The sequence below is a fragment of the Chitinophaga nivalis genome (assembly GCF_025989125.1).
In the GTDB taxonomy this organism is placed as follows: Bacteria; Bacteroidota; Bacteroidia; order Chitinophagales; family Chitinophagaceae; genus Chitinophaga; species Chitinophaga nivalis.
Genome location: NZ_JAPDNR010000001.1, coordinates 57,672 through 173,014, shown reverse-complemented (window position 1 = coordinate 173,014; position 115,343 = coordinate 57,672). Strand labels below are relative to the sequence as shown.

Annotated in this window: 83 protein-coding genes and 2 tRNA genes (2 of these 85 cut by a window edge); 50 read left to right on the top strand and 35 right to left on the bottom strand. The window is 46.5% G+C overall.

The features are described 5' to 3' along the window. A protein-coding gene (locus tag OL444_RS00675) for an ABC transporter ATP-binding protein (RefSeq protein WP_264735177.1) crosses the window boundary here: on the top strand, positions 1 to 310 show its 3' end. The gene continues 503 nt to the left of window position 1, outside the view; 310 of the gene's 813 nt are visible here — the last part of the coding sequence; its start codon lies beyond the left edge, outside the window; the stop codon is at positions 308 to 310. A 289-nt stretch (positions 311 to 599) separates the two neighbouring features. Here OL444_RS00675 and OL444_RS00670 read toward each other — a convergent pair whose 3' ends face one another. Next, positions 600 to 1,463: a hypothetical protein gene (locus OL444_RS00670; protein WP_264735178.1), complete on the bottom strand. Its 864-nt coding sequence runs from the start codon at positions 1,461 to 1,463 to the stop codon at positions 600 to 602. Between the two features lie 532 nt (positions 1,464 to 1,995). Between OL444_RS00670 and sucD the strand changes: the two genes are divergently transcribed. From sucD to OL444_RS00630, 8 genes are all read left to right on the top strand, one after another. Beyond that, on the top strand, positions 1,996 to 2,883 hold the full coding sequence (gene sucD, locus OL444_RS00665) for a succinate--CoA ligase subunit alpha (RefSeq protein ID WP_264735179.1): 888 nt from the start codon (positions 1,996 to 1,998) through the stop codon (positions 2,881 to 2,883). Positions 2,884 to 3,030: 147 nt separating this feature from the next. After that, positions 3,031 to 9,042, top strand: a complete 6,012-nt coding sequence (locus tag OL444_RS00660) for an alpha-2-macroglobulin family protein (RefSeq protein WP_264735180.1) — start codon at positions 3,031 to 3,033, stop codon at positions 9,040 to 9,042. 118 nt (positions 9,043 to 9,160) lie between these two features. Beyond that, positions 9,161 to 10,207, top strand: a complete 1,047-nt coding sequence (locus OL444_RS00655) for an NAD(P)/FAD-dependent oxidoreductase (RefSeq protein WP_264735181.1) — start codon at positions 9,161 to 9,163, stop codon at positions 10,205 to 10,207. Between the two features lie 128 nt (positions 10,208 to 10,335). Further along, complete coding sequence (aspS, locus tag OL444_RS00650) at positions 10,336 to 12,084, top strand: aspartate--tRNA ligase (RefSeq protein WP_264735182.1); 1,749 nt, start codon at positions 10,336 to 10,338, stop codon at positions 12,082 to 12,084. A 371-nt stretch (positions 12,085 to 12,455) separates the two neighbouring features. Then, on the top strand, positions 12,456 to 12,923 hold the full coding sequence (locus OL444_RS00645) for a glucosaminidase domain-containing protein (protein ID WP_264735183.1): 468 nt from the start codon (positions 12,456 to 12,458) through the stop codon (positions 12,921 to 12,923). 23 nt (positions 12,924 to 12,946) lie between these two features. Next, positions 12,947 to 14,353 carry an SGNH/GDSL hydrolase family protein gene (locus OL444_RS00640; protein WP_264735184.1) on the top strand — a complete coding sequence of 469 codons (1,407 nt, stop codon included), beginning with the start codon at positions 12,947 to 12,949 and terminating at the stop codon, positions 14,351 to 14,353. Then, on the top strand, positions 14,325 to 15,587 hold the full coding sequence (locus OL444_RS00635; RefSeq protein WP_264735186.1) for a GDSL-type esterase/lipase family protein: 1,263 nt from the start codon (positions 14,325 to 14,327) through the stop codon (positions 15,585 to 15,587). Before OL444_RS00640 ends, OL444_RS00635 begins: the two co-directional genes overlap by 29 nt. Before the next feature lie 6 nt (positions 15,588 to 15,593). After that, entirely contained in the window at positions 15,594 to 17,078 is a 1,485-nt protein-coding gene (locus OL444_RS00630) for an MBOAT family O-acyltransferase (protein WP_264735187.1), read from the top strand. A gap of 60 nt (positions 17,079 to 17,138) precedes the next feature. Here the strand turns inward: OL444_RS00630 and OL444_RS00625 are convergent, their stop codons facing one another. Next, positions 17,139 to 18,059, bottom strand: coding sequence for a helix-turn-helix transcriptional regulator (locus tag OL444_RS00625; RefSeq protein ID WP_264735188.1), 921 nt, complete (start codon positions 18,057 to 18,059; stop codon positions 17,139 to 17,141). Positions 18,060 to 18,207: 148 nt separating this feature from the next. Between OL444_RS00625 and OL444_RS00620 the strand changes: the two genes are divergently transcribed. Next, on the top strand, positions 18,208 to 19,536 hold the full coding sequence (locus tag OL444_RS00620) for a porin (RefSeq protein WP_264735189.1): 1,329 nt from the start codon (positions 18,208 to 18,210) through the stop codon (positions 19,534 to 19,536). A 92-nt stretch (positions 19,537 to 19,628) separates the two neighbouring features. Here the strand turns inward: OL444_RS00620 and OL444_RS00615 are convergent, their stop codons facing one another. The 3 genes from OL444_RS00615 to OL444_RS00605 all read right to left on the bottom strand — a co-directional run bounded on the left by OL444_RS00615 (position 19,629) and on the right by OL444_RS00605 (position 22,415). Then, entirely contained in the window at positions 19,629 to 20,678 is a 1,050-nt protein-coding gene (locus OL444_RS00615; RefSeq protein ID WP_264735190.1) for a sensor histidine kinase, read from the bottom strand. A 153-nt stretch (positions 20,679 to 20,831) separates the two neighbouring features. Continuing rightward, positions 20,832 to 21,515, bottom strand: coding sequence for a response regulator transcription factor (locus tag OL444_RS00610; RefSeq protein WP_264735191.1), 684 nt, complete (start codon positions 21,513 to 21,515; stop codon positions 20,832 to 20,834). 153 nt (positions 21,516 to 21,668) lie between these two features. Then, positions 21,669 to 22,415, bottom strand: a complete 747-nt coding sequence (locus OL444_RS00605; RefSeq protein WP_264735192.1) for a DUF1003 domain-containing protein — start codon at positions 22,413 to 22,415, stop codon at positions 21,669 to 21,671. Positions 22,416 to 22,589: 174 nt separating this feature from the next. Between OL444_RS00605 and OL444_RS00600 the strand changes: the two genes are divergently transcribed. From OL444_RS00600 to OL444_RS00540, 13 genes are all read left to right on the top strand, one after another. Next, on the top strand, positions 22,590 to 24,788 hold the full coding sequence (locus tag OL444_RS00600; RefSeq protein WP_264735193.1) for a hypothetical protein: 2,199 nt from the start codon (positions 22,590 to 22,592) through the stop codon (positions 24,786 to 24,788). A gap of 142 nt (positions 24,789 to 24,930) precedes the next feature. Further along, positions 24,931 to 26,691 (top strand): ABC transporter ATP-binding protein, encoded by a 1,761-nt coding sequence (locus tag OL444_RS00595; protein WP_264735194.1) that lies wholly within the window; start codon positions 24,931 to 24,933, stop codon positions 26,689 to 26,691. Positions 26,692 to 26,954: 263 nt separating this feature from the next. After that, on the top strand, positions 26,955 to 28,130 hold the full coding sequence (gene atpB, locus OL444_RS00590) for a F0F1 ATP synthase subunit A (RefSeq protein WP_264735195.1): 1,176 nt from the start codon (positions 26,955 to 26,957) through the stop codon (positions 28,128 to 28,130). A gap of 102 nt (positions 28,131 to 28,232) precedes the next feature. Next, positions 28,233 to 28,490 (top strand): ATP synthase F0 subunit C, encoded by a 258-nt coding sequence (gene atpE / locus OL444_RS00585; RefSeq protein WP_078670146.1) that lies wholly within the window; start codon positions 28,233 to 28,235, stop codon positions 28,488 to 28,490. 164 nt (positions 28,491 to 28,654) lie between these two features. Further along, positions 28,655 to 29,149: a F0F1 ATP synthase subunit B gene (gene atpF / locus OL444_RS00580; RefSeq protein ID WP_264735196.1), complete on the top strand. Its 495-nt coding sequence runs from the start codon at positions 28,655 to 28,657 to the stop codon at positions 29,147 to 29,149. A gap of 73 nt (positions 29,150 to 29,222) precedes the next feature. Further along, on the top strand, positions 29,223 to 29,783 hold the full coding sequence (gene atpH, locus OL444_RS00575) for an ATP synthase F1 subunit delta (RefSeq protein ID WP_264735197.1): 561 nt from the start codon (positions 29,223 to 29,225) through the stop codon (positions 29,781 to 29,783). 83 nt (positions 29,784 to 29,866) lie between these two features. Next, positions 29,867 to 31,444, top strand: a complete 1,578-nt coding sequence (atpA, locus tag OL444_RS00570; RefSeq protein WP_264735198.1) for a F0F1 ATP synthase subunit alpha — start codon at positions 29,867 to 29,869, stop codon at positions 31,442 to 31,444. 522 nt (positions 31,445 to 31,966) lie between these two features. Then, positions 31,967 to 47,623, top strand: coding sequence for a DUF7927 domain-containing protein (locus OL444_RS00565; RefSeq protein ID WP_264735199.1), 15,657 nt, complete (start codon positions 31,967 to 31,969; stop codon positions 47,621 to 47,623). 17 nt (positions 47,624 to 47,640) lie between these two features. Next, positions 47,641 to 48,636: a PorP/SprF family type IX secretion system membrane protein gene (locus OL444_RS00560; RefSeq protein ID WP_264735200.1), complete on the top strand. Its 996-nt coding sequence runs from the start codon at positions 47,641 to 47,643 to the stop codon at positions 48,634 to 48,636. Between the two features lie 16 nt (positions 48,637 to 48,652). Further along, the gene (locus OL444_RS00555; protein ID WP_264735201.1) at positions 48,653 to 50,305 is read left to right on the top strand and encodes a tetratricopeptide repeat protein; all 1,653 of its coding nucleotides are present in this window, start codon (positions 48,653 to 48,655) and stop codon (positions 50,303 to 50,305) included. Positions 50,306 to 50,393: 88 nt separating this feature from the next. Next, entirely contained in the window at positions 50,394 to 52,550 is a 2,157-nt protein-coding gene (locus OL444_RS00550; protein WP_264735203.1) for a TonB-dependent receptor, read from the top strand. Positions 52,551 to 52,562: 12 nt separating this feature from the next. Continuing rightward, positions 52,563 to 53,210: a hypothetical protein gene (locus OL444_RS00545; protein ID WP_264735204.1), complete on the top strand. Its 648-nt coding sequence runs from the start codon at positions 52,563 to 52,565 to the stop codon at positions 53,208 to 53,210. 89 nt (positions 53,211 to 53,299) lie between these two features. Further along, positions 53,300 to 53,608 carry a winged helix-turn-helix domain-containing protein gene (locus OL444_RS00540; protein ID WP_264735205.1) on the top strand — a complete coding sequence of 103 codons (309 nt, stop codon included), beginning with the start codon at positions 53,300 to 53,302 and terminating at the stop codon, positions 53,606 to 53,608. A 10-nt stretch (positions 53,609 to 53,618) separates the two neighbouring features. Here the strand turns inward: OL444_RS00540 and pdxA are convergent, their stop codons facing one another. Continuing rightward, the gene (gene pdxA, locus OL444_RS00535; protein ID WP_264735206.1) at positions 53,619 to 54,680 is read right to left on the bottom strand and encodes a 4-hydroxythreonine-4-phosphate dehydrogenase PdxA; all 1,062 of its coding nucleotides are present in this window, start codon (positions 54,678 to 54,680) and stop codon (positions 53,619 to 53,621) included. Positions 54,681 to 54,805: 125 nt separating this feature from the next. Between pdxA and rsmA the strand changes: the two genes are divergently transcribed. The 4 genes from rsmA to OL444_RS00515 all read left to right on the top strand — a co-directional run bounded on the left by rsmA (position 54,806) and on the right by OL444_RS00515 (position 57,668). Beyond that, the gene (gene rsmA / locus OL444_RS00530) at positions 54,806 to 55,558 is read left to right on the top strand and encodes a 16S rRNA (adenine(1518)-N(6)/adenine(1519)-N(6))-dimethyltransferase RsmA (RefSeq protein ID WP_264735207.1); all 753 of its coding nucleotides are present in this window, start codon (positions 54,806 to 54,808) and stop codon (positions 55,556 to 55,558) included. Next, positions 55,555 to 56,484, top strand: coding sequence for an NAD(P)-dependent oxidoreductase (locus OL444_RS00525; protein ID WP_264735208.1), 930 nt, complete (start codon positions 55,555 to 55,557; stop codon positions 56,482 to 56,484). Before rsmA ends, OL444_RS00525 begins: the two co-directional genes overlap by 4 nt. Before the next feature lie 185 nt (positions 56,485 to 56,669). Further along, positions 56,670 to 57,143, top strand: a complete 474-nt coding sequence (gene greA / locus OL444_RS00520; protein ID WP_264735209.1) for a transcription elongation factor GreA — start codon at positions 56,670 to 56,672, stop codon at positions 57,141 to 57,143. 135 nt (positions 57,144 to 57,278) lie between these two features. Further along, positions 57,279 to 57,668 (top strand): HIT family protein, encoded by a 390-nt coding sequence (locus OL444_RS00515; protein ID WP_264735210.1) that lies wholly within the window; start codon positions 57,279 to 57,281, stop codon positions 57,666 to 57,668. 3 nt (positions 57,669 to 57,671) lie between these two features. On the opposite strand, the gene OL444_RS00510 is transcribed toward OL444_RS00515, so the two are convergent. Both OL444_RS00510 and ruvC read right to left on the bottom strand, forming a co-directional pair. Further along, positions 57,672 to 58,367: a response regulator transcription factor gene (locus OL444_RS00510; protein WP_264735211.1), complete on the bottom strand. Its 696-nt coding sequence runs from the start codon at positions 58,365 to 58,367 to the stop codon at positions 57,672 to 57,674. 186 nt (positions 58,368 to 58,553) lie between these two features. Continuing rightward, complete coding sequence (gene ruvC, locus OL444_RS00505; RefSeq protein ID WP_264735212.1) at positions 58,554 to 59,114, bottom strand: crossover junction endodeoxyribonuclease RuvC; 561 nt, start codon at positions 59,112 to 59,114, stop codon at positions 58,554 to 58,556. A 31-nt stretch (positions 59,115 to 59,145) separates the two neighbouring features. On the opposite strand from ruvC, the gene OL444_RS00500 reads away from it, so the two are divergent. The 3 genes from OL444_RS00500 (at position 59,146) to OL444_RS00490 (ending at position 61,758) form a co-directional block, all read left to right on the top strand. Beyond that, a complete protein-coding gene (locus OL444_RS00500; RefSeq protein ID WP_307735020.1) occupies positions 59,146 to 60,135 on the top strand; it encodes a lysylphosphatidylglycerol synthase domain-containing protein in 990 nt (329 codons plus the stop codon). Positions 60,136 to 60,144: 9 nt separating this feature from the next. Further along, a complete protein-coding gene (locus tag OL444_RS00495) occupies positions 60,145 to 60,933 on the top strand; it encodes a DUF3108 domain-containing protein (RefSeq protein ID WP_264735213.1) in 789 nt (262 codons plus the stop codon). 123 nt (positions 60,934 to 61,056) lie between these two features. Continuing rightward, the gene (locus OL444_RS00490) at positions 61,057 to 61,758 is read left to right on the top strand and encodes a response regulator transcription factor (protein ID WP_264735214.1); all 702 of its coding nucleotides are present in this window, start codon (positions 61,057 to 61,059) and stop codon (positions 61,756 to 61,758) included. A 79-nt stretch (positions 61,759 to 61,837) separates the two neighbouring features. Here OL444_RS00490 and ruvB read toward each other — a convergent pair whose 3' ends face one another. Continuing rightward, positions 61,838 to 62,866, bottom strand: a complete 1,029-nt coding sequence (gene ruvB / locus OL444_RS00485) for a Holliday junction branch migration DNA helicase RuvB (RefSeq protein WP_264735215.1) — start codon at positions 62,864 to 62,866, stop codon at positions 61,838 to 61,840. A 286-nt stretch (positions 62,867 to 63,152) separates the two neighbouring features. Here ruvB and OL444_RS00480 point away from each other — a divergent pair, with 286 nt between their 5' ends. Both OL444_RS00480 and OL444_RS00475 read left to right on the top strand, forming a co-directional pair. Beyond that, positions 63,153 to 64,460: a M20/M25/M40 family metallo-hydrolase gene (locus OL444_RS00480; RefSeq protein WP_264735216.1), complete on the top strand. Its 1,308-nt coding sequence runs from the start codon at positions 63,153 to 63,155 to the stop codon at positions 64,458 to 64,460. 248 nt (positions 64,461 to 64,708) lie between these two features. Continuing rightward, complete coding sequence (locus OL444_RS00475; RefSeq protein WP_264751997.1) at positions 64,709 to 65,389, top strand: hypothetical protein; 681 nt, start codon at positions 64,709 to 64,711, stop codon at positions 65,387 to 65,389. 71 nt (positions 65,390 to 65,460) lie between these two features. Here OL444_RS00475 and OL444_RS00470 read toward each other — a convergent pair whose 3' ends face one another. The 3 genes from OL444_RS00470 to leuS all read right to left on the bottom strand — a co-directional run bounded on the left by OL444_RS00470 (position 65,461) and on the right by leuS (position 70,054). Next, the gene (locus OL444_RS00470; protein ID WP_264735218.1) at positions 65,461 to 66,330 is read right to left on the bottom strand and encodes an endonuclease/exonuclease/phosphatase family protein; all 870 of its coding nucleotides are present in this window, start codon (positions 66,328 to 66,330) and stop codon (positions 65,461 to 65,463) included. A gap of 97 nt (positions 66,331 to 66,427) precedes the next feature. Continuing rightward, the gene (locus OL444_RS00465) at positions 66,428 to 67,117 is read right to left on the bottom strand and encodes a peptidoglycan DD-metalloendopeptidase family protein (RefSeq protein ID WP_264751996.1); all 690 of its coding nucleotides are present in this window, start codon (positions 67,115 to 67,117) and stop codon (positions 66,428 to 66,430) included. Positions 67,118 to 67,288: 171 nt separating this feature from the next. After that, positions 67,289 to 70,054: a leucine--tRNA ligase gene (gene leuS, locus OL444_RS00460; protein WP_264735220.1), complete on the bottom strand. Its 2,766-nt coding sequence runs from the start codon at positions 70,052 to 70,054 to the stop codon at positions 67,289 to 67,291. A gap of 253 nt (positions 70,055 to 70,307) precedes the next feature. On the opposite strand from leuS, the gene OL444_RS00455 reads away from it, so the two are divergent. The 3 genes from OL444_RS00455 to OL444_RS00445 all read left to right on the top strand — a co-directional run bounded on the left by OL444_RS00455 (position 70,308) and on the right by OL444_RS00445 (position 72,379). Next, a complete protein-coding gene (locus OL444_RS00455; RefSeq protein ID WP_264735221.1) occupies positions 70,308 to 71,180 on the top strand; it encodes a cell division protein FtsX in 873 nt (290 codons plus the stop codon). 39 nt (positions 71,181 to 71,219) lie between these two features. Beyond that, the gene (locus OL444_RS00450) at positions 71,220 to 71,501 is read left to right on the top strand and encodes a DUF3098 domain-containing protein (RefSeq protein ID WP_264735222.1); all 282 of its coding nucleotides are present in this window, start codon (positions 71,220 to 71,222) and stop codon (positions 71,499 to 71,501) included. A 77-nt stretch (positions 71,502 to 71,578) separates the two neighbouring features. Further along, positions 71,579 to 72,379 (top strand): undecaprenyl-diphosphate phosphatase, encoded by an 801-nt coding sequence (locus OL444_RS00445; RefSeq protein WP_264735223.1) that lies wholly within the window; start codon positions 71,579 to 71,581, stop codon positions 72,377 to 72,379. 76 nt (positions 72,380 to 72,455) lie between these two features. On the opposite strand, the gene OL444_RS00440 is transcribed toward OL444_RS00445, so the two are convergent. Beyond that, complete coding sequence (locus OL444_RS00440; RefSeq protein ID WP_264735224.1) at positions 72,456 to 73,673, bottom strand: alanine dehydrogenase; 1,218 nt, start codon at positions 73,671 to 73,673, stop codon at positions 72,456 to 72,458. 41 nt (positions 73,674 to 73,714) lie between these two features. Further along, the gene (gene tsaE, locus OL444_RS00435; protein WP_264735225.1) at positions 73,715 to 74,155 is read right to left on the bottom strand and encodes a tRNA (adenosine(37)-N6)-threonylcarbamoyltransferase complex ATPase subunit type 1 TsaE; all 441 of its coding nucleotides are present in this window, start codon (positions 74,153 to 74,155) and stop codon (positions 73,715 to 73,717) included. A 190-nt stretch (positions 74,156 to 74,345) separates the two neighbouring features. On the opposite strand from tsaE, the gene OL444_RS00430 reads away from it, so the two are divergent. Both OL444_RS00430 and OL444_RS00425 read left to right on the top strand, forming a co-directional pair. Continuing rightward, positions 74,346 to 76,448 (top strand): heavy metal translocating P-type ATPase, encoded by a 2,103-nt coding sequence (locus tag OL444_RS00430; protein ID WP_264735226.1) that lies wholly within the window; start codon positions 74,346 to 74,348, stop codon positions 76,446 to 76,448. A 180-nt stretch (positions 76,449 to 76,628) separates the two neighbouring features. Then, a complete protein-coding gene (locus tag OL444_RS00425; protein WP_264735227.1) occupies positions 76,629 to 78,530 on the top strand; it encodes a RecQ family ATP-dependent DNA helicase in 1,902 nt (633 codons plus the stop codon). 44 nt (positions 78,531 to 78,574) lie between these two features. Here the strand turns inward: OL444_RS00425 and OL444_RS00420 are convergent, their stop codons facing one another. The 10 genes from OL444_RS00420 to OL444_RS00375 form a co-directional block, all read right to left on the bottom strand. Further along, the gene (locus OL444_RS00420) at positions 78,575 to 79,621 is read right to left on the bottom strand and encodes a Gfo/Idh/MocA family oxidoreductase (RefSeq protein ID WP_264735228.1); all 1,047 of its coding nucleotides are present in this window, start codon (positions 79,619 to 79,621) and stop codon (positions 78,575 to 78,577) included. A 134-nt stretch (positions 79,622 to 79,755) separates the two neighbouring features. Further along, positions 79,756 to 81,312, bottom strand: a complete 1,557-nt coding sequence (locus tag OL444_RS00415) for a helicase HerA-like domain-containing protein (protein ID WP_264735229.1) — start codon at positions 81,310 to 81,312, stop codon at positions 79,756 to 79,758. Between the two features lie 144 nt (positions 81,313 to 81,456). Then, positions 81,457 to 81,837, bottom strand: a complete 381-nt coding sequence (locus OL444_RS00410; RefSeq protein ID WP_264735230.1) for a co-chaperone GroES — start codon at positions 81,835 to 81,837, stop codon at positions 81,457 to 81,459. Positions 81,838 to 81,894: 57 nt separating this feature from the next. Beyond that, the gene (locus OL444_RS00405) at positions 81,895 to 82,734 is read right to left on the bottom strand and encodes an MBL fold metallo-hydrolase (RefSeq protein ID WP_264735231.1); all 840 of its coding nucleotides are present in this window, start codon (positions 82,732 to 82,734) and stop codon (positions 81,895 to 81,897) included. Positions 82,735 to 82,774: 40 nt separating this feature from the next. Beyond that, a complete protein-coding gene (locus tag OL444_RS00400) occupies positions 82,775 to 84,046 on the bottom strand; it encodes an MFS transporter (RefSeq protein ID WP_264735232.1) in 1,272 nt (423 codons plus the stop codon). An 87-nt stretch (positions 84,047 to 84,133) separates the two neighbouring features. Beyond that, positions 84,134 to 84,751, bottom strand: a complete 618-nt coding sequence (locus tag OL444_RS00395; RefSeq protein ID WP_264735233.1) for an ABC transporter ATP-binding protein — start codon at positions 84,749 to 84,751, stop codon at positions 84,134 to 84,136. Continuing rightward, the gene (lpxA, locus tag OL444_RS00390) at positions 84,735 to 85,535 is read right to left on the bottom strand and encodes an acyl-ACP--UDP-N-acetylglucosamine O-acyltransferase (protein WP_264735234.1); all 801 of its coding nucleotides are present in this window, start codon (positions 85,533 to 85,535) and stop codon (positions 84,735 to 84,737) included. The genes OL444_RS00395 and lpxA overlap by 17 nt, the downstream gene beginning before the upstream one ends. Positions 85,536 to 85,540: 5 nt before the next feature. Continuing rightward, entirely contained in the window at positions 85,541 to 86,956 is a 1,416-nt protein-coding gene (locus tag OL444_RS00385; protein ID WP_264735235.1) for a bifunctional UDP-3-O-[3-hydroxymyristoyl] N-acetylglucosamine deacetylase/3-hydroxyacyl-ACP dehydratase, read from the bottom strand. Between the two features lie 42 nt (positions 86,957 to 86,998). Then, positions 86,999 to 88,048 (bottom strand): UDP-3-O-(3-hydroxymyristoyl)glucosamine N-acyltransferase, encoded by a 1,050-nt coding sequence (lpxD, locus tag OL444_RS00380; RefSeq protein WP_264735236.1) that lies wholly within the window; start codon positions 88,046 to 88,048, stop codon positions 86,999 to 87,001. A gap of 86 nt (positions 88,049 to 88,134) precedes the next feature. Then, on the bottom strand, positions 88,135 to 89,361 hold the full coding sequence (locus OL444_RS00375; RefSeq protein WP_264735237.1) for an HD domain-containing protein: 1,227 nt from the start codon (positions 89,359 to 89,361) through the stop codon (positions 88,135 to 88,137). A gap of 345 nt (positions 89,362 to 89,706) precedes the next feature. Here OL444_RS00375 and porX point away from each other — a divergent pair, with 345 nt between their 5' ends. The 5 genes from porX to OL444_RS00350 all read left to right on the top strand — a co-directional run bounded on the left by porX (position 89,707) and on the right by OL444_RS00350 (position 94,629). Beyond that, positions 89,707 to 91,260 (top strand): T9SS response regulator signal transducer PorX, encoded by a 1,554-nt coding sequence (porX, locus tag OL444_RS00370; RefSeq protein ID WP_264735238.1) that lies wholly within the window; start codon positions 89,707 to 89,709, stop codon positions 91,258 to 91,260. A gap of 55 nt (positions 91,261 to 91,315) precedes the next feature. Then, positions 91,316 to 91,702, top strand: a complete 387-nt coding sequence (locus tag OL444_RS00365) for a hypothetical protein (RefSeq protein WP_264735239.1) — start codon at positions 91,316 to 91,318, stop codon at positions 91,700 to 91,702. 24 nt (positions 91,703 to 91,726) lie between these two features. Then, a complete protein-coding gene (locus tag OL444_RS00360; RefSeq protein WP_264735240.1) occupies positions 91,727 to 92,488 on the top strand; it encodes an MBL fold metallo-hydrolase in 762 nt (253 codons plus the stop codon). Between the two features lie 68 nt (positions 92,489 to 92,556). Continuing rightward, positions 92,557 to 93,477: a ComEA family DNA-binding protein gene (locus tag OL444_RS00355; RefSeq protein WP_264735241.1), complete on the top strand. Its 921-nt coding sequence runs from the start codon at positions 92,557 to 92,559 to the stop codon at positions 93,475 to 93,477. 12 nt (positions 93,478 to 93,489) lie between these two features. Further along, on the top strand, positions 93,490 to 94,629 hold the full coding sequence (locus OL444_RS00350) for an acyl-CoA dehydrogenase family protein (RefSeq protein ID WP_264735242.1): 1,140 nt from the start codon (positions 93,490 to 93,492) through the stop codon (positions 94,627 to 94,629). 575 nt (positions 94,630 to 95,204) lie between these two features. Here the strand turns inward: OL444_RS00350 and OL444_RS00345 are convergent. From OL444_RS00345 to OL444_RS00325, 5 genes are all read right to left on the bottom strand, one after another. Continuing rightward, positions 95,205 to 95,543: a hypothetical protein gene (locus OL444_RS00345; protein WP_264735243.1), complete on the bottom strand. Its 339-nt coding sequence runs from the start codon at positions 95,541 to 95,543 to the stop codon at positions 95,205 to 95,207. A gap of 121 nt (positions 95,544 to 95,664) precedes the next feature. Beyond that, the gene (gene clpX / locus OL444_RS00340) at positions 95,665 to 96,912 is read right to left on the bottom strand and encodes an ATP-dependent Clp protease ATP-binding subunit ClpX (RefSeq protein ID WP_264735244.1); all 1,248 of its coding nucleotides are present in this window, start codon (positions 96,910 to 96,912) and stop codon (positions 95,665 to 95,667) included. Between the two features lie 197 nt (positions 96,913 to 97,109). Beyond that, on the bottom strand, positions 97,110 to 97,811 hold the full coding sequence (locus tag OL444_RS00335; RefSeq protein ID WP_264735245.1) for an ATP-dependent Clp protease proteolytic subunit: 702 nt from the start codon (positions 97,809 to 97,811) through the stop codon (positions 97,110 to 97,112). After that, a complete protein-coding gene (tig, locus tag OL444_RS00330; protein WP_264735247.1) occupies positions 97,801 to 99,180 on the bottom strand; it encodes a trigger factor in 1,380 nt (459 codons plus the stop codon). The genes OL444_RS00335 and tig overlap by 11 nt, the downstream gene beginning before the upstream one ends. 219 nt (positions 99,181 to 99,399) lie before the next feature. Beyond that, positions 99,400 to 99,481: transfer RNA gene (locus tag OL444_RS00325), tRNA-Leu, on the bottom strand. A gap of 296 nt (positions 99,482 to 99,777) precedes the next feature. Between OL444_RS00325 and OL444_RS00320 the strand changes: the two genes are divergently transcribed. Beyond that, entirely contained in the window at positions 99,778 to 101,001 is a 1,224-nt protein-coding gene (locus tag OL444_RS00320; protein WP_264735248.1) for an ROK family protein, read from the top strand. A 58-nt stretch (positions 101,002 to 101,059) separates the two neighbouring features. After that, a complete protein-coding gene (locus OL444_RS00315) occupies positions 101,060 to 101,467 on the top strand; it encodes a VOC family protein (protein WP_264735249.1) in 408 nt (135 codons plus the stop codon). A 76-nt stretch (positions 101,468 to 101,543) separates the two neighbouring features. Here OL444_RS00315 and OL444_RS00310 read toward each other — a convergent pair whose 3' ends face one another. Further along, positions 101,544 to 103,832: a tetratricopeptide repeat protein gene (locus tag OL444_RS00310; protein WP_264735250.1), complete on the bottom strand. Its 2,289-nt coding sequence runs from the start codon at positions 103,830 to 103,832 to the stop codon at positions 101,544 to 101,546. Positions 103,833 to 104,098: 266 nt separating this feature from the next. Further along, a complete protein-coding gene (locus OL444_RS00305) occupies positions 104,099 to 104,473 on the bottom strand; it encodes a response regulator (RefSeq protein ID WP_264735251.1) in 375 nt (124 codons plus the stop codon). A 199-nt stretch (positions 104,474 to 104,672) separates the two neighbouring features. Here OL444_RS00305 and OL444_RS00300 point away from each other — a divergent pair, with 199 nt between their 5' ends. The 6 genes from OL444_RS00300 (at position 104,673) to OL444_RS00275 (ending at position 113,434) form a co-directional block, all read left to right on the top strand. Then, the gene (locus OL444_RS00300) at positions 104,673 to 108,671 is read left to right on the top strand and encodes a response regulator (RefSeq protein WP_264735252.1); all 3,999 of its coding nucleotides are present in this window, start codon (positions 104,673 to 104,675) and stop codon (positions 108,669 to 108,671) included. Beyond that, complete coding sequence (locus OL444_RS00295) at positions 108,671 to 109,048, top strand: response regulator (protein ID WP_264735253.1); 378 nt, start codon at positions 108,671 to 108,673, stop codon at positions 109,046 to 109,048. The genes OL444_RS00300 and OL444_RS00295 overlap by 1 nt, the downstream gene beginning before the upstream one ends. Position 109,049: 1 nt before the next feature. Then, complete coding sequence (locus tag OL444_RS00290) at positions 109,050 to 109,877, top strand: CheR family methyltransferase (protein WP_264735254.1); 828 nt, start codon at positions 109,050 to 109,052, stop codon at positions 109,875 to 109,877. Positions 109,878 to 109,892: 15 nt separating this feature from the next. Next, complete coding sequence (locus OL444_RS00285) at positions 109,893 to 110,477, top strand: chemotaxis protein CheB (RefSeq protein ID WP_264735255.1); 585 nt, start codon at positions 109,893 to 109,895, stop codon at positions 110,475 to 110,477. Positions 110,478 to 110,550: 73 nt separating this feature from the next. Beyond that, positions 110,551 to 112,131 (top strand): hybrid sensor histidine kinase/response regulator, encoded by a 1,581-nt coding sequence (locus tag OL444_RS00280; RefSeq protein WP_264751995.1) that lies wholly within the window; start codon positions 110,551 to 110,553, stop codon positions 112,129 to 112,131. A gap of 559 nt (positions 112,132 to 112,690) precedes the next feature. Further along, on the top strand, positions 112,691 to 113,434 hold the full coding sequence (locus OL444_RS00275; RefSeq protein ID WP_264751994.1) for a DNRLRE domain-containing protein: 744 nt from the start codon (positions 112,691 to 112,693) through the stop codon (positions 113,432 to 113,434). Positions 113,435 to 113,628: 194 nt separating this feature from the next. On the opposite strand, the gene OL444_RS00270 is transcribed toward OL444_RS00275, so the two are convergent. The 4 genes from OL444_RS00270 to OL444_RS00255 form a co-directional block, all read right to left on the bottom strand. After that, a tRNA-Ala gene (locus tag OL444_RS00270) sits at positions 113,629 to 113,701 on the bottom strand. 67 nt (positions 113,702 to 113,768) lie between these two features. Then, a complete protein-coding gene (locus tag OL444_RS00265) occupies positions 113,769 to 114,188 on the bottom strand; it encodes a response regulator (protein WP_264751993.1) in 420 nt (139 codons plus the stop codon). Further along, positions 114,172 to 115,269, bottom strand: a complete 1,098-nt coding sequence (locus OL444_RS00260; RefSeq protein WP_264751992.1) for an ATP-binding response regulator — start codon at positions 115,267 to 115,269, stop codon at positions 114,172 to 114,174. Before OL444_RS00260 ends, OL444_RS00265 begins: the two co-directional genes overlap by 17 nt. A 19-nt stretch (positions 115,270 to 115,288) precedes the next feature. Next, on the bottom strand, positions 115,289 to 115,343 hold the final stretch of the coding sequence (locus OL444_RS00255; protein WP_264735257.1) for a sensor histidine kinase. The gene runs 2,063 nt beyond the window's last position; the window shows 55 of its 2,118 coding nt (coding positions 2,064-2,118); its start codon lies beyond the right edge, outside the window; it ends in the stop codon at positions 115,289 to 115,291.

Below are 115,343 nucleotides of genomic sequence, written 5' to 3'. Positions count from 1 at the left end.
CGATCCGCAAACATCGCTGCTCATCGATCAGCTGATCAAGGAACTGACCGTAGAATACAATATCACTACCGTTATCAATACCCACGATATGAATACCGTAATGGAAAGCGGAGACCATATTGTGTATATGTACCAGGGACAAAAGCAGTGGGAAGGTAGTAATAAAGATATTGTATTCAGCAAGGATCAGAAGCTGAACGACTTTATCTTTGCTTCCGAGTTTCTCCGGGAAGCTAAAGAAATGCGACAGCTGGATATGTTTAAGGATAAGAACTGGCGCGATCAATTGGGGAAGCCAGGTAATCAGTAATCGTACATTTCGCTAAGAATATTTATCAATAAAGAAAGGAGCCGGATCTATGATCTTCGGCTCCTTTCTTATTCAATATGCTTTTGTTGTACAATAGTGCTGATAGTATCTGACAGCCAGGTTGAAATATGGTACGACTGACGGCAAATCGCTCAGCTATTTTTCTTTTTCTAAAGATAGAACTTCTTCAAGCCTGTGTATAACGCTAACGTATATACGTCTGTTTAAAATAACTAACGGGAAATGCCTTCCGTCGGATTAAACCAGCAGAAACGGGTAATTGTTAAATTTATCTGGCAGGAACATATTCCAGTTTATATTGAAGAACCGGCCTACCGTTATACAGGTATTGTATGGTTGTAGGAAGTCCTTGCTGATTGTAGGTATAATTATATTGATAAGGGGAATTTCCCAGGAAGTTATTTTTTGAGCGGTAAGGCGCGGCCATTTCTGCTTCTGCAAAGGACATACTGCTGGTAAGATCGAAGCCAGCTGCCTTTAGCAACGCAGTGTTGGTGGAGGTATTGAAATTTGGTTTGGTATCATATAGCGGCATGGAGAGGAGTGTGGGGTGATGATCGGCCGTATCAGGTAAATCACCGTTGGTCGTACTGTATCGGATGATTTGAACAAGATTGCCGTTGCGATAGGTCATATACTCGGCACGGGTGTACGTGAACCAGTTTTCCCATTCATTGACTTCATACCTGGCTATAACACTGGTATCCCCACGGTAAGTATAGGTGATGGAGTCATTACCGATGGTGTTGGCCTTGCGTAGCCTGTTCTGATTATCGTATTCAAGATAGTAGGGCGTTTGTGTGGGTGGCGCACTACTGCCAACATACCGGCGGTGATGCGTGAACCGGATGAGTTGCCCGGTAGCATTATAAACATAAGGAAAAGAGTCGATGGCGATACCGGCAACTCCCGGGGTGACTGTTACTTTGGAAATCAGCTGGTTGGCATTATTATAAGTAAAAGTAGTGGTGGCTTCAACGACAGATTTGAGATTCAATGTTGTTATTTTTTTTAAGAGCCAGGTCGTATCTGCCTTCGTGGATTGAAAAGTGAAATCCTGGTTGATAGTCGTTTTCTGACAGGATAACAGCAGACAGCTACAAACAAATAGCATAATGGGGAATGTTTTCATAAAAAAATAGTTAGTGGTTAACAGAATATAATGATGCGTTATAAACCGGGACAGTCAATGAGTATAGACGTTATGCAATAATAGGTGGGATGACTGCATTAAGCGTACAAGGAAAAATAAGGAGAGGCGGATATTAGGTGAATAGCAGGGAATAGCCGGTTTTAAGGACTTTAAAAGCGAAAAAATAAGATAAACATCGCCTGTTGCAGGTAGCTGCCTGGTTTAACCCTACCCAATATAAAAAACAGGAAAGGTAACTTTCCTGTTTTTTTATTTAAAAAAGATATATGATATAATTTTTTAATTATTTAACCTGCGGATAAATTATAAAAAGAAAAGACAGGGTGAAACCCTTGAAAAATCTGCTTTTTCCTACAATTCCCCGGTGAAACGGTTTCCTTGCGCTAAATATTTTCTGATTCAATTGGTAGCTTTATCTTAAAGGCACTAAATTGCAGAATTATGGAAATCGGCTTATTTTTGCCCCTCCAGAAATAGTCATATAAAATATTAAACCAATAAAACAAGCGCGATGAGTGTTTTAGTTAATAAGGATAGCAAGGTGATTGTTCAGGGATTTACCGGTACTGAAGGTACATTCCATGCTACACAGATGATCGAATACGGTACCCAGGTAGTGGGTGGTGTTACTCCCGGTAAAGGTGGCAGCACACATCTGGAACGCCCCGTGTTTAATACGGTAGCAGATGCCGTAAAAGCAACCGGTGCGAACGTTTCTATCATTTTTGTACCACCGGCTTTCGCCGCTGATGCCATCATGGAAGCTACCGAAGCAGGTATTGCGCTGGTAGTATGTATCACAGAAGGTATTCCTGTACAGGACATGATCAAAGCTAAAAACTTCCTGCAAGGCACTACTACCCGTCTCATCGGGCCTAACTGCCCGGGTGTGATCACTGCAGAAGAAGCAAAAGTAGGTATCATGCCAGGCTTTATCTTCAAAAAAGGTAAAATCGGTATCGTATCCAAATCCGGTACTTTGACCTATGAAGCTGCTGATCAGGTAGTTAAAGCTGGTTTAGGCGTTTCTACTGCCATCGGTATTGGTGGAGATCCTATCATTGGTACCCCTACCAAAGATGCTGTAGAACTGCTGATGAACGATCCGGAAACCGAAGGTATCATCATGATTGGTGAAATCGGTGGTAGCATGGAAGCGGAAGCTGCACAATGGATCAAAGCTCATGGTACTAAACCGGTAGTAGGTTTCATCGCTGGCCAGACTGCCCCTCCGGGTCGTCGTATGGGTCACGCCGGTGCTATCATTGGTGGTGCTGATGATACTGCTGCTGCTAAAATGAAAATCATGGCTGAATGCGGCGTACACGTTGTAGAAAGCCCTGCCAACATTGGTAAAACAATGGCGGAAGTGCTGAACAAAAAGGCTGTACTGGCGTAATCTGCCCGTCTTAATATCTTTAAAGGTGGAAAGTGAAGAAGGAGCCATCCTGTCACTTTTCACCTTTTTTTATACCCGTTTATGGAAACTCTGTTACTATCGGCATCCTGTATAAAAGAAGTATCTTACTGTAAATAACGATCTCATATGCGTTTATTCATCGGACTTTTCATTGTTTTAATCATTAGCAGCAATAAAATAATGGCCCAATTCAATTACGATAACTCCTGGAAAAAGGTTAACGCGCTGGAAGAGAAAGGATTGCCTAAGTCTGCACTCGAGGTGGCAAATGATATCTATGAACATGCTGTAAAAGACAAATCAGCTGTTCAGCAGATCAAAGCCCTGGTATTTCAATTGAAATACAACGCTGCCATTAACGACAGCAGTACCCTGCAGAACCTGGCCCGTATCAACCAGCAGATTACTACCGCCACCGGGGCACAAAAGGCTATCTTACAAAGTATTAAGGCCGAAATGCTGGTCAGTTACCTCCGGCACAACCGCTATAAACTTTATAACCGCACGGCAGTAGCCGAAGACGACAACCGGGATATCAGTACCTGGGGCATCGACCGCCTGAACCGCGAAATCACAGCCACTTACCAGGCTTCGCTGGCAGATCGGGATATCCTGCAAAAAACGGCTATCTCCGCATTTGATTCCATCATTGTAAAAGGAAATACCCGTACCATACGGCCTACCTTATACGATTTACTGGCGCACAGGGCCCTGGATTATTATAAATCCGGCGAAGAACGCATCAGTAAACCAGCTAACCAGTTTGAACTGGAAGATCCGGCTGCTTTTGCACCCGCAGCTGTTTTTGCAGCACACCGCTTCACAACGGAAGATGAAACTTCCCTGCAATACCGTGCCTTACTGATCCTGCAGGAGCTCATTCGCTTGCATGCCCAGCAACCTGCCGCCTTACTGGATGTAGACCAGGAAAGGATACAATATATGAACCAGGTGGCGGTAAACAGTGATAAAGATGAACTGTATATCAAAGCATTGGAACAAATGGCCACCACCTATGCTGCGCTGCCAGAGGTAACGGGTATCCTGTATTTACAGGCTAGTCATTACTATGAGAAAGGAACTTCCCAAAAAGAAGACGGAGCAGCTATTAAGCAGGCAAAAGCGATTTGTGAAAAAGCCATCCGGCTGGCGCCTAAAACGGCAGGTGGCGTAGATTGTGCACAAATCCTCCAGCAAATAAAAATGCCCTACCTGGAGCTGAAGACAGAACATGTAAATGTACCTGCACTGCCTTTCCGGACCCTGGTACAATATAAAAATATCCATAAAATTTACCTGCGCCTGGTAAAGGTGAATGAACCTTTCCTGCAATCTTTGCGGGCAGCACAGCGTAACTACCGGGAACCCAATGGTTATTGGAAACTGGTGGTAGCGCAACCGGCCGTAAAATCCTGGGAACAGACTTTACCCGATCCGGAAGATTATATCAACCACAAAGCAGAAATAAAAATAGATGCCCTGCCAGCCGGCCAGTATATGTTATTATCCAGTGTATCACCGGATTTTAAGATTCAGAACAATCCGATGGCCTTGCAGCTGACCTGGGTATCCAATATCAGTTATATTGAGAACAACGATCGTTGTTATGCCCTGGATCGTACTACCGGTAAGCCTTTGGCAGGACTGAAACTGGACATACTCAAAAATACAGGCTCCTATGATAATGAAAAGTGGGTGTTATTGCAGTCTGCGGTAACCGCAAAAGATGGTAGTGTAAATATCCAGGGGCAAAAAGATACCTATAACTTCCGGTTACATTGGAAAGGAAAAGAGGATGAGTTGTACCTGAACGATTACCGGTACTATACCGTGAATAACAACGAAAAAGCACCGGAAACTCCGAAAACTTTCCTCTTCGCAGATAGAAGTATCTATCGCCCTGGCCAAACCATTTACTTTAAAGGTATTGTTATCAAAAAGCATGAGGGAGATGTGCTGAGTGATGCATTAAGTGGCTTTAAAACCACTCTTTCCCTGTTGGATGCCAATAATGAAAAAGTGGATTCGTTGCGGCTGACCACCAACGAATTTGGCGCCTATTCCGGAAAATTCACTTTGCCGGAAGGCCTGATGAATGGTAGTTTCAGACTGGAAGATGCAGCAGGTGGCGCTTACCTGGCTTTCCAGGTAGAAGAATACAAAAGACCTAAATTCTATGTGGAGTTTGATACCGTGAAACACCTGTTTCGTTTAGGGGATACCGTTACCACCACCGGTAAAGCACTGGCTTATGCCGGTAATAATATCGATGGTGCACAGGTAAAATACCGTATCGAGCGCCGCGTACGTTTCCCGTATCCGTGGCTTTGCTGGAAAATAGGTTATCCGGTAGGATCATCCCGTGAAATAGCCCATGGTACCGCTACTACAGATGCCACCGGTAGCTTCACCGTGAAGTTCCCGGCCCTGGCAGATAAAGCGGTTGATCCGGCTACCAAACCGGTGTTCAGCTATGTGGTATATGCAGACGTAACAGACCTGAACGGAGAAACCCGTAGCGCAGAACAATGGGTTAGCGTAGGATATCAATCGCTGGAAATAGCCGTGGTTGCACCAGAGCGGCTGGAAGCACAGCAATTGCAGCAGGTAAAAATATTCACCCGGAACCTGAATGGCGGTTTTGAAAAAACAACTTTCCAGGTACAGATTAAACCGCTGGAACCTAATAAGCGGCTTTTACGCCCGCGTTACTGGGAACAGCCGGATCAATTTGTGATGAGTGAGGCAGACTATGTAAAAGCCTTCCCGGTAGATATTTATAAAGATGAAAACAAAAAGGAGAGCTGGGCACGTAAAGCTGCAGTAATCCAACAGAGTATCACCAGTGATGCTTCCGGAAAAATCACCCTGCCTGCGCAGGCACTGGCGCCCGGATTCTATGAACTGGAAGCTACCGCAAAAGATAAGAACGGAGAACTGGTAATCCAGAAGGCAACTTTTGAAGTGCTGGATACTAAAACGAAGGAATTGTCTGCGCCGGACTACCTCTGGTCATACCAGCAGGAAGGAAAGGTAGAACCAGGTGGTACCGGTAACATTTGGTTAGGTACGGCTGCCAAAGAGGTATATCTGATAGAAACCAGGAAACACCTGGATGAAAAAGAGGTATATACCACCTTTACCCTGCCTGCCCTGAAAAAGCTGGAATATGCCGTTACAGAGAAAGATCGTGGCGGTATACAACTGAGCTATGTATTTGTAAAAGATAACCGGGTGTTTACTGTCAATGAAAGTGTACAGATTCCCTGGGATAATAAATCGCTGGCAATAAAACTGGGTACCCATCGTAATCAGTTGTTACCAGGCGAGAAAGAAAAATGGACCTTGCAGATCGCAGGATTGAAAGGAGATAAGGTCGCCGCAGAAATGCTGGCTTCCATGTACGATGCCTCTTTGGATGCCTTTGTACCACACCAGTGGACGGTACCAGATATCTACCCTGTTACGCAGGCAGCTCGCCCGTTGGCAGGAACCGAAAACTTCAGCATGGTTACTTCCCAGTTCCGGTACGAACAGGATGCGACCAGTGCGGTACCTGTTGAATACAGAAGCTATGATGTGCTGAACCTCTTTGGCTGGCAGATGGATGGTGACGGACGGAATAAAATGCTGAGAATAAGAGGAGCTGCTGGTGGAGCGCCGGTAGCTGCCCATGCAGAAATGCGGTTGGCGAAAGAGAGTGCAGTGCAGGCTGCTGATGTTGTCACCACCGGATATGTACCGCCAGCTGCTGCTCCTCTCCAGGAGGAAGAGAAAGCACCGGCTAAACAACCGGAAAATGCGCCGATGACAGTACGTAAGAATTTCCAGGAAACGGCGTTCTTCTTCCCTGATCTGCGTACAGATGCTGCAGGTAATGTGACGTTCGAATTCACCATGCCGGAAGCATTAACAAAATGGAACTTCCAGAGCATCGCGCATACAAAAGACCTGTCATTTGGTTATACCGGTACATCCATCGTTACGCAGAAAAAGCTGATGGTACAGCCTAATGCACCCCGGTTTGTACGGGAAGGCGATAAGATGGATTTCACCGCTAAAGTGAGCAACCTGGCAGATACCCTGCTCATTGGACAGGCACGGCTGGAGTTGCTGGATGCTGCTACGATGCAGCCGGTAGACGGATGGTTCCAGAATGTATTCCCGGTACAGCACTTTACCGTAAAAGCCGGACAAAGTACGGCGGTTACTTTCCCTATACAGATCCCGCATGGCTTTGGCAGTGCGCTGATTTTCCGGGTAGTAGCACAGGCTGGCAACTTCAGCGATGGAGAAGAAAATGCCCTGCCTGTGTTAACCAACGCCATGTTGGTAACAGAATCGCTGCCGCTGCCAGTACGTGGCGACGGAACAAAAACGTTTAAATTCGATAAGTTAATAAACAGTGGTAGTTCACAGACGTTACGTCAGCATGCATTAACAGTGGAATATACCAGCAACCCGGCATGGTATGCCGTACAGGCGTTACCGTACCTGATGGAGTATCCTTACGATTGTGCAGAACAGGTGTTTAACCGTTATTATGCCAATGCGCTGGCTACCCACATTACAGCGGCAACTCCTGGTATCAAAGCTGTTTTTGAAAAATGGAAAACGGCAGATACAGCAGCGTTACTCAGCAACCTGCAGAAAAATGAAGAGCTGAAAGCAGTGTTGCTGCAGCAAACCCCTTGGGTGCTGGAAGCTAAAAACGAAGCACAGCAGAAAAAGAATATCGCGTTGTTATTTGACCTGCAGCGGATGGAGCGCGAAAGAAAAACTGCGCTGGATCAGCTGGCCGCCAAACAACTGCCGAATGGTGCATTCCCTTGGTTTACCGGTATGTGGGAAGATCGTTTCATTACCCAATATATATTAGCGGGTATCGGTCATTTACAGCACCTGGCTAAAACAGATGATGCCGTAGCACTGACCATTGCCAACAAGGCCATAGACTATCTGGATCGTAAGCTCGACAAGGATTATTATGACCTGATCAAAAATAAGGCAGACCTGAAAAAGCAGCAGATCAGCGAAATACAGATTCATTACCTGTATGCACGCAGCTTCTTTAACCATCCGGTACCTGCCGCTATGAAGAAGTCTTTCGATTACTTCAACGGACAACAGCAGCAATACTGGTTGAAACAAAGCAGGTATGCCCAGGGTATGATTGCCCTGACCCGGCATAAGAGTGGTGATGAAGTAACGCCAAAGGCTATACTGAAATCACTGAAGGAAAATGCGATGAACTCCCCTGAAATGGGTATGTATTGGAAAGATATCGCCGGAGGTTATGGCTGGCACCAGGCGCCGATAGAAACACAGGCGCTGATGGTGGAAGCATTTGAAGTGGCTGGGAAAGATGCCGCTGCCGTGGCAGACCTGAAAACCTGGTTGCTGAAAAACAAACAAACCAATAACTGGCATACTACCAAAGCCACTGCAGATGCTTGTTATGCGCTGTTGCTACAAGGTAGTAACTGGATCGCAACGAATCCGCAGGTAACGCTGCAATTGGGTAGTGAAGTAATCAAACCAGCAGCTACAGAAGCCGGAACCGGATACTTCAAGGAACGAATCGATGCTAAATCCGTAAAAACGGATATGGGTAATATCAGTGTTACGGTAACAGACAGTAAAGGTCAGCCTACCTGGGGAGCTGTATACTGGCAGTATTTTGAGCAGCTGGATAAAATAACTGCCGCCAAAACACCGCTGGTACTGGAGAAAGAACTGTTCAAAGAAGAGAACAGTAATAAAGGACCAGTATTGACTAAAGTAACAACAGAGAATGAACTGAAAGTAGGCGATAAAGTGAAAGTAAGAATCATTTTGCGTGCAGACAGATCTATGGAATACATTCACCTGAAAGATATGCGTGCTGCCTGCTTTGAGCCGGTAAATGTACTCAGCTCAGCTAAGTGGCAGGGTGGACTCAGTTATTATGAAAGTACCAAAGACGCCTCTACAGATTTCTTCTTTAGTTATCTGCCTAAAGGAACACATGTGTTTGAATATACCCTGTTTGTAACACATGAAGGTAAATTCTCTAATGGTATCAGTACTGCCCAGTGTATGTATGCGCCGGAATTCAGCGCACACAGTGAGGGATTGAATGTGAAAGTAGTGAAGTAAGCAATCCGCATCAGCAATAAAGGATGACGCATTGTGCAACAGATTTCGGAAGATGATCTCCGGATATAATCTGTTCCACAATGCGTCATTCGTTATATGAATGTTGTAATTTTCCGGGATGAAAGTGGATTACATAATCGTAGGGCAGGGGATTGCCGGCACGATGCTGAGTTGGTTTTTATTACAACAGGGCAGGCGGGTGCTGGTAGTGGATGATGGAAAAGTGAACAGTGCTTCGCGGGTAGCGGCAGGTATTATTAATCCGGTATCGGGCCGGCGTTTTGAGCCGGCGTGGTTGTATGATACCATCTATCCTTTTGCGAAAAAAACGTATCAGGAGCTGGAGCAGTTGCTGCAGGTACCGGTGTTTACAGAAAGAGAACTATGGTCGGTATTTCCATCAGAACAGATGCGGCAGGCCTTTATCACCAAAACTACCGGTGATGCTTATACGATAATGCCCGATCACCTGAAATATGAAACATTCCTGGATCAGCCTTATGGCGCCGCTATCGTAAAGGGAGCTACCGTTAACCTGCGGGCATTGTTGCCGGCTTACCGCCGCTACCTGCAGGAGCAGGAATCGTTGCTGGAAACACACCTGGAACTGGCGAACCTGGAAGTAACGCCCGCCGGCGTACAATATGGGCATATCTCTGCCACAAAGATCATATTCTGTGATGGAGTGGCTACTACGGGAAATCCCTTTTTCAAAGACATTAAGTTTTTGCCCAATAAAGGAGAGGTACTTTTAATAAAAGTACCCGGACTGGTAACAACAGATATCATTAAAAAAAGTATTACGTTGGTACCGCAGGAAGAAAGTGTATTTTGGGCAGGCTCCTCCTTTGCATGGGAGTATGCCGATGATATGCCTACCGGAAAACAACGGGACGTGCTGGAGAAAAGCTTACAGCAGTTATTAAAGGTACCCTATACCGTACTGAACCAGTTGGCGGCAGTGCGGCCTTCCGGAAATGACCGGCGGCCGATGGCGGGCTTCCATCCGGAATATCCGGCAGTAGGCATTTTCAATGGATTAGGTACCAAAGGTTGTTCGCTGGCGCCTTATATGGCAGCACATCTGGCTGATGTGTTTGCTGCCAATGCCCTGCTGATGCAGGAAATAGACGTGAACCGATATTTTAACATTCGTAAGGGCTGAAATGCCCGCTGCAAACCGTATCTTTGCCCCCCTTACAGGTATGGCTGAACAACTGGATAGTGGTCACAGGCAGCTGGCAGCTCATTCCATATTTCAACCATAAACCAATTAAAAACAACTATTTACGCATGTATAGGACGCACACTTGTGGGGAATTAAGAATAGAACAGGTGGGCCAGGAAGTAACTTTGGCCGGATGGGTACAAACAGTCAGGAAGTTTGGTAGCATCAATTTTTTCGATTTGCGTGACCGCTATGGTATTACCCAGTTGCTGTTCGGCGAAAGCCTGAATGCCAAACTGGATGCACAGCCCCTGGGCCGTGAGTTTGTAATCCAGGCAAAAGGAATCGTGACTGAACGTTCCAGTAAAAATAAAAACATTCCTACCGGAGATATTGAGATCACCGTGACGGATTTTACCATCCTCAATGCGGCAAAAACACCGCCGTTTACCTTGCAGGATGATACAGATGGTGGCGATGAGCTGCGGATGAAATACCGCTACCTCGATCTCCGCCGTAATGTGGTAAAACAAAATTTGGAACTGCGTTATAAAGTAGGCCGCGCGGTACGCGATTATCTGCACGCTGCCGGTTTTATGGATATAGAAACGCCGTTTCTGATCAAGTCCACCCCGGAAGGTGCGCGCGACTTTGTGGTGCCCAGCCGTATGAACGCTAACGAGTTCTACGCTTTGCCGCAATCTCCGCAGACATTTAAACAATTGTTGATGGTAAGTGGTTTTGATCGTTACTATCAGATCGTGAAATGTTTCCGGGATGAGGATTTACGGGCAGATCGCCAGCCGGAGTTCACACAGGTCGACTGTGAAATGAGCTTCGTAGAGCAGGAAGACATATTGCGCACATTTGAAGATATGTTGAAATATATCTTTAAAGAGATAAAAGGAATTGAATTTGATAGTGCCTTCCCGCGTATGACCTGGGATGATGCCATGGAATTCTACGGTAATGATAAGCCGGACATCCGTTTTGAGATGAAGCTGGTGAATCTGAACAATACTGTAAAGGATAAAGGCTTTAAGGTATTTGACGAAGCAGAACTGGTAGTGGCGATTGCCGCCAAAGGTTGTGCAGAATATACCCGCAAGCAGCTGGATGAATTAACCGAATGGGTGAAACGTCCGCAGATCGGTATGAGCGGCCTCATCTATGTTAAATATAACACGGATGGTACGCTGAAAAGCTCAGTAGATAAGTTCTTCGATGAGCAGCAGTTACAGTTATGGGCGCAGCAATGCCAGGCACAGCCGGGCGATCTCATACTGGTACTGGCTGGTAAAGAAGAGCGGACCCGTAAGGCAATGAGTGAGTTGAGACTGGAGATGGGTGAACGCCTGGGGCTGCGTAATAAGAACGACTTTAAGCCGTTGTGGGTGATAGATTTCCCGCTGTTTGAATACGCGGAAACCGAAAACCGCTGGGTGGCCCGTCACCATCCGTTTACATCCCCGAAACCGGAGATGGTATCCTGGATGGACGATACTACCAAATACGGCGATATTAAGGCTAATGCCTATGATATTGTATTAAATGGTACAGAAGTAGGTGGTGGTTCTATCCGTATCTTCCAGCGCGATTTACAGCAGAAAATGTTTGCTGCGCTGGGCATGGATAAAGAAGAGGCAGAACATAAGTTCGGCTTCCTGCTGGGCGCTTTCGAATATGGCGCTCCACCGCATGGAGGTATTGCCCTCGGATTTGACCGCCTGTGTTCGCTGCTGGGTGGTAGTGAGAGTATCCGCGACTTCATCGCTTTCCCGAAAAACAACTCCGGACGCGATGTAATGCTGGATGCTCCCAGTGCAATTGATCAGGCGCAGCTAGATGAATTGAAGATTGGCCTGGTGAAGTAATTACCGGCATAATCTTTGCACATTGCGGGTGCTTTTGTAACTAAAATCCCCTTTGATATGGCCTTGGCCGCATCAAAGGGGATTGGCGCAAATATAGAGAACGATTTTTTTTAACAAGAAATTAACGCGAGGAGACCAGGAAAGGAGAGAGACTTATTATTTAAATTTTTAAAGTAATATTGCGGTGTGATCATCGTTGATATGTGAGGTAAGAAATGATGCTGAAAACAAAGAAAAAACTATCACCACAAACAAAAAGTACTGCCATGAGAATTTCAACATTCTTTCAGAGGAAAGTATGGTTAGGTGCGGTGTTATTATTGCTAATGCTCAGCAATGTTGGGTTTGCACAACAATCCACAAACAGTTATTTGAAAAAATTTAAACCGGTATCAGTAGAACTGATGCAGCAAACCGGCGTACCTGCCAGTATCATACTGGGGGTAGCCATGCTGGAATCAGGTACCGGTACCAGTAGAAATGCTAAATTGTTACACAACCATTTTGGCGTAGTAGGGAAGAATAACATGGCTAAAATCAAACCCGGACATCGTTCGGTGTATAAGCAATATGCTTCTGATGTAGCCTCATATGAGCATTTTGTGCAGTTACTGACCAAAAAGAGATGGTTTGGCCAGTTAAAAGGGAACCAGGAATTTGCGGTGTGGCTGAAACAAATGAACCATAGCGGTTATTCCTCTGCAGGCCATGAATGGATTAGAAGAGTGACGTCTATTATTAACCGTTATAAATTGTATAAGCTGGACGCAGGCATGGATAGCGTGGCACAAGGTTCAAATTGGTTAACCGTAGGCCAGCCAGTCAGCAGCGATCAGTGAGTGCTAACTGATTCATTAAATTTATGTCTGGCAAAAACAAGTCTGCCTATCCGTTCTATATTATAGTAGGATCATTAGTATGTTTGGTAGCGCTGTCACAACTGAATTACAGCTTTTCCTATAAAGATTTTCAATTCCGGAAACTGGACATGTTGTCCGATCTGAGAACAACGTCGCCGGACGACAAAGAGCTTACTACTGGTAAAGACAGTAGTAAGCTTTCTGTTTCTGATAGTACCGGCGCAAGGAAGCCCGGTGGCAGCACGCTGCCCAATCCGGATCACCTGCATGACTACATGAGTTATACAGGTATCCTGGAATATGCCCCGCCTGCCACAGTTGAAACAGCAGCAGGCATACAACATTTCCTCAACGTCTTAAAAGAATTGCACGCCGGCACACGTAAAAAAGTACGTATTGCCTATTTCGGCGATTCCATGATCGAAGGTGACCTCATCACGAGTGACCTGCGCGACAGTCTGCAAAGCCAGTTTGGCGGCGCCGGTGTTGGGTTTGTACCGGTTACTTCGGTGGTCGCCTCTTTCCGGACTACGATCCAGCATACTTTTTCTTCCGACTGGAAAGATTATCACTATAAAAACTCCCCTCCGGCCAGCGTAACCCTGGGCCTATCCGGACATACCTTTTACCCCGGCGGTAACAGCTGGGTTAAATACTCCCCGGTGAAAAAAACACACCTGGATAAATTTGAAGAGGTATCTGTATTATACGGCCCGGCTACTGCAGCCACGATCAATATTAACGATAGAGACTATACGCTTACCGGCGATCAACCGGTAAACCGCCTGGATCTGCAACAGGATACCGGACATACGTCTATTGTCTTAAAAAATGGCGGCGGCGCTGCCATGCCTTTCTATGGGGTATGCTTTGAAAGCAACAAGGGTATCTATGTAGATAACTATTCCTTCCGCGGTATCAGCGGCGTGGAACTGGGCCGCTTGTCTTCCGCCATGATACACCGTATGCAGGAAGAACGCCCGTACGATCTGGTTATCATGCACTACGGCGCCAATGTGCTGTTCCGGCCGGAACTGACCGACTACAGTTGGTACGAGCGCCCGATGAAAAAAGTGATGGACTCCCTTCGCCAGGATCTGCCCGCCACCTCTTTCCTGATCATCGGTACAGCAGATAAATCCTACAGAAAAAATGACCGCTATATAACAGCACCAGGCGTGGAAGCGTTATTGAAAGTGCAACATGACCTGGCTACTGGTTATGGTACAGCTTATTGGAACCTGTATGCAGCTATGGGCGGCGAAGGTTCCATGGTGAAATGGGTAGAAGGAGATACCGTGCTGGCGAATAAAGACTATACTCACTTAAACAGACAGGGAGCGGCCAAAGTAGGGGCGCTGCTGTATAAAGCTATTATGAATGAATACAGGAGGGCAGAAAAACCTTAACAGGAGACTGATAACAATAGTATTATTGTTATTGACGGGTATAACCACCTATGCGCAACAGATTGTCACTAATAACATCCAGCAGGATACTGCCTTGTATGGTGTATTTAAGGCTTTGCTGGCGGCAGATAGTGATGTTGTATCCATTCTTCATTTAGGTGATTCACATGTACAGGCAGGATATTTTCCACTGGCAACCGGTATGCTGCTGCAACAGCAGTTTGGTTATGCCGGCAGGGGATATATCTTCCCCTATAACCTGGCCGGTACAAATGGTCCTGAAGATTTTCGCTGGAGCAGCACGGCCCGGTGGCAGTCTGAACGCGTAGTAGATCGCTACAAATCGCCCATACTCGGGCCCGGTGCCATTACGCTCAGCAGCCAGCAGGATGTGCCCGCACTGTCGTTTACAGCCAAAGCCGATGCAGCCATGGACAATAACTTCCGCAAGGTAACCTTGTTATATGATGCCGGTAATCTGACCAGTACCGTGGTACCCCAACAGGATGCCGCTGTATCGGTAACGCCTGCACCTTTTCCCGGTTCGCCTACCCTGAGCAGTGCTACCCTCACTTTCCCACAAACAAGCCAGTCTTTCCAGGTAAGATGGGAAGGCACCGCTGCTACGCCTTTCCGGTTTTATGGCGCCGTGATGGAAAATGGTCATAATGGTGTATTGTACCATAGCATTGGTATCAATGGCGCCATGTATCAGCATTATAATGAAATCAACAACATATTGCTGGCACAGATGGCGGTATTGCGTCCGCAGCTGGTGATCATCTCCCTGGGTACCAATGAAGCCTATGGCCGCTTTGATCCACTGGTATTCCGCGATGAAATAGATAAAACCGTACAGCTGATCCGATCTCAAAATCCGGCTGTGAATATATTGCTGACAACACCGCCAGACTGTATGCGGGCGGTAAAAAAGGCGACCCGTAAAAAAGTAGGGAAAAGAAAATACAAAACGTTCTATAGCACGGTGTATTATCCGAATCCATATATTTCGATGGTCACTCAGCAGATTGTAGGGTATGCCAGACAACATGGGATTGCCTGCTGGAATTTTAATGCGATCAACAAAGCACAGAAGAGCAGATTTGACGGCGGTTGGGCGCCGGATCATATACATTTTAATGTGAAAGGCTACCAGGTACAGGGACAACTTTTATATGAAGCATTACAACAATCTTATTCCAACTATTCAGAGCAAAAAAAGAAAATCCAGTAACCTCCGATGATTAATACAGATAAGCTGATATCCGAACTGTTGTACAATCCCGCTGATCCGGTGCTATTCAACAGTGCCTTCTTTTTCTATTTTTTTGCACTATTCCTGTTCTGTTATCTGGCCGTAAACGGCAGTAAAACAGGGCGTGTATGGGTGTACACCATTTTTTCATTGTATTTCTTTTACAAGGCCTGTGGCTTTTATGTAGGCCTGGTGGTGCTTTCCGCGATTGTAGACTTTAACCTCTCGCGATGGATTTACCATACGCCCAATAAGTCGGTGAAAAAATCGTTGCTCATCTTCAGTATTATCCTCAATATAGGACTGCTGTTCTATTTCAAGTATACAGATTTCTTCATCGGCATTGTCAACGACCTTACAGCCGGACATATTCGTCCACTGCACCTGTTGCTGCCCATCGGGATTTCTTTCTATACCTTTGAAAACCTCAGCTATACCATTGATGTATACCGGAAAGAAATAAAGCCGGTAGACAACTTCATGGACTACCTCTTTTTCCTGTCTTTCTTCCCTAAGCTGATGATGGGACCTATTGTGCGGGCAGCTGATTTTATACCGCAGATCTCTATGCCTTATCGCCTGAATGCAGATGATATTGGTAAGGGGATGTACCTGATTATCGGTGGTTTGTTCAAGAAGATTGTGATCTCCGACTTCATCTACCAGAACTTTGTACAGTATATCTTCGATGATCCCAGTAAACATACCGGGTTGGAATGTCTGATCGGCGTATATGGGTATGCGTTGGTGATTTATTGCGACTTCTCCGGTTACTCCGATATGGCATTGGGTATTGCCCGCTGGACAGGCTTTAAGATTCCACCTAACTTCGATTCTCCCTACCAGAGTTCTTCCATTACTGAATTCTGGCGCCGCTGGCATATTTCATTGTCCAGCTGGCTGCGCGATTACCTGTATATCCCGCTGGGTGGTAACCGTAAAGGAAAGGGGCGGCAGTATGTGAACCTGGCGCTGACGATGCTGATCGGAGGCTTCTGGCATGGTGCCAGCTGGAATTTTATATTCTGGGGTGGTATGCATGGTACGGCGCTGGCCATAGACAAAGTGCGTATCGACTGGTTGAAAAAAAGCAAGAAAGCCATTACCGGCTGGAAAGCTTCCGTACTGAAGGTAGGAGGTGTGCTGCTGACATTCCATTTTGTGTGTTTCTGCTGGATCTTCTTTAAAGCCGCATCTTTCCACGATGCCTGGTCCCTGATTCACCAGGTGGTATACGATTTTCAGCCGGGCATCTGGCTGGAGTTATACAATGGTTATACAGCGGTATTCTGGGTAATGGTGCTGGGTTTTGTACTGCATTTTATGCCTGCCAAAGCAGAGTTTTCTGTAGAAAGAATCCTGGGCCGTATTCCGGTAGCAGGAAGTGTGGCGATTATGGTTGCTTTTATCTGGCTGTTGGCGCAGGTGAAAAGTACCCAGCCAATGATTCCGATTTACTTCCAGTTTTAATAAAAATACCTGCCGGTGATCCTTTGAATATTACCGGCAGGTATCTGCATAAATACCCTGCTATCTCCTTTGCCAGGGAATATAGATCTCACAGCTATCTGCTCCGGTGAGTGAAATGAAAAAGTGATTGCCGCTCATTTTAAAATAACCTACCCGGCAACTGTGATTAATAAATTCATACATAGGTAAACCTGCCGCCGCAAATCCCATGGGCACCGGTAGTTTCTTATAATCTCCGCCTGCTATCTGTTTGGTGACCAGTCTGTATTCTTCCTGATATACCATACGTATCAGCTGATGTGCCTGATCGTAAGCGGGCGTTATCGGCACCAGCAATCCTACATACATCATCATTTTTCCATAGGAGGTAACGGGTACTACATCCAGGGTACCGGTAATGATGCTCACTTCCGGCATTAACAGCGATGACTGTATCTCCAGCAGCCGGCTGTAATACCGGTTCATATCTTCCACCATATTTTTTACAGGATCATTGTTGCTGGGCAGAATATGATAGTACAGAACATGATGTGGCAGCCGTATTGCTTCCGTTCTGTCGGTGCTGAAAATATGACTGGCATGATGCTGATAGGAGGAGGTGATAATTTTGGTCCGCTGCAGGGTATGGGTTTCATTTTGCAAAAATTCCCGGTCACGGAAAGCGGTCGGGCTTTCATGAAATAATGCCTGGAAAGCTTTGCCAAAGCTGGCATTGCTGTAGCCGCAGCGTTCACTGATTTCCCGGATGCCGTAGTCACTGTGGCGTAAATATCCGGCGCCTGCTTCCAGCCGGCGGCGGCGGGTAAACCGGATATAAGGTTCACCACATATTTCTGCAAACTTATGGTAGAAGATATTCGTGGATACACAAAGTCTGTCGGCTACTTTTTTCAGATCAAGGTCGCCGAACGGGTCATCGTGGGAAAAAGCAATGGCTTCCTGCACCTTTCTTTCCCAATGAATTATAGTAGATGCTTTCATACAGGGGTGATTTAAGGACCGATCATAATTTTATCATTTTAAAACTTTGCCGTCTTTAGATTGTATTAATGATTTTGGATTAACGAACGATTAACCTGTTATGATAAAGGTGAAAATGATACTTTTGCGCAATTAATTTTCTGACCTGATGCGAATCGCGAAATGCCTGTTGCTCCTTGTGTTGTTATCATGTGCTTCCTTGTTGGCCCGTGCCCAGTTTCTGATGGATATGATCGACACGACGACTGATCTGGGAAAGGGGATGATCTCCATGTATCATAAATATGACGCCTTGCGTTTCAGTGGTTATATACAGCCGCAGTTTCAGCTGGCGGAGGCCAAAGGCATTGAAACGTATGCCGCGGGTAATTTCGGTACCCGGGTCAATAACCGTTTTCTGTTACGCAGGGGACGTATCCGGGTAGATTATGAACGGTATAACAAAGATGATATGCCGGTGATAAAGTTCGCTTTCCAATTTGATGGAACAGAGCGGGGAGTGGCTATCCGGGATTTTTATGGTCGTTTTTTTGAAACGAAATTCAACCTGTTCTCCCTGGCTGCCGGTATGTTTGCCCGGCCTTTCGGGTATGAGGTGAACCTCTCTTCTGCCGACAGGGAGACGCCGGAAAGGGGGCGTATGTCGCAGATCCTGATGAGAACAGAACGCGACCTGGGCGCGATGGTGTCTTTTGAACCCCGCCGGAAAGGGCATCCGTTGAGTTTTCTGAAAATAGATGCTGGTTTGTTTAACGGCCAGGGATTAACCTCCACAGCTGATTTCGATAGTCATAAGGATTTTATAGGCCGTATTGGTATAAAACCGCAGCGTATTAAGGGTACGAATTACATCGTTTCTGGTGGTGTATCCGTGTTGTACGGTGGCATGGAGCAGTTTACCCAATACATTAACCGGATGGGTACCGTCAATGATAAACCAGGTTTTGTAGTGGATTCTGCAGTGACCAATGCCGGAGAAATCGCCCCCAGACATTACTACGGTGCGGATATTCAGTTCCGGATACCCAACGGCAGGGGTAAGGGGAGTACCCAGTTCCGGGCAGAATATATTCGGGGCACCCAAACAGCTACGGCCAGCACAACAGAAACCCCAGGTAGTATACCGATGACGGCGCAAGGCAGGCCGCAGCCTTTATATATCCGCAAGTTCGATGGGGCTTACCTCTATTTTATTCAGCATCTGGGCAGTGAGAAACACCAGGCAGTGGTGAAATACGATTGGTACGATCCGAATAAAGCCGTGAAAGGAAAGGAAATCGGGGCGCCGGGAACAAGGCTTACGGCAGCGGATATACGTTATAATACCCTGGGTATTGGGTACCTGTATTATGCGAATGAGCACCTGAAATTTATGTTCTACTATGATTGGGTGCAGAATGAAGCCACAGAGTTGGAAGGCTATCAGGACGACCGGAAAGATAATGTACTGACCTGCAGGGTGCAGTACCGTTTTTAATACCTGGTATCCAGGTATTAAAAGAAGGAGGAGACAGCAGGGTGTAATCCCCGGTGTCTCCTCCTCTTTTTATTTCAGATGGTGTGAAAAACTTATTCTTTTCCGGACTCCATGGTGAAGCCGAAGGTGCTGCCTATTTCCGGTTTACTGCGCACCGTAATGGACTGATCGTGGGCTTCCACAATATGTTTAACGATGGCAAGTCCCAGTCCGGTGCCGCCAATATCGCGGCTGCGGGCACGGTCTGTCCGGTAGAAACGTTCAAATACACGTGGCAGGTGTTCTTCCGACATACCGATACCATCGTCTGATATTTCTACCAGTACACGTTTCCCATCCATGCTGTAAATGCTGGCAATGGTATGGCCATCGGGTTTACCGTATTTGATGGAGTTGTCTACCAGGTTGATAAGCACCTGACGGATTTTTTCTTTGTCGGCCAGTACGGGTTGTGGCGCTTCACATCCTTTTTTGATATTGAATTTGATGCCTTTGGTATTGGCTTTCAGCGACAGGGTATCAAATACATCGCGGATCAGGTCCTGAATGATAAAGATTTCGCTGTTGATGGTCATCTCGCCGCTTTCCAGTTTGGAAATTTCGTCGAGGTCATCGATCAGGCGACAAAGCCGGTCAATATTTTTAGTCGCATTTTTCAGGAACAGTTTATTAACTGCCGGGTCTTCCAGGGCGCCATCCAACAGGGTGTGGATATAACCTTGTACCGCGAAGATCGGCGTCTTGAGTTCGTGCGACAGGTTGAGGAGAAATTCTTTTCTGAATTCTTCGTTGCGGCGCAGGTTCTCGAGTTCTTCTTTCTTCTGGCTGGCCCATTTTTCTACATCTTCACTTACTTCTTCAATGGTTTTCAGCGGCAGGATGTTTTTCTGAAAGAATTCTTCTCTTTTAGAGGCCTTGGTCTGATAAATGAATTTGTAGATGAGCTTTATTTTCCTGTAAATAAAATTCTGCAGGGTATAAAGATACAGGTAATAGGATACAAGAAAGGTAAGAATAAACGCTCCTGCCACTACTTTCCAGTCGCCATCCACCAGTAAACTGCCCAATGCTATTACAGCAGATATAATCAAGGCTGTAAATCCCGCCAGTTTCTGCGGGGATAGGTTTTTTGCTTTAAACATACTCCAAAGTGAGTAATTAGTGTAATAGTGGGAAATTACTTTAAATTTTTTACTTGCCATAAAAAAGCCTTTGGCTAGTGACCCAAAAGTCAGTAGCCAGAGTGTTTTGGTGGAATAAAACAGAAAAGATTATTTGCAGGGCTTTCGCAGTTCCTACATCTCAAACTTATAACCTACTCCTTTTACGGTAGTAATGAGATCGATTCCGATTTTCTGACGGATTTTACGGATATGTACATCGATGGTACGATCGCCTACAATCACTTCGGTACCCCATACCTGGTTCAGAATCTCGTTGCGCAGGAATACACGTCCCGGTTTGGAAGCCAGTAACTGCAGCAATTCGAATTCTTTTTTCGCCAGGATGATTTCCTGTCCTTTGTAGGTAACTGTGAATTTCTCCCGGTCGATGATCAGATCACCGAGATGTACCTGGGTTTCTTCCGGTTTGTGCAAACGGCGGAAAAGCGCATTGATGCGGCTAACCAGCAATTTGGGTTTAATAGGTTTGGCAATATAGTCATCAGCACCCATGTTCAAGCCATCAATTTCTGATTTCTCATCATTGAGCGCTGTTAAAAATAACACCATGGTATCTTTGAATTCGGGGATCTTCCGGATTTCACGGCAGGTGTCGATCCCGTTCTTGTTTGGCATCATAATGTCCAGCATAATCAGATCTGGTCTGAATATTTTTGCTTTCTGTATGGCCTCACTACCGTCTTTGGCTGTTACGGTATCATAGCCCGCTGTTTTGAGGTTGTAGCTGATAATTTCTAGAATATCCAACTCATCGTCCACTACCAGTATTTTTCCTGCAACCGCTTGGTCTATCATAAATTTTGCTTTTAAAAAGACGGGACAAAATTATAAAGCCATCTCCGTGATTAATGGAAAATTAACATTATGAAATTGTTAATTCAATACCAGCCTATTTTCCATTGGTACGCAGCAAGTTACAGTAAAAAAAGAAGTAAGCGAATATGTTTATTATTTGGTATCCGTAGTGCTCTGATTGCTATTGCTATTACCTTTGTTTGTTTTGTGCATGGCTTTCAGGATTTCGTTCAGCATTTCCAGCTGCGTTTGTTGCAGATCCAGCATGTCCTGTTGCTGCCGTAGCATGAGGTGATCTATTTTTTCATGCAGGATACGCACTTCCAGCTCAGATTTCAGGTTGATCATATAGTCATTCTTCGATCGCTGGCGGTCTTTGGACTCCTGGCGGTTCTGGCTCATCATGATGACGGGAGCCTGCAGGGCAGCGAGGCAAGATAGTATCAGGTTTAACAGGATAAAGGGATAAGGATCAAAGCCTTTATTGGCCAGCCAGTATAAGTTCAGGCACATCCAGGCCAGGATAAACACGAGGAAAGAGATGATGAACGTCCAGCTGCCGCCAAATTCGGCAATCCTGTCGGCCAGCCGTTCCCCGTAGGTCATACTTGCCGGAGAAGGTTCCTCTTCCAGCTTGTTGGTCAGGGTTTCATTGTCCCGCAGCTTTTCCAGCACTACTTTCTCCAGGTCACTCAATTCACTCATCTCCCGGGAAAACAGGGAAGCATAGTATCCTTGCCGGTAGCTGTTCAGCTCCGAAACAGCCATATTGCAGTGATGATTGAATTTCGGATGGTCTTTCCGGATCTGTTCCAGCATGGAAGGCCGGATCATTTTGGCGGTTACTTTCTCTGACAAGGGGAAATGCTTCCCGGAAATATCACTGATAAAAGTCTCCATGGTTTTTGCAGTTAACGGTTGCCTTACAATGTAAGATTTTGAGGCCTTATTCTCAAAATGTGGGAAAATTCATATGTATTACGTGTTAAATATTAAATGCCAGACAGGGAAAAAGCATCTTATGCGCTTTTGGTCGTAAATTTGCTATCACGTCCGTGTGAAAAAGTACATTCAATGAGAAGAATTTTAATAATGTTATTGCTGGCGGCTTCTCAAAGCGGCTGGGTGTATGCACAAGATAGTCAGATTCAGATTCCTATTAACAGGCAGGGATTCCATGACAACATTGACAAAGAACAGGCTGCTGCCACCAAGTTTGATGGTAAGGCAGATGGCATGATCAAAGTATCTGACGATGAAACCACCAATCTGCAGGTGACCAATGCCCTTATCAAGGAAGTGGATGCCATGCAGCTGGAGATTGAAAAAGACGCCACACTGGATCACCGGCTGAAAGTAAAGTACCTGTCGGGGTTGTATGTGTTGCTGAAAGATTATAACCAGAAGCGTGCCCGCCACAACATTGAGCCGGAAGAAGCACCGGCCATGGTACAGGCTTACCGCAATATGATGCACGCCGATATTAAGGGCAACAGTATTCAGCCATTTATCCAGCAGCTGTCTTTCGATGCAGCTGAAAGGATCATTGAAGTGTTCAAGGATAATCCCGGCTACAAGGATGCAAGGGGAATTGTATTCACCAAATATGCCTTTAAGAACCTGGAAACGGTCATGCCTAAACTGAGTGCTTACCTGGATTACCCGGTAACCGATTCTATCATTGCAGCAGTGGCCCGTAAATACCCTAATCAGGTTTTAACCTATGCTACTTCGTATACGCCCATGGCTACTGCCATCAAAAGAAACCAGGACCCTATTGTACAGCAGATTGTGCGTATTGGCCAGTCGCCGCTGAGCACCAAGATCCTGCCTTTCATTGATGAACTGCTGGCAGGCACTACTACCGTAGATAAGCTGGAAGGTATTGTGGAAAACGATTACCGTTATTACCGCCAGATGGTAAAATCCACCATCGCCTTGCAACGCCTGAAAAACGAAGGCCAGACGCCGTATGGACTGAAAGCCATGATGGAAAACATGCAGGCCAAATCGCTCCTGTATATCCGGGAAGTGAATGATCTTCATGAAGAATCGGCGCCGGTACGTTTCCGTATTGTAAAAGACTTTACCCCTGAAGAGCTGTATTACCTGATCATCAACGGTCAGGAAGAATTATATACTTCCAGTTATACCAACCGCAATAATGCCGGTTTATATGACCAGATGATGTTGCGCATGAAACCTCCGCGTGGCGATAGTTTACTGATGCAGGTGAACTTCGACCGCTTCAAGCGTTTTATCGCTATGGCTGCCGGTTTCAACACCCTGGATCATTTCCTGAAATCCATGGCGCCGGAGAATGCCAACTACCTGATGCAGAAATATGTGCAGAACCTGGAGAAAACAGAAGATCTGGAAGATGCCGTGGATGTAGCCAATTCCTTTGGTAGTATCCGCGATGAGAAGCTGCTGGACTTCCTGCGGGCGGAGGTAAGAAAGAACCTGGCGTATGTGAAAAAACATAGTGATAAACGCGGAACCGTGATTTATCAGTTGTTGACCAGCCTGTTTGAAACAGAAGTTGGTAAGGAAAATGATTCTTCCAAAGCGTCGGATATGTCTGCGAGATTGCAGTTACCACCGATCAACTATGTTACATTCAGTACCCTGGAAAGTGATAGCGGCCGGATTTACCAGCAGGTATTTTTCTATGGAGATAAAGACGGGCAGGAATCTTTTTCGAGTTTCATGACCAACTTCCCTTCAGCAGAATGGCGGGTAATCCGCAATAAATACTGGGCTACCATTACTTCCTTAAAAGGTAAGCCTACCACCATTTATGCGAACCTTCCCATTGACGAACCGGGAGATAAAGAAGCCATTTCCAAGTTATCGGAATACCTGGATGAACATGATATTCACCCGACTATTTTCATTCACCGCGGCCACAGTTATCATATCAATACCACGCTGGACAACCTGCAAAGTTCTGCCAAGATCGTAGTACTGGGCTCCTGCGGCGGTTATCATAACCTGGCTACCGTATTGGAAAAATCACCGGAAGCACACATCATTTCCTCCAAGCAGGTAGGTACCCGTTTTGTGAATGAACCTATTATTCATAGTCTGGAAGATGTGGTACGTTCCGGTAAAAATGTAGACTGGGTAGTGATGTGGGCGCAGCTGACGAAAAGATTTGCGCCGGATGCCCGTAACAGGGAGTTGTTCAGCGACTATGTGCCACCGCACAAAAACCTGGGAGCGATCTTCATTAAAGCCTATAAGCTGATTATGAAAGACGAAAAGAAATAAAGCCGTAAGTATTACCCAACATAACGATCATGGCCCGGAGATATATCCTCTCCGGGCCATGGTGTTTCAGGGAGAGGCGGAATACTGGATTGGTAATGCTTATTTAGTTACTTTTGTTGCGGCACATATTAAACCTGGCACATTGGAAAATCTGGCGGTAAAAAAAGTATTTGATTTTAGCTTGCTCCGGCGCATATTCACGTTCGCTGCTCCCTATAAACGCTCCTTCTACATATCCATGTTCTTAACAGTCGTACTGGCTGTTATCTCTCCGTTGCGTCCTTACCTGATACAGGTAACGGTCGATAAATACATTGCGGGGCAGCTGATGCGTATGCTGGTGATCGTTACAGTGGTACAGATCGGGCTACTACTGGTAGAAACAGTGGTACGTTTTTTCTTCTCGTATCTGACCAACTGGCTGGGACAGTCTGTAGTAAAGGATTTGCGGGTAACGGTCTATAAGAAGGTGGTACACCTCAACCTGGCTTTTTTCGATAAAACACCTATAGGCACGCTCACCACGCGTACGATCAATGATATTGAAGCCATCAACGATGTTTTTTCGGAAGGAATTATTTCCATTACGGCAGACCTGTTGATGATTATTGCGATTCTGGTGGTGATGTTTATAGAAGACTGGCGGCTTACCCTGGTGAGTCTGTCGCCCTTTCCGATATTGATTTTTGCTACTTATATCTTCAAGGAAAGTGTAAATAAATCTTTTTACCGGGTGCGTAATGCGGTATCTGCGCTGAATGCCTTTGTGCAGGAGCATATTACCGGTATGGTGGTGGTGCAGGCCTTTACCGCAGAAAAAAGAGAGTTTGCCCGTTTCAAACATATCAACAAAGAACACCGGAAAGCCAATATAGATGCCATTTTCGCGTATTCTGTATTTTTCCCGGTAGTGGAAATCATCCTGGCTATTTCCCTGGGACTGATGGTATGGTGGGGCTCCAATAAAGTACTGAACTATGAAGTAACCCAGGGTGTGATGATCGCCTTCATCATGTACCTGAACATGTTGTTCCGTCCGCTGCGGATGCTGGCGGATAAGTTTAATACCCTGCAAATGGGGATGGTGGCCAGTGAGCGGGTATTTAAGGTATTGGATAACCAGGATTATATTCCGGACAGGGGGCATCATCCGGCCGATCAGATGAAAGGGGCTATTACTTTTGAAAACGTGTCTTTTGCGTATATCGAAGACCGTTATGTACTGAAGGATATCAGTTTTCAGGCATCGCCGGGCGATACGGTAGCGATAGTGGGGCATACCGGTTCCGGTAAAACCACCATTATCAGTATCCTGAACCGGTTGTATGAAATTCAGAAAGGCAGTATCCGGATCGATGATATTGAGCTGCCGGCTTATTCCCTGGAAGCTTTGCGCAGCAAGATAGGGGTGGTATTGCAGGATGTGTTCCTGTTTTCCGGTTCTATCTACGATAACATTACCCTGCACAATGCCGCCATTACCCGGCAGCAGGTAGAAGAAGCCTCGAGGCTGATAGGTATTCACGACTTTATCATGCAGTTACCGGGTGGCTACGATTACCAGGTGATGGAGCGGGGGAGTACCCTCTCGTTGGGGCAGCGGCAACTGATTTCCTTTGTGCGGGCGTTGTTGTATGATCCGGCTATTCTGATCCTGGATGAAGCTACATCATCTGTGGATACGGAGTCGGAGATGATGATACAACAGGCCATAGACAAGCTGATTGCCGACCGTACTGCTATTATCATTGCGCACCGGTTGTCTACTATCAGTAAGGCAGATAAGATCATTGTACTGGATAAGGGAGAGATTAAGGAGATGGGTACACATGAGGAGTTGCTGCGTTTGGAAGGCTTTTATCACAAGTTGCATAGTATGCAGTTTAATGTGAACAAGGTATAGTTGCTTGTTGTATGAAATAAAAATGTAATATTGATAATCTGCCGGTCATCTCCCTGAAAAAGATTCGATGTGTGTATAATACACTATCAGGCTATGGTAAATTTTTCATATTAAAAATGAATGTAATTGCATCCCATTCACTGCAACTTCGGAAATGCAATAGATTGACTATCAGTATAGTTAAAACTTCTCTCCATATTTTTTCATAGTCGCTCAATTTTTGACTTAAAATCGTTTATCTTTGCGCAAAATTTCAGAAAACGGTGATTTCTTTCAGTCAGTTCAAACATAGAATGGTAGCACTTGTGATGGCCCTTGGCCTTCACGGTTTTGGTAATTTTTCCTATGCGCAGGAAGCTCCTCACGGAGATACAGCACACGAGGCTGTGGTGGGTGAACATGCACATGTGACAGAGCCAGCTGAGTCTAAAAAATTTGATGCGAAGGAAGTAATTCTGGGTCACGTAAAGGATGCGCATGATTGGCACTTCTTCAGCTTTGGAGAAACGCACGTAACCATTCCTTTGCCGGTGATTATTTACAATCCGGCCCGTGGAACCTCTGTGTTCTCTTCATCTGCCTTTGAGCATGGTCACAAAGCGCATGATGGTTACCGCCTGGTAAATGCACACTACCTGCATGAAAAAGGATTGGATGCCGCACAATACACAGATGGTTCTGTGATTGCAGTGGATGCCAACGACAATCCTACCGGCGAAAAGATTTACGATTTCTCCATGACTAAAAACGTTACCTCCATGCTGATCGGCGCTATCTTACTGGTAGTACTGATGCTGAATGTAGCGAAAGCCTACACGACCCGTGGTGCGAAAAAAGCGCCTAAAGGTTTCCAGGGTCTGGTAGAACCGGTGATTCTGTTTATGCGTGATGAAGTAGCAAAACCGAATATTCCTGGTAAAAAAGCAGAAAAATTCACGCCGCTTATTCTGACGATCTTCTTCTTTATCCTCATTAACAACCTGCTTGGACTGTTACCTGGTTCTGCCAACGTAACCGGTAATATTGCTGTAACACTGGCATTATCCCTTGTAAGCTTTGTGGTGACGATGTTTAGCACCAACAAACACTACTGGGGTCACATTTTCAACCCTCCGGTTCCTTTCGGTGTTAAGTTCATCCTGGCGCCGGTAGAGCTGATCGGTATCCTGACCAAGCCGGCTTCCCTGACGATCCGGTTGTTTGCCAACATCCTGGCGGGTCACATTATCATTCTGAGTATTATATCCCTGGTGTTTATATTTGGTTCCTTAAGCAATGTAGCGGGTTATGGTTTCCTGCCCATTACAATTGCGTTCAACATTGTAATGATGATGTTGGAGCTGCTGGTAGCCTTTATCCAGGCATTCATCTTTGCCAATCTGACTGCCGTGTTTATCGGTCAGGCGATGGAAGGTGCACATGATGAAGCACACCACTAAATAATTATGGGTTACGGATTGCAGACATGGGGTTCCCCTGGTTGCAGTTCGTAATCCGCATATATAAAACCGTAATTTTTTAATTCAAATACATATTCAATTATGGCACTTTTGACTGTTTTATTGCAGGCTGCTGCTGCATCTGGTTTAGCTAAAGCTGGTGGTGCTGTTGGTGCTGGTATCGCTGCTATCGCAGCTGGTATTGGTGTAGGTAACATTGGTAAGAGCGCGCTGGAGTCTATCGCTCGTCAACCAGAAGCTGCAAACGACATCCGTGCAAACATGATCCTGGCTGCTGCGCTGGTTGAGGGTGTTGCCCTCTTCGGTGTAATCGCTGGTCTGCTGGCGGTAGTTCTGTAAGCCAAACTTTTTACTGCATCCGGCGCAAAGGGCAATGGATGCAGTAATCCTTTTGACTGTAAGGATGGACTGATTTTTTGGTTTGTGTGATATACCGGATCAAAAGTGTTGGTTTTCCCGCATCAAAAAATCAAAAATCAAAAAAATCTCAAAATCATAATTATATGGATCTGTTGCTACCCGCGTCAGGCTTGTTCTTCATCTCATTATTTATTTTCATCATCGTTTTCCTGATTTTGAAAAAATTTGCCTGGACTCCTATCCTGGCTACTTTGAAAGAAAGGGAAACTTCTATTACTGACTCTATTGCTACTGCAGAAAGAGTAAAAGAGGAAATGGCCCAGATGAAAGCTGAGCACGAACATGTGCTGGCAGAAGCGAAAGCTGAAAGAAGCAAGATCTTGAAAGAAGCAAAAGACGCGAAAGATCAGATTATCGGTGAAGCAAAGGTACAAGCCCAGGCAGAAGCGAAAAAGATCATCAGCGAAGCATACACCGCTATCGAAAACCAGAAAATGGCTGCGTTAACGGATGTGAAAAACCAGGTAGGTAACCTCGTGATTGAAGTAGCTGAAAAGGTACTGAGAAGAGAGCTGGCAGATAAAACTGCACAGGAAGGTTACGTAAAACAACTGGCAGAAGAAATTAAATTGAACTAAGAGATCAGCAGTTGGCTTTTGGCTGCTTAACAGCTAAGAGCTAAAGGCTAACAGCTAAAAGCTTTTTTATATTATGCAGAATCCCCGTTTAGCATCCCGGTATGCAAAATCATTGATAGATCTGGTTCAGGAACTGAATCAGCTGGAAGTGGTACACACCGACATGCTGTTCTTACAACAGGTGATGAAAAGCAATCCAGATGTGGTGAGTTTGCTGAAAAGCCCGATCATTAAGGCCGATAAAAAGCAAAAGATACTGGCAGCCGTTCTGGATGGCCGGGTAAGTGCTACCACGCTTACTTTCATTAACCTGCTGGTAAACAAAGCACGTGAAAGCAATTTGCCTGAAATGGCGATTGAGTTTACACGCCAGTATAATGTACTGAAAAATATCAGCCCGGTTAAAATCACCACTGCCACTCCGCTGGACGCAGCTACCCTGGATGTTATCAAACAGAAAGTGGCCGCAGAAAGCAATCAGCAGATCCAGCTGGAAACAGCCGTAAATCCTGCACTGATTGGTGGTTTCGTACTGGAAGCCAACGACCGTTTGTTTGATGCTTCTATCCTCCGGGATCTGAAAGATATCAAACAACAATTCAACAAGAACATTTACGTATCTGATATACGTTAAACCATACAGCAGCCGCTGCGTACACGCAAAGCTGTTGTCGTTAATTTCAATTTCTCTAACGACTCTTTTTAAAAAGCATAATTATGGTTGATATTAAACCTGATGAAATTTCGGCGATATTACGCCAGCAGTTAAGCAACTTCAATGCTTCTGCCGACCTGGAAGAGGTAGGTACAGTATTGCAGGTAGGGGATGGTATTGCCCGCATTTACGGTTTAGGTAATGTAGGCTATGGTGAGCTGGTAGAATTCAGCAACGGTGTTAAAGCTATCGCACTGAACCTGGAAGAAGATAACGTGGGTGTGGTATTGATGGGTGAATCTGCCGGTATTAAAGAAGGTGATAAAGTACGTCGTACCAAACAAATCGCTTCCATTAAAGTAGGTGAAGGTGTGGTAGGCCGTGTAATCAATACATTGGGTGAGCCAATCGATGGTAAAGGCCCGATCAAAGGTGAACTGTACGAAATGCCACTGGAGCGTAAAGCACCAGGTGTATTGTACCGCGAACCAGTTAAAGAACCACTGCAAACCGGTGTAAAAGCGATCGACGCAATGATTCCGGTAGGTCGTGGTCAGCGTGAGCTGGTGATTGGTGACCGTCAGACTGGTAAAACTGCCATCTGTATCGATACCATCATCAACCAGAAAGAATTTTACGATGCAGGTAAACCTGTATACTGTATATATGTAGCGATTGGTCAGAAAGCATCCACTATTGCCGGTGTAATGAAAACATTACAGGAAGCAGGTGCGCTGGCTTATACTACCATCGTAGCTGCATCCGCTGCCGATCCGGCTCCGCTGCAGTTCTACGCACCATTTGCCGGTGCTGCTATCGGTGAGTTCTTCCGCGATAGCGGTCGTCCTGCACTGATCGTATACGATGATCTGTCCAAACAGGCAGTTGCTTACCGTGAGGTATCCCTGCTGCTGAAACGTCCTCCTGGTCGTGAAGCATATCCTGGTGACGTATTCTACCTGCATAGCCGTTTGCTCGAGCGTGCTGCAAAAATCATCAACAATGATGCTATTGCCCGCCAGATGAACGACCTGCCGGAGTCTATCAAACACCTGGTAAAAGGTGGTGGTTCCCTGACTGCATTGCCAATCATCGAAACACAGGCGAGTGACGTATCTGCTTACATCCCTACAAACGTGATCTCCATCACCGATGGTCAGATCTTCCTGGAAGGTAACCTGTTCAACGCAGGGGTACGTCCGGCGATCAACGTAGGTATCTCTGTAAGCCGTGTGGGTGGTAACGCGCAGATCAAATCCATGAAGAAAGTATCTGGTACCCTGAAACTCGATCAGGCCCAATACCGCGAAATGGAAGCGTTCTCCAAATTCGGTGGTGACCTGGATGCTGCTACCAAAGCAGTTATCGACAAAGGTGCCCGTAACGTGGAAATCCTGAAACAACCACAGTTCAGCCCTTATGCCGTAGAAAAACAGGTAGCTATCATTTACCTGGGTACCAACGGCTTGCTCCGTGATGTACCTGTGAAACAAGTACGTGCTTTTGAAGATGCGTTCCTGAATGAAATGCAGGTACGTTTACCAGAAGTACTGGCTGAGTTCAAAAAAGGTAACCTGCCGGAAGATGGTATCAAAAAAATGATCACCCTCGCAAATGAACTGAAACCAAGATTCGTATAGGCAATCACGTATTGCTGAAAAATATAAAAAGCCTTTGCCAATTCCGGCAAAGGCTTTTTACTATAATAGCATTTAATATTTGAATATATTTATATTTAAATATTATTAATTTCAAATCTGCATCAGATACAAAGACAGAAATTTTTTTTATTTATTGCACTGAGGAAGATATATTTGTTAACAAGTTTGTCATATTTAACGTAGTTTTTGTAGTCCCCCGGAAGATCAATTTGTTTTGATCCATGTGTATGTAGAATGTTGTATTCCATAAGTTGACCATTTTTCACAAGCAAGTTTATTGTTGTCATTTACCAGTTTGCATTTACTAAAAGCAATATAATTCCGTCCTTTTACCACCTTACCGTGAAGTGTTAATTCCTTGTGTCAAGGCTTGATTGTGCGTTGGTGCATTAAGTAATATTGTTTGTTGGCAGGAGCAATGAAATTTCAGATGTGTACAGTATTGTTTGAGCACCACCCATTCAACCGTGGCAATTTGTCTGGTACATAAAATACTTGTGCATGGGTGTAAATTTACTCGCCATAACTCCAACGGCTATACGTATTAACAAACGGTTTTTCTGCAGGTACTTCATAGTACCCTTCCTGTTTTTTTTCCTGTATGGGCTGCCGGCACATGCACAGTTTACCATTACGGAAGATTTTAAAGGTAATTCCCAGGGAGATATTACCCTGGGAGGAGCTGCCAGACTAACTTCCGGCACAGTAGATCCTACCGGAGCAGGTTGGCTGCGCCTGACCGAAGATGTCAATAACCAGGTCGGATATGCCTATGTTAACCAGGGATTTCCTTCTACGTTAGGAGTCCTGATGGATTTTGAATATGTAGCCTGGAGAAGACAGAACCCTCAGTTTGGAGGTGGTGATGGCTTCTCTGTTTTCCTGTTTAATGATAACGTAACCAACTTCACATTGGGATCACGGGGAGGAAGTTTGGGCTACTCCCAGTCCACTTCAACAGGGAATACCGGGTTGAGTGGCGGTTATGTGGGAATAGGGATCGATGAATTTGGTAACTATGGTAATTGTGGCGACGGAAAAGTAGGCGGCTTCACTGCTAATTGCAGCGACCAGTTTCCCGATTATATTTCTGCCCGCGGACCAGCGCCCAATTATGCCTATGTAGGTGGCGCCCGGGTAAATGCTTCCATAGACTATGATCCATTAACGCCTACCCGTCCTACGAGTGCACAGTTTTATCGCCGGGTACAGGTAGAAATCATGCCTACCGGCACCGGACAATATGAAATCACCGTGCGCTGGAAAACCTCGCCTAACGGTGCTTTTACCACCATCTTCGGGCCATTCGTGTTGTCGGCGCCACCGCCACCCCGGCTGAAACTCGGCTTTGCAGCATCTACGGGTCTTGCCAATAACAATCACGAAGTACGTAACCTGATCATCACCACACCGGGTAACATCCGGGTACAAAAACTGGCAGACAAGCCTATCGCCCGACCTGGCGGCCCGCTTACCTACAGGATTACTGCCTACAACGAAACCACTTCCCAGGTAAACAACTTGCCGCTGAAAGATATTTTTTCTCCTACCAACGGTTTTAATATTTCTAATGTCAGCTTCTCCAATGATGGTTTTTCCGGTAATACCGCTACCGGCTATACGAGTACCAGCCTGTCGTCGGCCCGGCTGAATATGGCCGCCAAAAGTTCGTCTACCTTCACCATTACAGGTACCGTTAACGGGAAACCTCCCGGTGGGATACTTACCAACACCACCTATGTAGAACCTGCTGCCACGGGCATTTCAGATGCAGATGCCTCCAATGATACCTCGCGTGTAAATACACAGATTATCACCCCGGACCTGGCCATTACGAAAACCCATAACGGCAGTATCCGGAAAGGGTTGAGTGGCAATTATGTGCTGACGGTCAGAAATGTGGGAACAGATGACAAACCCGGGCCCAGCACGGTTACCATCAATGATGTGGTACCAGCCGGGCTGATAGCCGGCATCCCCAGCGGTACCGGATGGTCTTTCGCTGGTACCTCCGGCAATACTATTGTGGCTACCAGAACAGATCAGCTGGCGGCAGGGGCTTCCTATCCGCCGATTACGATACCGGTACGGGTGCCAGTGAATGCGCCGCACAGGATCATTAATACGGCCACTGTACAAAATGAATATGAATCCAATACGACTAACAATACGGCCAACGATACCCTGGATACCCGCCGCAACATTGACCTGGAACTGGTATCACTGATTGTACCGCCCAGCAAAAAAGGGTGCGTATTGAAACCTTACAACGTAACGGTAACAGTACGTAACAATGGCCCGGATTCTGCTGTCAATGCCCGCTTTAACTTTGCCGTACCTACTGCCTTGAATGTTATTTCACTGGTCAGCAGAAATATCGTAGCCGGCTCGGGAACTTTTGGTACCGGCAGTTCTACCGGACCTACCGGTTATACTGAATCGCTGACCCTGACCAGCGGGGGGACAGCTACCTATGTGTTTGCTGTTACCGTCACAGATCCGGCACCGGCAGATCTGGCCATCGCCAATGCTTATCTGCTCCGGTCATCTACAGACCTGGATATAGATGCTTCAGATCCGACACTCACGAATCCTACCGATCCTCAGCATGAATGTGATGCATTGCCATCTGGTCCGCTGTGTAATAATATCCGCTTCGATACTGTGATTGTGACTGCGCCACCTACGCCTGCGAATGCAGGACCCGACAGGGTTTTATGTAATGTAACTACCATTAACCTGGCAGGTAACACACCGGCGTTAGGTAAAGGAATCTGGACACAGGCTTCCGGTCCCAATACCGCCACCATCAACAACCCTGCTGTGCCTAATACCAGCGTTAGCGGATTGGTACCAGGTACCTATAATTTTGTATGGTCTATCAGTAATGGCGGTTGTACCACTACTACCGATACGGTGCAAATCAGGATTGATATACCACCGAGCATTGCGCAGGCAGGCCCTGATCAGCAGCTGTGTAATGTAACCAGTACAACGCTGGCAGGTAACACACCTGTATCCGGCAAAGGTGGCTGGCGGCAGGCCAGTGGCCCCAATGCCGCTGTATTTGCAGATACTACCTTGCCGAATACGGGCGTAAGTGGCCTGGCTGCCGGTACCTATACCTTCATCTGGACGATTCGTAATGGTGGCTGTACGCCATCGGCCGATACCGTACTGGTGACCGTATCTCCTACGTCTACACAGGCGAATGCAGGTCCTGATCAGGAATTATGTAACGTGGGTGTGACTACGCTGGCGGGTAATACGCCTGCTGCGGGCACCGGCAGGTGGACCCAGGTGGCTGGCCCCAATACCGCGACTATCGGTAATCCGGCCTCGCCTAATACCAGCATCAACAACCTGGTACCAGGTACCTACTCCTTTGTATGGACCATCAGCAGCGGCGCTTGCGCTGCCACGAAAGATACCGTGCAGATACTGCTGTATACCCGTCCGGATGCTGCCAATGCAGGTCCTGACCAGATACAGTACAATTCCGGCGTATTCAACATGAATGCCAATATACCGGTGAATGGTACCGGCAAATGGACACTGGCCGGAGGTAATGCTACGATCGGAGATCCGGCCAATCCGAAAACAACCATGACATTGCAGCCCAATACCACTGCAACATTGGTATGGTCTGTTACGAATGGTAACTGCGCTGCCGCTACGGATACGGTGGTATTAAGATATGTGCGCCAGGCTGATCTGAAAATTGTGAAATCAGATGCCGGCAATACCTATAAAACCGGTAGTACTTTAACCTATACCATTACTGCAGAAAACCTCGGACCTTCTGATGTAAGTGGTGCAGATATACAGGATCTGTTACCAGCCGCTATGGAAAACCCCAGCTGGACAGCAGTGGCAACAGGTGCAGGCGTAACCGTGACGCCGACTTCCGGAAGTGGCCGGATTGTGAAAACATCTGTCAACATACCAGTGGCTGCCGGGAATAAAGTCGTGCTGACTGTTACCGGTACTATTGCTGCTACTGCAAAAGGAGGCGATGTTCTTTACAACAGTGCGTTGATTACGATCCCCGTTTCTACACCAGACCCGGATCACAGTAATAATGTGTCTGAAGTTACCGGTACGGTGCCTAATAATCCGCCGATTGCAGTAGATGACCGGTATACTACCAAACGGGATGTTCCTGTGAGTGGTAATGTACTCACCAATGATAGTGATCCGGAAAATCAGCCACTAACGGTAACGACTACACCGGTTACGCCGCCGCAAAATGGTACGGTGCAACAACGTGCAGATGGTACTTTCACCTATACACCTAATCCGGGTTTCACCGGCACCGATAGTTACGTATACCAGGTGTGCGATAACCAGGGTGCGTGTGCAACGGCTACTGTTACTATTATTGTGCAGGCAGCAGAGATGGATCTGACCGTATCTAAAGTAGCTAATCCAACGAATGCAGTAGCTGGCCAGGCGCTCACTTATACGATTACTGTCACTAATAACGGACCTTCCACCTTACAGCCGGGAGAAACATTTGTAGTGAGAGATCAGTTGCCTGCCGGTTTCATAGCAGATACCTATACGCCGTCTGCCGGTATCTACACCAGTGCCAGTGGCAACTGGACCGGCGTAACCCTGCGTTCAGGTAACAGCGTAACACTCAGCATTACAGGTAAAGTGTCTGCTTCCTTTGCGGGTGGTAGTCTTTCCAATACGGTAGCAGTAACACCACCACCAGATGTAACCGATCCTACGCCGGGTAAGGATACGCTGGTAACACCGGTGGGCAAGACTGTGGAAGTGGTAGTCACTAAAACAGATAATACCACTACCTATACACCTGGTACCAATACAACTTACCAGATTACGATTACCAATAACGGACCTTCTGATCTTACCGGAGGTACCTTTACCGATCCGTTGCCGGCAGGTATTACTGTGGCTTCCTGGTCTGTAACCGCAACAGATGATCAGCCAGCGGCCAGTGGTAGCGGTAGTATCAATCAACCGCTGAATATACATGCCGGTAAAAGTATCGTATATACGTTAACGTTATCAATCCCATCCGGCTTCACTGGGCCATTGGTAAACAAAGCCACCGCTACTGTTCCGGCCGGATATAACAATATTAACCCTGCTGGTAATACCGCCACCGATACAGATAACCCTGATCCGCAATCAGATTTGTCTATCGTTAAAACAGGACCGGCTTCTGAAATTGCGGGTACAGCTATCAACTATCAGATCACCGTACTGAATAACGGACCCTCTGATGTGAGCAATGTGACCATTGCTGACATATTGCCGGCACAGATATTAAATCCCACCTGGACGGTTACGACGAGTGGCAGCGCTACTGCCGGTACCACTGGTGGCAGCGGTAATGTGAACTTCACTGCCAACCTGCCGGCGGGCAGCAACAATAAAATAGTGGTAAATATTACGGGCACGGTAGATCCGAATGCTACCGGCGCCTTTGATAATACGGCTACGGTTACACCGCCAGGTAAACCTGCAGAACCATCCAATACCGTGAATACGGTGATTGAAAATAAAACCGGGCTTTCCCTGAGCAAAACCGGGCCGGCCAGCGGTAGTGTGAACGCCGGCGATCCTATTACTTATTTGCTGGAACTGACCAATGCCGGGCCTTCCAATGCCAATGGTGTACAGCTGACAGATGTGGTACCCGCAGACATCACCAATGTGAGCTGGTCTGTAATTACCAGTGGCAATGCGACAGTTGCCACCGGAGCACCTGCCAGCGGCACCGGTAATAACATCAGTACCACCGTTAATATTCCGGGAGGTGCAACCCATAAAATCCAGGTACGGATTAATGGTACCGTGAATCCTGCTGCAAAAGATACATTGATCAATACAGCCAGAGCCATCTTCGGCGGCAACGTAATTGTTGCTGCAAATAAGACAGCCGTTATCAACAAACCCGGATTGCAGATCGTAAAAGCCGGTCCTGCCAGCGCTGATGCCGGTACGACTGTGAGCTATAACATTACTGTGTCTAACGCCGGCCCTTCCGATGCGGTGAATGCTGCGATTGCAGATGTGATTGGCGTGAATATCCTGAAAGATGTGAAATGGACGGCTACTGCTACGGGTAATGCGGTTGTCAACAGCGGTGCTACCGGTACCGGCAATACGATAAATGTAAATGCCAACATACCTGCAGGCAGTAATAATAAAGTGAGCATACAGATCACAGCTACTGTTTTACCAGGTGCCAATGGAGAAGTGCGCAATACCGCAACAGTAACAGTGGAAAATCAGCCACCGGTTGTTTCCAATGAAATTGTTACGGTTATCCGCAATAAACCGGGTCTGATATTACATAAGGCTGGTCCGGCTACAGCCACTGCGGGCGGTGCCATCAGTTATACCCTGCAGCTTTCCAATGAAGGGCCTTCTGATGCCTTTGATGCGATATTACTGGATACGCTGGCTGCAAGTATTAAGAATGCCACTATCCAGGTAACTACCCAGGGAAGTGCTGTGGTGAATGAAAGCCAGATCACCAATGGTATTGTGAAGGTGGATGCAGATATACCTGCCGGTGAAAATCATCAGGTACTGATTACGATTACCGGCACAGTAGATCCGGCATTTACCGGCCGGATCAGCAACCGTGGTACTGTAAGTGTTCCCGGTACGCCACCGGTAACTTCCGAAGAAGTGATTACCAATGTTACCAGTCTGCCTAAACTGCTGCTGGAGAAGAGCGCGCCGGATACTGCGGTAGCAGGGCAACAGATTACCTATACAGTGATTGTACACAACCTGGGTTTATCTGATGCCGTGAATGCCAACATCCGCGACGTGGTGCCGGCAGCATTAACCAATGTACAATGGACAGCTACCGCCACAGGTAACGCTACTATCAGCAGTGGTGCTACCGGTACGGGAAATAATGTGAATGTGACCGGCAATATTCCAGCCGGTACCGGTAACGCGATTACCATTACCGCAAAAGGGATTATCGCACCTTCCTTTACCGGTGTGCTGGAAAACCATGCTACCGGTGATATCCCCGGCCAGCCAACGGTGACGTCAGATACTGTTACCACGCAGACCGTGAATAAACCTGGTTTGCAGATCAGTAAAGCAGGTCCTGGTACAATGGTAGCTGGTGACCGGATACGGTATACTGTGGAAGTGACCAATAGTGGGCCTTCCGATGCCGTAAATGTGAACATCACCGATGCGGTTGCCGCAGTGATCACCAATAGCAGCTGGCGGGCTACTGCCGGCGGCAATGCGGCTGTGCTGAGTGGTGCTACCGGCAGCGGCAATAATGTAGTGGTGACCGCTAATATTCCGGCAGGCAATAATAAGGTACTGATTGTAATAGATGGTACGGTGAGTCCTGCAGCTACCGGCACTATTGTAAATAATGCTACGGCAGCAGTAACCGGTATACCGCCGGTAACCGCTTCTGTATCTACCATACTGAAAAGCGAACCAGCTATCAGCATTGATAAAACAGGTCCTGCCCGGATCAATGCCGGCGAAAACATCACGTATGTATTAACCGCCACCAATTATGGGTTATCAGATGCCCGGCAGGTAAATATCTCCGATCTGATACCGGCCCAGATCACCGGCGCCACCTGGACTACTTCCCTGACTGGCACCGCCACCATCACCAGTGGTGCTACCGGTACCGGCAATAATGTACAGGTAACCGGTACTTTACCGGCAGGCACGGGTAATCATATATTCGTGACCGTTACCGGTAAAGTAGCACAGGATTATGCAGGTACCCTGCAAAATTTTGCCAGTGCTTTTGAACAGGGTAAGGATACCAGTATCAGTGATACGGTAACAACCACGGTCAATAACCTGCCTGGCGTACAGCTGGTGAAGAGTGCACCGGATACGCTGGCAGCTGGTAGTAACATCACCTTTACGATTACCGCTACCAATGTAGGACCTTCTGATGCGAAAAATATTTCGTTTACAGATGCAGTACCGGCATCTGTGAAAAATATTACCTGGAATGCGATATCTGTAGGTAATGCGATTGTAAGCAACGGCAGTGGTACGGGCAATAATATCGTCTTTACGGGTGATATTGCTGCCGGTAGCGGCAACAGAATTGTGTTAACTATTAATGGTACGGTAGATCCGGCCTTTACCGGTGATATTCCGAATGTGGCTACCGCCAATATTGCCGGACAACCGCAGGTATCTTCCAATACTACCATTACACATATTGTGAAACAAACGGCTTTATCTGTTATCAAGGCTGGTCCGGCACAGGAAGCAGCAGGTGGTAACATTGCCTATATTATCAGTGTTGAAAATGAAGGGCCTTCTGATGCTACCGGTGTACAGTTCCGGGATACCGTTCCGGCTGCGATTTCCGGTGTTACCTGGCGTGTACTGCCCTTTGGTGCAGCAACCGTTACTGCAGGTAACAATGGCAGTGGCAATCAGATTGCGGTGACAGCTAATATACCAGCTGGTGAAGACAACAGTATCCTGGTACTGGTAGAAGGTAAAATAGATCCAGCTTATAATGGCCCATCACTGGTAAACAGGGCGGTGGTCACCTCTCCGGACGAACCAGCACCGGTAACGGATACTGCGATCACCAAAGTGATTAATAAACCTGGTATTCAGCTGACCAAAAACGGTCCGAGCCAGGCCGCTGCCGGTGATCAGATTACCTATACCATTCATGTGGCGAATAGTGGTCCGTCTAATGCCGTAGGGGTAACGCTGACGGATATACTGGATAATAATCTCCTGAATCCATCCTGGACAGCAGTAGCTACCGGAGCAGGTACAAGTGTCAGCAGTACCAGTGGTAATACTGATATCAATATCACCGCCAATATACCAGCAGGTGGCGGTAATAGTGTGGATATAACGGTAACGGGTACACTAAATCCTGATTTTGCCGGTACTAATATCCTGAATACGGCTACCGCTACGGTACCTGGTCAGCAACCGATTAATGCGGTGGTGAACACGATCGTGAATCGGGTGGCAGACCTGCGGGTAGTGAAGAGTGGTCCGGCAGCAATAATAGCCGGAGAAAAAATACGCTATTCCATTAAAGTCACTAACCAGGGACCATCCAATATAACGGGTGCGGTGATCTCGGATATTATTCCGTCTGCGATACTGAATCCGTCCTGGACAGCTACGGCTACCAACGCAACGGTATCTGCAGCTTCCGGTACCGGTAATGTGAATCTTACCGCGAATATAACAGCAGGTACCGGTACCGTTGACATTGTGGTAACCGGCACGGTTGATCCGTCTGCTGCCAATAACAGTACTATTGAAAATACCGCTACGGCAACACCACCGGCAGGTGTAACAGATCCGCATCCGGCTACCAGTACGGTTACTACCCAGGTGAGTAAAGAGGCCGACCTGGCCATTGTGAAATCCGGCCCGGCCAACTTAATAGCCGGTCAGGAATTAACGTATCAGCTGGTGGTAACCAACAGGGGTATCTCTGATGTAACAGGAGCAGTTATTACAGATGCGGTGCCGGCATCGCTGCTGCTTACGAATGTTACGGTAACCTCTACCGGCAACGCCAGGGCAGATGCGCCGGTGACTACCGGTAATAATATCCAGGTAATCGGAGATATTGCCGCAGGCCCGGGTAATACCATTACCGTAACCATCAGCGGTACGGTAAATCCGTCAGCAACAGGTACTATCAATAACACCGCCACTGTAACACCACCGGCTGATGTAACAGATGCGGAACCTGCGAATAATACCAGTACAATCAATACCAACCTGACTACTGATATCGGATTACAGGTATCTAAATCCGGCCCGGCTACTGTGAATGTAAATGATCAGATCACTTATGATATTTTGCTGATCAACAATGGTATTTCTGATGCGAATAATGTATTCATTACAGATAATGTTCCGGCAGATATTACCAATGTAGTATGGCAGGCAGCGGCTATAGGAAATGCTACGATCAATGCCACCAGCGGTACTGGTAATACCATTAACCTGCTGGGGATGGTTGGGGCAGATAATTCAGGTAGTATCAGGATTACAGTGACTGGTAAGGTAAGCAACAGTGCTGCCAATACCATTACCAATACAGTAACAGCTGTTTCCGGCAGTTCCAGAACCAGTACGGTAGTAACGACGGTGAATAAGACAGTGGATCTGCGGATCTCTAAAACAGCACCGAAAGAAATCGCTGCAGGAGAAAAGATTACCTATGTCATTGGTGTTACCAATGCAGGGCCTGCAGATGTAACAGGGGCGCTGATTGCAGATGTAATACCGGCGGCGGTATTAAATGCCACCTGGACAGCTGTCGCTGAAAATGGTGCGACGGTAGCGGCGGGCAGCGGTACTGGTAATATATCTCTGCATGCGGATATTCCTGCCAATAACGGTAGTGTTACCATTACGGTAACCGGCACCGTAGATCCGGCAGCTACCGGTACACTCACTAATACAGCTACCGCCACACCTCCTGCAGGCGTAACAGATCCGCGGCCGGCCACCGTTACCGTGAATACCAATATTATTGCGGTACCTGGTTTATCGATCAACAAATCCGGTCCGGCTACCGTGAATGCAGGTAACGCGATCACCTATACGTTGCAGATTCGGAATAACGGCCCGTCTGTAGCTACGGCGGTACGTATCACCGATACCATACCTGGTCCGGTAGGTAATGTTACCTGGTCGGCAACAGCCGGCACTGGTGCTGTTATTACAGATCCTGGTACCGGCACCGGTACGGTAAGCCTGCTGGCAGATATTCCGGTAGGAGGTACTGTGAGTGTGACCGTGAGGGGTACTACCGATCCTGCTTTTGCCGGTGAAATCATCAACCATGCTGAAGTGAGCAGCAATGGCGGAACGCCTGTCCGTAGCAACGACATCGTTACCCAGGTCATTAACCAGCCTGGTTTAAGTATACGTAAGTCAGGACCTGCGCAGGTAGCGGCAGGCCAGCAGATTTCCTATGTGATTAATATTGGTAACAATGGTCCGTCTGCGGCCAAAGGTATCCAGGTGAATGACCTGCTGCCGGCAGCTATTCATAACGCCACCTGGAGTGCTACTGCTACGGGTACGGCTGCCATCAATGGTGGTAATATCAATAACCAGTCGGGCAACGTGGTATTTACCGCTGATATTCCGGCAGGTGGTACCAACATGGTGCAGGTAACCGTGAAAGGGGAAGTAGATCCGGCGGCCAGTGGTCAGCTGGTAAATATAGCTACTGTCACAGCCAGCAATGGTACGCCGATATCCGATACGGCGACTACGCAGGTAGTGAATACACCAGGTATCCGACTGATCAAAGCAGGTCCGGATACGGTAGCAGCAGGTAACGTGCTGGGATATACGATTGATGTATACAACAACGGACCATCTGATGCCACCGGTGTAAATATTGCAGATATACTGCCTGCACAGCTGCAGGATGTTTCCTGGTCGGCTACGGCTGCCGGAGCAGCTACCATCAATGGTGGCAATCTGCAGGGGCAAACCGGTAATGTGGGCTTCACCGCCAATATACCGGCCGGTTCGGCAAATGTGATTCATATTACCGTAAACGGTACCGTTATCCCATCGTTTACAGGCACTATCCGTAACCAGGCAACAGCGACGGTTGATGGTAACAATATTACTTCCAACGATGTGGTGACACAGGTAGCAGGAAAATCTGCATTGCGTATCAGCAAGGCAGGTCCTGCGAAAGCTATTGCCGGCGGCAATATTGGTTATGTGATCATCCTCAGTAATGATGGACCTTCTGATGCAACAGGCGTGGCGGTTAATGATGTATTACCACCACAGGTGAGAAATGGTGTATGGTCTGCTACCGGTAATGGGGCTGCTGTTATCCAGGGTGGTAATATCAGTAACAGACCTGGCGATGTAAGCCTGATTGCGGATATACCGGCAGGTGCCAATAATCGTATAGTCATTAATGTTAGTGGATCAGTTGATCCGGCCTTTACCGGAGATATCACCAATACAGCCAGCTATACGCATGGCGGTACTACCGTGCCTTCTACGCCGGTCATCACCAATGTGTCTGCACAGACTGGTCTGATGATTACCAAATCAGGCCCGGATACCCTGGCTGCAGGCAGGAATATCAACTACACCCTGCAGGTAATTAACCAGGGCCCGTCTGACGCGGCAGGTATTAATATTACCGATGTGGTACCGGCTTCCATACAAGGTGTAACCTGGCAGGCCGTGGCCACAGGTACGGCTACCTTATCTGGCAGCAGTAGTGGTACCGGCAACAACATCAGCATTAACGGTAATATACCGGCAGGTGTGAATAACAGTATTCAGGTGACCATCACAGGTACAGTAGTATCACAGGCAACCGGTACGGTATTGAATATAGCAGGCGTAGCAGTGGCAGGAAAAACAGCTGATCAGGATTCTGTGAATACGGTGATCGTTAATACACCAGGTGTGTTGTTTACTAAATCCGGACCACAGGAAGCAGTGGCAGGTAATAATATCAGCTATACATTGGATCTCACCAATGCCGGCCCTTCTGACCTGGTGAATGCCGTGGTGAAAGACCTGGTACCGGCACAGGTGCAGAACGTGAGCTGGACCATTGTACCGGAAGGTAGTGCCACACTGCCAGTAGGTACGCCACTTACAGGTACCGGTAACCTGGTAGAATTCCGCGCCAATGTACCGGCAGGAGATGCCAACCGTATACACGTCATCATCAATGGTAAAACCAATCCGGATTTTGCAGGTACTATCACCAACAGAGCTACGGTTACAGATGCTAACGGTAAGGAATATACGGGAGTAGTGAATACCCGTATCCGAAAAATATCACTGTTGTCTATCAATAAGATCGGACCTGCAGAAGCAGCGGCCGGCGAAGTGATCAGCTATGTTATCACAGCTGCCAACCAGGGGCCGTCTGATGCAGCCGGTATCACCATCACGGATGTAATACCAGCGACTATTACACAGGTGACCTGGACGGCTGTTGCCAATGGCAATGCCCTGATAACCGGGCCAGCGGCAGGTACAGGTAGTAATATCTCCGTGCAAGGTAATATTGCTGCCGGTTCGGCCAACAATATTACCATTACCGTTACCGGTACCATTCCGGCCGCCACCACCGCAGCAAGTGTTACCAACACGGCTTCCCTGCTGCAACCGGATGGTACAACACAGGTGACTGATCCGGTAGTGACCGTGATTAAACAGGTACCGGGAATTAGTCTGCAGAAAATAGCGCCGGTAAGGGCGAATGCAGGCGACAGCTTACGTTATCTGATTACCATCTTCAATAATGGTCCTTCTGATGCCGCCAATATTGCCATCAGTGATGTGGTACCTGCTACGCTCACCGGCGTCAGCTGGACGGCTTCCGTAACAGGCAATGCGCGGGTTATCAGTGGTGCTGCTGGTACCGGTAATAATATCAGTCTGCGTGCAGCCATTGCAGCAGGCGCAGGTAATGCGATCACCCTGCAGATTAATGGCCGGATTGATCCTGCTTTTGAAGGAAGTATCCGGAACCAGGCTACTGCAGATGCTGCAGGAGTTACCACTCCTTCCAATGAGGTGGTAACAACGGTGGTACGATCAGCTAAACTCAGCATACAAAAAACAGGTAGTGCGCAGGTGAGTGCAGGTGATACCATCCGGTATGTGATCACGGCAGCCAATGCCGGTCCATCCAATGCTACCGGTATTACGATTACGGATATCGTACCGGCTACCATCACCACCGTCAGCTGGACTGCCATTACCAGTGGTAATGCCCAGATCACCGGCGGGGCCAGTGGTACGGGTAATAGCATTACCGTACAAGGTAATATCGCAGGTGGCGCAGGTAACACCATTCAGGTAATGATTAAAGGCGTAGTACCTGCCAATACCACCGCAGACCGTGTAACGAATACGGCTACACTGCAACCGCCTGGCGGCGATCCGATTGTAACAGATCCGGTAACAACCAATATCATTAAAACCGCCGCCATTAAACTGGTGAAAACAGCTCCGGCTACGGCCAATGCCGGCGATAATCTGCCATATGTGATCACGATTACCAATGCGGGTCCTTCTGATGCTACCGGCATTACTATCAGTGATGTGGTACCTGCTACGCTTACCGGTGTTAGCTGGACTGCTACCACCACGGGTAATGCGCAGCTCACAGGCAATACAAGCGGCACAGGTAATAATGTGAGCCTGCAGGGCAATATTGCTGCGGGTGCAGGTAACAGCATTACCCTGACGATCAGCGGCACTATTGATCCGGGCTTTACCGGCAGCATCCGTAACCAGGCCAGTGCAGACCATGGTGGTGTACCTGCCGTATCTAATGAAGTAGAAACAGTGGTAAGTCGTGCTGCGGGACTGAGCATTCAGAAAACCGGTCCGGCACAGGTAAAAGCAGGAGATGCCATTACCTATGTAATCACGGCAGCCAATGCCGGTCCGTCCAATGCTACTGGTATTACCATTACAGACCTGGTACCGGCTGATGTTACGGGTGTGACCTGGACCGCTACGACTGCCGGCAATGCCCAGATCACCGGGGCTACCAGTGGTACAGGCAATAACATCACCGTGTTGGGTAACATTGCCGGCGGCACCGGTAATACCATACAAATCACCATTAATGGTGTAGTGGCAGCCGGTACTACGGCAACAACTATCACGAATACGGCTACAGGGAAAGAGCCGGATGGCGGAAGCATAACATCTGTACCGGTTATTACGAATGTCACCAAATCACCGGGATTACATATTGTGAAAACAGCACCGGCTGGTATCAATGCGGGAGACAATCTGCCATTTACCATTACCGTAACGAATGATGGTCCTTCCGACGCTATGGCGGTAAATATCCGCGATGTGGTGCCGGCAACCCTCACCGGTGTTACCTGGACGGCTACCGCCACCGGTACTGCACAGGTCACAGGTGCGACCTCCGGCAGCGGCAATAATGTACAGGTGCAGGCAGCTATTCCGGCAGGAACAGGTAATAGCATCGTCATCAATATTACTGGTAAAACAGCGACCTCCTTTACGGGTACCATCACCAACCAGGCCACCTTGAATACAGGCGGCGGAGACGTGACTTCCAATACTACCACTACCACCGTTGGCAACAGCAGTGCAGATCTGGCTGTTACCAAGTCTGGTCCGGCTGAGATCCGCAATAATGCAGTTATTACCTACCTACTGGTTGCGCAGAATAATGGCCCGGCGAAAGGCGATGGCGCTATCGTAACAGATGTGGTGCCGGCAGCAGTGACTGGTGTAACGGCTACGATACAGGCGACCACCGGAGGTGCTACGGCACAGGCAGTCGTGAATGGTAATACCGTGCGCGTAACTGCTGGTAACTTCCCGGCAGGTAGTACGATTCGTATAGCCATTACCGGTACTGTTAATGGTATCGGCCAATTGAAGAACCAGGCAAACATAACAGTACCGCCAGGAACAGTTGATCCGGATCCGGGTAACAATACCAGTACGGAGGTAGTAACAGCTATTCAGTCTGCCGATGTACAGCTTGTTAAAACACTGCAGACCGGTGGACCATTGCAGGTAGGTGGTAAAGCAGACTTCCTGATTACCGTAAATAATGCAGGGCCATCTACGGCCACCGGCATTATCGTCAGAGATACCCTGAACAGCAACCTGGAACTGGTAGGTGGATTTACCGTCAGCAATGGTACTACTACTTATGATCCGATCAGCAGGATACTGGTATGGACACCTGATAACCTGCAGGTATCGCAAACGGCTACACTGAGATTTACCACCCGTATCACCCGGCCGGGTGTGGTGGTGAATGCGGCCAGTGTCACAGCAACCTTACCGGATCCGGATCTGTCCAACAACCGGTCTGTCACCAATGCGGTAACCGTTACGGGAGATGATATTTTCATCCCGAATGTCATTACACCAAATGGTGATGGTAAGAATGATAAGTTTAAAATCATTGATATATCCCGTTATCCTAATTCTTCTCTCTTTATTTATAACCGTTGGGGAAATATGGTGTATCAATCCAAAAACTACCAGAATACCTGGGATGGAGAAGGATTGAATGAGGGTACGTATTACTACGTCCTGAAATTAAATACACCTAACGGAGAAAGATCTTACAAAGGATGGATAGAATTATTGAGATAAGCTTTAAATGCAGCACTATGAAAAGAAGGATCATATTACTGTTTTGTTGCTGCTGTGGCCTGTTACAGGCTACAGCACAGCAAAATGTACAATTCAGCCAGTATGTATTTAATATGCTGAGTGTAAACCCTGCCTATGCCGGATATAAGCAGGATTGGTATTTAAATGCCGTGTACCGTCATCAATGGGTAGATTTTCCGGGAGCACCGAAAACCGGAGCAATCTCCATAGATGGGTTAACCAATGCCCGCGATGAACGTGTAGGAGTGGGGGCACAGTTTACATTTGATAAACTGGGGCCGCAGGAAACCTTGTCCGGGTACGGCTTTTATTCCTACCGGATTCCATTGGATGAAGATGATACCCGGCGTTTATGTATTGGTATCGGTGGTGGTATTACCCAATACAGTATCGATGGCAATGCATTGAAGTATGTAGATGATGTGGATGAAGCATTACCATTGGGTAAAACGTCGGTGATTATACCGGATGCCCGTTTTGGTATTTATTACTATACGCCCCGTTTTTATGCCGGTGCAGCCGTGATGGATCTTTTCTCCCTGTATACCGACAACACCCGTTATTACTGGGGAGGCTATAACTATAAAACCATCCGTAAAACACAGCACCTGTACCTGAATGCCGGTTACTTGCTGGACCTGTCAGAGAACCTGAAACTGAAACCTTCCATCATGGTGAAGGAAGATTTTAAAGGGCCTACCAATGTAGACCTGACAGCTTTCCTGCTGATTGCAGAAAAGCTGTGGATTGGCGGATCTTACAGAACGGGGGTGAAATTATGGAGTAAGCCTGCTTTGGATAAAGACCTGGAACAACTGGATGCTGCCAGCGCTATGGTGGAGTTTTATGCCACTCCCCAATTAAGAATCGGTTATGCTTATGATATTACGATCAGCAAAATGGCGGGCTACCAACAAGGCTCTCATGAGATTTCGATTGGCTTCCTCTTTAATAATAATAAGTCCCGGATTACCAGTCCCCGCTATTTCTAATTTTATGCACAACGATATGATGAAAAAGTTACCCGCTTGTATTTTCGTTTATGCCTTACTGTTAGTATGTATGCGCGCAGCGGCGCAGGAGCAGTTATCTGTTGAGAAAAGAGCCGATATACATTATCAGCGGGAGGAATATGCCCGTGCTGCCGGATTATACGAGAAGTTGCTGCGTGCGCGGCAGGGCCGCCGTCAGGCCACTTTCATCCGGCAACGCCTGGCAGATAGTTACCGGGGATTCAATCAATATGAAAAAGCTGCTTACTGGTATGGGCAATTGCTGCAGGATTCCACTGGTGCTGCAGACAACAGGCTGTATTATGGAGATATGCTGAAAAGCACGGGGCAATATGCCGCTGCCCGGCAGCAGTATCAGCTATACCCGGATGCGCAGCGGGTAGCCGCCCGTATCGCCGGGTGTGAGGTGGCGCCAGCCTGGCTGGCCGCGCCATTACCGGTATCGCTGCATAACCTGCAGGGATTAAACAGCCATGAAAATGATTGGGGAGCAGTGTGGTATAAAGATAAGATTGTGTTTGTGTCAGACAGCCTGCGGGATGATATGTGGTTTGTAAAAGGGAGCCGGCATAACTATGGCCGTAACAATGCTGCTTTCGGTAAATTATACGCAGCAGAAAATAAAACGGCTACACCCGGATATGTGAAAAACTTTGCTGCAGTCATCAATAATTATCCTTTTCATGTGGGACCGGTTTGTTTTACAACTGCTGGTGATACCGCCTATGTAACCGTTACCAATCCGCAGCGGAAAGTACCTTATCAGAAAAAGGACCGGCCGGTATATGGAGTACGTAAGCTGGAACTGTTGATCTTTGTACAAAAAAATAACCAGTGGCAGTCGCCTGTTGCATTTCCTTATAACGGTAATGACTACTCGACAGGACATGCTGCTTTAAACAAAGCCGGTAACATTTTATATTTTGCTTCTGACCGCCCGGGTGGCGCCGGCGCTACCGATATATGGTACAGTGAAAAACAAGCGGATAACAGTTGGGGTACACCCGTAAACTGCGGCGTGCTGAATACGCCTGATGAAGAAGCGTTTCCGGTTATCAATAATGCAGATGAACTGTATTTCTCCAGCAAAGGCCTGGTAGGAATGGGAGGCTATGATATTTTTCGGGCAACCGGTAGCCGGCAAAGCTGGGCAGCGCCGGTAAACCTGCGCACACCTTTTAATTCTGCCGGAGATGACTTTTATTATGTACAGCAGGATGACAAAGGTTTTATCGCTTCTAACCGGGCAGGTGGAAGAGGAGGAGATGATATCTATCGCTTTACGACACCAGCAGCAATACCTGGTTTGCTGCCACCGGTATTGCCATTACTGCGTATTCCGCTGGAGCTGGATATATGTGTACCGGCAGTTACCTGTGTATACCTATATAATAAAACCCGGGATATGGGCTGGTGTTATCTGTTATCGCCTCCTTCCGATAAGATAGTGGCCAAACTGGAACCGGATGCCGAATATGTGGTGCGGGTACATTATGCCAACCGTACAGACAGTCTGGTATTTGATACACGTCATGTAGCAGATACGGCTACTTTGTATAAAACCTTCTGCCCACGGCAGATCAATGCCCCTGCAATACAGCGGGAAGAGACCAGGATTCCCGTTAAAAGTAAACCCCGTAAACATTAAATAATACCTGATTTTACTTTTATGGGGTGAATTAATTTTTGGTTTATAATATAAACTAGTTTATTTTTGGTGAAAATTATCCCCCTTCATGTGGAAGTTCAACCTTTATCTATATCTGTTCATTATTGCACCTATCTGTTTATTAGCGCAAGGTAAGATCAGCGGGAAGATTACTGATGGCCGTAAACGCGCTTTGCCGGGAGTGAATGTATTTATCAAAGGCTCCTATGACGGTGCTACTACAGCTGCTGATGGCAGTTTTTCCTTTGCCACTTCAACTACCGGCGACCAGATACTGGGAGCAACGTTGTCCGGTTATCAATCCATCGAAATAAAAATCAATACGGGTAGTGCCCAGCAGGTCGATATTGTCATGAAAAGTGTGGCCAATGCCTTACGGGTGGTTACTATTTCTGCAGGTAGTTTTGAAGCCAGTGACAGTAAAAAAGGTACTGTGCTGAAACCGTTGGATATTGTGACCACGGCCGGCGCCAATGGTGACCTGACCAGTGCGATCAAAACCCTGCCCGGCGCCCAGCAAACCAATGACCGGGAAGGTCTGTTTGTACGGGGAGGTACCGGTTATGAAACGCAGACCCTCATTGACGGTATGATTGTAAGGAATCCTTTTTACAGCAGCTTACCGGATATTCCCGGGCGGGGCCGTTTTTCCCCTTTCCTGTTTAAAGGTACTACCTTCAGCAGCGGGGGCTATTCCGCGCAGTATGGCCAGGGCCTGTCTTCTGCACTGGTACTGGAATCCCAGGATCTGCCAGACCGTTCTTCTTCCTCGCTGGGCGTATCCCTGATTGGTGTCAACGCCGGCCTGGACAATCTGTCAAAAGATAAAAAAACATCCTACGGTATAGAAGCCGATTATACGAATCTGGCTCCTTACTTTAATGTCATCAAACCCAAGCAGGCGCCTAACCTGGGACCGGAAATCATTGGTACGTCTGCTAATTTCCGCAGAAAGACTTCCGCCACAGGGATGCTTAAATTCTATGGGTATGCGAATTGGAGTAAAATGGGTTTTGAAACACCCAGTCTGGAATACCCGGGTCTGAATGAATCGTTTAAGCTGCGTAACAATAACGTATATACGAATCTGACTTACCGCGAAAAGCTGAACCATGACTGGCATATGTATATCGGAGCTTCTTTCAGTACCAATACGGATGATATCGTATCAGATACGATCAGTAAACATCCGACGCCTACCCTCATCAAAGTACAGTCCGGTTTAAGCCAGTCGCGTATTGTGTTTGACAGAAACCTGGGCCGCTTTTCCATGCTGCGGCTGGGTGGTGAGTACCAGTATGCGGTAGAGCGTTCTGCTTTTGATGGCCGGAAGATGAGTTTTACAGATAACTATACTGCTGCCTTTGCAGAAGCAGATATTTACTTTACCCCCAGCTTTATGGGACGTGCCGGCGGCCGGGCGGAATATTCTTCCGTACTGGGGAAAATGAACTTTGCACCGCGTGCCTCCCTGGCCTACAAGCTGGATAACTACAGTCAGTTCTCCTTTGCATATGGCGACTATTATCAAAAACCGGAACCTAAGTATATACTGTGGGATAACGGTTTAGGCTATATGAAAGCCACGCATTATATACTGACTTATCAGCGGATGACGAAGTTTACGACGTTCCGTACAGAGTTATTCTATAAGAAATACAGCGATCTGGTAAAAACGGCGCCGGTATACAGCAATAACGGAGACGGCTATGCGCAGGGTATTGAATTCTTCTGGAGAGACCGTAAAACATTTAAAAATGTGGATTACTGGATTTCTTATTCCTATCTTGATACCAAGCGGGATTTCCTGAATTATCCGATGCGTGTACAGCCTGATTTTGCGGCCAATCATACGGCCAGTATTGTATACAAACACTTTTTACCGAAGCTGAGTACCAATCTGGGACTGACCTATACATTTGCTACCGGGCGGCCGTATTATAATCCAAACCTGCCGGCAGATAAATTTATGTCTGAAAGAACCATGACGTATAATTCCGTAGGTGTAAGTGCCAGTTACCTGACCAGCATCCGCAAAGCCTTTACTGTTTTTGTATTATCAGTGAGTAATGTACTGGGCAACAAACAGGTATATGGCTATCGTTATTCTTCCGATGGTATGCGCCGGGATGAGGTAACGCCGAATGTGCCGCGTTTTATTTACCTCGGCATGTTTATGAACTTCGGTATCGACAGACGTCAGGATGTAATTAATAACTTATAATTCCGATTAAATATGAAAAGAATCTTTTTATCGCTTTTATTTACAGGCGGGCTGGCAGTAGCTGCTATGGCACAAAGTGCCCAGTACGAAAGTGTCATGGGAAAGGAAGTAGGTGAACTGGACAGCAGTAAGACCTATGCACCGGATGTTCTGCAACAGAAATCCAATGTTTTTGAGCGGATTGCCGCAGCAGAAAAAAATCAGTGGCTGCCTTACTACTACGCAGGTTATTGTGAAGTGATGCAGGCGCTGATGACGAAGGATAAAGAAAAAATAGATGGCCTGGCAGATAAAGCAGAAGCCAATATGGATATGGCAGAAGCGTTGAGTCCTAAAAATTCTGAAATATCCTGTATCCGGTCGCTCATTGCTACCGCACGGCTGATTGTAGATCCGATGACCCGGGGTATGAAATATGGTCCGGAATCTGCGGCGCAGCTGGAACAGGGTAAAGCATACAATCCGGAAAATCCGCGGGTGTATATGTTACAGGGCCAGTCCTTACTGCTTACGCCGGAACAGTGGGGGGGCGATAAGGTAAAAGGGAAAGCAACACTTGAACTGGCTTTGCAGAAATTTGCTGCTTTTAAGCCAGAGAGTCCTATTGCACCTACATGGGGCATACAGCATACCCGTGAATTACTGACGAAGGCAAAATAGCCCAAAACATTATATTCGTTGTTTTGCTGTTTGGTTATTTTTTCTAAAATAATCAAACAGCAAAACAGCTTAATTTAAAATCAACAGAAATGGACTTTAAAGAGCTGGATCCGGTTTTACATTCCCAGTTGCGGTTGGCGATCATATCATTGCTGGTGAGTGAGCAGGAAGCAGAGTTTACCTGGCTGAAAGAAAAAACCAATGCAACTGCCGGTAATTTAAGTGTGCAGATCAATAAGCTACGGGATGCAGCTTACATTACTGTTGTTAAACAGTTTAAAGATAATTACCCGCAAACGATGTGTAAAATCACCGCTGCGGGTAAAAAGGCTTTTGAAAACTATGTTACTTCGATACAGTCTTATCTGAATGTGGGGAAGAGAACCTCAAAAAGCTGAGCATTATCTTCTATTCAGATGCGAGTTCTGTTTTCTTTAACGGATTTCTTGTGTTGAGTGCATACCGTATCCGCTGTTCCATGATATCCAGGCAGGTGAAGATAGCCTGTCTGAAGGAACTGGGATCGGCTACATTTTTCCCTGCGATGTCGAAGGCAGTGCCGTGGTCGGGGGAGGTACGTACAATATCAAGACCTGCTGTATAGTTGATACCTTCTCCGCTGGCCAGTGATTTAAACGGTATAAGACCCTGATCGTGGTACATGGCGAGTACGCCATCGAACTGGCGGTACATTTCACGGGCAAAGAATGCATCGGCGCTGTAAGGGCCAAAACAAAGCGTGCCATTGGCCTTCGCCTGCCGGATTGCCGGCGTAATCTGCTCAATCTCTTCTTTGCCAATCAGTCCATCATCACCGGCATGTGGGTTCAGGCCCAATACGGCAATACGGGGGTTATCAATACCAAAGTCTTTTACCAGGCTGTCTTTCATCAGCTGTAACTTACCCAGGATATTTTCTTTTGTTACATACCGGGCTACTTCTGCCAGTGGTACATGCTCGGTGAGCAGGCCTACCCGCATATTATCTGCAGTCATAAACATCAGCACATCCTTAGCCTCGAAAGCGGCTTTGAGATAGGGCGTATGTCCGGTATAGTTGAAATGTTCGCTTTGAACATTGTTTTTATGGATCGGGGCTGTTACCAGTCCGTGTATCTGACCTTCCTTCAGGCATTGAATGGCTACTTCCAGCGCGCGGGCAGCGTATTTACCGCCGGCTTCATTCAGTACTCCCGGGGTGATCTGTACTTCTTCTTCCCAGCAGTTATACACATTTACCTGCTTATGATTAAGCCGGGTAAAGTCTTTGATGCTTTGGTAGTTAAAGTTATTCTCATTCATCAGCTTCCGGTAAAAGTTGATGGTTTTGTTGGATGCAAAGATCACCGGCGTGCAAAGCTCCATCATCCGCGTATCTATAAACGTTTTGATGATAATTTCTGCGCCGATGCTGTTGATATCACCGATGGTGATGCCTAAAACAGGCTTGTTGATATGGGTGTTACTCATGCTGTTTGCCTCAATGAGGGGCAAATATAAGCTTTTAGCAGATAGCGTTTAGCAAACAGTTCCGGGAAGCGCGACTGCGAAATATGGACCACTAAGTGTGAAAACCTTATCTTTGCCTTTCACACATGTATACATTAAAAAAATCACTCGGTCAGCATTTCCTCACAGATGAAAATATGTGCAGGCAAATTGTAGAATCGTTACCTGTAATTGAAGGCCAGCAAGTGCTGGAAGTAGGCCCGGGCGGCGGTGCTATTACGAAGTACCTGTTGCAGCTGCCAGGTATTGATTTCAAAGCCATAGAACTGGATACGGAAAAAGTACAGTACCTGGAAAAGACTTACCCGGCCATTCAGGGTAAGCTGATCAATGTCAGCATCCTGGATGCAGTGTCTCCTTTTGAAGGCCCGTTCAACCTGATCGGCAATTTCCCGTATAATATTTCTACGCAGATTATGTTTAAGGTGCTGGAATGGCGTTCCCAGGTGGATGTTGTTGTGGGGATGTTCCAGAAGGAAGTGGCGCAGCGTATTGCGGCTCCGCACGGGAATAAGGAATATGGTATCCTGAGTGTACTGTTACAGGCCTTTTACAAAATTGAGTATTTGTTTGAGGTACATGAGAATTGCTTTAATCCGCCTCCCAAGGTGAAATCCGCCGTTATCCGCCTTACGAGGCTGGAGCAACCGGCCGATATTGCTTCGGAGCGGAAATTTTTTGTGCTGGTAAAAACTGCTTTTAACCAGCGCCGCAAACAGTTGCGTAATCCACTGAAAACGATGTTTGACAAGGAGCTGCTACAGGACCCAATCTTCACAAAAAGAGCGGAAGAATTGAGTGTGGCTGATTTTGCAGCATTATCCCACAAGATGTTATGAGCAGGAAAGTATTAGTTACAGCGAAAGTGCATCCTTACCTGATAGAACAACTGGAAGGAAAAGGATTTGAAGTGAGCTATCAGCCGGCCGTTACCTATGATGAAGTAAAGAGTGCCATCAAAGATTTTGTAGGATTGATTGTCACCACCCGTATCCGGGTAGATAAGCAGATAATAGACCAGGCCACGATGCTGCAATGGATAGGCCGTCTGGGTTCCGGTATGGAGCTGATAGATGTGCCTTATGCCGAAAGCAAAGGTATTCATTGCGCCAGCAGTCCGGAAGGTAACCGGGATGCAGTAGGAGAGCAGGCAGTAGGTATGTTATTGTGCCTGTTGAATAATGTGTTGAAGAGTAACCTGGAGCTGAGGGCTGGTGTATGGGAACGTGACGGTAACCGGGGCTATGAGCTGAACGGGAAAACAGTAGGTATTATTGGCTATGGAAATACCGGCAGCACCTTTGCACGTAAGCTGCAGGGGTTCGACGTTAACATCCTGGCATATGATAAATACAAGGAAGGTTTTGGTACGGCTGCTGTAAAAGAAGCTACGCTGGAACAGGTATTCCGGGAGTCTGATGTAGTGAGTATACATTTGCCGCTTACGGAAGAAACGCGGCATATGGCCGATATGGCATTTTTTAAATCGTTTGCCCGGCCGGTATGGTTTATGAATACGGCCCGTGGTAAACTGGTAAATAACAGCGATCTGATTGCAGCGTTGGAGAATGGAGTGGTGGCAGGTGCTTGTCTGGATGTGTTGGAGAATGAAAAAATGAGTACTTATTCCGCAACAGAACAGGAGCAGCTGGCGTATTTTCTGCAGGCATCCAACGTGGTGGTAACACCGCATATTGCGGGATATTCGCATGAAGCCAGCATTAAGATGGCACGTATTGTATTAGAGAAACTGAATATTATATAAATCCATCCCCTGGATTTAGGAATTCGAATTAAATGACTGATTATCAAGTTATTTGATTCGGAAAAGACCATTGTTTTTCTTTATCCAAAATTCATTATATTTGCAATAACACCAGTAAACAACGCTTCTGTGCAAATGGAGGCGTTGATTTTTTTTTCTTATAACCAAAAAAAACACAGCAGGTTATGTCTGGCATAAACTACGTTACGAAAGAAACCCTGGACCAAATGATGAGTGAACTGTCCCTTCTGAAAACAAAGGGCCGGGCAGAGATTGCAAGGGCAATCGCTGAAGCCAGAGAAAAGGGTGACTTGAAGGAAAATGCCGAATATGATGCCGCCAAGGAAGCACAGGGTTTACATGAAGCCAAGATTGCCACACTGGAAAATGCCATTGCTACTTCACGGATTGTAGACGCGGACTCTATTGATACGTCTAAGGTGTCTATCTTGTGTAAAGTAACAATTACCAACGTTGCCAATAAAAAAACGGTTACTTACCAGCTTGTTTCTGAAACAGAAGCAGATCTGAAAGCCGGTAAAATATCTGTAACATCTCCGATTGGTAAAGGATTGCTGGGCAAGCAGGTAGGTGATGTAGCTGATGTACAGGTGCCTAACGGGCTTATCAAATTTAAGATAGATCATATTTCCGCATAAAGGCTTACGCCTTTTTTACGATATTTGAAGGGGCGCAGCAGATGCAGCCCCTTTTCATTTCAGTATACACCTGATGTTGAATAGAACCCAATTCAAGATATACCGGAAACTCTCAACTCAAAATAGACAATACTTATGACCATCTTCACAAAAATTATCAAGGGCGAAATTCCTAGTTACAAGATTGCGGAAAATGATCGTTTTTATGCTTTCCTGGATATTTTCCCTTTGGTGAAAGGGCATACACTGGTAATTCCCAAAATAGAAACCGACAAGTTTTTTGATGTTCCCGATGAATGGTTACAGGAATGGCTGGTATTTGCCCGTCCGATAGCCCAGGCCATTGAGCGTGTGATTCCCTGCAATCGTATAGGCGTAAGTGTGGTAGGGTTGGAAGTACCACATGCACATATGCACCTGATCCCCATCAATTCGGCAGATGACATGAATTTTTCCCGTCGTAAGCTGGAACTGACCCCTGAACAGTTTAAGGAGATACAGGCGCAGATTATTGCAGCCCTATAGTCTTTATTTCCCTGGAATATTGAAGCGAAATCCTATGCCATGCAGTGTTTCCAGTTTAACCTGCGGATCTGATTTAAAATGTTTCCGGAGCTTGGTGACAAAAACATCCATACTACGCCCCAGGAAATAATCATCTTTTCCCCACACATGTGACAGGATATCTTCTCTTTTCAGCGTTTTATTAGGATTATTACACAGGTATCTTAACAATTCAGCTTCTTTCTGGGTAAGGGAGATAGATATTTCGCCGGATTCATTATACAGCCGCAGATCGTCATAGTCGAAGGTAAGTTTGCCGATGGCAAAAATATGGGCCTTGTCTATATTCTGTTTCATCGTCCGTTTGAGAAAAACCTCAATGCGGAGAATCAGCTCCTGCATGCTGAACGGCTTACTGATATAATCATCTGCTCCGGTTTGAAGTCCGGCTATTCTGTCTTCCTTTTCATTTTTGGATGTCAGGAATAATATGGGAACGTTATCATTAATTTCGCGGATCTGCTGCGCCAGTGTAAGACCGTCTTTTTTAGGCATGACGACATCGAGCAAACAAATATCGAATGAGCGTAACTGGAATTGTTCCCAGGCTGCCTGACCGTCTATACTGTGCACTACTTCATAGCCAGCTTCTTCCAATCGTTTTTTTGTTACCGCACCAATATATTGATCATCTTCCACCAATAGGATTCTTGCTTTCATATCTGCCTGATGCTGATTAATATAAAAAAGCTTGCTATACAATCGGTGTATAACAAATGATGGTTTTTTTTCATAGTGTAGCTATTTCCCGGAATACGGCCGGTTAGCTTTTTAATAGGATGAACAATTTAAACCAAAGTAACTACAATTTACGGATTTATAAAATAAGCTTTTCTATAACTGATTTCACCGTACAATTCTATCGGGGTGCTGTTGCAGGAATTTTTCCCACCCCTTTCCTTTGGATATGCCCGCCAATGGACTGCTTTCCTGGTAGAAGTGACAAACCGCTACCGCCAGCGCATCTGTCGCATCAAAATAATCCGGGCGTTCTGAAACCTGAAGAATATGTTGCAGCATTTTCCAGACCTGCTCTTTGTCGGCATTACCGTTGCCTGTGACAGATTGCTTCACTTTTTTGGGAGAATATTCCGTTACCGGTACCCCGGCCTGCATGGCAGTAGCAATGGCTACACCCTGGGCCCGGCCCAGTTTCAGCATACTTTGCACATTCTTGCCAAAGAAGGGTGCTTCAATGGCAAAACTGGTAGGTTTATGCTGCAGTATTATTTCGTTTACCCGGGCGTGAATCAGTTGTAGCCTTTCGTAGTGATCTTTGAATTTAGAGAGTTTCAGCACGTCCATTTCAATCAGACTGGCTTTTTTACCTTCTATAAGTATAAGCCCATAGCCCATTACGAGCGTTCCGGGGTCAATGCCGAGAATTATTTTTGACTTGTTTGCCAACCACAGGTTATTTTTGCCAAAATTTTAATATCTGAACAAAAGTACCAAAATAATCCTCAATTACTTATTAGGCGCAGGGCTTTTTACATGGCTGGCATACTCTATATATACACAACTGATTCACCGCGATAACCTCCGGGAATCATTGCGGCATATGGGGGAATCACTCGAAAAGAAAGGCTGGATGGGCATCTTGCTGGTGTTGATATTTATGCTTATCAACTGGGGACTCGAAGCCAGGAAGTGGCAAAAGCTGGTGAAGCCATTACAGGAGATTTCTTTTTTAAGAGCCTTCAGCGCTATTCTTTCCGGGGTATCTTTATCTATTAATACCCCTAATCGTGTAGGCGAGTACGGTGGTCGTATCTTATATCTTAAAAATCATAATAAGCTCAAAGCTATTGCAGCAACGATAGTTGGTAGCTTCAGTCAGCTGATAGTGACTGTTATTTTTGGGTTAATTGGACTGATCTATTACCTGAATAACTTCGCGCTGGCAAAGGGAAATGGGCCAATGCCTGCCAGTATCTGGTATAAAATATTATTAGGGTTGCTGATAGTAATTTGTGTGCTGACGATATTGTTATATTTTCGGTTACGAATAATTCTGGCTGTTTTTGAGAAAGTGCCCCTTTTGCGAAAAATAAAAGTGTTTGTACAGATTATTGTGAAATACTCATCCGGAGATTTGCGTTACCTGTTGCTGCTTTCAGCCCTCCGGTATGTGGTCTTCTCGGCACAGTATTTGATTTTGTTGGACGCCCTGGGACTGGAATTCTTGTGGTGGCAGGCCTTTTTATTAAATAGTGTTATTTACCTGGTAATGGCAGTAGTGCCTACCATTGCCATCGCCGAACTGGGACTCCGCGGAAAAGTCAGCATCTTCTTTCTCGGTTTACTCAGTACCAACACGGCAGCTATCATAGCGGCCACTGTAGGGATCTGGTTGATTAATCTGGTGTTGCCGGCCGTATTAGGTAGTGTGCTGCTTTTAGGAGTAAAAATTTTTAAGGAAAAATAGCTTCCAGCAATGAGGTATCTTCTACTCATCATCTTAGGACTCTCCTGTGTTCAACCCACAAAAGCGCAAAATGATTTTTGCTCTATCCGCAATACCAGTTTCAATGCTGGTGAAACCATTACCCTGAAAGTATTCTATAACCTCGGGAAAATGTATGTAGGTGCCGGTGAAGCCACCTTCACCTGCGCTTTGGAACGGTTTGCCAACCGCGATGTTTATCATGTAACCGGTGATGGTAAAACCTACCGGGCATATGACTGGGTATTTAAAGTACGCGATAAGTACGAAAGTTTTATCGATACGGCTACCATGCAACCCCTCAAGTTCCTGCGGAATGTAAGCGAAGGCGGATACAAAATCTACAACAATGTGGTATTTAATCAGGCTGCCCATCAGGCCGTGAGTACCAACGGTACCTTTACGGTTCCTCCCTGTGTACAGGATGTGGTCAGCGCCATCTACTATGCCCGCAACATTGATTTTGGCCGGTATAATGTGGGAGATAAAATCCCTTTTGCCATGTTCCTGGACGATGAGGTGTATAATATCTACATCCGCTACCTGGGTACAGAAGAAATTAATACCAAATTCGGTAAATTCAGGGCCATCAAATTCAAACCCCTGCTGATTAAAGGGACTATTTTTGAAGGGGGGGAAAAAATGACGGTATGGGTGAGCGACGATGCCAATAAAATTCCCCTGCGTATCGAAAGCCCCATCTCTGTCGGCAATATTATCGTAGATATGATTGGTTACGGGAACCTGCGGCATCCGTTTACCTCCCTGTTAAAGAAGTAATACCTGTAATAATCCGCTACAGCAGCAGTTTTAACAATTTATTTGACTGGATAAGCCCAAATTTTAACGACCTTCCGTGCCGTAGAAAAACTTTATATTTGTTATAATCAACCCTTTATGATTATGGAAGAACGTAAACCGAAAATATTACTGGCTGAAGATGATACCAATTTGGGTATGGTGTTGAAAAACTACCTGGAATTGAATGACTATGATGTGGAGCTGTGCCGGGATGGTATCCTTGCATTGGCTGCCTTCCGCCGGGAGAAGTTCGACATTTGCCTGTTGGATATTATGATGCCCAATATGGACGGCTTTAAACTGGCAGAAGAAATCAGGGACGTAGACCCCGATATTCCGCTCTTTTTCCTGTCGGCCAAAACCATGAAGGAAGATATTATCCAGGGATACAAACTGGGCGCGGATGATTATATCTCCAAACCATTCGACAGCGAATTACTGCTGCTGAAAATTAAAGCTATCCTGAAACGTAACCAGGAGCTGAACAGCAAGGAAGAAGAAGTACACGAATTTGAGATCGGCTCCTATAAGTTTAACTCCCGCCTGCGTACGCTGGGACATAACGGAGAATCACATACGTTGTCGCCGAAGGAAAATGAACTGCTGCATATGCTGTGCGAACATAAAAATGACCTGTTACCACGGGAGCTGGCATTGAAAAAGATATGGGGCAGCGATACCTACTTCAATGGCCGCAGTATGGACGTATACATCGCCAAACTGCGTAAATACCTGAAGGAAGACAGCAACATTGAAATCGTGAATATTCACGGAAATGGTTTCAGACTGGTGGTGAAAGACTAAACAATCATCTCTTTTCAGATAAAACAACAGCGCCGGGTAATCTGATTACCCGGCGCTGTTTTATTTTATGCAGATGATATCAGAATAAAAGATTAGTGCCTCCCTGGAACGGTGTTTTTCCCAGATGCGTATAGGCTTTAGGCGTTACTTCCCTGCCCCGTGGGGTACGTTTCATAAAACCTTCCTGGATAAGGAAAGGTTCATACACTTCTTCCAGTGTGCCGGCTTCTTCTCCTACTGCGGTAGCAATGGTGGTGATACCCACCGGCCCTCCCTTGAAATTCTCAATGATAACCTGTAAAATCCGGTTATCCATTTCATCCAGGCCATATTCGTCTACATTGAGGGCTTTGAGGCTCAATTGGGCAATGTCCAGATCAATGATACCATTGCCTACTACCTGTGCAAAGTCGCGTACGCGGCGCAGCAGGCCATTTGCAATACGGGGGGTACCCCGGGAGCGGCGGGCGATTTCGCTGGCTGCATCAGAGGTAATTTTGGTGCCCAGCAGTCCTGCTGCACGCCAGATGATCTTCTGCAAGGTGGCCGCGTTGTAGTATTCCAGCCGCGACTTAATCCCAAACCGCGACAGCAAAGGGGCTGTCAGCAGGCCGGATCGGGTAGTGGCGCCTATCAGTGTAAACGGATGTAAGGTCAGCTGAATGGCACGTGCACTGGGACCGGTATCTATCATGATATCGATCCGGTAATCTTCCATGGCAGAATACAGGTACTCTTCCACGACGGTACTCAGTCGGTGTATTTCATCAATGAACAGTACGTCTTTATTTTCCAGGTTGGTCAGCAAACCGGCGAGGTCGCCGGGTTTTTCAATGACCGGCCCGGAAGTTTCTTTGATGCTAACGCCCATCTCATTGGCCACAATGCGCGAGAGGGTGGTTTTCCCCAATCCGGGAGGGCCATGAAACAATACGTGGTCCAGTGCTTCGCCACGCATTTTGGCCGCTTTGATAAATATTTTCAGGTTATCAATAATCTGGTCCTGTCCCGAAAAATCAATGATCTCCCGGGGACGTATACTATTCTCAAATTCTTTCTCAGCTGTGCTGAGATGATGTTCGTCTGGTCTTAAAGGCTGATTCGACATAATACAGTAAGTGCCCAAAAATACGTAATTAATATTTGGGGGCGGCGGAATTCCCGGCGGACGGTTTCCGGCAATTCCTGCACGAGGAGCGTACAATGGATGGTTTATTTTTATATATTTAATACGGCTGTTTATACTGCCGGTATACCTGCCTCACCTGGTTGTTGCCGGTAGCATAGCAAATCTGCAGTACTGTAAGTACCTGTGCGGACACTTTAGTATTTTAGTACCGTCACCTTAAATGTAACCGTTTATCAACGTAGACAACAAAAGATTACCCGCTCGTATGAAAAGAACATTGTTATTATTTGTCACTGCCAGCTGTTGGAGCACAATGGTGCATGCACAGGACATTAAAGAAAAAGAAGTAAGCCGCATTATCAGTACCCTGGCGGCAGACGATATGCAAGGCCGCAGGCCCGGCACTCCAGGTATTGAAAAAGCAGCACAGTTTATCAGCAGCGAATTTCAGAAAGCCGGATTGCAACCATTGGCGGGAGAGAAAAATTTCCGGCAACAGTTTGCCAAATACAGCCTGAAGGTTACCCAAACCCGTTTGCAGATCAACGGACAGGAACGCAACTGGCCGGTAATTCCGGTAGGTAAGGCCACCAGTATCCGTTGGGAAAAAGACACCAGTTACAACGTGGTGCATGTGAAAGACCTCAATACCTTACTGCCTTTACTGCGTCAGGGCAATAAACGGGAAAAAAATACATTGGTATGGCTGGATCCGGCCCTGGAAGGTTACCTGGGCGGATTAAATGCTTCATTTGCAGAACGTTTTCATGATCGTCCGGAAGATGTACAATCCACCGGTGATGCACAACCGCAATTGTTGATGGTGCTGGAAAAAGAACCGGTGGCCGATAGTCTGCCCTGGTCTGTATCGCTCACCCGGGAAGTGGTGAGCCAGCCTTTTACCAATATCGCGGGTATGATCAAAGGCAGTAAAAAGCCGGATGAATATGTGGTGTTTTCAGGTCACTACGATCACCTGGGTATTTTGCCTGCGGTGGCGGGCGACAGTATCGCCAACGGGGCAGATGATGATGCTTCCGGTACTACCGCTGTGATTATGCTGGCCAAACACTTTAAGCAATCACGCCCGGCACGCTCTATTATTTTTGTAGCGTTTACGGCAGAAGAATCCGGCGGCTATGGTTCTGGATATTTTTCAGAAAAACAGGATCCGGATAAAGTAGTGGCCATGTTTAATATCGAGATGATTGGTAAGGAATCCAAATTTGGTAAGAACAGTGCCTTTATCACTGGTTTTGAAAAATCTGATTTTGGTACCATTCTGCAACGTAACCTGAAAGGTTCTGCCTTCCATTTCTATCCGGACCCTTATCCGGAGCAAAACCTGTTTTATCGTTCAGACAATGCTACCCTGGCCAAACTGGGCGTACCGGCACATACAATTTCCACGACGCAGATAGATAAGGACAAACTGTATCATACCGTGAATGATGAACTGGAATCACTGGATGTAACGAATATCACCGATATCATTAAAGCTATTGCTACCAGTGCCAAAACCATTATTGGAGGGACGGATACGCCTACACGAATTGATCCGATGAAGGAGTAGTCGCTTATATCATATACTCATCTGATGTACGCATCATATATTGATCCGGTTCCGCCACTGGCAACCGGATCAATCTTTTTTATTTAACATTGGAACGTTTTATTTTCCGAAATAATTTTTATTTTTACGACCTGTATAACTCCCCTTTAGTCATTTAAAACCATATCGATATGAAAACCGGATTCCTACACTTTTTTGGGGCCCTGGGCCTCGCCACCATGGTGTTATCTTCTTGCTCAAACAAGGATATGTCCAAGCCAGATCAACCACCTATAGACGACAAGGATGCAGCGAGTGTGAGTTATGAAATTTCTGCCATTAATCCTACGTACACCTTAACACCAGATGCATCCGGCCGTTTATCCGCTATTGTTGGCGATAAGTCTATGGCAAAAGATGCATCCGGCGGTTTTGATATTACCTGGGATACCGCTACGGCACGGCTGAGAGAAATCCGCTTTTCTGCAAAACGAGGCGTTGATGAGGTAGATTTTTCATTGAAAACTGATCGGCAGATAGACCTGAAAAAAGTACCTTTCCTGCTGGGCGCCATCAAGATTCCGAAAGGGACTTATCAGTCCGTAAAAGTGTATGCCAGAGCGGAAGGCGACAAAAATAATCCGGTGGTAAAATTAAAAGGTAAATTAACCTGGGCAGGTAAGAAAATTCCTATGGAAATTCTGTTGTCCGGTAAAATTGAACTGAAAGCCAATGGTAAAGATGTAGTGGTAACCGATACGAAGATTGACTGGAAAGGTTCCCTGAAAATCTCTATGGACCTGATCCTGAACAAACTCCAGATCGGAGACTTCACAGGCTCTTTTACCGAGGGTAAATTAACGATCAATGTGAATGTGAACAGTAAACTGCACGACAAAGTGGTGAATTCACTGGAGAACAGTATGTCTGTTGAACATAGTCATAACTAAAAACAGGCTTTCAAAGACATTAAAAATGAACGGAGGTATATGAAGTCGATCTTCATATACCTCCGTTCATTTTAAGGCATTACTGCTGCCTGGAATTGCAATTCACTGTATACGGCAAAGTGATCGGATGCATACCGCCCACCCCAGGTCTGTGAGATGCTGGCATGTTTACGTACCCGGAAATTACCTTTCAGGAAAATATAATCAATCGGCTGATTGGACGTTTCCGCTATGTGCCACCCGTTAAAAGTGCCTTCCGGCCCGTAATGCGGCGTTTGACTAATAGCTTTACTATCGGTGAAGTGTAATGGATTGTTAGGGTCCATAACCACCTGGATTGGTTCGTCGTCAGGCGTGGCATTGAAATCGCCGGTAATGACTGCCGGTGTTTTGCCCGCTATCTGATGTACCTGTTGCAGCAGAAACTTGGCACTTTCGCGGCGCGCTATCTTACCCATGTGATCGAAGTGGGTATTGAAATGATAGAATATTTTATTGCTTTTTTTATCCTTGAACTGGCCCCAGGTAACAATACGGGTAATGGCCGCATCCCAGCCAATACTGCCTGGAACAGCCGGTGTTTCGGATAACCAGAACGTTTCATTTTTCAGCAGCTGCAAACGTGTGGTATCATAGAATATCGCAGAAAACTCTCCTTTTGTCCGGCCATCTTCCCGGCCGATGCCAATATATTTATATTGCGGGAGCCGTTGTTGTAAATCCTGCATCTGATCATACAGGGCTTCCTGTACGCCCACAATGCCCGCATGATGGAATAATATTTCTGCCGCTACATATTCCTTGCGGTGAGGCCAGGCATTTAAGCTGTCCTTAGGAGTGTTCAGCCGGATGTTGAAGGTCATTACTTCCAACGGCGCCTGGGCTACCACCGTGCCTGTTATCATCAGGCCACAGATAGCTGATAACCATAACTTGATCATACTATAACGATTTAGCATATAAAAGTAATACCTGCATCCGAGAAAGTCATCTTCCTGAAAAAGACTTGATAATTTGATCATCTGCCGGAACAAGGCATCAGCCGTGGGTATGCCTGCCTAAACGGAGTATCAGGTCGGGATCAGGGCAGTTCTGCAGGTATTTTTCCCGCTCGCTGTACCGGCATACACCCGGGTAATCGCCCCGCAGATTTTGCATGTCTTCGATGATCTGGCAGTGCAGGTGCGGCGGCCAGCCACCGTTTTCTGCCGGCGTACCAAAATGTGCCAGGAGATGTCCGCCGGCGATGGGCATATTTTCGTATAGCCCTTTCAGACTGGAGATGCTGAGATGCCCGTATAACACGTGAAAGGTATGTCCGGACAGCGTATGCTGCAGGATGATAGTAGCGCCATAATCCCCGAAATGATCATTAAAGCGGAAACTATGTACATGCCCGTTGAGCGGATTAAATACCGGCGTGCCCGCAGGCCCCCAGATATCCACTCCCAGGTGTAATCGCCGGGGTTCTTCACCGGCATCGAAATGCGGACTTACCGCATAAATGGTCCGGTGTTCGCCATAACCTCCGATGCCCAACCGGCAGCCGCCTTGCTCCAACGTGTTGTTGATATACCGGCTGAATTTTTGAATGTCTGCCAGAATGGTTTTGTTGAGGGTGGTATTATTGGCGGTGAAATCCATAACCAGTAACTGTTCCTCTTCTGACAGGAGAGGGATCACGGGTTTAAAGGAGGATTGATATTGTTTTAATATCTCCGGTAACATATCTTCAGACAGCTGTATTTCATCTAAATATAAATATTAATTTGTTTATAAAATAATCAAGTCTGTACCAGCAGCAGAAAAGAGAAGCGGAGCAGGGGCTAAAAGCAGAACGGTAGCATATTACAGACTTGCAATACGCTACCGTTCGGAATAAGAGGAATAAAAAGCAGATTAGATCACCACGTTGATCATCCGGCCTTTTACGATAATGATCTTTTTAGGTGTTTTACCTTCCAGCCATTTCTGCACGGCTTCATTGGCCAGTACTTCCTGCTCAATGGCCTCGTTGGCGGCATCCAGCGCAATACCCATTTCGGCACGGGTTTTACCGTTTACCGCAATCGGGTAGTTGAAAGTACTTTCCCTGGTATGGGCTTCATCATACACCGGATAAGGTGCATTCAGAATGCTTTCATTGTGTCCCAGGTATTGCCACAGTTCTTCACACAGATGCGGCGCATACGGTGTCAGTAATATCAGCACTGGTTCCAGGATGCTGCGTTTGTGGCAACGCAGGGAAGACAGCTCATTCACACAGATCATGAACTGGCTCACCGCGGTGTTATAGGAGAACCCGTTGGTATCATGATCTATTTTGTTGATGGTTTTGTGCAGGATTTTCAGCTCTTCCGGCGTAGCTGCCTGTTCATTCACCAGGATACCTTTCTGCTCATCTGCAAAAAGCCGCCACAGTTTTTTCAGGAAGCGGTGTACCCCTTCAATCCCTTTGGTATCCCAGGGTTTAGACTGTTCTACCGGACCCAGGAACATTTCATACATACGGAAAGTATCCGCGCCGTATTTTTCCACGAGGTCATTCGGGTTAACGGTATTGAATAAACGCTTACTCATTTTTTCGAGCTGTACACCACAGATGTATTTACCATCTTCCAGTATAAAGGTGGCGTTCTCAAAATCCGGTTTCCACTTTTTCAGTGCTTCGGTATCCAGTTCCACCCCATCTACGATATTCACATCCACATGCAGTTCATCGGTTTCGTACTGGTCTTTCAGGCCATGGGAAACAAACTGGTGAGTGCCGCGTATACGGTATACCAGTCTGGAGCTGCCACCGATCATACCCTGGTTGATGAGGGATTTGAATGGCTCTTCAAAACCAATGTGTCCCAGGTCATACAGTACTTTGGTCCACAGCCGGGAGTACAGCAGGTGGCCTACGGCATGTTCCGTACCGCCTACATATACATCCACCTGGTTCCAGTAATCAGTAGCCTTGCGGTCTGCAAAGGTGGTTTTATTATGCGGGTCCATGTACCGGAGGAAGTACCAGCTGCTGCCGGCATAACCAGGCATGGTGTTGGTTTCCCGTTTAACATCCGGTGCAATGTTTACCCAGTCGGTGATATTGGCCAGCGGACCTTCTCCTTCTTCTCCCGGTTTATATTCATCTACATGTGGTAATTCCAGCGGCAGGTCTTTTTCTTCCATCGCATAGGGAATACCATCTTTATAGATGATGGGGAAAGGTTCGCCCCAGTAACGTTGACGGCTAAAGCCGGCATCACGCATTTTGTAGTTGATCTGGCGTTTGCCGATGCCCATTTCTTCCAGCTTGCTGATCACGATGTCCATAGCGGGTTTCATGGCTGTACCATCCAGGAAGCCACTGTTTTGCAGGGTGGCCTCTTTGGTGGAATTGGCTTCTTCGCCATTAAAGGCATCGCCGATAATGTTGGTAATGGGGATATTGAAGTGACGGGCAAAGCCAAAGTCGCGCTGGTCGCCGCAGGGCACTGCCATGATGGCGCCGGTGCCGTAGCCTGCCAGTACATATTCTGCAATCCATACCGGAATTTCGCGGCCATCGAACGGATTGATGGCATAGGCGCCGGTGAAACAACCGGTTACCTGTTTTACATCTGCCATGCGTTCACGTTCGGAACGGCTTTGTACGTAATCGAGGTATTCCTGTATGGCTGTCTGTTGCTCCGGTGTGGTAATTTGCTGTACCAGCTCGTGTTCCGGGGCAATTACGATGAAGTCTACGCCAAAGATGGTATCAGGACGGGTGGTGTATACTTCCACCTGTTCCGTACTGTTTTTCACGGCGAATTTAATTTCTGCGCCCTGGCTCTTACCGATCCAGTTACGTTGCATTTCTTTCATCGCATCGCTGAAAGACACTGTCTCCAGACCTTCCAGGAGACGGTTGGCATATTCGGTGATCCGGAGGAACCATTGCCGCATTTTCTTTTTCACGACAGGGTAGCCACCACGTTCACTGACGCCGTTTACCACTTCATCGTTGGCCAGTACGGTGCCGAGGGCAGCGCACCAGTTCACTTCTGCATAGGCGAGGAAGGCCAGGCGGTATTGCATGAGAATATCGCGTTGTTCCTTTTCAGTATATGCCTGCCATTGTGCGGCGGTAAATTGTATGTTACGGTCGCCGGGGCATATGTGCGCGGTATTACCTTCTTTTTCAAAGATGGCTACCAGCTCGCTGATAGGCGTCGCTTTCTGCGTAACCCGGTTGTACCAGCTTTCGAAGATCTGCAGGAAAATCCATTGGGTCCATTTGTAGTACGATGGGTCGCTGGTATTGATTTCACGCTCCCAGTCGTAACAAAAGCCAATGTTATCCAGCTGTGTGCGGAAGGCATTGATATTGGCTGCGGTGGTAACTGCCGGATGCTGGCCGGTTTCCATCGCATACTGTTCTGCCGGCAAACCAAAGGCATCATAGCCCATGGTATGCAGCACATTATATCCTTTTAGCCTTTTATAACGCGCATAGATGTCCGTAGCGATGTATCCCAGCGGATGGCCTACGTGCAGGCCGGCACCGGAAGGATAGGGGAACATATCCAAAACATAACATTTCGGTTTGGGGCTGTCATTGCTTACCCGGTAAGCATGGGATGCTGCCCATTGTTCCTGCCATTTTTTTTCGATTGCCCTGAAATTGTATTCCATATCAGTTGTAGATGAGCAGTAGATAGCCGGATTTGTCAGACAATAGATCCGGGAATTACTGCGTTATCAGTTATAATTTTAAATATGACGAGATGCCAGTTAAGCAAAATAATGTTAAAATCATTAATACAGCAATGCCAAACCCATACATCTGTATAAATTGCCATTAATTCTGCCGGTTATAGCAACTGGCTGGCAAAATTAAATACATAACTACTAATTTTTATTATTTTCGCCGATAAACTGCAGATTAATGGCGCAATCCGGGAAATCATCAGCAAAGAAGTCGAAACCTTCCTACCTGTACTCCATCATTGGTGTAGCACTGGTATTGTTTTTACTGGGCACACTGGGTGTGGTGGTCATACATGCAAATAAGCTGAGCGTGTATTTTAAGGAAAGCATTGAGGTACAGGTAATACTGAGGGACAACGTAAAAGAAAATCAGGCATTGGCCCTGCGCGACTCTATTGCGCAGAAACCATATATCAAGTCCATTGAATATGTATCCAAGGATATGGCGGCTAAACGCTTCCAGAAAGACTTTGGAGAGGACTTTATCACCCTGTTGCAGTACAATCCGCTGTATAGCAGCATTAACATAAAGGCAAATGCCAGTTATGTTAATACTGACAGTCTGAAAATTATTGAGGCCAATCTCTCCAAACAAAGCATTGTCCGGGAGATTTCCTATCAGCGTACCCTCGTTAGTAAACTGAATGAGAACGTCAACAAGATAGGATTGGTGATCCTGATCATCAGCGGTTTACTGGCATTGGTGGTGATTTTCCTCATCGACAACACCATCCGTCTGGCGATGTTCAGCAACCGTTTCCTGATCAAGACCATGCAGATGGTAGGCGCTACCCGCTGGTTTATTGCCAAGCCGTTTGACCTGCGTAGCATTGCCAATGGCGCTATCAGTGCGCTGATTGCCATTGCAGGACTGATGGGTATCATGTCGTTTTCAGATAAGGTACTGCCGGAACTGGCCGGTTTACGGGATAACCTGATGATAGCTGTGCTGTTTATCGGGATGATCATCATCGGTATTTGTATATCACTGGTCAGCACACACCGCTCCGTGATGAAATACCTCCGCCTGAAACTGGACGACTTGTATTAATTCAACATCTTTAACAGCAAGATCTATAATCATTACACTATGGCTAAAGAAACTATTAAAACTGCCGGAACAACCGTTAATCCGGAGGTAGATAACAAGCCGATTTTTCCGAAAGAAAACTACAAATTTATGCTGGCAGGGGTTATAGTGGTAGCACTGGGCTTCCTCCTCATGATGGGTGGTAGCTCCTCCGATCCCAACAGCTTTAAGCCGGAAGAGGTATATAGTTTCCGCAGAATTACCCTGGCGCCAATCGTTATTGTCCTGGGTCTGCTGGTAGAAGTATATGCCATTATGCACCGTCCAAAGCCCAAGGCATAATGCCCCAATACGGATAAAATATTTAGCGATGACACAATCATCGCTTTTTTTTTAACTTTTAACCATACCCGATTTCAATGAATGTTTTTCAGGCTATTATCATTGCCATTGTAGAAGGGCTAACGGAATTCCTGCCCATTTCCTCCACCGGACATATGATTATCGTAAGCTCTTTGCTGGGGATCAGCAAAGATGAATTTACCAAACTGTTTGAAGTAGTGATCCAGTTGGGCGCTATCCTCGCAGTAGTAGTATTATACTGGAAGAAATTTTTTGTATTTGACAAAAACCGGCTCAATTTCTATCTGAAACTGGCGGTAGCCGTATTACCTGCCCTCATCAGCGGATACCTGTTCAGCGACATGATCGATAAAATGCTGGAAAGCCCGCTGACAGTAGCCATTACCCTGTTGCTGGGAGGTATCATCCTGCTGTTTGTAGATAACTGGTTTAAGGAAGGAACCATTGATACGGATGAAAAGATCAGCATGTTTACCGCCCTGCGTATCGGCTTTTTCCAGTGTCTGGCACTGGTGCCGGGGGTAAGCCGCAGTGCAGCCTCCATTATCGGTGGTATGCAGCAAAAGCTCACCCGCAATGTGGCGGCCGAATTTTCCTTTTTCCTGGCTGTTCCTACCATGGCGGCGGCTACGGGTTATAAACTGCTGAAAGGCCGTGAATTGCTGCTGGCACACCCGGAAAACCTGAAACTGCTGCTGATCGGTAATGTGGTGGCCTTTTTAGTGGCGATGGGTGCCATTAAGTTTTTTATCGGCGCCTTAAAGAAATATGGTTTTAAGATGTGGGGATACTACCGTATTGTAGTGGGATTGATTATCCTGGTAGCCATGATGATGGGCTATACCCTGGAAGTTTAAGCATCGTAAATAACAATAAGAAAGCGGCTGACAGGTATCTGTCAGCCGCTTTTTATTGCCGGAAATACCGGTTACCTTATCCTTTCACTGCCAGTAACAGTTCCAGGTCGGTGTACTTTAATTTGAATTTCTCGCTTAAATGATAGTTCGTGAGGGCGCCTTTATACAGGTAAATGCCATTACGTACCCCCCGCTTGATCCATACCAGGTTTTCAAAACCACCATCATCGGCGGCTTCCACGAGCAGCGGCATCAGCACATTGCTGATGGCTTCCGACGCCGTGCGGGCAAACCCGGAAGGGATATTGGGTACACAATAGTGAACCACATCATATTTTTTAAACACAGGATTTTCGTGGCTGGTGATTTCAGAGGTTTCAAAACAACCACCCCGGTCGATGCTGACATCTACAATCACTGATCCTGCTTTCATATTGCTGACCATTGATTCACTGACTACTACGGGGGTACGGCCACTTTGTGAAGAGAGGGCACCTACCGCCACATCTGCATTACGCAGCTGTTCTGCCAGCACTTTGGGCTGAATAACGGAAGTGAATACACGTACACCGATATTGTTTTGCAACCGTTTCAGTTTATAGATGTTGTTGTCGAACACTTTAACGGAAGAACCCAATGCCAGTGCGGTACGGGCAGCAAATTCGCCTACAATGCCAGCGCCGATGATCACTACTTTGGTGGGTGGGATACCGGTGATACCTCCCAGCAGAATGCCTTTTCCTTTGTTGTCGTTGCTGAGGTATTGTCCGGCAATCAGCATCACGGCTGCCCCGGCAATTTCACTCATGGCTCTTACAATCGGATAGGTGCCGGCATCGTCTTTCAGGTTTTCAAAGGAGAGGAGGGTGATGCGTTTATCCATCATTTTCTGTACCTGCTGTGCTTTCAGGGCAGCAAGGTGAATAGGGGAAATAACGATCTGGTGCGGATGCAGTAATTCAATTTCATCGTCGTTCAGCGGGGCTGATTTAACGATGATCTCCGCTTTGAAAACTTCTTTTTTATCATATACGATCTCTGCACCGGCTTCCGAATAGTCCGTGTCGTAGTAATGCGATCCGTCGCCGGCTTTATGTTCTACCACTACATGATGACCGTGTGCAGCTAAAATGCTGACTGCATCCGGTGTAAGGGCAATACGGTTTTCCTGGAAGGATGTTTCTTTGGGAATACCAATAAACAAACGGGAATTTTTTTGTGGTATGTCCAGCGTTTCTTCCAGTGGTGAATAAGTAAAACCAGCACTCACTACAGGTTTTTGCCTTGGCTCCATATACGGTTTTGAATTTTTAAATCGAAGTATTCAAAGATACACTATTTGGCAGATGCAGCGATTTCGCGCAATACCCTTTTTTGGTCCGGCTGTACTTCCAGCTGCAGATGTATGGCATCCGGCGGGAGGAGCGGGGCGATGATGTCCGGCCACTCCACAAAGCTGATGGCATGCGGCTGGTAAAGGGTTTCTTCTACGCCCGCACTGATAGCATCTTCCAGGTCTTTCAACCGATACAGGTCCAGGTGGTAAATACGGCAGGGTTGTCCTGATGTATCCTGGCCGGTATATTCATTGATAATCGAAAAGGTGGGACTGGCAGTGGCATCCTGCACTCCCCGGGCTTCACACAGCGCTTTCACCAGTGTTGTTTTTCCGGCCCCCATAGGTCCATCCAGGGTAAATACATGTTTATCAGCGAAATATTCCCAGAACTGACAGGCGGTTTCCGGTAGTTGGTCCAACGTAAAAATCCATTGCATTCCCAAAAATAAGCATAAAGGATGAAGCAAAATACAAGGAAATATGACCGATTTATGTCTTTGCCCGGAAGGGCCTGATACTTTGCATTTTGGGGCTGGAATGCCCCGCTTTTCGCTTCCAGGTTGCATTAATATTTTTATGATGTAAAGTGGCAACCGATACCTTTGTAAGCAGGATAAAAGATGACAAATGACACCAATCAGTTGCAAGGTAGAAGGTATGCATTGCACCAGTTGCGCGATGAGCTTATCCAAATACCTGGAGAAAAAAGGCATGCAGGACGTACACGTTAGTTTTGCTACGGAAGAGGTTAGCTTTACGGCTCCCGCCGGAGCAGATTCCAAAGAAGTGCTGCAGGGAATTAACCAGATGGGGTACCGGGTGGTACTGCCGGAAGACAAGGCAGTTCGCCAACCAATCTATACTACGCTTACTTTTAAATTTTTCTTTTGCCTGATATTCACGGCCCCGTTGCTGTTGCATATGTGGGTTAATTGGTCGTGGCTCCATAACCCCTGGGTACAATGTGCACTTACCCTGCCGGTATACCTCACCGGCATGTGGCACTTCGGCCGGAGCGCCTTCCGGTCGCTGATGAACCGGATGGCCAATATGGACGTACTGGTTGCCCTGGGCGCTACCGCTGCTTTTGGATACAGCTTTGTTGGTACCGTCGTATACGGCAACAGCGACTATATGTTTTTTGAAACCACAGCAGCTATTATCACCCTCGTATTCCTGGGTAATCTGCTGGAGGAAAAGTCAGTGAAACAAACCACTACGGCTATCGCTGAACTGGCGAAAATGCAGGTCACCACTGCGCGCCTGATTAATACAGACCACGGGCACGAACATATTCATGAAGTAGATAACCGCGCCCTGCGTCCCGGCAATTGTGTATTGGTAAATACCGGCGATAAAATTCCCATGGATGGCACCATTTATTGGGGGAGTGGCCACATCAATGAATCCATGATCACCGGCGAAAGCACCCCTGTCAGCAAACAGGAAAAGGATAAAGTCATCGGTGGCACCATCCTGGAAGAGGGGAGTATCAAAGTATATATCACCGCCACAGGTAAGGATACCGTACTGTCCTATATCATTGAGCTGGTAAGACAGGCACAGAACGATAAAGCTCCGATGCAGCGGCTGGCAGACCGGATCAGCGCTGTTTTTGTACCACTGGTATTGAGCATTGCCATCCTCACTTTCCTGGGCTGGTACTTCATCGGACATACGCCTTTTGCTGTAGCCATGATGCGGAGTGTAGCCGTGCTCGTGATTGCCTGCCCCTGCGCCATGGGACTGGCTACGCCGGCGGCCGTGATGGTAGGACTGGGACGCGCTGCCAAAAACGGGATCCTGATCAAAGGCGGGCATACCCTGGAGTTGTTTAAAGATATCCGGCAGGTGGTATTTGATAAAACAGGTACCTTAACAACCGGCAAACTGCAAATGGGCGCGTATCAGTTTTTTGATATGACGGATGAAGCTTTCCGGCAGATCGTATATAGTCTCGAAAAATATTCTTCTCACCCCATTGCCCGTGCGATTGCCGGCCTGTGGAAAGGCGCCGGAGAAGTGCCTTTACAACAGGTACGTGAACACAAAGGACTGGGCATGCGGGCACACGATAAAGCCGGTAATGAATGGCAGCTGGGCTCTTTCAGAATGGCGGGTGGTGCAGCTACAGACGACAGCCATAACCTGTACCTCCTGAAAAACGGACAGCTGGCGGGATGGATTGATTTCATCGATGAAATCAGACCGGAAGCGGCCACCATGATACAGCAACTGAAAACAGCCGGTATCAAACCGGTGTTGTTAAGCGGCGATACCCGCCGTAAATGCCAGGAACTGGCAGAAAAACTGGGCATTACAGCTGTATATGCTGAACAGTCTCCGGAACAAAAGCTGCAACAGATAGATGCTTTTATGAAAGAAGCGCCCACTGCGATGGTGGGCGATGGCATCAATGATGCACCTGCCCTGGCCAAAGCCACGATTGGTATTTCCCTCAGCGATGCGACACAGGTGGCCATGCAAAGCGCCAATGTGGTATTGCTCAATAATAACCTGGGTACCTTGCCCCTGGCGCTGGGTTTGGGCAAACATACCTACCAGACCATCCGGCAGAACCTTTTCTGGGCCTTCATCTACAACGTAGTGGCGATACCGGTTGCGGCACTGGGATTACTGAATCCCATTGTGGGCGCGGGAGTGATGGGCCTTTCAGATGTAGTACTGGCCATTAACTCCGTACGGTTACGTTATAAAAATGTCTTGTAGTTAATAGCAGATAGTATTTAAAACAAGTGCAGGAAATCAGGTATCTTATTGTCTGTTTACGGGAGATGATCATCTTGTTGTAAACTTTCAGGAAGATGCCTGTTTCTTTTATACCTGCTTTCTGTGCCCGCCCATTTTGCGCTTTGTGTTATCTTCGCATCCAACCAGTTACCAAAAACATTGCATACACCTGTTGAGATACTGCAGCAATACTGGGGTTATAACCAGTTCCGGCCGCTGCAGGAAGATATTGTGAACGCGATCCTTGCTGGCAGGGATACGCTGGCGTTGTTACCTACGGGTGGTGGAAAATCCATTTGTTTTCAGGTGCCTGCCATGATGAAACCCGGTCTTTGCCTGGTGGTGACGCCCCTCATTGCGCTCATGAAAGACCAGGTAGCCAACCTCAAAAAAAGAGGGATTACTGCCTATTCCATCTACTCCGGTATGCTGTACAAGGATGTGGAAAGAGTGTTGGAAGCGGCCCGCCGGGGTGGTTGCAAGTTTTTGTATGTATCTCCGGAAAGACTGCAAAGCAAACTGTTTCAGACCTATTGTGACGGCCTGCCGGTAAACCTGATTGCGGTAGATGAGGCGCACTGTATTTCGCAGTGGGGCTACGATTTCCGCCCGGCCTATCTGCAGATAGCCGATATACGCAGCTTTTTCCCGGATACCCCGGTACTGGCACTCACAGCTTCCGCCACCCCCAAAGTACAAACAGACATCTGCGAAAAACTGCTGATGCAGGAAGCACAGGTATTTACCAAAAGTTTTACCCGTGCGAATCTGTCGTACAGTGTGCTGGAAGAAACCACCAAAATTGATAAAGTAAAACATATCCTGGACCGTGTGCCCGGCTGTGGTATTGTATATTGTCGTAACCGCAAACGCACCAAGGAAATAGCCAGCCTGCTGCAGTTGCAGGGAATATCAGCCGGTTATTACCATGCCGGCCTGCCGCCTGCCGAACGGGCTGCCCGGCAGGAAGCCTGGATCAACGATGAAATACGCATCATGGTATGTACCAATGCCTTTGGTATGGGTATCGATAAACCGGATGTGCGTATTGTAGTACACTATGATTTGCCCGATGGCCCGGAAGCTTATTACCAGGAGGCGGGGCGTGCCGGCCGCGATGAGCAGAAGGCATACGCTGTATTGTTATACAATGAAACGGAGCTGGCGGAGATGCACGAACGCATTGCACTGCAATTTCCTACACTGGATCAGATCCGGGAAGTATACCAGGGCATCGTGAATTACCTGCAGGTACCGGTAGGCAGCGCAGAAGGCGTATACTTTGATTTTGATATCAACGATTTTGCCAGAACCTTTCAGGTAAACCTGACCATTGCCTATAGCGCTATCCGGATACTGGAACAGGAAGGGGTGTTGCAGCTGAGTGAAAGTGTGTTCCTTCCTTCACGGGCATCCTTCGTGACCAATAAGGAATCGCTGTATGAATTTGAAAATGCTTATCCGGTATTGGAGGAAATTATCAAAACCTTACTTCGTACCTACGAAGGTATCTTTGATACCACCGTGCCGGTATATGAAAGGCAGATAGGGCGTATCATGTTGATGGAAGATGATGATATTGCGGCGCAGTTGCAACAGCTGCACCAGTATGGTATTATCCGTTATGAACCCCGCCGGGAAGAGCCACAGCTATGTTTTCTGCAGGAACGGGTGTCTGCCCCGCAGCTGCGCATTAATATGACAAGGGTAGCCCTGCGCAAAAAAGTATATACCGACCGGCTGGAAGCCATGTTTAATTATGTGCGCAACCGCGATACCTGTCGTACACAGCAGCTGGTAGCCTATTTCGGAGAAAAGGATAGTACGCCTTGCGGGGTATGTGATATTTGTTTGAAGAAGAAAGCGGCACCGCTGGATGCCGTTGCTTTTAAACGTATAGCCGACACCGTTGTTGCCTTGCTGGCCACACAATCATTACTGCTGGCGGATCTGCAGACGAAGATGCCGGATGTGAAACGGAATGACCTGTTGGAGGTATTGCAATTTCTGCAGGAAGAAGGCCGGGTCAAAAGTAATGAAACAGGTAGTTTGTATCTGTAAGCAACGCAACGGGCCTTTTCCCGAAAGACCCGCTGCGTGCAGTATTATAAGTGAATCACTTTCCCTTCGCGGCTGCTTTGGAAGGCCGCTTCAATCACCCGGATTACTTTAATGGCATCTTCCGGCGGTACCGGATTCGCGGCTTTATTTACCAGTGCAGCGTAGATACCCTGATAATAATCCATGTAGTTGCCGTTGGTGCCTGGCAGGTATTGTTTCACGGTTTTGCCATCGGTTTCGGTATGCAGCAGCCCCCACTCATGCGGCGCTTCCGCGCCCCAGTCCGGACTATCCGGGAACAATCCCCTTTGCAGCTGCGCTTCCTGAATGTCTGATTTAGATTTGATAAAGGACCCTTTACGACCATGCAGCTGATAGGCCGGTAATGGCTCCCGTACGAGGTAGTTACATTTCACCCGTACCCGCAGCTGATCATAACATAATACGATTTCGAAGTAATCATCTACCACAGAGTCTTTCCGGATGATGCGGATGTCGGCCCAGAGAGCGGGCGGCATTCCGAAAAGGGTGATAGCCTGGTCGAGGAGATGGGAGCCGAGGTCGTACAAGGCGCCGGTGCCGGGCAATCCACCTTCTTTATGTTTTTTATAGCTGAGTTCTTCCTTAAAGCGGTCATAGTGGATTTCTACTTCCAATACATCGCCCAGTACGCCGGACTGCAGTACCTGTTTTACTATTTTATAGTCGTTGTCGTAGCGGCGATTGTGATATACGCTGAGTAATAAACCCTTTTCGGCTGCCAGGGCTGCCAGTGTTTCGCCTTCCTGCGCGGTAACCGTGAAGGGCTTTTCCACAATCACATGTTTCCCCGCTTCCAGGGCAGCTTTTACATATTCAAAGTGGGTATAGTTGGGTGTGTTGACTACAATCAGCTCCAGGGAAGTATCGGCCAGCATCTCTTCCACGGACGTATATACCTGTACGTTAGGATAACGTTGCTGCGCCAGGTGTTTGCTTCTTTCCACAACTGCAGCAAATGCAAAGCCCGGGTTCACATGCAGGAAAGGGGCATGAAACACCTGACCAGACATACCATAGGAGCAAAGTCCTGTTTTAATTACTTTGGACATACACAATGATTTAGGTTGCCGGCCGGCTGTTTATCCGGTAAATGCCGGCCAGGCAGCGATGAATGATGCTGTTTAAAATATAAAAAAACAGCATCATCTTATAAAAAGAAAGGAAAAATATAAGTATAACCTAGTTAGAACCAGCTTTTGCTTTTTTTGCTTCTGCCACCTAATCCCAGTGCGCCCAGCAGGCTGCGGGTGATTACATTGGCAGCAGTACGGCCTACCTGTCTGGCAGCGGAGCTATCCAGCATTTGTTCCAGGATACCTTTTTCTTCTTTAGCCTTGCCGCCTTTGGCAGGGGTAGCAGCAGCTTCGGAACTGGTTTTTTCCGCAGCTTCCTGCAGTTTGGCGGTGAGGATTTCGTAGGCGCTTTCATTGTCAATTTCCTCACTGTATTTTTTCACCAGTTTAGAGTCGCCTACCAGTTTATCCAGTTCAGCGGCAGACAGTACGTCCATACGGGAACGCGGCGATACCAGCATGGTAGCGGCGAGCGGTGTAGGTACACCTTTTTCATTCAGGCAGGTAATCAGCGCTTCCCCAATGCCTATCTGTGTGAGCAGTTCATCGGTTTTATAGAAGTCAGACAGCGGGTAGTTTTCTGCTGTTTGTTTGATGGCCTTACGATCGTTGGCAGTAAAGGCACGCAGGGCGTGCTGCACTTTCAGGCCTAATTGCCCGAGTACAGATGCCGGTACATCCATCGGATTTTGGGTACAGAAGAAGATACCCACACCTTTGGAGCGGATCAGTTTTATGATGGTATCGATTTGTTTGAGCAGGGCATCGCTGGCTTCATTGAAGATGAGGTGAGCCTCATCAATAAACATGACCAGCTTGGGTTTGTCGAGATCGCCTTCTTCCGGTAAAGTCGCATATAATTCTGCCAGGAGGCTGAGCATGAAGGTGGAAAACAGTTTGGGGCGGTCTTGTATATCGTTGACCCGCAGGATGGATACGATACCGCGGCCATCGTCGCTGATGCGGAGCAGGTCATCTACTTCAAAGGATTTTTCTCCGAAGAAGAGGGCAGCGCCCTGTTGTTCCAGCTCTATTACTTTACGCAGCACGGTGCCGGTGGAAGTAGTGGATATTTTGCCGTAATCTTTTTCGAGGTCGGCTTTACCTTCTGCGCTGGCATACTGGAGTACTTTTTTGAAGTCTTTCAGATCGAGCAGCGGCAGTTTATTATCGTCGCAATACTTGAACAGCATGGCTACCAGCCCTGCCTGGGTATCGTTGAGTTCTAAAATTTTGGATAACAGAACCGGACCAAATTCACTAACGGTAGCGCGTAAACGAACACCTTTTTCCTGGCTCAGTGATAGCAGTTCGGCCGGGTAGGCGGCAGGGCTCCAGGAGCCGCCGATCTTCTGGTAACGTTCTGCTATTTTGGGATTGTCGGTACCGGCAGCTGCAATACCGCTAAGATCGCCTTTAATATCCATCAGCAGTACCGGTACGCTGGCATCACTCAGGCCTTCTGCGATCACCTGCAGGGTTTTGGTTTTACCTGTTCCGGTAGCCCCGGCAATGAGTCCATGACGGTTCAGGGTTTTCAGCGGCAGGAATACATCTGCGCCGGTCACCACTTCCCCGTTTAACATGGCACATCCGAGCTTGAAATGTTCTCCTTTGAAAGCATAGCCGCTTTTGATATAATCCAGAAATGCATCTTGATTCGCCATGACATTTTTTTTTATGAAGATAACGAAAATGAATCACTGCCTCAGGTGAATAAAAAGTTACGCATTGTACCTCAGATAATGGCGGAAATGATCCACAGTTAGCTGTTGCACAATGCGTAGCAATAAATTTCTGACCGGTATGGGTTACAGGTCTTCTTCTCTTTCGAGCATCAGAATAGCGCCCTGCGGTACGATATAATAGGTTTCTTCCTGGTATACGACTTCCGTAGAACCATTGACCAGGAAGATGGCCAGATCGCCTTCTTTAGCCTGTAACGGAATATATTTTACTTTGTCTTCATCCGGTTTCCAGGCATCATCTTCATCCACAGGGATGGGGATGGCGTAGCCCGGTCCGGTTTTGATCACATAGCCACGCTGTACTTTTTCTCTCTCCTGCACGCCGGGGGGCAGGTATAAGCCACTGTTGGTGCGTTCATGTGGCGTAACTGGTTTTATAAGCACCCTATCGCCAACAACGATCAGTTTTTTCAACTTGTTTTCCGGTGTTATGTGTATTGCCATAAGTACCGTATATCAAATTTAATGCAGCACCCCGGAGGGATGACAGAGTGACAGCTACTATATATCCCGCAAGGGGAAGGTATGGCCGGCACGGATGCCTTTCTCTGTCTGTTGCAGCAGGCAGCACTCTACCTGCGGATCATGTTCAAAGTAAAGGATGTATTGCTGTTCCGCGGCTTCCTGGAGGAAACTTTTCTTTTCCTGCAGGGTGGTCAGCGGAAACATATCGTAGGCCATCACATAGGGAAGCGGAATATGCCCGGTAGAAGGGAGCAGATCTGCCATATAGATGATGGTTTTGTCTTTATAGGAGATCTGCGGCAACATCATCGCATCGGTATGCCCGTTGGCAAACCGGATGCTGATATTTTCCGCGAAGGAGATACCTTCCGTATGTTCCAGGAATTTGAGTTGTCCGCTTTCCTGTATCGGCAGTATATTTTCTTTCAGGAAGGAAGCCTTTTCGCGGTCGTTGGGAACAGTGGCCCATTTCCAGTGGTCTGCATTGCTCCAGTAGGTCGCATTTTTAAAAGCCGGAACGAGTTTATCGCCCTGCCGGATAATACTGCCGCCACAATGGTCAAAATGCAGGTGTGTAAGAAACACATCAGTGATGTCATCGCGGTGAAAGCCGTGCGCAGCGAGGGATTTATCCAGGGTAGCATCGCCATGCAGGTAATAATGGCTAAAGAATCTGGCGTCCTGTTTATCACCGATGCCATTGTCTATCAGTATCAGTCGTTTCCCGTCTTCTATCAGTAAACAACGCATTGCCCAGGAGCACAGGTTGTTGTCATCAGCCGGATTCAGTTTGTTCCAGATGGATTTGGGTACCACGCCAAACATAGCGCCACCGTCCAGCTTAAAGTTGCCCGTTTCTATAGTATATAATTTCATCGGATGGATTTAGCTATTTGCTAACTAAATTACTAAATATCTACCGCTTTTGATTTTGCTTCAGCAGGGCAGAGATTAGCCATATTAATCCGATGACGAAAAACACCATCAGCGCCAGTACCGAGTTGCGCATATTATTGGTGAGGTCATCAATGTAGGCGAAGGAAAACATGCCGATTACAATAGACAGCTTTTCGGTTACATCATAATAACTGAAAAAGGAAGCCGTGTCTTTGGTTTCGGGCATCAGTTTGGCGTAGGTAGAACGGCTGAGAGATTGAATACCGCCCATTACGAGACCTACGGCTGTTGCCAGCATATAAAAATGAAAAGCTGTCTGCATTTTGTAGCCGGCAAAACAAATGCCGATCCACAGGATTACAACGGCAATCAATACACGCAGATTCCCGAATTTGCCGGACAGTCTGGCCATACTCCAGGCGCCCAGAATGGCTACTACCTGTATAATCACCACTGTGGCGATTAACTGATCGGCTGCCAGGTGCAGTACTTTGCTGCCAAAGATGGTGGCAGCCATCATCACGGTTTGCACGCCCATGCTGTAGAAGAAGAAACCACGCAGGAACCGTTTCAGTACCGGCATCACTTTTACCTGGGCATATACTTTACGCAATTCTGTAAACCCTTCTGTAAAGGCGCCGGCGGAATGTTTGTCGATAACCGGACGGGTGGCGGGCAGCCGGGCAAAGGTAATCTGGGCAAATCCCAGCCACCAGATACCCACCAGCAGGAAAGTAATTTGTACCGGCTTGATATCATCCATCCCAAAAGGTTTGATCATAACGAGGGCAAACCCGATGAGCTGCAGGAGTACACTGCCAATATAACCCATACTGAAGCCCCGGGCGCTGATGCGATCGCGGTCTTCCGGTGCGGCAATTTCCGGCAGGTAGGAGTTGTAGAATACGAGTCCGCCGCAATACCCCATGGTAGCCAGCATAAAGGCAATAACGCCTAATGGCAGATTGGTTTTATCGAAAAAATAAAGCGCACTGCAGGAGAGCGAGCCCAATATGGTAAAGAAACGCAGAAAGTTCTTCTTATTGCCTCGCGTATCCGCAATAGACGACAGGATAGGAGAGGCAATAGCTACCAGCAGAAAGGCGGCAGCCATGGTATAGTTGTACAGGGCGGAATTGACGAATTTCAGTCCCAGGAAAGACACCTTTTCATCGGTGACAGCAAGAAAATAAATAGGGAAAAAAGTAGTAGTGATTACCAGGTTGTATACGGAGTTGGCCCAGTCATACATGGCCCAGCCGTTAATCACTTTTTTACCGGCAGTTTGCATATCAGCTTTTGACGAAGATAATACACACAATTTAAATATGATAACAAGCGATGTTATTAAAATAAGATGCAGGTGCGGAGATGGCGGTTATTTATAGTCCAGGATACGGATATGTTCTGTACACATAAAATACTCTTGTTCATCATTGGAGCTGACAATGATCAGGCGGTTGCCGCCATAGTCCCGGATCAGTTGCTGGTAAAGCGCCGTGCCGGCAGCATCCAGATTGGTGCAGGGTTCATCCAGCAATAATACAGGTACATCCGAAAAAATAGCCAGCGCCAGTTTGATACGTTGTTTCATGCCGGAAGAAAAGTTCCGGATTTGTTTGTGGGCGGCTTTTTCCAGTCCTACCAGTTGCATGGCTTGTTCCGGCGTAATACCGGGCAGGAAGTTTTTGAATTGCAGGTGAAACTGGATGGTTTCGGTGAGGGTTAATTCTTCAATCAGCTCCAGGTAAGGAGCAGCAATGGCACAATGCCGGAAAAACGCATCGGGAGCGATGGGTTTTTCCGGAGTATGGTATAAAACGGTGCCTTCATTATGTTGAATGGCACCGCTGATAACTTGTAATAAAGTAGACTTACCGGAGCCGTTGGGGCCTAATATGGCATAACGGCTTCCCTCGTGGAAGGTGTACGTAACCCGACGAAAGATCCAATCGTAGTTGAAACGCTTACCGGTTTGTTCAAGAGATATCGTCATTGGTACGGGATGTATAACCTCTCATAATACCACGGCCGGAATCCCGGATGAAAGAAAGTATTTCATCTCTTTCATCTGTAGCAGGAAATTCTGCTTCGATGATGCTGGTAGCCTTGGATAATTTGTACCCCTTCACAAATATCACGCGGTATATATCCAGGATATGATTGATTTTCTCCAGGGAGAAACCTCTTCTTTTCAGGCCTACGGAGTTGACACCTACGTAGGAGAGTGGCTCACGGGCAGCTTTTACAAAAGGAGGTACATCTTTACGAACGAGGGAACCACCGGTAACAAAAGCGTGGTCGCCGATTTTACAGAATTGCTGTACGGCTACCATACCCGCCAGTACCACGTGATCGCCTACGGTAATATGGCCGGCGAGGGTGGTATTGTTGGAGAATACGCAGTAGTTACCTACTTCACAGTCGTGCGCGATGTGGCTGTACGCCATGATCAGGCAGTTGTTACCGATAACGGTTTTCCATTTGTCTTTGGTACCCCGGTTAATGGTAACGTATTCGCGGATGGTGGTATTGTTACCTATTTCTACGGTTGTTTCTTCACCCGCATATTTTAAATCCTGGGGGATGGCAGAAATAACAGCGCCTGGGAATATGCGGCAGTTTTTGCCGATACGGGCTCCCTCCATAATGGTAACGTTGGAGCCTATCCAGGTGCCTTCACCGATTTCAACATTTTTGTGAATAACGGTAAAAGGATCAATTTTTACATTAGGCGCAACTTTGGCGTCCGGATGTATGTATGTAAGCGGGTGGATCATTGCTGTTATTTGCCTTCTCTTGTTTTTATAATTTGTGCAATCATGTCGGCTTCAGTAGCTACTTTATTGCCGATAAATACTGTCCCCCGCATTTCTACAATCCCCCTTCTGATGGGGCTGAGTAATTCCATTTTCAGGATCATGGTATCCCCTGGAAGAACTTTCTGTTTGAATTTACAGTTGTCTATTTTCAGGAAATAAGTATCATAATTTTCAGGGTCCGGTACCCGGTTCAGGGCGAGGATGCCCCCTACCTGTGCCAGTGCTTCCAGCTGCAGAACGCCCGGCATTACCGGGTTACCAGGGAAGTGGCCCTGGAAGAAGTTTTCGTTGAAGGTAACATTCTTGATACCTACTACTTTCTCTTCTTCCAGTTCAATAATTTTATCTACCAGCAGCATCGGATACCTGTGTGGTAAGGTTCTTTCGATACGTGCGGTATCGAATACCGGTGGCTGGTTGGGATCGTATACCGGGAGGTCTTTATTGTGTTTGTTCTTTTTGATGTATGCTTTGATCTTACGGGCAAACTCCACGTTGGAAGCATGTCCGGGACGGTTAGCAATAATGTGGGTATTGATAGGGTAACCAATCAATGCCAGGTCGCCTACCACATCCAGCAGTTTGTGACGTGCCGGTTCGTTGGGGAAGCGTAACTCAATATTATTCAGGATACCTTCTTTCTGTACGGAAATCTGGTCGCGGTTAAATACTTTGGCCAGGCGGGCCAGTTCTTCTTCGGTTACCGGTTTATCCACTACTACGATGGCGTTGTTGATATCGCCACCTTTAATGAGGTTCAGGGATAACTGATATTCCAGTTCATGCAGGAAGCAGAAGGTACGGCAGGGAGCAATTTCCGTCCGGAATTCTTCTATTCCCTTCATTTTGGCGTGCTGGGTACCCAGTACCGGGGAGTTAAAGTCGATCAGGCAGGTGATACGGTAATCAACAGCTGGCATTGCCACCATTTCTACCTTCTTTTTCTCATCATAGTAACTGATGTTGGTATCGATAGTGTAATATACCTTTTTGGCATCCTGGTTTTGCAGCCCTGTTTTTTCAATAGCTTCAATAAATGCCTGGGAGCTACCGTCCATGATGGGAATTTCTCCGCCATCCAGTTCTACAAGTACGTTATCTACGCCTGTTCCGGCCAGTGCTGCCATGATGTGCTCTACCGTACTTACACGGGCACCATTGTGTTCCAGGGTAGTGCTGCGGGTTGTTTCCACCACATAATCCACGTCGGCCTTTACAATTGGTTGTCCCGGCAGGTCTACCCGTTGAAATTTAATCCCGTGACCAGGCAAAGCCGGTTTCAGGGTCATATTAACATGGGCGCCTGTATGCAAGCCAATACCCGACAGGGAAATTTCCCCTTTAAGGGTATGCTGGTATTGCAACTGTTGATTTTCCATAATAATGTAACTAATATGTAACTATTTGACTAGTAATCCAATTTATACACCTGCTCTCTCCTGTAACAGCTGTTTTACCATCTCTTCCAGCTCTTTCACGCGCTTTTCAAGATCCGGCAAATTTCTAAAAATTGCCTGACTTTTCAGCGAACTTTTATAATCATAGGCCGGCGAACCCGTCAGAGACGTGTTGGGCGTAGTAATAGACTTAGACAAACCGCTTTGTGCATTGATTTTGGTGCCATCGGCAATCTGGATATGTCCTACCATACCTACCTGGCCGCCGATTACGCAGTTCTGGCCGATTTTGGTACTGCCGGAAACACCGGTTTGAGCGGCGATAACGGTGTTAGGACCTATGTCCACGTTGTGGGCTACCTGAATCAGGTTATCGAGCTTTACGCCGTTTCTGATCACGGTAGACCCCATGGTCGCCCGGTCAATGGTGGTATTGGCGCCAATTTCCACATCTTCATGGATCACCACATTACCGATCTGAGGAACCTTTTTATAGGAACCGTCCGGTTGCGGGGCAAATCCGAAGCCATCTCCACCAATCACACAACCTGCGTGCAGGATCACCCGACTGCCTACAATGCAGTTATCGTATACTTTTACACCCGGATATAAAACGGCCCCGTCCTTCACAATCACGTTGTCGCCGAGGTATACACCAGGATATATTTTTACGTTATTTCCCAGTACTACATTTTCACCCAGGTAGGCAAATGCACCCACAAACACATTTTCCCCCATTTTTACCGTTTGCGGAATATGGGATGGCTGCTGAATGCCGGATTTGTTACCTGTCAGGTACCGGTATTGCTCCAATAACAGGGCAAAGCTGCTGTAGGCATCTTTTACCCGTATCAGGGTAGAATTGATCGGACGTTCTATGACCAGGCTCTCATTTACGATCAGAATGGAAGCATTTGTGGTGTATATGAACTCTTCATACTTAGGATTGGCAATGAAACTGAGCATACCTTCGCCAGCTTCTTCAATCTTGGCGATGTTGCTCACCTTAACGTCCGGATTTCCCTCCAGCTTACCATCTAACATGGTAGCTAATTGTAATGCGCTAAACTGCATAGTTTAAAATTGTAATGTTTTCCAGGCTACACCGGATAGTATGAACTAATTTTTTAACATTTTATTCCTTGTAAAACGTTGTTAGCCTAGATTTTTGGATGACAAATGTAGAATTTTTTTACCGGTATCGCCAGCGTATGACTAATCAGTGCATTGTCGATAGAAGAAATGTCTTTTACAGTGCCGTCTTTAAAAAGGATATTGATCTTTTCATCATTAACGTTATAAGCCCGTAAGGTGGCGGCGCCGGAGAAAACGAAGTATCCCATATCGGCGTCTTTTATCCCCCATTTTTGTGCCACCTGTTGCGTCAGTAATTTTTCTGCACTGCCGTCAAAAGGCTCATGACTAAGTACTACTTTGAATAAATTTCTGTTTATCAACCATTTACATAAAAGTGACAATACTTTATCCGGATGTTCTGTCCATACTTTAATGGCGCCCATAATATCATAATCATCCAGCAAGCAAAAAAGTCGTAAACAATCCGGTTCTCTCTCAAAGTTGTTTTGGGTAACGGTATTATACAGGAAATACTCCAGTGCAGGCGAACAAAACAGTTTTTGTCCGGACTGCGCCAGGGCTTTTGCCCGCGTAAGCACCTTTACCAGCATATTTTCCGCACTCAGCACCGTTTTATGCAGGTATACCTGCCAATACATCAGCCGGCGTGCGATAATAAATTTCTCTATCGAATAAATCCCCTTTTCTTCTACCATCAGCTCCCCGTTATGCACAGTGAGCATTTTTATAATACGGTCATACCCGATGGTCCCCTCTGCTACGCCGGTATAAAAACTGTCGCGGTTCAGGTAATCCATCCGGTCTACGTCCAGCTGGCTGGACACCAGCTGATGTAAAAATTTTTTATGATACCGTCCGTTGAAGATATCCAGGGTGAGTAGCAGGCTGTTATCCAGCTGCCGGTTCAGTTCTTCCATCAGCCACTGGGAGATGGCTTCATGGGAAACGCCCTCTATGATCCCGTTTTCCAGTGCATGGGAATAGGGGCCGTGGCCAATATCGTGCAATAAAATAGCCATTTTAGCGGCTACTTCCTCCTCCGGGGTAATGTCGGCACCTTTACTTTTCAACTCCTGCAAGGCCATACACATCAGGTGATACGCCCCCATACTATGGTGAAACCGGGTATGCATGGCACCCGGGTATACCAGGTGAGCCAGCGCCATCTGGTGTATCCGGCGCAGCCGCTGATAATATGGATGTGATATGAGGTTAAAAATCAACGGGTGATCTATGGTAATAAAGCCATACACCGGATCATTAACAATTTTTCGCTTGCGTTCGGTCATTGCAGTTAGTTATTCGATTCCGGCCGGGCATGCACCGCCAGAATCTTCTGTGCCAGTATGCAAAACTACACCATGAATTAATTATATGTATTTTTTTTACTTATAAAGACGTTCCACGTCCACAAAACCCCTATTACAAGTATAAGCAGCCGGTAGGTTACAGGTAAGAAAAGCTATGCATGCGAAGGTAAATAACTTTAGCGCCCGCCCCGCTTTTTCCGGTGAGGTTTTTAATGCCCCTCCCTTTTTTTAACATATAATTACCTGTTCAACGCCTGCAGGGAATGATATTTGACAAAAAAATAGGGTAATTTTCTTTTTTTCTGAACCCTTTCAATCAGCACTATGAGTCAGATAAATATACTATGGGTAGATGACGAAATCGAATCATTAAAATCACAGATTATTTTTCTTGAAAGCAAAGGATATCGTGTTTCCCCCCTCACGAACGGACATGATGCCCTGGAATTTCTGAAAGAACAGGTAGTGGATGTGGTATTGCTGGATGAATCGATGCCTGGCATCACCGGATTGGAAACACTGGCCAAAATCAAGGAAATAGACCAGCAAATCCCGGTGGTGATGATCACCAAGAATGAAGCAGAAAACGTTATGGATGATGCGATTGGCTCCCAGATCACGGATTATCTCATTAAGCCGGTAAATCCCAATCAGGTATTATTATCGCTCAAAAAAATCATCGACAATAAAAGACTGGTCGCCGAAAAAACCACCATTGCCTATCAGCAGGAGTTCCGCTCTCTCTTTATGGCACTCAGCTCCAGCCCGGACTACAACGAATGGATGGATATCTACAAGAAACTGGTATACTGGGAAATGGAAATGACCAAAACCAACAGCCCGGAAATGCTGGAGGTGTTTAATACGCAGAAAGCAGAAGCCAATACGGAATTCATCAAATTTATCAGCAGAAACTATTCTGACTGGCTTCACCCGAAAGCCAAAGAAGCTCCGGTGATGTCGCATACGCTCTTCCGGGATAAAATAGTACCTGCCCTGGATCCGGATGTGCCCAACCTGTTTCTGCTGATCGATAACCTGCGGCTGGACCAGTACAAGGCGATTATGCCTATCCTGCAGGAATCTTTCCGCCTGGTGGAAGAAGATACCTTTTACAGCATTCTGCCTACCAGTACGCAATACAGCCGCAACGCCATTTTCGCGGGTATGCTGCCCATTGATATTGAACACAAATTCCCGCAGGAATGGAAAAATGATGATGAAGAAGGAGGGAAAAACCTGTATGAAGAACATTTCTTTGCCCAGCAGTTACAACGACTGAAAATGGATACCCGGTTTTCCTACACCAAGGTGACGAACCACGCAGATGCCCAGCATATGCTGAATAATATCCATAACCTGCTCGACTATCCGCTCAGTATCGTGGTGTATAACTTTGTGGATATGCTCAGTCATGCCCGTACGGAAATGGAGGTATTGAAAGAACTGGCCAGTGATGAAACCTCTTACCGCTCTATTACCGCCAGCTGGTTTGAACACAGTCCGTTGCACCAGGCCCTGAAACGCCTCAGTGAGAAAAAAATCAATCTGATTATTGCTACAGACCATGGTAGTGTAAGGGTAAAAACGCCGGTGAAGGTGATCGGAGATAAACAAACCACCACCAATCTGCGCTATAAACACGGCCGGAATCTCAACTATGAAGCGAAGGAAGTACTGGCATTCAGAGATCCCCGTGACGCCGGATTGCCGAAACCGAATGTGAACTCTTCTTACATTTTTGCCAAAGGCGATGGTTATCTGTGTTATCCCAACAACTACAACTACTTTGTCAATTATTACCGTAATACCTTCCAGCATGGCGGTATTTCATTGGAGGAAATGATTGTACCGGTAGCCCACATGGTTTCAAAATAACAGAAAGCGGAGAGCTATACGCTTTCCGCTTCCCGCTTTTTGCTATTTTTGCGGCATGAATATTAAAATCACGCCTAATAACCTGACGAAGCTGGAAAAGGTTTTTGAAGATGCCAAATATGTACTGCGCTTCGAAAAAGGTACTTTCAACTCCGGTTATTGTATCCTGGAGCACAAGAAGGTGGTGGTCATTAATAAATTCCTGAATCTTGAAGGCCGTATCAATACGCTGATAGATATTTTATCTTCCCTGCCACTGGAGGAAGCCCTGCTGACCACTGAATCACATAAGCTGTACAAACAGATCCTGGCCAGTAAACCCCCGGCCGAAGATGCGCCTGCGGCAGATACAGATATACCTGCGGAAAATCCGGATGCAACTGCAACAGATACAGATACGCCTGCGGCAGATACGGATACGGAGGAGGAAACAACAGCTTAGGTTAAACAGACAAACGATATCGGGATGAAAGTTACATTTTTAGGAACAGGCACCTCGCAGGGCGTACCGGTCATAGCTTGTGGTTGCGAAGTTTGCCTATCCGCCAATAAAAAAGACAAACGTTTACGGAGCAGCATTCTCATTGCTTCCCCTGCAGGAAACATTGTAGTGGATACCACCCCTGATTTCCGTTACCAGATGTTACGCGAAAATGTGAAGCACCTGGAAGCTGTATTGATCACCCATTCCCATAAAGATCACATTGCTGGTATGGATGATATCCGTGCCTTCAACTACTTTCAGAAAAGTTCCATCGATATTTTCGCTACTGAATTTACCCAGCATGTTATCATGCGCGAATTTGCCTACGCATTCGCGGATTTCAAATATCCCGGTATCCCGGAAATAAACCTGAAACTCATTGATGGCCAGCCATTTGATATAAACGGACTAACGATCACGCCTATACAGGTTATGCATTATAAAATGCCGGTGATGGGTTTCCGGGTACACGATTTTACCTATATCACAGATGCCAATTTTATTGCACCCGAAGAAAAGGACAAGATCCGTGGCTCCAAAGTGCTGGTAGTGAACGCGCTCCGCCGCGAAAAACATATTTCCCATTTTACCCTGGAAGAAGCCATTGCTTTGGGGCGCGAACTGGAAATTCCCGAAGTGTATTTTACGCACATCAGCCACCAGCTGGGGCTGCATGATGAGGTGTCTAAAGAATTGCCTGCCGGTATGGCATTGGCTTACGACAGCCTGACCATAGAAATATAATGCTGTTTAGGTTCTGTTAACCGGTTTCTTTTTCCGACATTTTATTTTTGGGAGAAATGTTAACCCCCATGTGGAAAGCTTTTGTAAAAGCCTGGTTCCGGTTTTCCCGGGCAGAACGCACCGGTGTCTTCCTGTTGATTATATTTATCTTGCTGACCAGCCGTTTACCGGTATGGCTCTTTTACTGGCAGCGTGTACCCGTTACCGATACCAGCGATTTTAAAGCATTGGTACAGGCCTTTGAAGCACAATACGCCACGCATCCTGATACATCAGCAGCCAGGGTGGAAGCACTTTTTTATTTTGATCCCAATACTTTACCGGTGGCCGGCTGGCAACAGCTGGGGATACGTGAACGTACGGCACAGACCATTCAGCGTTATCTGGCCAAAGGCGGGCGTTTCCGGCAACCGGCCGACCTGCAGCGGATCTATGGTATTCCACCTGATTTGTGTGCCCGGCTGCTGCCCTATGTTCGCATTCCGGCAATGGATAAAAAGCGGGAACCTTTAACTGAGGCGGGGTTTCAGCGGAATAGACTACCATTACGGGACAGCTTTTTTCATTATTCGCACAAAAAGACCGGACAGCCTGTTGATGTTAATACTGCGGATACCCTTGCCTGGCAATCGTTACCGGGTATTGGCCCGGGCTTCGCCCGCCGTATTGTTGCCTTCCGGGAGAAGTTAGGTGGCTTTTATGAGGTAGGACAGGTAGCAGAGTGTTACGGATTGCCAGATTCTACATTTCAAAAAATTCAACCTTTTTTACGGATCGGTAATGGATCTCTAAAAAAAATAGACCTCAACCTCACAGATGAAAAATCTTTGGCAGCTCACCCATATATACGCTATAAACTGGCCCGTCTGATCGTAGCATATCGCAATACCCATGCGGGTTTCAGGCAGGTAGAAGAGTTGCGTGGCCTACCGTTGGTAGATGAAATTATTTATCGTAAAATTGAACATTACATTGTGATCAAACTTTAAACCCGCACGTTTATGAATTTTGAGCCAACGGAGATGCAACAACAGATTGCGCAAATGATCCGTGATTTCGGAAAGACAAACATATTACCACACGTGTTGGAATGGGATGAACAACAGGAATTTCCTGTAGAACTGTTCAAAAAAATGGGCGCATTGGGACTCATGGGGGTACTGGTACCTACCCAATATGGCGGCAGTGGACTGGGATACCTGGAATATGTAACAGTGGTGAGTGAAGTAGCCCGGATATGTGGCGCCATCGGTTTAAGTGTGGCGGCGCATAACTCTTTATGTACCGGCCATATCCTGCAGTTTGGAAATGAAGAACAGAAACAGCGTTTCCTGCCTAAACTGGCTACTGCCGAATGGATTGGCGCCTGGGGCCTGACAGAACCCAATACCGGTTCTGATGCGATGAATATGAAATGTGTGGCCGTGCAGGATGGCGATGAGTGGGTGATCAATGGTACCAAATGCTGGATTACGCATGGTAAGAGCGGGGATGTGGCAGTAGTGATAGCCCGTACCGGCGATGTACGCGACAGTCACGGGATGAGTGCTTTTGTGGTGGAAAGGGGTACACCGGGATTCAGTGGTGGTAAAAAAGAAAATAAACTGGGTATGCGGGCTTCTGAAACCGCTGAGATGATTTTTGATAACTGCCGGATACCTGCAGCCAACCTGCTGGGACCTGTAGGAGATGGCTTCATCCAGTCTATGAAAGTATTGGATGGCGGCCGTATTTCCATTGCGGCCTTGTCGCTGGGTATTGCGAAAGGCGCCCGGGATGCTGCCGTGAAGTATGCGAAAGAACGTTATCAGTTCGATCAGCCGATTGCCAATTTCCAGGGTGTTTCCTTTAAGCTGGCGGATATGGCTACCGAAATAGCTGCAGCGGAACTGCTTACCTTGCAGGCAGCAGATATGAAGAACCGCCACGTAAAAATGACGCAGCAAGCTGCTATGGCTAAGTATTATGCTTCGGAAGTGGCTGTGAAAGTGGCCAATGACGCCGTACAGATTTTCGGTGGTTATGGCTATACCAAAGATTTTCCTGTAGAAAAGTTCTACCGGGATGCCAAACTGTGCACTATCGGAGAAGGAACTTCTGAAATCCAGAAAATCGTAATAGCAAGAGAAGCATTAAGATAAGAATAGCATTTTTATAGTTGATTTTTATAAGGTTGTAAGGGTGGTAAATTTTTAATGTAAAAAAAGTGAAGTGGCAAACCATTCATCTTTTTTGACAAAAAAATGAAATATTACCCCTTTAGTGTTATGAAATATTGCAAAAGGAACGTTAAATTTGGGTTAATTCATCACTCTTTACCGTTTATCAACCTTAACACAAAATCAGAGAAAGATTTGAAAAACTTTTACACACATGAAAAGCACCCCTTGTAGGGTGCTTTTCTATACCGGAATCGAAAGAGATTGTTGGAATGTTTGCAAAGAAGTTTTAAAATTATCTACAACCTGTAATCCACGTTATGATTTTTGATGGCCCTCATCAGCTGTAAGGATCCCTTCCTTTCAAGCATTATATCCCTTAATATCCAGTTTAAGTATTTCCATCAGTACAATAAGCCCGTTGTGGCAATGAAGGCTTTAAAAGGGCTGTAAAATGGCTGCAGTACCTCTTGAAAATAAAACACCCTTTCATACGGTTGTATAAAAGGGTGCAAATATCTGTTAGTTAGCGGTACTGACCGGTTGGCCCTCTGCGATTATGCTTCAGGTGTTTCTTTTTTATCCTTGTCCTTAAAAAGGCCGGATACTTTGTCTTTTGCTTCTTCCAGCCAGTCTTCTGCTTTTTCTTTAGCATCTGTGGCCCAGTCTTCCGCTTTATCTTTGGCATTATCCAGGAAGTCGCCTGCCTGATCCATCAAACCTTCTTTTTTAGTGCCTGCCTTATCAGACATACTGGAAAACCAGTTATCCACAGTGCCGGCAATAAAAGGAGGTAACTTACCTTTTACATATTCTTTAATCACGGTAATCGACTGCGCTGCCTGTTCGGCTGTGAGTCCCGCTTTTTCCTGTAACTGTTGAATAAGTTCCTGCATAAATAGTGGTTTTAATGGTGAGATATTAAGAGGAGTATAAATTTCAGCGGCAACATTACCCGCGGCGGGATGGATATAAACCATCTTCCGCGGGTAATGTCTGTTGCTTATTTTAAATTCCTTATGCTACTTTCAGTTTGATCAGGGTAGACTGTTCCAGTTTGGCCTGGGCATATTCTTTGGTGAGCAGGAAAGCCGTTTCATTGGCAGAAGGCAGTTCATACATGGCATCACTCAGCACCACTTCGCAGATAGAACGGAGTCCACGTGCTCCCAGTTTGTATTCCATTGCTTTGTCCACAATGAATTCAATCGCATCATCTGCTACCTGCAGGTCAATATTTTCTACCTGGAAGAGTTTCTTATATTGTTTGATCAACGCATTTTTAGGCGTAGTCAGGATAGATTTCAGTGTTTCCCGGTCGAGGGAGTTGAGGTAGGTCACTACCGGCAAACGGCCCAGCAATTCCGGAATCAGCCCGAAGGATTTCAGGTCCTGGGAATTTACATAACGCAGGATCTGTTTTCTGTTTTCCTCTTCTTTCTCCTTGTTTACGGTGAAACCGATGGAGTGCGTCTGGATTCTTCTGCTGATAATTCTTTCTACACCGTCAAATGCACCACCGCAGATAAACAGGATGTTCTGGGTGTTCAGTTTGATCAGCTTTTGTTCCGGGTGTTTACGGCCGCCCTGTGGAGGTACCAGTACTTCTGTACCTTCCAGGAGCTTCAGCAATCCCTGTTGCACGCCTTCGCCGCTTACATCACGGGTGATGGAAGGGTTATCGCTTTTGCGGGCAATTTTATCAATTTCGTCGATGTATACGATACCCCGTTCAGCAGCTTCCACATCGTAGTTACATACCTGCAGCAGGCGGCTCAGGATACTTTCCACATCTTCTCCCACGTAACCGGCTTCGGTAAATACGGTAGCATCCACAATAGCAAATGGTACGTTCAATTGTTTGGCGATAGATTTGGCCAGTAAGGTTTTACCGGTACCGGTTTCGCCCACCATGATGATGTTGGATTTTTCAATTTCCACTTCATCATCACCTACCTGTTGATTCAGTCTTTTATAGTGATTGTATACAGCTACTGCCAGAATTTTTTTGGCATCATCCTGACCGATTACATAATCGTCCAGGAATTTCTTCATGTCTTTAGGTTTGGATACTTTGGGCGCGAAAGCAGGAGCGGCGGCAGCGGCAGCAGCTTTTTTCCCCGGAGCAAATAACTCCTGATCGATGATTTCCTGTGCGTTGGAAACGCAATTTTCACATATGTGTCCTTCTGCACCCGCGATCAGTATCTGCACTTCTTCTTTGGGGCGGTTACAAAAAGAGCAACGAATTTTAGATTCTTTCATTTCGGAACAGATTATTTTTCTACGAAACTATCATTGTCTGTAATCATATTACAGGGTTACAAATTTACACTAAAAAGCTGAAAGGACCCCTGTCAGCAGGATGTCATAAAGCGTTGAAGCGAAGACATCAGCGATATCTATGAAAAATCGCTAATATCTTCGCTTCAACAGCTTATGCTTTACTTGCAGATAGTTGCTTATTGTGGCGTATCCAGTTGTTTCTTAGGATTTTTCTGGAGGATGTCATCGATGATGCCATATTCCTTCGCTTCGTCAGCAGTCATCCAATAGTCACGATCAGAGTCTTTTTCCACTTTTTTCACGGGTTGACCGCAGTGGGAAGCAATGATTTCGTTCAGCTCTTTTTTCAGTTTCACAAACTCACGGGCAGTGATTTCGATGTCGGAAGTCTGACCTTCTGCACCGCCATGAGGTTGGTGAATCATGATACGGGCATGTTTCAGGGCAGTACGTTTGCCTTTGGCGCCGGCTACCAGCAATACAGCGCCGAAAGAGGCGGCCATACCGGTACAGATAGTGGCGATTTCAGGAGATACTACCTGCATGGTATCGTAGATACCCAGGCCAGCATATACACTACCGCCAGGGCTGTTGATGTACATCTGTACATCCCTGTTGCGGTCGGCAGATTCCAGGAATAACAACTGTGCAGTGATTACGTTGGCTACATAATCATTTACAGGTTCCCCCATAAAAATAATACGATCAGCCATCAGCCTGGAGAAAACGTCCATCTGTTGCATATTCAACTGGCGTTCTTCGAGGATGTATGGAGTCAGGCTATGGAGCTGGTGACTTTTAGCATAGCTATCTACTACCAGGCTGCTGATTCCACGATGCTGGATGGCATATTTTCTGAATTCGTTATTAATGTTCATGATGGTGATGTTTATGAGGTAAATTAACAAAATCTTCTGCTTTGATTTCCTCTTCTTTTATGGTCACCTTACTTTCAGCCCAGTCAAACAGCTTGGTAGTGATCATTTCACGGTAAGTCTGGTCTACAAATTTTTCATCCTGTAACAGGCGATCCAGGTAGCTGTCTAACCATTCAGCACCATCAGCAGCAGCGCCGCCATAATAGCCTAATACTTTTTGTTTGGCATTTTCTTTCAGTTCTTCGAAAGAAACTTCCAGTTTATTTTCTTTAACCAGTTTATCGCTGATCAGCGTCCAGCGCAGTTGGTGGTCGAAACTCGGGAATTCTTTTTCGGCTTCTTCAGCGGTTTTTGGTTTTTCACCGCCTACCTGCAGCCAGCGTTTGAGGAAATCTTTGGGGAGATCCATCGGCGTTTCATGTACCAGCACTTCAAACAGGTCGTTGTGCAGGTGGTTCCGGCTTTCAGAATCCCAGTATTTAGCGATTTCTTCTTTCAGTTTACCACGGAAAGCTTCTTCTGTGGTGATGTTATCCGCAGGATAAACTTCTTTGAAGAACTCTTCATTCAGTTCTCTTTTTTCAATCAGACCTACTTTAGTGATGGTCAGTTTGAAGTATTTCTGTGCTGCATCTTTATCGTTAGCTTCGAAGCCCAGATCTTTCAGGATCCAGCCCAGACGCTGCTCATCGAAAGAAGTAGCCAGCTGGAATACGATGCTGTCTTCGTTCTTTTTACCTTGCAGTTCTGCCTGGATAGCAGGGGTGAAGTATTTCACCAGCAGGGCATTTTCCTTGGTGATACCACCTTCCACGATGTTGCCGGCAGCATCGGATTCATTGAAAGTAACGTTGATGACGTTATCTTCTGAAGTGATGGTTTCCGGTTCAGTGGTTTTACCGCCTTTCAGTTGTAAACGCTGAATTTCATCGTTTACCATTTCATCGGTAACGTTTACTTTATATTTAGTAAGGGTGGTTTTATTGTTTTCCAGGGGAGTAACGCTGAAAGTTGGTTTTACACCTACTTCAAACTGGAATGCATATTCAGCAGGATTGTTGTGATCCAGGTCTTTCGCTTCTTTATCGAGCGACAGCGGCTGACCGAAGAGTTCCAGTTTCTCTGTCTGGATGTAGGTCATCAGTTCTTTTTCTACTGTTTTCAGTATTTCATCACCAAAAATAGCAGGACCGTGCATCTTCTTAACCATACCTGCAGGTACCATTCCTTTACGGAAGCCTGGTATGTTGGCATTTTTGCTGAACTGCTTTACTGCCTTGTCAAAATTAGGAAGGTAATCTTCCTGGCTCACTTTCACAGTGATCTTATCGTTCAATAAACCAATGTTTTCTCTGGTAACGGTTGCCATAATTGAATTGTATAAAAATGTTCTTTATGAAGCAATAATGATTCCTTGTTTGGTTTTTCTGCCATGAAGTCACAACGGCAAGAAGGAATGGCAGGAAAAGAATTTTTAAAAATCAGGTGAGCGTACGTCAGAATAGGGCTGTAGTGACAATGAAGGTGAGGAAGAGCGGTGCATTATCACGTTGCCATATTGACACATTGCCACATAATATAAAAAAAGTCCGGGTGGAGGGACTCGAACCCCCATGCCGTGAAGCACCAGATCCTAAGTCTGGCATGTCTACCAATTTCACCACACCCGGTAATAGTTGTTAAAAGAACTTGAAAAGTTGCACCCGCCTTCCGGCGTCGCGCGAAAATACATAAAAAAAAGCTGCCTTTCCTGCTCAAAAAGGATTGCAAAGGTATTATTTTTTGTGAATTAACAAAATCATTTATAAGATAAGTTATATTCCCGCACCACTTCCGGTAAAAAATACACATATCCAGTACAGGCCCGGTTTTGAGCACCGGCGGGAAATATTATGTCGTAACTGCTAAAAATAACCCGAACGTGCTTAAATTGGAGGTTGTTACTACTAAAAGACGATCAACCTACATGGCCAGAACCTTTTTTGACGAATTAAACCGGGAGAATCTGACCGGGGTAGCCTATAAGAATATTCACCTGAAGAAAGCCACCCTGGCTTATTTTGCCAATACCGGCAACGCTACGATAGCGGATATGTGTAAAGAGCTGAATCTGAGTACTCCCAAGGTAACGGCCCTATTGAACGACCTTATCCGCGACGGACTTGTAAAGGATTATGGTAAAATACAGTCTACCGGCGGCCGTAAACCTAACCTGTACGGCCTGGTACCCGATTCGGCCTTTTTCATAGGCGTAGACGTAAAACAGGATCACCTGAACCTGGGCCTGTCAGATCTGCATAAAAACCTGGTATCTACGGTAGAAGCTTTACCCTACGAGTTGGATAACACCCGGGAATCGCTGGATCAGCTCTGTAACCTGATCAACCAGTTTATTGTGGAACTCACCGTACCCAAATCCAAGATCCTGGGTATTGGCATCAATATCTCCGGCCGTATCAACTATAGCACCGGCTTCAACTACAGCGTATTTAATTTCGAAGGTAAACCCCTGAATAAATTAATAGAAGCCCAGGTAGGCATCCGGGTATTTGTGGAAAACGATTCCAGGGCCATGGCCTACGGCGAGTTTTGCTCGGATGTGGTCAACGGCGAAAAGAATGTATTGTTCCTGAATATGGATTATGGTATCGGGATGGGGGTAGTGATCAACGGGGAATTGTATTATGGTAAATCCGGCTACAGTGGAGAGTTTGGACATATTCCCCTGTTCGATAACGATATTATCTGTCATTGTGGAAAAAGAGGTTGCCTTGAAACAGAGGCTTCCGGATGGGCGCTGGTAAGGATGGCCCGGCAAAAACTGGCAGCTGGCGCTTCTTCCGTGATGGCCCGTATACATGCTTCTGCAGGAGAAATACAACTGCAGGACATTATCCAGGCTGCCAACCACGATGATATGCTGGCCATAGAACTCATTGCGCAGGTGGGGGAAAACCTGGGCCGGGGCGTGGCCTTGCTGATCAATATATTCAACCCGGAACTGGTGATACTGGGCGGCAGCCTGGCTGCTTCACAGGATCATATTCGCCTGCCGATCAAAAGTGCCATGAAAAAATATTCTCAAAGTCTGGTGAGCAACGATACACAGCTCAAAATGTCGAAACTGGGTGAACGGGCGGGTATTATAGGCGCCTGTTTGCTGGTAAGGAATAAAGTCCTCATCAATTAGTTTTGCCAACGTTATTATCCGCCTGATTAATTCCATCATCTAGCCCAAAAAATATTTTATGGCGCAAGCGAATGTTTACCTCATCTTTAATGGCAATTGCCGGGAGGCTATGCATTTTTACAAAGAAGCACTCGGAGGAGAATTAAATATCACGACCATGGGAGATTCTCCTATGAAAGACCAGGTACCTCCTGAAATACACCCTCAGGTAATGCATGCCATGCTGCAAAATGACAGCATAGTATTGCTCGCCTCTGATGGGGCTATGGGACAGCCGGTAACCCTGGGCAATGCCATTACACTGGCCTTGCAGGCTACTTCTGTGGAAGAAGCAGAACATTTTTTTACAGCGTTGTCGAAGGGAGGTACCACTACGATGCCAATGCAGGAAACATATTGGGCGTTGCGGTATGGTCAGCTGACAGACCGGTTTGGCGTGCAGTGGCTGATAAATCTCAGTAAATAACTGATGCAGCTATAAACATGACGGATGTGCATGTTATTATTCTTCGTGTATCCGTCATGTTTATATGCTTTGTCATTTATTTTTTCTTCCTGAAAAACGAAAATATGCCACCGCCTTTCAGGTCATTTTTCTTTTGCAAAGCCGGCTGGTAGCCCGGATCATTTTTAACGATTTCGTCAATCATCTTTTTACAGGCCGGTATATTCCCCATGCTTTCATAGGCCAGCGCCATATTGTAGCGGAATATGGATGCTTCCGCATCCCAGCTCCAGTTCATTTCCGTATACATATCCACACACTGTGTTCCGAAATGAATACACTGTTGATAGTCTTTCTCTCCCAGGCAGGCTTCTGCTAAAAAAGCATATACGCCCAGGCGGTTGTTGGCAGAGTTATCCGATTCATCACCTTCCGACATGATCTGCAGTGTTTGCTGCATATCTGCGATGGCAGCAGCGTAGCGACCCAGTTTCAGGGCAGCCTTGCCCCGGAAGTAGTAGATCTTCATCTGAGATACGACCGGTAATTTTTTGATACCGCCAATGGATATACGATTATTGACAGCCCCGATGCAATGTTCATATTGCGCATTATCGAAATACAGGTACATCAGGTTAAAATAGGCATCACTGTCGTCCGGTTTTTCTTCCAGGTGTTTTTCCAGTGCGCGGATGCGTTCCGATAAATCGTTTGCACTGCCGGTTTTAATAAATGCCCGGCCGGTTTTAATACGGTCTATATTGTAGATGATGGTTTCCTGATCGTAGGTCTCCAGTTCCTGCATATCTGTGGAAATCCAGGTATCATATTCTTCGAGTATTTTATTATACAGCTCCAGCGCTTCTTCATGACGATCCAGCAGGGTGAGGTCTTCGATGATCCGCTCATGAATGGATACATAATACATGAGGGGCAGGTAGCTGTAAAAATCTTCCAGGATAGCCTTCCGGTCGGTGATGGCTTCTGCTGCCTTGCCCAGGCTATGCCAGGCATCCGCCCTGGATTCCAGTTGTTCCCAGAAAGGCGACATGGCATAACCAATGGTATGTATCCGGGTAGCCTCTTCAAATTCGCCGAGTTCATACAGGGTAATGCCATAGTTGTTGCAACACATCGCAAAATGATGTGGATGCCCGGCCCAGGAATTACCGGTATTACTATGCCAATAGGCGGTATACAGGTCGAATGCTTTTTTGTACAGGAACTTTTTCAGTTGCAGCGATACCTCTTTTGCATGCGGGTCTTTTTCCAGCTGCAGGATTTCACTGTAGATGACGCCGGCAGAATACCAGTCGTATGGAATATCGTAGGTGGCATCCGGCCAGCTGGCCGGGAATTGTTCGTTTACCTTGTAACTGGCATAATACCACCGGGCTATGGAAGAGGGATAAGCCCTGATGGCCAGCGCTTTCTCATAGTAAGGAAGCGCTTCGCGGTAACTGCCTATGTTAAAGAAAGCAGTGGCGGTATAGTGGCAGAAATAAGCTTCTTCCGGGTATTGCGTCATAAAACGTTTTCCGGTGGAGATCTGTTCCAGCGTACCTTCATCCTCATCTTCCCCATAAAACTGTTGCCAGAAATCGGTGGTACCCCAGCAAAACTCTCTTGCCAGTGCAGCATGTTGTACACCTTCATCCAGTAATTCCTTTACTTTTTTGAGTAGGCGTAAGATGTCTTCGTCTTCATTTTCTCCGCTGCTGATCAGTACATGCAGGAGGTTGGCGGCAAAGTCGTAGTCGGCCATGTCCAGTGCAAAATATGCGGTAGACAGGGTCCGGTTGTTATATACGGTATATTGAAATGCCTGCTTGTAATGTGCCAGCGCGGCAGGTTTATCTTCGATATGATAATATACATCGCCAATACGGGTGTGACATTGAAACCGGGCTACATTGAGCTGTGGCAGGTCGTCGTCGTACAACGAGGTGTATATTTCCAGGCTGCGATGCATATCGGCCAGCGCCTTTTCTGTTTCATGCTGCAGCACGTATACCTGAAAACGGTATAACAGGGCTTTAGTCATGATTTCTTCATTACCATCTTCCAGTAAAACAGCACAATCACTGAGGGTTACCTCCAATTTATCTTCCATGATATTGGCGCCCATATAGGCCCGGTGTACCCTGGCCTGTACGTGAGCGGAGTCAAAAGACAAGGTATTGCTGAAAGCAGTATAGGCCCCTTCATAGGTTACCATGGCTTCTTCGCGGGTATCAGCTGCTTTGGCAATTTCCAGCCGGCAAAGTCCCAGCAGATGCCATGCCTGTGGAGAGGCTGGTGTTTCTTCCAGATATAGTTCCAGTTTGGCTGCAGCTTCCGTGTAGGCCTGTTCGTTATATAACCGTTCTGATTCGTCTAAATTCATATACAGCTGATTAGGACGTGCAATTTATTAATATTGGTGCAGGATGCTAAATAAATTATAGGATAGTGCCGGATACAGGGACAGCTGGTTGTTACAGACAGGATAACAAAGAATTTTAAACGCGTTTAGATCTGATTAACAGTTCTTGCCGATTTAATATTCATCTTTATCGTGAAAGTATGCATCAGGCATATGAGGGTTCAAATTAACATGTCTTAACAATGTTTAAACAGCTGGTCTCGCAAATCCTTGCGGGACCCCGTTTTTTAAAGGGGTTGCTGGTGCAGGATACCAGTCAGGATGTTGCTTAACTCTTTCAGACTGTTGGGTTTGGTAAGAAAATAAGCAGCGCCCAGCTCCTGTGTCTCCCGCCTGTCGGATTCGTGCGATGACGTACTGTAAATGATGATAGGAATATGTTTGAGGTGATCCATTTTCTGTATTTCCGCCAGGAATTGTTTGCCGTCCACACGGGGCATGTTGAGGTCCAGGAAGATAATATCAGGAATGAGGTTGCTTTCCAGTTTGGTTAATGCATCTTCTCCATTGATGGCTTCATTGTAAATAATGTCAGGTACCAGCTCTTTTAATATCTCGCCGAATATCATTCTATCATCTACATCATCGTCAATTAAAAGCACTGAGCTATATTTACAGCTATTACGCATAATCAATTTGAATAGACGCAAATTTATGATTTTGTTGTTATTTTCTTATCATTATAATTCAGCTTAACTTACTGCGTTTAAACAGGATAGTATTTAAATCCCGTAATGGTGCAGTATTGGCACAGATACTTTTAGCAAATTAAACAAGCTCAGGCGAATGAAAAATTTTTTTATGCAGCTTCCTTTACCCCGGAAGTTGTTGTTGATAGCCATTATACCACTTGTTTGTCTTATATGGTTCGGTATTCAGATTTTTAATAAACAGAATGAAGATATCCAAAGTATTGACAGGCTGTTGCAGCAGGTGGGTAATGCGACCACCATTATGCGTGTAGCAGATGAAATTCATATGGAACGCCGCTACAGCGTCAACTATGTACTACAGAATACCGGCACCAACGAGCTGCTGACACAACGGAGTAAAACAGATCTGTCTATTAATGCTGTGAAAGGTAAATTACTGGCGAATGACAGCCACTTTTTTCAGTACTCCCTCCTGAATACCCTGCCTAAAAAAAGAAAGGATATCGACACCAGAAGTATTCCGCAACGGGAAGTACTGGATTATTACTCCAACCTGATCTTTCGCCTGAACAACCTCGCCCGTACCAATACGCCGGATACTAAAAAACTGCACCTCCTGCGCCAGGATCTGGATGCCCAATACCTGCTGGCGCAGATGGCCGCCTATCAGGGTGTTATCCGCATGGATATTTATTATTTTATGCTGAAAAAGGAAGTGTGGCCGGAAGACTTTGCGCGTATAGAAGATAATAACGACATGTACAACTCGCTGCGTGCGGAGTTCCTGGATAAGGCTTCTGCCGGTACTGTGCAGGAGTTCAACAAAATGGAAGCCACTACCGAATTTACCATCACCCGGGATTTCGTCAGTGCTACTATCAGCGCCCGCAGAATTGATACGTTGTTCAATGCCGATGCCTGGTGGGATAACTCCTCCCGCGCCGTGGATCAGGTGAAGCAATTACAGCAGGGTATTATAGAAAGGGTCAGTAAGGACGCCCGATTAATTTATAAGGAAGAAAGTGACCTCAGAACGGAATACCTGATATTCCTGACACTGATTGTAATATTGGTAATGGTATTTGTGTTATTCACTATCAAGTCCATTGCCGACAGCCTGGAACTGTTGCGGGGAGCAGCCGTGCGTATTGCAAAAGGAGAGACGGGTGTGGCGCCGGAGATTTTTACGAAAGATGCGATCGGGAGCTTGGCCCGCTCTTTTGCCACCATCGACACCACCAGTCAGGAATTGGCCAATGCGGCCGACAGTATCGGTAAAGGAAACTTCAATATTGATGTAACCCCCCGTAGTACCAACGATGTACTGGGCAATGCCATCGTGCAAATGGCGGTAGATCTGAAAACCTTCCGTCGCAACAACGAGCAGAAAATATGGGTACAATCCGGATTGAACCGGATTACGGAAACCCTGTTGGGAGAAAAAGACCTGCATACCCTTAGTTATGATGCCCTGCGGGATATCGTACAATATGCCGGGGCACAAACAGGGGTACTGTATATCAAAGATGCCAGACTGCTGCACTTCGCGGCAGGATTTGCCCTCTCGGCCGAATATCCGGCGCCGCAGGTGATTGAAGAAGGAAAAACATTGCTGGGACAGGCCATGCTGGAAGGAGAGCCTTTATACCTGCGGGATGTTGCCGATCATTTTCTGCATATTGCCAGTGCTACCTCGGCCACACAGCCCGGTCATGTACTCATTATTCCATTGATACATGCCGACACCGGAGAAGGTGTGATGGAAATAGGATCATTATTTGCCTTTTCGGATCATATACTGGATTTTGTAAAACAGGCTGCTGCCAAAATTGCGATTGCCCTGCAAACCACCCGTAGCCGTGTTCGCCTGCAGGAACTGCTGGAAGAAACCCAGTCGCAGGCAGAAGAGCTGCAGGCACAGCATAGTGAGTTGGAAAGTCTCAACGTAGAACTGGAGGCACAAACACAGAAACTGCAGGTATCGGAGGAAGAGCTGAAGGTACAGCAGGAAGAACTGATGCAATCCAATACAGAGCTGGAAGAAAGAAGCCGGTTACTGGAAGAAAAAAATCAGATCATCATAGAGCGCAACCTGGATATTCATAAAAAGGCAGAAGAACTGGCTATCAGTACCAAATACAAATCAGAATTCCTGGCGAATATGTCGCATGAGTTGCGCACACCTTTGAATTCCATCCTGTTGTTATCCCGGTTGTTGTCTGAAAATCATGAACACAATCTGAGTAATGACCAGATCGAATATGCGCAGGTAATCAATAGCTCCGGTACCGGTTTGCTGACATTGATTGATGAAATCCTGGATCTGTCGAAAATAGAATCCGGCAAAATGGATCTCGAATTCAGCCTGGTAACTGTGCAAACGATCTTCTCCAATATGCAGTCGCTGTTTGAACCGATGGCCCGTGAAAAAGGACTCGCGCTGCAACAGCTGATCGGAGAAGGCGTAACGGCCAGTATTGAAACAGATCAGAACAGACTGGAACAAATATTGAAAAATCTGCTGTCCAATGCATTGAAGTTTACTGCTAAAGGAGCGGTAACGCTGGAAGCACAGCCCGGTGATACACCCGATACGATCCGGTTTACGGTAAAAGATACCGGCATCGGTATTCCGGAAGAAAAGCAACAGGTAATATTTGAAGCCTTCCAGCAGGCAGATGGTTCTACCCGCCGGAAATATGGGGGAACAGGCTTGGGCTTATCTATCAGCCGGGAGCTGGCGAAGCTCCTGGGTGGTCAGCTCTCTTTATATAGCAAAAGCAATGAGGGAAGCGCGTTTTCGCTCATCATTCCGATAACACCCAGGCCAATGCCGGTTACGGATGGTCTCTTCGACCTGCCACCGGCAGAAGTGCCCGATCCGGTAATATTGCCCGGTAATAATCACTATCTGGCTGCAGTTATACCGGAAGCGGTAGCTGATGACCGCGGTAATATCCAACCCGGCAATCCGGTGATCCTGATTGTAGAAGACGACCGGTATTTTGCGAAGGCATTGCTGGACTTTACCCACACCCGCGGTTACAAAGGGGTGGTATCGGTACGGGGTGATGAAGCGGCAGAACTGGCCCGCAGGTATAAGCCTATTGGTATCCTGCTGGATATACAGTTACCGGTGAAAGATGGCTGGCAGGTAATGGAAGAACTGAAAAGCGATCCGCTGACGAGACCTATTCCCGTGCATATCATGTCTTCCATGGAAGCGAAAAAAGAAAGTCTGCAGAAAGGCGCCGTGAATTTCATCAGTAAACCGGTGACTGCAGAAAGCATGCAGTTGATTTTTGAGAAGATGGAATTTGTATTGCAACGGTCTACCAAAAAAGTATTAATTCTGGAGGAAAACGCCAAGCATGCCAAGGCCCTGGCCTATTTCCTGGGTAACTATCAGGTGAGTGCAGAGATCAGCAATAATGTAGATGAAGGGGTAACGCTGCTGCAACAAAAGGATGTGGATTGCGTTATCCTGGATATGGGCATTCCCGATCAGCAGGCATATGAAGCACTGGAAAGGGTAAAAGAAATCAAAGGCCTGGAAAATCTTCCTATTATCATCTTCACGGGTAAAAGTCTTTCCATGACAGAAGAGCAACGCATTAAGCAGTATGCGGATTCTATTGTGGTAAAAACGGCGCATTCCTATCAGCGGATGCTGGATGAAGTATCGTTGTTTCTGCACCTGGTGGCAGAACAGAAAACAGCAGCTCAGAGTGGTAATAACAAGATGGCTATGCTGAATGAAGTGCTGAAGGACAAAACTGTATTGATTGCAGATGATGATGTGCGGAATATTTTTTCTCTGACGAAAGCATTGGAGAAACACCAGATGAAAGTATTGCCGGCTATTGATGGCAATGAAGCGTTGGAACAGTTAAAAGAACAAAAAGTAGATATCGTACTGATGGATATGATGATGCCTGAAATGGACGGTTATGGCGCCATAGCAGCTATCCGGAAGCAACCGCACCTGAAATACCTCCCGGTGATTGCCGTTACGGCCAAAGCAATGATGGGCGACCGGGAGAAATGTCTGGAAGCAGGAGCTTCGGATTATATTTCAAAACCAGTGGATATTGATCAGTTACTTTCCTTGCTACGGGTATGGTTATACGATAAAGGCATGAAATAATGACAGCACAGAAACAAGTATTGATTATAGATGATGACACCCGTAATATCTTTGCCCTGCGGGCGGTATTACGTTCCAGAAATATTACCTGTCTGGCAGCTACCTCGGCTGCAGAAGGCTTACAGATATTGAACAATGAGCACCAGATAGGCGTGGTGCTGATGGATATAATGATGCCTGATATGGACGGCTATGAGACCATTGCAGCATTGCGGGCCAATGAAAAAAACAGCACCCTGCCGGTCATTGCGGTTACTGCCAAAGCCATGGTAGGCGACCGGGAGAAATGCCTGGAAGCAGGGGCCGATAATTATATTTCCAAACCGATTGATGTAGATGAATTACTGATTCAGATACAGCAATATTTATCCAAGTAATGTGATCAGGAATCCTGTTAGTGAGCCGGAAGTGGCTTTGTTGTTAAATGATGTGCTGGAAAAATATGGATATGATTTTACAGATTATGCACACGCTTCCATAAACAGAAGAGTGAATCACCTGTTTTTGGCAGACCGGTTTCCGAGTTTTGCGGAATTCCGCTACCGGATTATTTCAGATGCGGATTACGCCTTACGCTTCGTGGAAGAAATAACTGTGAATGTAACCGAAATGTTCCGGGATCCGGGCTTTTACAATGCGTTGCGCACGCAGGTGTTACCAGTACTGGCCACCTATCCTTTTATCCGTATCTGGCATGCCGGCTGTTCCACAGGAGAAGAGGTATACTCCTTTGCTATTTTACTGCAGGAGGCTAACCTGTTGCATAAATCGGTGATCTATGCAACAGATATTAATACGCGGGTACTGGAGAAAGGGAGGAAGGGGATGTTCCCTATTTCCCAGATGCAGCAATACTCCCGGAATTATATGGAAGCCGGCGGAAAAGAAGATTTTTCTTCCTATTATACGGCCAATTATGATTATGCCAAATTCAGGGAAAACCTGGGCGAGAAAATTATTTTCTCTCCGCATAATCTCGTTACAGATGGTTCTTTTAATGAATTCCAATTGATCATCTGCCGAAATGTAATGATCTACTTTAATAAAACATTACAGGATAAAGTATTAAACCTGTTTTGCGACAGCCTGGAACAGTTGGGTTTCCTTGCCCTGGGAAGCAAGGAAACACTTAACTTCACCAGTGTGACCGATAAGTTCAAACAATTGGAGAACAGGGAGAAAATCTGGCGGAAGATGCACCGGTGATTAAATATATGTATCATGACTACTGCACCATATCTGGTTATATTGGGAGGTTCGGCCGGAGGGTTACAGGCCATTCTGACCATCCTGCCACAACTGGATGTAAAACTGCAGGCGGCTATCATTATTGTGTTGCATCGGCAAACACACTATGAATCAGTATTAACAGAACTCTTATCTGCCAAAACAATGTTACGGGTAAAAGAAGCGGAAGAAAAAGAAGTATTGTTGCCAGGTGTTATTTATATAGCGCCGGCAGACTATCATTTACTGATAGAAGCAGATCATTCCCTCTCGCTCGACTATTCCGAAAAGGTGAATTTCAGCCGTCCCAGCATTGATGTTACTTTTGAAGCTGCTGCTGCTGCCTATGGCTGTAAACTGGCGGCCATACTGCTTTCCGGCGCCAACTCAGATGGCGCCAATGGATTGGCGGCCGTATATGCAGCCGGCGGAATCACCGTGGTACAGGATCCTGAAAGCGCGGAAGTGGACTATATGCCCAGGCAGGCACTCCTGATGGCTCCTGTGGAAAAAGTATTGCTACCGGAAGAAGTACCGGTGTTTATCAACAGTTTTACCGGTGTCGATAACCGTTGCTGAATAAAATGCAGGAGGTTTGTTGCGCTACACCACCTACCTGCCAGTAAATGATTTCCTGAGAAATATATAGTGTATGATCTTAATTGTAGATGATAAACCGGAGAATATATTATCAATAAGAAAAACCCTGGAACTGTATAAGTTCGAAGTGGATGCTGCTGCTTCCGGGGAAGAGGCGCTGAAAAAAATATTAAAACATAGTTATACCCTCATCATACTGGATGTGCAGATGCCCAGTATGGACGGATTTGAAGTAGCAGAAGCTATTTCCGGTTACAGCAAAGCCCGGGATATTCCTATTATTTTTCTCTCTGCTGTCAATAAAGACAAACGTTTTATTGTAAAAGGCTATGATTCCGGTGGTATGGATTATCTCACGAAGCCTATCGATCCGGATATTCTGTTGATGAAGGTGAAAACATTTTCCCGGTTGTATCAGCAGTCGCAGGAGTTGAAACATATGCACCAGTCACTCAAGGAAGAAGTGGAAGTGCGTAAACTGGCCCAGGCTGCCCTCAGCGAAAAGGTAAATGAGCTGCGTACTACGCTGGAAGTACTGCCCCAGATTGCCTTTACCCTGACTGTGGAGGGGCGTATTGAATATGCCAACCGTAACTGGTTCAAATATGCCGATGATATTGAGCAGCTGCCGGAGACGTTGCCGATGGAGAAAAGTATGGAGGAGTATCTCCGTGAAACCATTATAGCCGGTGCGCCGTTGGAGAAAGAAGTATACCTGAAAGACAAACTCGATAATAACTACCGGTGCCACCTGTTGCGGGTGATTCCCGTACGGGAAGGTGCTGCCATTGTGAAATGGATTGGTACGTTCACAGATATTGCCCATCAGAAACAAGTAAGTGAAATACTGGAAAGAAAAGTGCGGGAAAGAACCGAAGAGCTGATTGATATTAATAAATCGCTGGAAGCCAGTAACCACGACCTGCAGCAGTTTGCCTCCGTCGCATCCCATGACCTGAAAGAACCGTTGCGCAAAATTCAGTTATTCGGGGCCATTCTGCGCGATCGTTTTCTGCAGATGGACCCAGGCGCCATGTCCTATATGGAACGGATTGTAAAGGCCTCTGAACGCATGGCAAAGCTGATCAACGACCTGCTGAGTTATTCCCGCCTGTCGGCAGTAAGCACCTATGAGGTTACAGACCTGAATACGATTGTACAGGAGATCCTGACGGATCTGGAGCTCACCATTTCAGAAAAGAAAGCAGTGATCAGGGTAGGGCACATCCCCTGTGTAGAAGCTGTACCTGGGCAAATCAGACAGGTATTTCAGAATATCATCAGTAATGCGTTGAAGTTTTCACATAACGAAATGGCGCCGGAAATCACCATTTCCGGGGAGCTGGTGAAAGAGAACAAAGCGGATAGCAGCAGCGATCCGGAAGGTACTTATTGCCGGATTACTTTCCGGGATAATGGCATCGGATTCAATGAAAAGTATCTTTCCAAAATATTCACCATTTTTCAGCGGCTGCATTCACCAGATCTCTATGAAGGAACGGGTATTGGTCTGGCTATTGCGAAGAAGGTGATTGATAAGCATCAGGGTATTATCAGTGCCAGTAGTACAGAAGGAGAGGGGGCCGTATTTGTAGTGGTATTGCCGGTATTGCAGGGGAAGGTAATGGTGTAGAGTAGGCCGGTAGTAAAGGCCATTAAAAGCGGAATAATCAGTTTGGATAACTTGTATAACGCTTTTATGAGACAGTGGATGTATGATGCTTTGTATTGACTGATAGTTTGACGGTTGTATAATAAGCAAACGAAAGCGTTAAACGCGCCATTATATCATGCAGCATGCTTGCTGTGTTTGCGTACCTGCGTATTAAAAATGTCAACCTGTTGCGGCCTGCTGTCATACGTATATCGGCGAATTAATTTAAAAAAAAAGCGCTGCAAACATCCGCTGATATTGGATTTCGGTAGAATAGGTTATTATCATACCAGTGAAATTATCTGGTTGTCTTTTTTTTGTGTTCGTGAAAATTGAATCTCTATCTTTGTGTTGATGGTATTAAGCAATACCACATGCTGTTAACTCAAAATAATCCGGATCAGTATTAACCCTGGAATTTATCCGGAAGCCCTTTTAAATCTTATATTATTTCCATTGACCACCAGCGATGATGCTTTTGCCAGGCATTACTATCAACCTGCATCTATCTTTTTATTACTCACTTAACCTTTTATGTATGAAGATCTCAAACCTTTTCCTTACCCTCGCTGTAATAGCAGCACTCATGATGAGCAGCTGCCGGAAAGATCTGGCAACAGATACCCATCCTCAGCAGCATGATCAGGCCATCAATACAAGTGTTAAAGATGGAGAGAAAACCATTACCCTCGGTGGCAGCTACGATAAAGCTGGTAGCCAGGAAGATGCGCATGTTAACAGCAACCCGGCCTGGGTGAATAGCAACTTTAGTAGTGTGGAAGATTTTCTCATCGCCACCTGGACCTATCAGGGTACACCTGGTACTATCCGTGAGTTCTTTAAATTCAATGGTCTTGCGTCTATTCCGGCGGGTACTACCATCATTTCTGCTACACTTACCTTAACCGGTGTAAGCACCAGCGTCGCTGCCCCGCAAGGTAATTCCTATTATCCCGGCTCTCCGTACAATTCCAGCGGCACCAACCCTGCCTGGTTGAAACGTGTAACAAGTGCATGGACAGAAAGCGCCATTACCTGGAATAACCAGCCGCCTACCACTACTACCAATGCAACCGCTATTCCTCCTTCTACCTCCCAATGGAATTACAGTGTAACCGTTAACGTTACTGCATTGGTACAGGACATCGTCAACAGCGGACAGAATAACGGTTTCAGTCTGCAGTTGCAAACAGAAGCTTACTATCGCAGCCTTATTTTCACAGGACATCGTAATGCAGATCCTAATAAGCGCCCGAAACTGGTGGTTACCTACCAGATATAGATGGTGTTGTTAACTATTGTTGTACGGGCCATGGGCCTGCTGTTGTCTGCAACTGCATGCCCGGGTAAAGTGTGGGAGCAAATTTTTAGTATCAATGTTCCGCGGCTGTAGGGAACGGATAACAGGAGAAAAACACCATAGCATTTGACCTATACGAAAAAACCCGCACTGTAAGTGCGGGTTTTTAAATTGGGTGGAGGATAACGGGCTCGAACCGTTCACCTCAAACATGCCATGCTTGCGCTCTACCAGATGAGCTAATCCCCCATATGTCTTTATCGTTTTCCCCTTGCGGGAGTGCAAAAATATATTTTTTCCCGGAAATTCAAACATTTTATAAAAAATCTTTGAAAATTCCTTCGATGGTTTCTCTCAGTTCCTTTAGCAGCAAGGGTTTCCTTAATAAACGTAATACCAGCGGATTGGCGTTGGTACGGGTAATATCGCTGTAATCAAGCGAAGAAGACACCATAATGATGTGGCATTGCGACTTGATTTTATAGGGATAGCTGTCAAAAGCCTGCAAAAATTCGAATCCGTCCATTTCCGGCATTTGTATGTCGAGCAAAATGACCGTAGGCGGAATTTTAGGCAGGGTAATATTAGACGATAAAAATTCCAGCGCCTTATTTGCGTTGGCAAATGAGAGCACGGTTCTGCTGATTTGTTGAAAGGTGATCAACTTTTCATGCAGCATTAAATCAATTTCGTTGTCATCTATCAATATGACACGTAGGTCAGGTATCGAATTCATTTCTGTTGGGGATACTGATTTCAAATTGGGTTCCTTCGCCGTACTTAGACTCTACGTTAATCGTACCGCCTATTTTACTGAGGGCTTCTTTTACAATGTACAGACCTATACCACTGCCAGGTTTGTTATTGTTCTTGGACCGGAAGAACATTTTGAAAATGTTGTTCAGGTGTTCGCTCAATATACCGATGCCATTATCCCGGATCCAGATGGTGGCTTTGTGTGGTTCTACCTTAACGCTTAAGTTAACCATCGGATTGCTTTCACCCGGTTTTTGGTATTTGACGGCATTGGAGATGAGATTGTTTAATATCACGCTGATGCGGAAGGTGTCTCCTCTGAAATCGATGGTCTGTTCAGTATGTGTCTCAAAACGGATCTCTGTATTCTGTGGTTTGAATGCAGTGATGCAGTCATTCAGCAGGTTGGCAAAATCTATTTTTTCATATTCCACATCCAGCCGGGAATTGCGGTAGTATTCAATGATCTTTTGTATAAACCCGTCCAGTTTGAGTACGCAGGATTCCACCATGTTGATATAACCATTGGGGTCTACAACTGAATTGTCTAACCGCGACAGGTTAATGATACCCAGTACAGACATCAGCGGCGACCGCAGGTCATGTGAGGTGGAGTAGATAAAGCGGTTCAGCTCATCGTTGGTTTTCTCCAGCTCTTCTATTTTTTCCTGTAGCTGTTTGCGGGTACGGTATATTTCATATGCGTTATTAATGGTTTTATGCAGCTCATTTTCATCCCAGGGTTTTTTGACATAGGAGTAAATATGGCCCTTGTTAATAGCATCAATAATATCATCCACATCTGTATAACCGGTCAGCAGAATACGCATGGGTTCCGGAAGGGTATCCTTTATTTCATGAAAGAATTCCACCCCGGTAGATACCGGCATTTTTTGATCCGCTATGATAATGTGCACATTGATCTCCTTTAACAGCACTTTACCCTCCTGTGCAGAAGTCGCCGTATAGATTTCATAACTTCTGCGAAAGCTTGCTTTAAACGCATTCAGGTTATGAATCTCATCATCAATATATAATATTTTTATGCGGTTTTCTTTCATCAAAAGAGCTTATGGTAAATTAGGATAAGTGTGTTGTGATATTGAAGGGTAAATATATAATAAATTCCGCTCCT

Bases quoted from the DNA above. Each gene is read 5' to 3' on its own strand.
- OL444_RS00410 (WP_264735230.1), bottom strand. From the start codon at position 81,837: ATGGCAATACACATAACACCGGAAAACAAGTTGAAAAAACTGATCGTT.
- OL444_RS00635 (WP_264735186.1), top strand. From the start codon at position 14,325: ATGAATACAGGAGGGCAGAAAAACCTTAACAGGAGACTGATAACAATA.
- OL444_RS00355 (WP_264735241.1), top strand. From the start codon at position 92,557: ATGTGGAAAGCTTTTGTAAAAGCCTGGTTCCGGTTTTCCCGGGCAGAA.
- OL444_RS00610 (WP_264735191.1), bottom strand. From the start codon at position 21,515: ATGATAGACCAAGCGGTTGCAGGAAAAATACTGGTAGTGGACGATGAG.
- OL444_RS00565 (WP_264735199.1), top strand. From the start codon at position 31,967: ATGGGTGTAAATTTACTCGCCATAACTCCAACGGCTATACGTATTAAC.
- clpX (WP_264735244.1), bottom strand. From the start codon at position 96,912: ATGAAAGAATCTAAAATTCGTTGCTCTTTTTGTAACCGCCCCAAAGAA.
- OL444_RS00375 (WP_264735237.1), bottom strand. From the start codon at position 89,361: ATGACCGAACGCAAGCGAAAAATTGTTAATGATCCGGTGTATGGCTTT.
- OL444_RS00560 (WP_264735200.1), top strand. From the start codon at position 47,641: ATGAAAAGAAGGATCATATTACTGTTTTGTTGCTGCTGTGGCCTGTTA.
- OL444_RS00615 (WP_264735190.1), bottom strand. From the start codon at position 20,678: ATGTTTAAAGCAAAAAACCTATCCCCGCAGAAACTGGCGGGATTTACA.
- OL444_RS00360 (WP_264735240.1), top strand. From the start codon at position 91,727: ATGAAAGTTACATTTTTAGGAACAGGCACCTCGCAGGGCGTACCGGTC.
- OL444_RS00320 (WP_264735248.1), top strand. From the start codon at position 99,778: ATGGCCAGAACCTTTTTTGACGAATTAAACCGGGAGAATCTGACCGGG.
- OL444_RS00605 (WP_264735192.1), bottom strand. From the start codon at position 22,415: ATGGAGACTTTTATCAGTGATATTTCCGGGAAGCATTTCCCCTTGTCA.
- ruvB (WP_264735215.1), bottom strand. From the start codon at position 62,866: ATGTCGAATCAGCCTTTAAGACCAGACGAACATCATCTCAGCACAGCT.
- atpE (WP_078670146.1), top strand. From the start codon at position 28,233: ATGGCACTTTTGACTGTTTTATTGCAGGCTGCTGCTGCATCTGGTTTA.
- OL444_RS00295 (WP_264735253.1), top strand. From the start codon at position 108,671: ATGACAGCACAGAAACAAGTATTGATTATAGATGATGACACCCGTAAT.
- OL444_RS00280 (WP_264751995.1), top strand. From the start codon at position 110,551: ATGATCTTAATTGTAGATGATAAACCGGAGAATATATTATCAATAAGA.
- OL444_RS00365 (WP_264735239.1), top strand. From the start codon at position 91,316: ATGAATATTAAAATCACGCCTAATAACCTGACGAAGCTGGAAAAGGTT.
- pdxA (WP_264735206.1), bottom strand. From the start codon at position 54,680: ATGAGTAACACCCATATCAACAAGCCTGTTTTAGGCATCACCATCGGT.
- OL444_RS00465 (WP_264751996.1), bottom strand. From the start codon at position 67,117: ATGTTACCGGAGATATTAAAACAATATCAATCCTCCTTTAAACCCGTG.
- OL444_RS00640 (WP_264735184.1), top strand. From the start codon at position 12,947: ATGTCTGGCAAAAACAAGTCTGCCTATCCGTTCTATATTATAGTAGGA.
- OL444_RS00655 (WP_264735181.1), top strand. From the start codon at position 9,161: ATGAAAGTGGATTACATAATCGTAGGGCAGGGGATTGCCGGCACGATG.
- OL444_RS00440 (WP_264735224.1), bottom strand. From the start codon at position 73,673: ATGGAGCCAAGGCAAAAACCTGTAGTGAGTGCTGGTTTTACTTATTCA.
- greA (WP_264735209.1), top strand. From the start codon at position 56,670: ATGTCTGGCATAAACTACGTTACGAAAGAAACCCTGGACCAAATGATG.
- OL444_RS00275 (WP_264751994.1), top strand. From the start codon at position 112,691: ATGAAGATCTCAAACCTTTTCCTTACCCTCGCTGTAATAGCAGCACTC.
- OL444_RS00310 (WP_264735250.1), bottom strand. From the start codon at position 103,832: ATGAATTTAGACGAATCAGAACGGTTATATAACGAACAGGCCTACACG.
- OL444_RS00445 (WP_264735223.1), top strand. From the start codon at position 71,579: ATGAATGTTTTTCAGGCTATTATCATTGCCATTGTAGAAGGGCTAACG.
- OL444_RS00335 (WP_264735245.1), bottom strand. From the start codon at position 97,811: ATGAACATTAATAACGAATTCAGAAAATATGCCATCCAGCATCGTGGA.
- OL444_RS00265 (WP_264751993.1), bottom strand. From the start codon at position 114,188: ATGAATTCGATACCTGACCTACGTGTCATATTGATAGATGACAACGAA.
- OL444_RS00630 (WP_264735187.1), top strand. From the start codon at position 15,594: ATGATTAATACAGATAAGCTGATATCCGAACTGTTGTACAATCCCGCT.
- OL444_RS00495 (WP_264735213.1), top strand. From the start codon at position 60,145: ATGAGGTATCTTCTACTCATCATCTTAGGACTCTCCTGTGTTCAACCC.
- OL444_RS00430 (WP_264735226.1), top strand. From the start codon at position 74,346: ATGACACCAATCAGTTGCAAGGTAGAAGGTATGCATTGCACCAGTTGC.
- porX (WP_264735238.1), top strand. From the start codon at position 89,707: ATGAGTCAGATAAATATACTATGGGTAGATGACGAAATCGAATCATTA.
- atpH (WP_264735197.1), top strand. From the start codon at position 29,223: ATGCAGAATCCCCGTTTAGCATCCCGGTATGCAAAATCATTGATAGAT.
- OL444_RS00315 (WP_264735249.1), top strand. From the start codon at position 101,060: ATGGCGCAAGCGAATGTTTACCTCATCTTTAATGGCAATTGCCGGGAG.
- OL444_RS00385 (WP_264735235.1), bottom strand. From the start codon at position 86,956: ATGGAAAATCAACAGTTGCAATACCAGCATACCCTTAAAGGGGAAATT.
- OL444_RS00480 (WP_264735216.1), top strand. From the start codon at position 63,153: ATGAAAAGAACATTGTTATTATTTGTCACTGCCAGCTGTTGGAGCACA.
- OL444_RS00510 (WP_264735211.1), bottom strand. From the start codon at position 58,367: ATGAAAGCAAGAATCCTATTGGTGGAAGATGATCAATATATTGGTGCG.
- atpF (WP_264735196.1), top strand. From the start codon at position 28,655: ATGGATCTGTTGCTACCCGCGTCAGGCTTGTTCTTCATCTCATTATTT.
- sucD (WP_264735179.1), top strand. From the start codon at position 1,996: ATGAGTGTTTTAGTTAATAAGGATAGCAAGGTGATTGTTCAGGGATTT.
- OL444_RS00625 (WP_264735188.1), bottom strand. From the start codon at position 18,059: ATGAAAGCATCTACTATAATTCATTGGGAAAGAAAGGTGCAGGAAGCC.
- OL444_RS00660 (WP_264735180.1), top strand. From the start codon at position 3,031: ATGCGTTTATTCATCGGACTTTTCATTGTTTTAATCATTAGCAGCAAT.
- rsmA (WP_264735207.1), top strand. From the start codon at position 54,806: ATGTATACATTAAAAAAATCACTCGGTCAGCATTTCCTCACAGATGAA.
- OL444_RS00670 (WP_264735178.1), bottom strand. From the start codon at position 1,463: ATGAAAACATTCCCCATTATGCTATTTGTTTGTAGCTGTCTGCTGTTA.
- OL444_RS00285 (WP_264735255.1), top strand. From the start codon at position 109,893: ATGACTACTGCACCATATCTGGTTATATTGGGAGGTTCGGCCGGAGGG.
- OL444_RS00515 (WP_264735210.1), top strand. From the start codon at position 57,279: ATGACCATCTTCACAAAAATTATCAAGGGCGAAATTCCTAGTTACAAG.
- OL444_RS00405 (WP_264735231.1), bottom strand. From the start codon at position 82,734: ATGAAATTATATACTATAGAAACGGGCAACTTTAAGCTGGACGGTGGC.
- OL444_RS00555 (WP_264735201.1), top strand. From the start codon at position 48,653: ATGATGAAAAAGTTACCCGCTTGTATTTTCGTTTATGCCTTACTGTTA.
- lpxD (WP_264735236.1), bottom strand. From the start codon at position 88,048: ATGCAGTTTAGCGCATTACAATTAGCTACCATGTTAGATGGTAAGCTG.
- OL444_RS00300 (WP_264735252.1), top strand. From the start codon at position 104,673: ATGCAGCTTCCTTTACCCCGGAAGTTGTTGTTGATAGCCATTATACCA.
- OL444_RS00395 (WP_264735233.1), bottom strand. From the start codon at position 84,751: ATGACGATATCTCTTGAACAAACCGGTAAGCGTTTCAACTACGATTGG.
- OL444_RS00415 (WP_264735229.1), bottom strand. From the start codon at position 81,312: ATGGCGAATCAAGATGCATTTCTGGATTATATCAAAAGCGGCTATGCT.
- OL444_RS00490 (WP_264735214.1), top strand. From the start codon at position 61,057: ATGGAAGAACGTAAACCGAAAATATTACTGGCTGAAGATGATACCAAT.
- OL444_RS00350 (WP_264735242.1), top strand. From the start codon at position 93,490: ATGAATTTTGAGCCAACGGAGATGCAACAACAGATTGCGCAAATGATC.
- atpA (WP_264735198.1), top strand. From the start codon at position 29,867: ATGGTTGATATTAAACCTGATGAAATTTCGGCGATATTACGCCAGCAG.
- OL444_RS00525 (WP_264735208.1), top strand. From the start codon at position 55,555: ATGAGCAGGAAAGTATTAGTTACAGCGAAAGTGCATCCTTACCTGATA.
- OL444_RS00420 (WP_264735228.1), bottom strand. From the start codon at position 79,621: ATGTCCAAAGTAATTAAAACAGGACTTTGCTCCTATGGTATGTCTGGT.
- tig (WP_264735247.1), bottom strand. From the start codon at position 99,180: ATGGCAACCGTTACCAGAGAAAACATTGGTTTATTGAACGATAAGATC.
- OL444_RS00620 (WP_264735189.1), top strand. From the start codon at position 18,208: ATGCGAATCGCGAAATGCCTGTTGCTCCTTGTGTTGTTATCATGTGCT.
- OL444_RS00345 (WP_264735243.1), bottom strand. From the start codon at position 95,543: ATGCAGGAACTTATTCAACAGTTACAGGAAAAAGCGGGACTCACAGCC.
- OL444_RS00455 (WP_264735221.1), top strand. From the start codon at position 70,308: ATGGCGCAATCCGGGAAATCATCAGCAAAGAAGTCGAAACCTTCCTAC.
- tsaE (WP_264735225.1), bottom strand. From the start codon at position 74,155: ATGCAATGGATTTTTACGTTGGACCAACTACCGGAAACCGCCTGTCAG.
- lpxA (WP_264735234.1), bottom strand. From the start codon at position 85,535: ATGATCCACCCGCTTACATACATACATCCGGACGCCAAAGTTGCGCCT.
- OL444_RS00475 (WP_264751997.1), top strand. From the start codon at position 64,709: ATGTCCAAGCCAGATCAACCACCTATAGACGACAAGGATGCAGCGAGT.
- OL444_RS00550 (WP_264735203.1), top strand. From the start codon at position 50,394: ATGTGGAAGTTCAACCTTTATCTATATCTGTTCATTATTGCACCTATC.
- OL444_RS00400 (WP_264735232.1), bottom strand. From the start codon at position 84,046: ATGCAAACTGCCGGTAAAAAAGTGATTAACGGCTGGGCCATGTATGAC.
- aspS (WP_264735182.1), top strand. From the start codon at position 10,336: ATGTATAGGACGCACACTTGTGGGGAATTAAGAATAGAACAGGTGGGC.
- leuS (WP_264735220.1), bottom strand. From the start codon at position 70,054: ATGGAATACAATTTCAGGGCAATCGAAAAAAAATGGCAGGAACAATGG.
- OL444_RS00545 (WP_264735204.1), top strand. From the start codon at position 52,563: ATGAAAAGAATCTTTTTATCGCTTTTATTTACAGGCGGGCTGGCAGTA.
- OL444_RS00450 (WP_264735222.1), top strand. From the start codon at position 71,220: ATGGCTAAAGAAACTATTAAAACTGCCGGAACAACCGTTAATCCGGAG.
- OL444_RS00470 (WP_264735218.1), bottom strand. From the start codon at position 66,330: ATGATCAAGTTATGGTTATCAGCTATCTGTGGCCTGATGATAACAGGC.
- OL444_RS00540 (WP_264735205.1), top strand. From the start codon at position 53,300: ATGGACTTTAAAGAGCTGGATCCGGTTTTACATTCCCAGTTGCGGTTG.
- OL444_RS00600 (WP_264735193.1), top strand. From the start codon at position 22,590: ATGAGAAGAATTTTAATAATGTTATTGCTGGCGGCTTCTCAAAGCGGC.
- OL444_RS00260 (WP_264751992.1), bottom strand. From the start codon at position 115,269: ATGAAAGAAAACCGCATAAAAATATTATATATTGATGATGAGATTCAT.